84 protein-coding genes, 4 pseudogenes and 1 riboswitch are annotated in these 115343 nt (G+C 71.7%); of the genes and pseudogenes, 27 read left to right on the plus strand and 61 right to left on the minus strand.

Annotated features, from left to right (window positions below; genetic code table 11):
• Positions 1-44: 44 nt before the first annotated feature.
• The 3 genes from NMK44_RS20025 to thyX all read right to left on the minus strand — a co-directional run bounded on the left by NMK44_RS20025 (position 45) and on the right by thyX (position 3697).
• The gene (locus NMK44_RS20025; RefSeq protein WP_254744998.1) at positions 45-1730 is read right to left on the minus strand and encodes a ribonuclease J; all 1686 of its coding nucleotides are present in this window, start codon (positions 1728-1730) and stop codon (positions 45-47) included.
• A gap of 139 nt (positions 1731-1869) precedes the next feature.
• Positions 1870-2769 carry a 4-hydroxy-tetrahydrodipicolinate synthase gene (dapA, locus tag NMK44_RS20030; RefSeq protein ID WP_254745000.1) on the minus strand — a complete coding sequence of 300 codons (900 nt, stop codon included), beginning with the start codon at positions 2767-2769 and terminating at the stop codon, positions 1870-1872.
• Positions 2770-2956: 187 nt separating this feature from the next.
• Positions 2957-3697 carry an FAD-dependent thymidylate synthase gene (gene thyX / locus NMK44_RS20035; RefSeq protein ID WP_254745001.1) on the minus strand — a complete coding sequence of 247 codons (741 nt, stop codon included), beginning with the start codon at positions 3695-3697 and terminating at the stop codon, positions 2957-2959.
• A 190-nt stretch (positions 3698-3887) separates the two neighbouring features.
• Here thyX and NMK44_RS20040 point away from each other — a divergent pair, with 190 nt between their 5' ends.
• Both NMK44_RS20040 and NMK44_RS20045 read left to right on the plus strand, forming a co-directional pair.
• On the plus strand, positions 3888-4130 hold the full coding sequence (locus NMK44_RS20040) for a hypothetical protein (protein ID WP_254745003.1): 243 nt from the start codon (positions 3888-3890) through the stop codon (positions 4128-4130).
• A 63-nt stretch (positions 4131-4193) separates the two neighbouring features.
• Complete coding sequence (locus NMK44_RS20045; protein WP_254745005.1) at positions 4194-4748, plus strand: SCO5741 family PH domain-containing membrane protein; 555 nt, start codon at positions 4194-4196, stop codon at positions 4746-4748.
• Between the two features lie 16 nt (positions 4749-4764).
• Here the strand turns inward: NMK44_RS20045 and NMK44_RS20050 are convergent, their stop codons facing one another.
• The 10 genes from NMK44_RS20050 to eccD all read right to left on the minus strand — a co-directional run bounded on the left by NMK44_RS20050 (position 4765) and on the right by eccD (position 20732).
• Positions 4765-5220 carry a tetratricopeptide repeat protein gene (locus NMK44_RS20050; RefSeq protein WP_254745007.1) on the minus strand — a complete coding sequence of 152 codons (456 nt, stop codon included), beginning with the start codon at positions 5218-5220 and terminating at the stop codon, positions 4765-4767.
• A 9-nt stretch (positions 5221-5229) separates the two neighbouring features.
• Positions 5230-5982 carry a 4-hydroxy-tetrahydrodipicolinate reductase gene (gene dapB / locus NMK44_RS20055; protein WP_254745009.1) on the minus strand — a complete coding sequence of 251 codons (753 nt, stop codon included), beginning with the start codon at positions 5980-5982 and terminating at the stop codon, positions 5230-5232.
• A 28-nt stretch (positions 5983-6010) separates the two neighbouring features.
• On the minus strand, positions 6011-7390 hold the full coding sequence (locus NMK44_RS20060) for a M16 family metallopeptidase (RefSeq protein ID WP_254745011.1): 1380 nt from the start codon (positions 7388-7390) through the stop codon (positions 6011-6013).
• The gene (locus tag NMK44_RS20065; protein WP_254745013.1) at positions 7387-9606 is read right to left on the minus strand and encodes a polyribonucleotide nucleotidyltransferase; all 2220 of its coding nucleotides are present in this window, start codon (positions 9604-9606) and stop codon (positions 7387-7389) included. The genes NMK44_RS20060 and NMK44_RS20065 overlap by 4 nt, the downstream gene beginning before the upstream one ends.
• Before the next feature lie 377 nt (positions 9607-9983).
• Positions 9984-10271 (minus strand): 30S ribosomal protein S15, encoded by a 288-nt coding sequence (gene rpsO / locus NMK44_RS20070; protein ID WP_030414166.1) that lies wholly within the window; start codon positions 10269-10271, stop codon positions 9984-9986.
• 268 nt (positions 10272-10539) lie between these two features.
• Entirely contained in the window at positions 10540-12597 is a 2058-nt protein-coding gene (locus NMK44_RS20075) for a protein kinase domain-containing protein (RefSeq protein WP_254745015.1), read from the minus strand.
• Between the two features lie 37 nt (positions 12598-12634).
• Positions 12635-14797, minus strand: a complete 2163-nt coding sequence (locus tag NMK44_RS20080) for a serine/threonine-protein kinase (protein WP_254745017.1) — start codon at positions 14795-14797, stop codon at positions 12635-12637.
• A 5-nt stretch (positions 14798-14802) separates the two neighbouring features.
• Entirely contained in the window at positions 14803-16932 is a 2130-nt protein-coding gene (locus NMK44_RS20085; RefSeq protein WP_254745019.1) for an outer membrane protein assembly factor BamB family protein, read from the minus strand.
• Between the two features lie 11 nt (positions 16933-16943).
• The gene (locus NMK44_RS20090) at positions 16944-19226 is read right to left on the minus strand and encodes an outer membrane protein assembly factor BamB family protein (RefSeq protein ID WP_254745021.1); all 2283 of its coding nucleotides are present in this window, start codon (positions 19224-19226) and stop codon (positions 16944-16946) included.
• 39 nt (positions 19227-19265) lie between these two features.
• Positions 19266-20732: a type VII secretion integral membrane protein EccD gene (gene eccD, locus NMK44_RS20095; RefSeq protein WP_254745023.1), complete on the minus strand. Its 1467-nt coding sequence runs from the start codon at positions 20730-20732 to the stop codon at positions 19266-19268.
• A gap of 174 nt (positions 20733-20906) precedes the next feature.
• Here eccD and eccCa point away from each other — a divergent pair, with 174 nt between their 5' ends.
• The 3 genes from eccCa to NMK44_RS20110 all read left to right on the plus strand — a co-directional run bounded on the left by eccCa (position 20907) and on the right by NMK44_RS20110 (position 27694).
• Complete coding sequence (eccCa, locus tag NMK44_RS20100; RefSeq protein WP_254745025.1) at positions 20907-24869, plus strand: type VII secretion protein EccCa; 3963 nt, start codon at positions 20907-20909, stop codon at positions 24867-24869.
• A gap of 200 nt (positions 24870-25069) precedes the next feature.
• On the plus strand, positions 25070-25552 hold the full coding sequence (locus tag NMK44_RS20105; protein WP_254745027.1) for a hypothetical protein: 483 nt from the start codon (positions 25070-25072) through the stop codon (positions 25550-25552).
• Between the two features lie 21 nt (positions 25553-25573).
• Positions 25574-27694, plus strand: coding sequence for a hypothetical protein (locus NMK44_RS20110; RefSeq protein ID WP_254745029.1), 2121 nt, complete (start codon positions 25574-25576; stop codon positions 27692-27694).
• Between the two features lie 70 nt (positions 27695-27764).
• Here NMK44_RS20110 and NMK44_RS20115 read toward each other — a convergent pair whose 3' ends face one another.
• The 6 genes from NMK44_RS20115 to eccB all read right to left on the minus strand — a co-directional run bounded on the left by NMK44_RS20115 (position 27765) and on the right by eccB (position 35166).
• Positions 27765-28076, minus strand: a complete 312-nt coding sequence (locus tag NMK44_RS20115) for a WXG100 family type VII secretion target (RefSeq protein ID WP_254745031.1) — start codon at positions 28074-28076, stop codon at positions 27765-27767.
• 89 nt (positions 28077-28165) lie between these two features.
• Positions 28166-28540 (minus strand): hypothetical protein, encoded by a 375-nt coding sequence (locus NMK44_RS20120; protein WP_254745033.1) that lies wholly within the window; start codon positions 28538-28540, stop codon positions 28166-28168.
• A gap of 117 nt (positions 28541-28657) precedes the next feature.
• Positions 28658-29854 carry a type VII secretion-associated serine protease mycosin gene (gene mycP / locus NMK44_RS20125; protein ID WP_254745035.1) on the minus strand — a complete coding sequence of 399 codons (1197 nt, stop codon included), beginning with the start codon at positions 29852-29854 and terminating at the stop codon, positions 28658-28660.
• A gap of 1774 nt (positions 29855-31628) precedes the next feature.
• The gene (locus NMK44_RS20130; RefSeq protein ID WP_254745037.1) at positions 31629-32090 is read right to left on the minus strand and encodes a DUF2563 family protein; all 462 of its coding nucleotides are present in this window, start codon (positions 32088-32090) and stop codon (positions 31629-31631) included.
• A gap of 195 nt (positions 32091-32285) precedes the next feature.
• Positions 32286-33593, minus strand: coding sequence for a type VII secretion-associated serine protease mycosin (mycP, locus tag NMK44_RS20135; protein ID WP_254745039.1), 1308 nt, complete (start codon positions 33591-33593; stop codon positions 32286-32288).
• Between the two features lie 4 nt (positions 33594-33597).
• Positions 33598-35166 (minus strand): type VII secretion protein EccB, encoded by a 1569-nt coding sequence (eccB, locus tag NMK44_RS20140; protein WP_254745041.1) that lies wholly within the window; start codon positions 35164-35166, stop codon positions 33598-33600.
• 182 nt (positions 35167-35348) lie between these two features.
• Between eccB and eccE the strand changes: the two genes are divergently transcribed.
• The 3 genes from eccE to NMK44_RS20155 all read left to right on the plus strand — a co-directional run bounded on the left by eccE (position 35349) and on the right by NMK44_RS20155 (position 37893).
• Positions 35349-36695, plus strand: coding sequence for a type VII secretion protein EccE (gene eccE / locus NMK44_RS20145; protein WP_254745043.1), 1347 nt, complete (start codon positions 35349-35351; stop codon positions 36693-36695).
• Positions 36695-37519 (plus strand): hypothetical protein, encoded by an 825-nt coding sequence (locus NMK44_RS20150; RefSeq protein ID WP_254745045.1) that lies wholly within the window; start codon positions 36695-36697, stop codon positions 37517-37519. The genes eccE and NMK44_RS20150 overlap by 1 nt, the downstream gene beginning before the upstream one ends.
• Before the next feature lie 143 nt (positions 37520-37662).
• Positions 37663-37893 carry a DUF397 domain-containing protein gene (locus tag NMK44_RS20155; RefSeq protein WP_254745047.1) on the plus strand — a complete coding sequence of 77 codons (231 nt, stop codon included), beginning with the start codon at positions 37663-37665 and terminating at the stop codon, positions 37891-37893.
• 70 nt (positions 37894-37963) lie between these two features.
• Here NMK44_RS20155 and NMK44_RS20160 read toward each other — a convergent pair whose 3' ends face one another.
• Positions 37964-39361 (minus strand): outer membrane protein assembly factor BamB family protein, encoded by a 1398-nt coding sequence (locus NMK44_RS20160; protein ID WP_254745049.1) that lies wholly within the window; start codon positions 39359-39361, stop codon positions 37964-37966.
• A 716-nt stretch (positions 39362-40077) separates the two neighbouring features.
• On the opposite strand from NMK44_RS20160, the pseudogene NMK44_RS42890 reads away from it, so the two are divergent.
• Both NMK44_RS42890 and NMK44_RS20165 read left to right on the plus strand, forming a co-directional pair.
• Positions 40078-40200, plus strand: a pseudogene (locus tag NMK44_RS42890) (SCO5717 family growth-regulating ATPase); the annotation flags it as partial.
• A 264-nt stretch (positions 40201-40464) separates the two neighbouring features.
• The gene (locus NMK44_RS20165) at positions 40465-43638 is read left to right on the plus strand and encodes a nucleotide-binding protein (RefSeq protein ID WP_254745051.1); all 3174 of its coding nucleotides are present in this window, start codon (positions 40465-40467) and stop codon (positions 43636-43638) included.
• A gap of 110 nt (positions 43639-43748) precedes the next feature.
• Here the strand turns inward: NMK44_RS20165 and NMK44_RS20170 are convergent, their stop codons facing one another.
• The 8 genes from NMK44_RS20170 to rimP all read right to left on the minus strand — a co-directional run bounded on the left by NMK44_RS20170 (position 43749) and on the right by rimP (position 52111).
• Positions 43749-44702 carry a bifunctional riboflavin kinase/FAD synthetase gene (locus tag NMK44_RS20170; protein WP_254745053.1) on the minus strand — a complete coding sequence of 318 codons (954 nt, stop codon included), beginning with the start codon at positions 44700-44702 and terminating at the stop codon, positions 43749-43751.
• Positions 44703-45018: 316 nt separating this feature from the next.
• A complete protein-coding gene (truB, locus tag NMK44_RS20175; RefSeq protein WP_254745055.1) occupies positions 45019-45945 on the minus strand; it encodes a tRNA pseudouridine(55) synthase TruB in 927 nt (308 codons plus the stop codon).
• The gene (rbfA, locus tag NMK44_RS20180; protein WP_254745057.1) at positions 45942-46421 is read right to left on the minus strand and encodes a 30S ribosome-binding factor RbfA; all 480 of its coding nucleotides are present in this window, start codon (positions 46419-46421) and stop codon (positions 45942-45944) included. Before rbfA ends, truB begins: the two co-directional genes overlap by 4 nt.
• Positions 46422-46508: 87 nt before the next feature.
• The gene (locus NMK44_RS20185; RefSeq protein ID WP_254745059.1) at positions 46509-46805 is read right to left on the minus strand and encodes a DUF503 domain-containing protein; all 297 of its coding nucleotides are present in this window, start codon (positions 46803-46805) and stop codon (positions 46509-46511) included.
• A gap of 132 nt (positions 46806-46937) precedes the next feature.
• Positions 46938-50066 (minus strand): translation initiation factor IF-2, encoded by a 3129-nt coding sequence (infB, locus tag NMK44_RS20190; protein WP_254745061.1) that lies wholly within the window; start codon positions 50064-50066, stop codon positions 46938-46940.
• Between the two features lie 151 nt (positions 50067-50217).
• Entirely contained in the window at positions 50218-50505 is a 288-nt protein-coding gene (locus tag NMK44_RS20195; protein WP_254745063.1) for a YlxR family protein, read from the minus strand.
• A 98-nt stretch (positions 50506-50603) separates the two neighbouring features.
• Positions 50604-51596 (minus strand): transcription termination factor NusA, encoded by a 993-nt coding sequence (gene nusA / locus NMK44_RS20200; RefSeq protein WP_254745065.1) that lies wholly within the window; start codon positions 51594-51596, stop codon positions 50604-50606.
• Between the two features lie 2 nt (positions 51597-51598).
• Complete coding sequence (rimP, locus tag NMK44_RS20205; protein ID WP_254745067.1) at positions 51599-52111, minus strand: ribosome maturation factor RimP; 513 nt, start codon at positions 52109-52111, stop codon at positions 51599-51601.
• A 137-nt stretch (positions 52112-52248) separates the two neighbouring features.
• Between rimP and NMK44_RS20210 the strand changes: the two genes are divergently transcribed.
• Genes NMK44_RS20210 through NMK44_RS20220 form a run of 3 tightly spaced genes read left to right on the plus strand, consistent with a single transcriptional unit; the run spans position 52249 to position 54450 of the window.
• Positions 52249-52926: a hypothetical protein gene (locus NMK44_RS20210; protein ID WP_308358481.1), complete on the plus strand. Its 678-nt coding sequence runs from the start codon at positions 52249-52251 to the stop codon at positions 52924-52926.
• A gap of 21 nt (positions 52927-52947) precedes the next feature.
• A complete protein-coding gene (locus NMK44_RS20215) occupies positions 52948-53448 on the plus strand; it encodes a ferritin-like domain-containing protein (protein ID WP_254745069.1) in 501 nt (166 codons plus the stop codon).
• Positions 53449-53505: 57 nt separating this feature from the next.
• Entirely contained in the window at positions 53506-54450 is a 945-nt protein-coding gene (locus tag NMK44_RS20220; RefSeq protein ID WP_254745071.1) for an aminoglycoside phosphotransferase family protein, read from the plus strand.
• Between the two features lie 482 nt (positions 54451-54932).
• On the opposite strand, the gene NMK44_RS20225 is transcribed toward NMK44_RS20220, so the two are convergent.
• The 7 genes from NMK44_RS20225 to NMK44_RS20255 all read right to left on the minus strand — a co-directional run bounded on the left by NMK44_RS20225 (position 54933) and on the right by NMK44_RS20255 (position 64294).
• On the minus strand, positions 54933-56642 hold the full coding sequence (locus tag NMK44_RS20225) for a proline--tRNA ligase (RefSeq protein ID WP_254745073.1): 1710 nt from the start codon (positions 56640-56642) through the stop codon (positions 54933-54935).
• Between the two features lie 122 nt (positions 56643-56764).
• Entirely contained in the window at positions 56765-57331 is a 567-nt protein-coding gene (locus NMK44_RS20230) for a GNAT family N-acetyltransferase (RefSeq protein WP_254745075.1), read from the minus strand.
• Between the two features lie 46 nt (positions 57332-57377).
• Positions 57378-58223, minus strand: coding sequence for a GNAT family N-acetyltransferase (locus NMK44_RS20235; protein ID WP_254745077.1), 846 nt, complete (start codon positions 58221-58223; stop codon positions 57378-57380).
• A 180-nt stretch (positions 58224-58403) separates the two neighbouring features.
• Positions 58404-59561, minus strand: coding sequence for a flavodoxin-dependent (E)-4-hydroxy-3-methylbut-2-enyl-diphosphate synthase (gene ispG / locus NMK44_RS20240; RefSeq protein ID WP_254745079.1), 1158 nt, complete (start codon positions 59559-59561; stop codon positions 58404-58406).
• 136 nt (positions 59562-59697) lie between these two features.
• The gene (locus NMK44_RS20245; protein WP_254745081.1) at positions 59698-60999 is read right to left on the minus strand and encodes a M50 family metallopeptidase; all 1302 of its coding nucleotides are present in this window, start codon (positions 60997-60999) and stop codon (positions 59698-59700) included.
• On the minus strand, positions 60996-62261 hold the full coding sequence (gene dxr / locus NMK44_RS20250; protein WP_254745083.1) for a 1-deoxy-D-xylulose-5-phosphate reductoisomerase: 1266 nt from the start codon (positions 62259-62261) through the stop codon (positions 60996-60998). The genes NMK44_RS20245 and dxr overlap by 4 nt, the downstream gene beginning before the upstream one ends.
• Positions 62262-62359: 98 nt before the next feature.
• The gene (locus NMK44_RS20255; protein WP_254745085.1) at positions 62360-64294 is read right to left on the minus strand and encodes an acyl-CoA dehydrogenase family protein; all 1935 of its coding nucleotides are present in this window, start codon (positions 64292-64294) and stop codon (positions 62360-62362) included.
• Positions 64295-64649: 355 nt separating this feature from the next.
• Between NMK44_RS20255 and NMK44_RS20260 the strand changes: the two genes are divergently transcribed.
• Positions 64650-69026 carry a CHAT domain-containing protein gene (locus NMK44_RS20260; RefSeq protein WP_254745086.1) on the plus strand — a complete coding sequence of 1459 codons (4377 nt, stop codon included), beginning with the start codon at positions 64650-64652 and terminating at the stop codon, positions 69024-69026.
• Between the two features lie 71 nt (positions 69027-69097).
• Here the strand turns inward: NMK44_RS20260 and NMK44_RS20265 are convergent, their stop codons facing one another.
• The 3 genes from NMK44_RS20265 to NMK44_RS20275 all read right to left on the minus strand — a co-directional run bounded on the left by NMK44_RS20265 (position 69098) and on the right by NMK44_RS20275 (position 74963).
• Positions 69098-70558 (minus strand): aldehyde dehydrogenase family protein, encoded by a 1461-nt coding sequence (locus NMK44_RS20265; RefSeq protein WP_254745087.1) that lies wholly within the window; start codon positions 70556-70558, stop codon positions 69098-69100.
• 159 nt (positions 70559-70717) lie between these two features.
• A complete protein-coding gene (locus NMK44_RS20270) occupies positions 70718-72508 on the minus strand; it encodes a PucR family transcriptional regulator (RefSeq protein WP_254745089.1) in 1791 nt (596 codons plus the stop codon).
• 247 nt (positions 72509-72755) lie between these two features.
• Entirely contained in the window at positions 72756-74963 is a 2208-nt protein-coding gene (locus NMK44_RS20275; RefSeq protein ID WP_254745091.1) for an ATP-binding protein, read from the minus strand.
• 340 nt (positions 74964-75303) lie between these two features.
• Here NMK44_RS20275 and gabT point away from each other — a divergent pair, with 340 nt between their 5' ends.
• Both gabT and NMK44_RS20285 read left to right on the plus strand, forming a co-directional pair.
• Positions 75304-76653, plus strand: coding sequence for a 4-aminobutyrate--2-oxoglutarate transaminase (gene gabT, locus NMK44_RS20280; RefSeq protein ID WP_254745093.1), 1350 nt, complete (start codon positions 75304-75306; stop codon positions 76651-76653).
• Positions 76654-76755: 102 nt separating this feature from the next.
• Entirely contained in the window at positions 76756-77706 is a 951-nt protein-coding gene (locus tag NMK44_RS20285; protein ID WP_254745095.1) for a phosphatase PAP2 family protein, read from the plus strand.
• Positions 77707-77719: 13 nt separating this feature from the next.
• On the opposite strand, the gene NMK44_RS20290 is transcribed toward NMK44_RS20285, so the two are convergent.
• From NMK44_RS20290 to NMK44_RS20320, 7 genes are all read right to left on the minus strand, one after another.
• The gene (locus NMK44_RS20290) at positions 77720-79165 is read right to left on the minus strand and encodes an NAD(P)/FAD-dependent oxidoreductase (protein ID WP_254745097.1); all 1446 of its coding nucleotides are present in this window, start codon (positions 79163-79165) and stop codon (positions 77720-77722) included.
• Between the two features lie 5 nt (positions 79166-79170).
• Complete coding sequence (locus NMK44_RS20295; RefSeq protein WP_254745099.1) at positions 79171-79965, minus strand: ABC transporter permease; 795 nt, start codon at positions 79963-79965, stop codon at positions 79171-79173.
• Positions 79965-80903, minus strand: a complete 939-nt coding sequence (locus NMK44_RS20300; RefSeq protein ID WP_254745101.1) for an ABC transporter permease — start codon at positions 80901-80903, stop codon at positions 79965-79967. Before NMK44_RS20300 ends, NMK44_RS20295 begins: the two co-directional genes overlap by 1 nt.
• Positions 80900-82054, minus strand: coding sequence for an ABC transporter ATP-binding protein (locus NMK44_RS20305; protein ID WP_254745103.1), 1155 nt, complete (start codon positions 82052-82054; stop codon positions 80900-80902). Before NMK44_RS20305 ends, NMK44_RS20300 begins: the two co-directional genes overlap by 4 nt.
• Positions 82055-82075: 21 nt before the next feature.
• Positions 82076-83323 (minus strand): polyamine ABC transporter substrate-binding protein, encoded by a 1248-nt coding sequence (locus NMK44_RS20310; RefSeq protein ID WP_254745105.1) that lies wholly within the window; start codon positions 83321-83323, stop codon positions 82076-82078.
• A 68-nt stretch (positions 83324-83391) separates the two neighbouring features.
• Positions 83392-84912 carry a gamma-aminobutyraldehyde dehydrogenase gene (locus NMK44_RS20315; protein ID WP_254745107.1) on the minus strand — a complete coding sequence of 507 codons (1521 nt, stop codon included), beginning with the start codon at positions 84910-84912 and terminating at the stop codon, positions 83392-83394.
• Positions 84913-85080: 168 nt separating this feature from the next.
• On the minus strand, positions 85081-85515 hold the full coding sequence (locus tag NMK44_RS20320) for a DUF4190 domain-containing protein (RefSeq protein WP_254745108.1): 435 nt from the start codon (positions 85513-85515) through the stop codon (positions 85081-85083).
• Positions 85516-85628: 113 nt separating this feature from the next.
• On the opposite strand from NMK44_RS20320, the gene ybiA reads away from it, so the two are divergent.
• Entirely contained in the window at positions 85629-86267 is a 639-nt protein-coding gene (ybiA, locus tag NMK44_RS20325) for a riboflavin biosynthesis intermediates N-glycosidase (RefSeq protein ID WP_374215311.1), read from the plus strand.
• Here ybiA and NMK44_RS20330 read toward each other — a convergent pair.
• Positions 86195-86998 carry a DUF4190 domain-containing protein gene (locus NMK44_RS20330; protein ID WP_254745110.1) on the minus strand — a complete coding sequence of 268 codons (804 nt, stop codon included), beginning with the start codon at positions 86996-86998 and terminating at the stop codon, positions 86195-86197. The genes ybiA and NMK44_RS20330 overlap by 73 nt on opposite strands.
• A 110-nt stretch (positions 86999-87108) precedes the next feature.
• Here NMK44_RS20330 and NMK44_RS20335 point away from each other — a divergent pair, with 110 nt between their 5' ends.
• A complete protein-coding gene (locus tag NMK44_RS20335; protein WP_254745111.1) occupies positions 87109-88131 on the plus strand; it encodes an adenosine deaminase in 1023 nt (340 codons plus the stop codon).
• Complete coding sequence (locus tag NMK44_RS20340; RefSeq protein ID WP_254745112.1) at positions 88128-88817, plus strand: glycerophosphodiester phosphodiesterase; 690 nt, start codon at positions 88128-88130, stop codon at positions 88815-88817. The genes NMK44_RS20335 and NMK44_RS20340 overlap by 4 nt, the downstream gene beginning before the upstream one ends.
• Positions 88818-88899: 82 nt before the next feature.
• Here NMK44_RS20340 and NMK44_RS20345 read toward each other — a convergent pair whose 3' ends face one another.
• A complete protein-coding gene (locus tag NMK44_RS20345) occupies positions 88900-90354 on the minus strand; it encodes a gamma-aminobutyraldehyde dehydrogenase (RefSeq protein WP_254745114.1) in 1455 nt (484 codons plus the stop codon).
• 181 nt (positions 90355-90535) lie between these two features.
• Here NMK44_RS20345 and NMK44_RS20350 point away from each other — a divergent pair, with 181 nt between their 5' ends.
• Both NMK44_RS20350 and NMK44_RS20355 read left to right on the plus strand, forming a co-directional pair.
• Positions 90536-91009, plus strand: coding sequence for an Lrp/AsnC family transcriptional regulator (locus NMK44_RS20350; RefSeq protein WP_254745116.1), 474 nt, complete (start codon positions 90536-90538; stop codon positions 91007-91009).
• Positions 91010-91011: 2 nt separating this feature from the next.
• Positions 91012-92373 (plus strand): aspartate aminotransferase family protein, encoded by a 1362-nt coding sequence (locus NMK44_RS20355; protein ID WP_254745118.1) that lies wholly within the window; start codon positions 91012-91014, stop codon positions 92371-92373.
• Positions 92374-92451: 78 nt separating this feature from the next.
• Here NMK44_RS20355 and NMK44_RS20360 read toward each other — a convergent pair whose 3' ends face one another.
• Positions 92452-93993 (minus strand): PucR family transcriptional regulator ligand-binding domain-containing protein, encoded by a 1542-nt coding sequence (locus tag NMK44_RS20360; protein WP_254745120.1) that lies wholly within the window; start codon positions 93991-93993, stop codon positions 92452-92454.
• 208 nt (positions 93994-94201) lie between these two features.
• Here NMK44_RS20360 and NMK44_RS20365 point away from each other — a divergent pair, with 208 nt between their 5' ends.
• The 5 genes and pseudogenes from NMK44_RS20365 to NMK44_RS20385 all read left to right on the plus strand — a co-directional run bounded on the left by NMK44_RS20365 (position 94202) and on the right by NMK44_RS20385 (position 100639).
• Positions 94202-95668: a sodium:solute symporter family protein gene (locus NMK44_RS20365; protein ID WP_254745122.1), complete on the plus strand. Its 1467-nt coding sequence runs from the start codon at positions 94202-94204 to the stop codon at positions 95666-95668.
• Between the two features lie 46 nt (positions 95669-95714).
• Positions 95715-97352, plus strand: a complete 1638-nt coding sequence (locus NMK44_RS20370) for a thiamine pyrophosphate-binding protein (RefSeq protein WP_254745124.1) — start codon at positions 95715-95717, stop codon at positions 97350-97352.
• A 231-nt stretch (positions 97353-97583) separates the two neighbouring features.
• Positions 97584-98228: pseudogene (locus NMK44_RS20375) on the plus strand (ABC transporter ATP-binding protein); the annotation flags it as partial.
• On the plus strand, positions 98210-99445 hold the full coding sequence (locus tag NMK44_RS20380; RefSeq protein ID WP_254745128.1) for a hypothetical protein: 1236 nt from the start codon (positions 98210-98212) through the stop codon (positions 99443-99445). The pseudogene NMK44_RS20375 and the gene NMK44_RS20380, both read left to right, overlap by 19 nt.
• Positions 99446-99520: 75 nt before the next feature.
• The gene (locus NMK44_RS20385; protein ID WP_254745130.1) at positions 99521-100639 is read left to right on the plus strand and encodes an LOG family protein; all 1119 of its coding nucleotides are present in this window, start codon (positions 99521-99523) and stop codon (positions 100637-100639) included.
• A gap of 33 nt (positions 100640-100672) precedes the next feature.
• Here NMK44_RS20385 and NMK44_RS20390 read toward each other — a convergent pair whose 3' ends face one another.
• From NMK44_RS20390 to rpsB, 9 genes are all read right to left on the minus strand, one after another.
• On the minus strand, positions 100673-101710 hold the full coding sequence (locus tag NMK44_RS20390; RefSeq protein WP_254745132.1) for an ABC transporter ATP-binding protein: 1038 nt from the start codon (positions 101708-101710) through the stop codon (positions 100673-100675).
• Entirely contained in the window at positions 101711-103324 is a 1614-nt protein-coding gene (locus NMK44_RS20395; protein WP_254745257.1) for an ABC transporter permease, read from the minus strand.
• A 113-nt stretch (positions 103325-103437) separates the two neighbouring features.
• Complete coding sequence (locus NMK44_RS20400; RefSeq protein WP_254745134.1) at positions 103438-104508, minus strand: thiamine ABC transporter substrate-binding protein; 1071 nt, start codon at positions 104506-104508, stop codon at positions 103438-103440.
• Positions 104504-104608, minus strand: a riboswitch (TPP riboswitch). (Overlaps the previous gene by 5 nt.)
• Before the next feature lie 51 nt (positions 104609-104659).
• Entirely contained in the window at positions 104660-105766 is a 1107-nt protein-coding gene (gene rlmN / locus NMK44_RS20405) for a dual-specificity RNA methyltransferase RlmN (protein ID WP_254745136.1), read from the minus strand.
• 72 nt (positions 105767-105838) lie between these two features.
• Positions 105839-107020, minus strand: a complete 1182-nt coding sequence (locus NMK44_RS20410) for a phosphatidate cytidylyltransferase (protein ID WP_254745137.1) — start codon at positions 107018-107020, stop codon at positions 105839-105841.
• Positions 107020-107577, minus strand: a complete 558-nt coding sequence (frr, locus tag NMK44_RS20415) for a ribosome recycling factor (protein ID WP_176180391.1) — start codon at positions 107575-107577, stop codon at positions 107020-107022. The genes NMK44_RS20410 and frr overlap by 1 nt, the downstream gene beginning before the upstream one ends.
• Before the next feature lie 104 nt (positions 107578-107681).
• Positions 107682-108464, minus strand: coding sequence for a UMP kinase (gene pyrH, locus NMK44_RS20420; RefSeq protein WP_254745138.1), 783 nt, complete (start codon positions 108462-108464; stop codon positions 107682-107684).
• A gap of 154 nt (positions 108465-108618) precedes the next feature.
• On the minus strand, positions 108619-109455 hold the full coding sequence (gene tsf / locus NMK44_RS20425; RefSeq protein WP_254745139.1) for a translation elongation factor Ts: 837 nt from the start codon (positions 109453-109455) through the stop codon (positions 108619-108621).
• 99 nt (positions 109456-109554) lie between these two features.
• Positions 109555-110493 (minus strand): 30S ribosomal protein S2, encoded by a 939-nt coding sequence (rpsB, locus tag NMK44_RS20430; protein WP_254745140.1) that lies wholly within the window; start codon positions 110491-110493, stop codon positions 109555-109557.
• 358 nt (positions 110494-110851) lie between these two features.
• Here rpsB and NMK44_RS20435 point away from each other — a divergent pair.
• A pseudogene (locus tag NMK44_RS20435) lies at positions 110852-111370 on the plus strand (peptidoglycan DD-metalloendopeptidase family protein); the annotation flags it as partial.
• 291 nt (positions 111371-111661) lie between these two features.
• Here the strand turns inward: NMK44_RS20435 and NMK44_RS20440 are convergent.
• The 4 genes and pseudogenes from NMK44_RS20440 to NMK44_RS20455 form a co-directional block, all read right to left on the minus strand.
• Positions 111662-112204 carry a TetR/AcrR family transcriptional regulator gene (locus NMK44_RS20440; RefSeq protein ID WP_254745259.1) on the minus strand — a complete coding sequence of 181 codons (543 nt, stop codon included), beginning with the start codon at positions 112202-112204 and terminating at the stop codon, positions 111662-111664.
• A gap of 93 nt (positions 112205-112297) precedes the next feature.
• Positions 112298-113131, minus strand: a complete 834-nt coding sequence (gene whiG, locus NMK44_RS20445) for an RNA polymerase sigma factor WhiG (RefSeq protein WP_254745141.1) — start codon at positions 113129-113131, stop codon at positions 112298-112300.
• A 129-nt stretch (positions 113132-113260) separates the two neighbouring features.
• Positions 113261-114565: a DNA-processing protein DprA gene (gene dprA / locus NMK44_RS20450; protein ID WP_254745142.1), complete on the minus strand. Its 1305-nt coding sequence runs from the start codon at positions 114563-114565 to the stop codon at positions 113261-113263.
• Positions 114565-115200, minus strand: a pseudogene (locus NMK44_RS20455) (ATP-binding protein); the annotation flags it as partial. The gene dprA and the pseudogene NMK44_RS20455, both read right to left, overlap by 1 nt.
• Positions 115201-115343: the final 143 nt, after the last annotated feature.

Raw genomic sequence — 115343 nt, forward strand, 5'->3', positions numbered from 1 at the left:
CCCCCCCGCCCACTGGCCAGCGCCGTACGGGCGCTGAGGGTCTGTCAGACCTCGACCACGACGGGGAGGATCATGGGGCGACGGCGGTAGCTGTCGGAGACCCACTTGCCCACCGCGCGACGCACCAGCTGCTGGAGCTGATGGGGCTCGGCGACACCGTCGGAGGCGCTCTTGGCCAGGGCGTCCTCGATCTTCGGCACAACGGCCGAGAACGCGGAGTCCTCGATACCGGAGCCGCGCGCCTGGATGTGCGGACCGCCCACGATCTTGCCGGTGGTGCTGTCGACGACCACGAAGACCGAGATGATGCCCTCGTCGCCGAGGATGCGGCGGTCCTTCAGCGAGGTCTCGGTGACATCGCCGACCGAGAGCCCGTCCACATAGACGTATCCGGCCTGGACCTTGCCCGCGATCTTGGCGACGCCGTCGACGAGGTCGACCACCACGCCGTCCTCCGCGATGACACAACGGTTCTTCGGGACGCCGGTGAGGGCGCCCAGCTCGGCGTTGGCCCGCAGATGGCGCCACTCGCCGTGCACCGGCATCAGGTTCCGGGGCTTGCAGATGTTGTAGAAGTACAGCAGTTCCCCGGCCGAGGCATGACCGGAGACATGGACCTTGGCGTTGCCCTTGTGGACGACATTGGCGCCCCAGCGGGTCAGCCCGTTGATGACCCGGTAGACCGCGTTCTCGTTGCCCGGGATGAGCGACGACGCGAGGATCACCGTGTCGCCCGGGACGATCCGGATCTGGTGATCGCGGTTGGCCATCCGGGACAGCGCGGCCATCGGCTCGCCCTGGGAACCGGTGCAGACGAGCACCACCTCGTCGTCCGGGAGGTCGTCGAGGGTCTTCACATCGACGACCAGCCCTGCCGGGACCCGCAGATAGCCGAGGTCCCGGGCGATGCCCATGTTGCGGACCATCGAGCGGCCGACGAAGGCCACCCGGCGGCCGTACTCATGGGCCGCGTCGAGGATCTGCTGGATGCGGTGCACATGGCTGGCGAAGCTGGCGACGATGATGCGCTTCTGGGCGTTGGCGAACACCTGGCGCAGCACGTTCGAGATATCGCGCTCGGGCGGGACGAAACCGGGGACCTCGGCGTTGGTGGAGTCCACCAGCAGCAGGTCGATGCCCTCCTCGCCCAGTTTGGCGAAGGCGGGCAGGTCGGTCAGCCGGCCGTCCAGCGGGAGCTGGTCCATCTTGAAGTCGCCGGTGTGCACGGCCATACCGGCCGGGGTGCGGATGGCGACCGCGAGGGCGTCCGGGATGGAGTGGTTGACGGCGATGAACTCGCACTCGAAGGGGCCGATGCGTTCGCGGTGCCCCTCCTCGACCTCGAGGGTGTACGGCCGGATCCGGTGCTCCTGGAGCTTGGCCTCGATCAGGGCGAGGGTCAGCTTGGAGCCGATCAGCGGGATGTCCGCCTTCTCGCGGAGCAGGAAGGGGACACCGCCGATGTGGTCCTCGTGGCCGTGGGTCAGCACGATGCCGTCGATGTCGTCGAGACGGTCCCGGATGGACGTGAAATCCGGCAGGATCAGGTCGACTCCGGGCTGCTCCTCCTCGGGGAAGAGCACTCCGCAGTCGACGATCAGCAGCCGGCCGCCGTACTCGAAGACCGTCATATTGCGGCCGATCTCGCCGAGGCCGCCGAGCGGGGTGACCCGCAGACCGCCCTCGGGGAGCTTCGGCGGCGAGCCGAGCTCAGGATGCGGATGACTCAAAAGACTCTCCTCACCACACACGCCACGTGCCCCCAGGGGCACATGGCGCGCGTGACCTTCGTGCACTTGCTGATGTGTCTGTATGTGGTTCTTCTGTATGCAGTTGTGAAGTACGAACGTGCGACTTTCGCGTCTTTGACTAGAGCTGTACCCCGCCCGCGGCAAGATCGCGCGTGAGCTGTTCCGTTTCCTCGGGGGTGAGGTCGACCAGCGGCAGCCGCAGCGGCCCCGCGGGCAGGCCCTGGAGGGCGAGCGCGGCCTTGGTCGTGATGACGCCCTGGGTGCGGAACATCCCGGTGAAGACCGGGAGCAGCTGCTGGTGGATCTCCGTTGCCTTCGCGACGTCGCCCGCGAGGTGGGCTTCGAGCATCGCGCGCAGCTCGGGGCTGACGAGGTGGCCGACGACGGAGACGAACCCGACCGCGCCGACCGACAGCAGCGGGAGGTTCAGCATGTCGTCGCCGGAGTACCAGGCCAGACGCGAGCGAGCGATGGCCCAGCTGGCGCGGCCGAGGTCGCCCTTGGCGTCCTTGTTGGCGACGATACGCGGGTGCTCGGCCAGCCGGACCATGGTCTCGGTGCCGATCGGGACGCCGCTGCGGCCGGGGATGTCATAGAGCATGACCGGCAGGCCGGTGGCATCGGCGATGGCGGTGAAGTGGCGCAGGAGACCTTCCTGCGGAGGCTTGCTGTAGTACGGCGTGACCGCCAGCAGTCCATGGGCGCCGGCCTGCTCGGCCGCACGGGCGAGCTCGACGCTGTGCGCGGTGTCGTTGGTGCTGGCACCGGCCACGACGTGGGCGCGGTCGCCGACCGCTTCCACCACGGCTCGTACGAGCTGGGCTTTCTCCACATCGCTGGTGGTGGGGGACTCGCCGGTGGTGCCGTTGACGATCAGGCCGTCATTGCCGGCGTCCACCAGATGGACGGCGAGTCGCTGGGCGCCGTCGAGGTCGAGCGTGCCGTCCGCGGTGAATGGCGTGACCATGGCGGTCAGCACCCGCCCGAAAGGGGTCTGCGATGTGGAAGTCGGTGCCATGGGCCCCACGCTACTCGTAGCGCGCCCCGCAGTGCTCCCTCGGGGCGGTGGACGGAGCGAAGAGATGGGACCCGGCACTGCCTGCTCGGGGGTTCAAGCAGTGCCGGGCCCGTTTGTTCAGCCTAGATGAACTTCTCGAAACGCCGCAATACGGACACTTCGCTCCGGTGACGGCACCGGGCCGGTGCTACGGGGCCACCCGGCCGTTGGTGTTGAAGGCCGCATGGGTCAGCGGCATCAGCCGGGCCCAGTGCTCCTCCATCCGCTCCCCCACCATCTCGATCTCACGCTGCGGGAAGGACGGCACGGCGGCCTGCTCGTGCTGGGTGCGCAGTCCCAGGAAGTGCATCAGCGAGCGGGCGTTGCAGGTGGCGTACATCGAGGAGAACAGGCCGACCGGGAGCACCGAGCGGGCCACCTCACGGGCCACCCCGGCGGCCAGCATCTCCTGGTACGCCTCGTACGCGTGGCGGTACGCGTCCTCCATCACCCGGCCGGTCAGCTCGTGCTGCGCCTGGGTGCCCTCGACGAACTCGTACTTGCCCGGGCGGCCCTGCTGGACCAGTTTGCGGGCCTCCCCCGGGACGTAGAACACCGGCTCGAGCTGCCGGTAGCGGCCGGACTCCTCGTTGTACGACCAGCCCACGCGGTGCCGCATGAACTCGCGGAAGACGAAGATCGGGGCGCTGATGAAGAACGTCATCGAGTTGTGCTCGAACGGGCTGCCGTGGCGGTCCCGCATCAGGTAGTTGATCAGCCCCTTGGACCGCTCCGGGTCCTTGGTGAGCTCGTCGAGGGACTGCTCACCCGCGGTGGACACCCGCGCGGCCCACAGGACGTCGGAGTCCGCGGCACTGTGCTTGACCAGCTCCACGGTCACATCGCTGCGGAACTCGGGCTTCTCGGTCTCGGTGGGGCTGTCGGTCACCGACGGGTCCTTCCGTATTGCGTCGCTCGGGGCGGGCCCAGCTTACGGGCCGCCGGGGGGCGCGCTCCGACGGCGCCGACCGAGCGGAAAAATCTTGATTGAAGTCAGCGGAAAAGGGCACCTCGGACCCCGTTCGCACGTCTTCTTCCACAGAAGCACCCACACCCGAGGTTCCAAGGAGAGCCCGCACATGTTCCGCCGGCGAGAGCCCGTGCCGTTCGCCTTCGTCGCCGAAGCCGACCGTTTCCGCAGCAATGTCACCCCGCCCGCCCGTCCGCGCGCCACGCCGTCCCAGATCGCCGGGCGCACTCTGATCGGACTCACCATCGTCGCCGGCTTCGTCGGCTCGCTGATGTTCGGTATGCCCGCTCTGGACAGCCAGTCCCATCAGACCCAGCAGACTCAGCAGTCAGAGGCCACCAACGGCCGTTGAGGCGCTGAGATAGCCTCACCCAGCACAGGCCCATCCGGACGTGTGTGTGAGTGAGGACCTTCCGTGCCCCTGCCATTCCTGACTGACGACCACGTCCCGGACGACGAAACGGGCGGCGCACCGGACCATCCCTCGTATGAGGACCTGGACCGGTGGCGCCGCCCTTATCGTCCCGGCCCGTGGCGGGTGGGCGGAGCCGCAGTGCTGCTCCTGCTCGCCTCCTACGTCCTCTTCTCCGCGATGATCATCGCGATGGCGGGATCGCTGCCCGGCGCCGGGATCTGTGTCGCCGTGGCCGCCCTGGTGATCGTGTTCGCCGTCCGGGTGGTGCACTCCGGTGTGCAGGTCAGCGCGCAGGGACTGCGTCAGGTGGGCGTCTTCGCCTCCACCACGGTCGCCTGGTCGGGAATCACGGCGCTGCGCACCGCCCAGCAGCCGGTCCGCTGGCTGGGGCTGCCGCGCACCGTCCAGGGCCAGGCCGTGATCGCCGAAGCGGCGGACGGCGGCGCCGCCCGCACTCTGATATCCAGCCACAGCGCCGACTTCCTGGCCCGCCCCGAGGGCTTCGACATGGCCGCCGACGTCCTGGAGAGCTGGGCCGCCACCTACCGCCGCTGACCGCACCGGCCCGGGGTCACCGGGCCCGTACCGGCCTGCCGTCGTGCAGCGCGATGGCCCGCTGCATCGCCTTGCGGGCCCGTGCGATGTCCCGGGCGTCGTGGTAGGCCACCGCCAGCCGGAACCAGGAGCGCCAGTCGTCCGGGGACTCCTCGGTCTCGGCCCGCCGCTTGGCGAACACCGCGTCCGCGGAGTCCCGGACGATGCGGCCGCCGGGGGTGCGCTCCAGCTCGTCCACCGGAAGGCCGCCCTCGGCCTCCAGCTCGCGCGCCAGCCGGTTGGCGTTCCGCGCGAACTGCGTGGTCTGCCAGAGGAACCAGGCCCCGATGAACGGCAGCACCAGCACGGCCAGGCCGAAGACGATCGTGACCGGGGTGCCCTCGCGGATCAGCAGCACCCCGCGGCTGCCGACCAGGACGAAGTACACGACCAGGACAGCCGCCAGGACGAAATACGTGATCTTTGCTCGCACCGGTGGCCCTCAGTCCAGATCGAGGAAGTGTTCCAGGCCGAAGGTGAGGCCGGGAGTGGTCACCACACGCCGCGCGCCGAGCAGGATGCCCGGCATGAAGCTGCTGTGGTGGGTGGAGTCATGGCGGATGGTGAGCGTCTCGCCCTCCCCGCCGAGCAGCACCTCCTGATGGGCGAGGAGCCCGCGCAGCCGCACCGAGTGCACCGGTACGCCGTCCACGTCGGCGCCCCGGGCACCGTCGAGACCGGTGGCCGTGGCGTCCGGCGCGGGGGCGCAGCCCGCCTCGCGGCGCGCCTCGGCGATCAGCTGGGCGGTGCGGGCTGCGGTGCCGGAGGGGGCGTCCACCTTGTTGGGGTGGTGCAGCTCGATGACCTCGACCGATTCGAAGAACCGGGCGGCCTGGCGGGAGAACCGCATGGTGAGCACCGCGCCGATGGAGAAGTTCGGCGCGATGAGCACACCGGTGCGAGGCGAGGCGTCCAGCCAGCCGCGCAGCCGCGCGAGGCGCTCGTCGGTCCAGCCGGTGGTGCCGACGACGCCGTGGATACCGTGCCGGAGGCAGAACTCGAGGTTGTCCATGACCGAGCCGGGCTCGGTCAGCTCCACCGCGACCTCGGCGCCCGCGTCGGTCAGGGCCTCCAGCGAGTCCCCACGACCGAGGGCGGCGACCAGCTCCATGTCCTCGGCCGCCTCCACGGCCCGGACGGCCTCGGAACCGATCCGGCCCTTGGCACCGAGGACCGCCACGCGCAGCTTGCTCATCGTTTCTCTTCCTTCGGTTCCGGTGCGGCTAGGCGACGGCTTCGTCGAGGCGCGCCGCCTGCTTGTCCTTCAGCGGGCCGATGACGGACAGCGAAGGACGCCGTCCCAGTACATCGCGCGCCACCTCGCGCACCTCGTCGGGGGTGACCGCGGCCATCCGCGCGAGCATGTCGTCCACCGACATCTGCTCGCCCCAGCACAGCTCGCTCTTGCCGATGCGGTTCATCAGCGCACCGGTGTCCTCCAGGCCCAGCACCGTGGAGCCGGAGAGCTGGCCGACGGCGCGCCGCAGCTCGTCGTCGGTGAGGCCGTGCTGGGCGACATGGTCGAGCTCGTCGCGGCAGATTCTCAGCACATCGTGCACCTGGCTGGGGCGGCAGCCCGCGTAGACGCCGAACAGTCCGCAGTCGGCGAAGCCGGAGGTGTAGGAGTAGACGCTGTAGGCGAGTCCGCGCTTCTCCCGCACCTCCTGGAAGAGCCGGGAGCTCATCCCGCCGCCGAGGGCCGCGTTGAGCACGCCCAGTGCCCAGCGCCGGTCGTCGGTGCGCGGGATCCCGGGCATACCGAGGACGATATGCGCCTGCTCGGTCTTGCGGTTGAGCAGCTCCACCCGGCCCGCGGTGCGGATCGTGCGGGAGCCGCCGCGCGGGGCGACCGGGACCGCGTCGGCGCGGGTGAGGGCGCCCGCCTTCTCGAAGGCGCGGCGCACCTGGCGGACGACGGTGGCGTGGTCCACGTTGCCCGCGGCGGCCACGACCAGGTGGGTCGGGTCGTAGTGCTTCTTGTAGAAGCGGGCGATCTGGTCGCGGCCGAGCCCGTTGACGGTGTCCACGGTGCCCAGGACCGGGCGGCCGAGGGGGGTGTCACCGAGCATGGTGTGCGCGAACAGGTCGTGCACACAGTCGCCCGGGTCGTCCTCGGTCATCGCGATCTCTTCGAGGACCACTCCGCGCTCGGCGTCCACATCCGCCGCGTCGATCACCGAGCCGGTCAGCATGTCGCAGACGACGTCGATGGCCAGCGGCAGATCGGTGTCGAGCACCCGCGCGTAGTAGCAGGTGTACTCCTTGGCGGTGAAGGCGTTCATCTCGCCGCCGACCGCGTCGATCGCGGCGGAGATGTCCAGGGCGCTGCGCCGCCGGGTGCCCTTGAAGAGCAGGTGCTCCAGGTAGTGGGTGGCGCCGCCCAGCGCGGGGGTCTCGTCACGCGAACCGACGTGCGCCCAGATGCCGAAGGTGGCCGAGCGGACGGACGGCAGGGTTTCGGTGACGATACGCAGGCCCCCGGGGAGGGTCGTCCTGCGGACCGTCCCGATGCCGTTCTCGCCCTTGAGAAGCGTTTGGGTACGGGCGACGGCCCGCCCCTCCGAAGAGGGGCGGGCCGTCGTCACGTCTGCGCGGGACGTCACTTGGCAGCTTCGTCCTTCGCCTCGTCCTTGTCGTCCTCGCCCTCGATGACCGGGTGCAGCGAGAGCTTGCCCCGCTGGTCGATCTCGGCGATCTCGACCTGGACCTTGGAGCCGACCGCGAGCACGTCCTCGACGTTCTCCACGCGCTTGCCACCGGCCAGCTTGCGGATCTGCGAGATGTGCAGCAGGCCGTCCTTGCCCGGGAGCAGGGAGACGAAGGCACCGAAGGTGGTGGTCTTCACGACCGTGCCCAGGTAGCGCTCGCCGACCTCGGGCATCGTCGGGTTGGCGATGCCGTTGATGGTCGTGCGGGCGGCCTCGGCGGCCGGGCCGTCGGCGGCACCGATGTAGATGGTGCCGTCGTCCTCGATGGTGATCTCGGCGCCGGTGTCCTCCTGGATCTGGTTGATCATCTTGCCCTTGGGGCCGATGACCTCACCGATCTTGTCCACCGGGATCTTGACGGTGATGATCCGCGGGGCGTTGGGGGACATCTCGTCCGGCGTGTCGATCGCTTCCATCATCACGTCGAGGATGTGGAGGCGGGCGTCGCGGGCCTGCTTGAGGGCCGCGGCCAGGACGGAGGCCGGGATGCCGTCCAGCTTGGTGTCCAGCTGGAGGGCGGTGACGAACTGCTTGGTACCGGCGACCTTGAAGTCCATGTCACCGAAGGCGTCCTCCGCACCGAGGATGTCGGTGAGGGTGACGTAGTGGGTCTCGCCCTCGATCTCCTGGGAGATCAGACCCATGGCGATACCGGCGACCGGGGCCTTCAGCGGCACACCGGCGTTCAGCAGCGACATGGTGGAGGCGCAGACCGAGCCCATGGAGGTCGAGCCGTTGGAGCCGAGCGCCTCGGAGACCTGGCGGATGGCGTACGGGAACTCCTCGCGCGTCGGCAGCACCGGCAGCAGCGCCCGCTCGGCCAGCGCGCCGTGGCCGATCTCGCGGCGCTTGGGGGAGCCGACGCGGCCGGTCTCACCGGTGGAGTACGGCGGGAAGTTGTAGTTGTGCATGTAGCGACGGCGCGTCTCGGGCGAGAGCGTGTCGAGCTGCTGCTCCATGCGGAGCATGTTCAGCGTGGTGACGCCCAGGATCTGGGTCTCGCCGCGCTCGAACAGCGCCGAACCGTGGACCCGCGGGATCGCCTCGACCTCGGCGGCGAGCGTACGGATGTCCGTGACGCCACGGCCGTCGATGCGCTTCTTCTCCTTGATGACGCGCTCGCGCACCAGGGACTTGGTCAGCGAGCGGTACGCGGCGGAGATCTCCTTCTCGCGTCCCTCGAACTGCGGCAGCAGCTTCTCGGCGGCCAGCGCCTTGACGCGGTCCAGCTCGGCCTCGCGCTCCTGCTTGCCCGCGATGGTGAGCGCCTGGGACAGCTCGTCGCGGACGGCGGCGGTCAGCGCCTCCAGGACGTCGTCCTGGTAGTCCAGGAAGATCGGGAACTCACCGGTCGGCTTGGCGGCCTTGGCGGCGAGGTCGGACTGCGCCTTGCACAGCACCTTGATGAACGGCTTCGCGGCCTCCAGACCGGCGGCCACGACCTCCTCGGTGGGGGCCTCGGCGCCGTCCTTGACCAGCTGGATGGTCTGCGTGGTGGCCTCGGCCTCGACCATCATGATCGCGACGTCGCCGTCCTCCAGGACGCGGCCGGCGACGACCATGTCGAAGACGGCGTCCTCCAGCTCGCTGTGGGTCGGGAAGGCGACCCACTGGCCCTTGATCAGGGCGACGCGGGTGCCGCCGATGGGGCCGGAGAAGGGCAGGCCCGCCAGCTGGGTGGAGCAGGAGGCAGCGTTGATCGCGACCACGTCGTAGAGGTGGTCGGGGTTGAGCGCCATGATCGTCTCGACGACCTGGATCTCGTTGCGCAGGCCCTTCTTGAAGGACGGGCGCAGCGGGCGGTCGATCAGGCGGCAGGTGAGGATCGCGTCCTCGGAGGGGCGGCCCTCACGGCGGAAGAACGACCCGGGGATACGCCCGGCGGCGTACATCCGCTCCTCGACGTCGACCGTCAGCGGGAAGAAGTCGAGCTGGTCCTTGGGGTTCTTCGAAGCGGTGGTGGCCGACAGCACCATGGTGTCGTCGTCCAGGTAGGCCACGGCGGAGCCGGCGGCCTGACGGGCGAGGCGGCCCGTCTCGAAACGGATGGTGCGGGTGCCGAAGGAACCGTTGTCGATGACGGCCTCGGCGTAGTGGGTCTCGTTCTCCACCAGGGAATTCTCCTCTTCTGCGTCCCTCGTCCGTGTGACGGTGGACGGTGGTGGAGCAGCGCCCCGGGCCTGTTGTCCGGCGGCCGGGCCGGTCTTCGATCGAAGCCACCGGAATTGCCAGTTCCGGGAGCCACTACCGAGGACCGGCTCCTGTGGCGCCGGTACGGCGGGAATGAGGCGCTCCTCCTCGTTCTTTATGGCGTTGTTGGGACCAGACTACAAAGCATCGGCCATCATCACGACGGCTGTGCTGTCTGGTGCGTACGGCACGTAGCGGACAAAATACGCTGCGCACCGGCGGTGCGGGCCGCCGTCAGGCGGCACGTACGGCAAAGGGAGCGGCTCCCAATCCCGGGAACCGCTCCCTCCACGAGGTCTTACTTGGCGCCCGCCGCACCGCGGCGGATGCCCAGGCGCTCGACCAGCGCACGGAAGCGCGTGATGTCCTTCTTCGCCAGGTACTGCAGCAGACGGCGGCGCTGGCCGACCAGCAGCAGCAGACCACGGCGGGAGTGGTGGTCGTGCTTGTGGGTCTTGAGGTGCTCGGTCAGGTCCGAGATACGGCGCGAGAGCAGCGCGACCTGGACCTCGGGGGAACCGGTGTCGCCCTCCTTGGTGGCGAACTCGGCCATGATCTGCTTCTTCGTAGCGGCGTCGAGCGACACGCGGTACTCCTTGGTTAGTCATTTCAGCCGCCGAGTGCCCCTGGTCGGTGTCTCAGGGGAGCTTCCGTGACTCGGGAGGCGGGGTCCGCTGGGCGCTGTCTCCAGATCCTCTGCACAGAGGATCCGGGGGCGCGTACGCAAACGGCCGTCACACAGCGTACCAGCGTCGCCGGTGGGGCCCGGCACGGGTCCGGTCCAGGTCCGGCCCGGACACCTGTGCTGGGCGGGACCCGGGCGGGTGGTGGTCGCCTCCGCACGCCCCGGACGGTCAGAGGACCGGCATGGCGGTGAGCTGCCCGGCCTGGAGGAGGAACACCCTGTTGTCGGCTCCCGCCAGCCTCCAGGTTCCGTCGTTGCCCAGACTGTACGGCCAGACGATCCTTCCCTCACGAGTGTCGGCCGCGACGACTCCCTTGAGGCCGGTGGAGTCCACGACCGCCCACACACTGCGGCCCTCGGCCACCGGGGGATCGAGCGGATGCTCCGACGAGGAGCCGACGGTCACCATCCACTCCTCCGCCCCGGTGTCCGCACGGCGGGCGTGGAGATCGGTGCCGTCCACGGCGTACACGACGCCGTCGCGCAGCGCCGGAGCGCCCCAGCCGACTTCACTCGCCGCGGGGTGCGTCCACTCGCGTTCACCGGTCGCGAGGGCGAGCGCGGCCAGGGCCTTCCCTCCGAGGAGGACGGTGTCCCCGTCGACGAGCGGGGCCACGGCGCCGGATCCGTGCGGTTTCGGCCCCCATGCAGTCTTACCGCTCCGGGCGTCGAGGGCGACGGCCCGGCCGTCGGAGCCGTGGACGACCAGGCGCCCCCCGGCCGCGACGGCCGCCGCGGGACGTGCCCCGCGCAACTTCACCGGCGTGGGGACCGTCCACAGCGTGGAGCGCGACGAGAGCGAGACGGCCCGCAGCCGCCGGGCACGGGTGGCCAGGTAGACGGCCGTGTCGTCGACCGCCAGCAGGGTCGCGGCATCCGCCTGGGCCGCCGACCAGTCCTCTCTGCCGTCCGCGGCGCGCAGAGCCCGCAGGGCGCCCCGGCTGTCGGCGATGAGCACGGTGTCGTCGGAGAGGACGAGCGGCCGTCCGGTCAGCCCGGCCATGGTGGAGGTCCAGCGCTCGGCGCCGTCGCGGACGCCGTACGCGCGCAGTCTGCCGCCCTTGGCCGCGACGACGACCAGGTCGTGTACGGGGAGCGGGATGATCTCGTCGGCCGGGTCCGCGACGCCGGTGTCCACCGGGCCCCACAGGGGCGTCGGCGCGTTCCCTTCCTCGTACTGCGCGAGCGGTTTCGCCGCCCAGGGCCGTTCCTCCGCCTGCGCGTCGTCATTCCGCAGCAGCCACCACGCACCGGCCCCGCCCCCGGCCACGAGCACCGCGCCGCCCGCCGCCAGACCGCCGATCAGCCGCCGCCGCGACAGTCCCGGCGCCTCGTCACCCGGCAGGGTGGCCATGCGCCTCGCGTCCGCCTCACGTCGCGCGATGTCCTCGGCCAGCGGTCCGGTGCGCCACGCCCGCTCCGCTCCCCGGGGCGGCGTCAGTCCCCGGGCGATGAGGTCGAGAGCGGGTCGCTGTCCGGGTTCCTTGTCCAGGCAGGGCTCCACCAGAGTCCGTATCGCTTGCGGTACGGCGTCCAGATCCGGCTCCCCGTGCACCACCTGGTACTGCACCGCAGCCACATGCCCGCCCTCGTAGACCGGCCGCCCTCCCGCGGCGTAGGCGAGGACCACGCCCAGCGAGAACACATCGCCCGCGGGGCCCGTCCGCCGCCCGAGGACCTGCTCGGGCGCGGCGAACCCCGGGGTGGCCAGCGACTGCCCGGTGGTGGTCAGCGTCAGCCCGTGCTCGGGCCGGGCGATACCGAAGTCGATGATCCGGGGGCCGCGGGACGTCAGCACGATGTTGGACGGCTTGAGGTCGCGGTGCACGAGCCCGGCGCCGTGGACGTCCATGAGCGTGCGCACCAGCGCGGCGCCCACGGCTCGCAGGGTCGGCTCGTCCAGGGGGCCGTAGCGCTCGACGGCCTGATCGAGGGTGGGGCCCGCCAGAAACTCCGTGGCGATCCACGGCCGTCCGCCCGCCATCTGCGCGGCGAGCACACGCGCCACGCCGTCGCTCCGCACCGCCTGTGCCGCCTGCGCCTCGCGCAGGAACCGCTGGGCCATCTCCGGATCGTGGGCCAGCTCCCGCCGCAGCACCTTCACCGCCGCGAGCTGTTCCCGCGCGTCCCGGCCCAGATAGACCTGTCCCATGCCGCCCGCCCCGAGCACGCCGGTGAGGCGGTAGGGGCCGAGGCGCAGCGGATCACCGGTGCCGAGGGGGTCCATGGGTGAGGCTCCTGGGGAGGGGTCGGGTACGAACCGGTCAAGACAGCGGGAGGGCGCACACGGCGTCGCCGCGGCCGATGATCAGGCGTTGGGCCGCAGAGTGCGTCATGATCGTCGAGAAACTTCCGCCCCGGTCGCCGAAGGGGCTCTGAAACGTCCACGCCACGCGGTGGGTACGGCGGTCAACCGCGGCGACCCACTGACTGTCGTTGTCCGGCGAGACATAGATGTAGCCGTCATCAGCGGCGGGTGTGGCCCCGAACTCGAGCACCGGGCCATCGCCCTTCTTCTGGTCCCACAGCAGCCGTCCGCTCTCGGCGTCGAGAGCGACGAGCCCACGCTCACGCTCCGCGGCATAGACCAGGCCGTCTTGCACCACGGGGGGTCCGTAGTGCCGCCTCCCGGGCTTGTCCCCCGTCCCGGACGTCCGTCCCGCACCGAAGCCCCAAGCCCGTTTGCCGTCGGAGAGCCGCAGTGCCACCAGCTCCCAGGTGCCGAGGAACAGGAGCCCCGCGGAGAAGGTGTGCCGGGCCCCTATGAGCAGACCGCCCGTCAGCTTCTCGGGCACCTCGGCCGTCCAGCGGGGAGCACCGTTGTGAACGTCGATCAGGGTCACCTGCTCGCCCTGGGTGCGGATCAGTCCCGTCTCCACCGGGGTGGCCACGATGTCGCCGTCCCCCGGCGTGCCCATCCGACGGCGCCACAGCTCGTGCCCCGTACCCGGGTCGACAGCCGCCCGCACCCAGCCCTTGCGGGCCTTCCCCTCCACGATCAGCACGGAGTCGGTGGCCGCGAGGATCCTGGCGTCCTGTGCGGCGATCCCGCGCAGGGTGGCGAGCGGGGACCGCATGGTGCCCGTGGCGAAGTCGACTGGGGCGATGCGGAGATCGGAGGAGGCACCATCCAGGGCGAACAGCCGGCGTCCGTCGGAGACCACGGCGGAGCGAGTCACCATTCCCTCGTTCACACCGCGACGCTTGCCGGTCCGCGCGTCGAAGCAGCACAGCCCGGATTCGGAGACCAGGGCGATCCCGTCGCCCACCCGCAGCAGCGGGACGTCGTCAGAGCCGGAGCCCCCGATTGCCTTCCACGCCAGGCGCGGTGCTCTGTTGTGTTGTGAGCCCGCACCCCCTTGCGAGGAGCCGACGGCCTTCTCCTCACCGCCGTCGCGCAGCAGGGCCCAGACGGCAGCCGCGCCTCCTGCCGCGAGCAGGCCGCCTCCGGCGGCGAGGAGCCTGCGCCGCGCCGGATGCGAGCTCCGCGCCGCGGCGGACGTGGTGAGCCTGTCGTCGCTGTCCGGTGCGGCGAGACGGGAAGGCCGCACCTCCCACACCGCCGCGCCGCGCCGTGCGATATCCGCGAGCACGATGTCCGGCAGGTGGTCCACCACGTCACCGGTGCTGTCCTTCAGCAGAGATCCCAGCTCGGCCATGCCTGGCCGCTGCCCAGGGTCCTTGGCCAGACACCGTTGCAACGTGAGGCGCAGCCCCTCAGGGACCGCGGACAGCTCGGGCTCGGCGTAGCGCACCCGGTAGAGCAGGTCCGCAGGTTGTCCGGTGCCGAACGGCGGGCGTCCGGTCGCGGCGAACACCAGCACCCCCGCAAGGGCGAACACCTCACTCGCAGGGGTGTGTTCGCCGCCCGTCGCCTGTTCCGGTGACATGTAGGCGGGCGTCCCCGCGGCCGTCCCTGTCCGGGTCAGCCGGGCGTCGCCCGCCGCCCGCGCGATACCGAAGTCGATGACCTTGGGACCGGTCACGGTCAGCAGGATGTTGGACGGTTTGAGATCGCGGTGCACCACATCCGACCGGTGGAGTTGTCCCAGGGCGTCGCACAGGACGGCACCGATCGCCCGTACAGCGGGCTCGGGCAGCGCACCGCACAGTGCCACCGCTTCGTCGAGTGGCGGGCCGAGGACATAGGCCGTGGCGAGCCAAGGGGTGTCCGCCAGCGGATCGGCATCCACGACCTGTGCACCGTACTGGCCGCCGATGACGCGTGCGGCGTCGGTCTCCAGCCGGAAGCGGGTACGGAACTCCTCCTGCGCGGCGAACCGAGGGTGCATGATCTTGAGCGCGACCGTGCGCCCGCCCGGGGAGCGAGCCAGGTAGACGGTGCCCATCCCACCGCTGCCGAGGCGGGCGACGAGAGTGAACGGCCCGATACGCGAGGGATCGTCATGGGTGAGGGGATGAGGCATCGGTATCAGTCCACCGGCAGGGCGTAGAGGGCTCCGCCGTTCACCACGACGGCCATTCCTGGTGCGCTGGTCACGTATCCGCTCAATCCACCGGCCTGCTGTCCGGAGCCCACGGGCGCGAAGCGCCAGCGTGGCGAGCCGTCGGCCGCGTCGAACGCATCGACCTCAGAGCCGTTCCGCTGGAACACCATGCGTCCCGTGTGACTCAGTGCGGTCTCGCTGTACTGCATGGGCTCGGTGGACGTGAAAGCGGGACCGTGCCGCCAGCGTTGCTCACCGCGGCGGGTGTCGACGGCGTGCGTGTCGCTGTTGTCGTCGGTGAAGAAGAGGGTCCGACCATGGACCACCGGTGCGGTGTAGAGAGAGCCCTCGGTGGTGAAGCGCCAGCGCCGCTCGCCGCTGGAGAGGTCGTGTGCCTGCATGGCGTTCTGGTCGTAGGAAATCAAGAGGTCACCGGGTGCTGTCATCCTGATGTTGTTGGCGTCGGAGCTCACGCTCTGATAGCTCCGCCTCCACAGCTTCCGGCCGCTCCGCGCATCCAGCGCGAGATAGGACCACGGCCCCTCGGACAGCCGACGTGTGCCCATCGGGACGAGCAGGGCGCCCCCGTGCAGCACGCCCTGCCCGGCGAACGCGGTGCCGCCGGTGAGCGGGACCGGGGTACGCCACAGCTCCCGGCGCCGCGCGACGTCATAGGCGACGACCACCTGTTCCTCCTCTCTTCCTCCATCCGTTATCCGCCCGGCCAAGAACCAGAGCGTGTGCCCTTCGGCCCCCCAAACGGCGGCAAAGAGCGGGCGGCCTTCGGAACCGTCGTAGCGCCGCTCGGTCCACACGACCTTGCCGGTACGGACGGAAACCACCGAGAACTCGGTGCCCGACAGCGTCAGGAAGAGGCCACCATCGAACAAGGTGAGGTCGCCGGTGGGCAGCAGGTCGTCCCGGCTCCACAACTGCTTGCCGTCCCGGAGATGCACCGCCGACAGCACCTTCTTGCTCATGAGGAGAGCGACGCTCCCCCGCGATATCAACGGCGGCCGCACCAGCGCCTCGTCGACCGTCAGCCGCCACAGCGGAGCGGGCGCGGTTCCCCGGACCCGGGGCACCGGCCGACTCCGGCGCGGGCCGTCGTTGAAAGCCCTGGCCGCCCCGGCCCCGGCCGCACCCAGGGCGAGTCCGGCCGCGCCGGTCAGCGCGCCGAGGGTGACCGCGCGCCGGGACGGCCGCGATCGTTCTCCGACCGACTCCGGGTCCGTCGGCGGCGCGAGGGGCACCATCACCGGATGGCGCGCCGCCTGTGCGGCCAAGGTCGCCCGGACGGATTCCGGCAGCGCCGTGCCACTGGTGGCGAACTCACGGGCCAGCGTGCGCGGTTCCGGCCGTTCGGCGGGATCCGCGGACAGACAGGCGGCGATCAGGGCCCGCAGGCCATCCGGCAGGACGGCAGGATCGGCGTCGGTCCGGCCCGTCGCCGCGTGGACCAGCACCGTCCCGAGCGCATAGAGGTCGTCTTGAGGTCTCAGCGGTGCACCCGCATGCCGACCGGGCGGCAGGGTGGATGACACGGCACCGTGAAGCACCCCGGCGCGGCGCCCGGCGTCCAGTGAGACCGCGCGGGCCAGTCCGTAGCCGGTCAGTCGTGGCCCATCGAGGGTCAGGAGGACGGATCCCGGCGATATCCCCGCGTGGACGAGGCCGTTGGCGTGCGCCACCGCGAGGCACTCGGCCAGCGCCGCTCCCAGCGCGCGCACGGTGGACTCCGGGAGCGGACCGCCGTGCGCGGCGAGCGCGGCGGGCAGCGTCAGCGCGGGGGCGCAGTCGTGGGCGATCCACGGAAGGTCCGCCCCGGCCGGTGCGACATCGAGAACCGGCGCCGCCCAACGTCCTGTCAGACGACGGGAGTTCTCGGCCTCGGCCCGGAAGCGGACCGCGTACCCGGGATCCTCGGCGAGCGATGCGTGCGGGAGCGTCAGAACCACCACCCGGCCGGTCCGGTCGTCCCGCGCGAGACGACGCCGCGCGTCCTCGGCGTGGTCCGGGACATCCAGGGTGTCCACAACGCGGTACGGGCCGATCCTCAAGGGACCATCCTGGTCGGAGCGCTCCGGGTGGGCGTCCGCATTCGGCGGTGTCATGGGTCCTTCCCCTAGTCCATGGGCAGCGCGTAGACGCCACGCCCGTCGACCACGACCGCCGTATCGTCCGTGAGTGCCACCCTGCGCCGCCGCGGCCCTGCTCCGCCGACATCGGTGAAACGCCACAGCAGCGAACCGTCCGCGGCGTCGAAGGCGTCCACCTCGGCATCATTGGCCATGAGCACCCTTCGCCCCGATGGGCTGACGAGTGTGTCGGGAGTGTCCGGCGCCGCCGCGGTCTCCAGGGCGAACCCGTAGGCACGTTGCCAGCGGACCGTTCCCGTGCGGGCCTCGACGGCGTGCAGCGCGTAGCCGCCGTCGGCGACGTACGCCGTCTTCCCGTGGACGTACGGCAGGCCGAAATCCGTGAGGCGGCCCTTGGCGTCCTTCCCGAGCGACCGGAGGGACCACGCGCTCCGGCTGCCGTCGAGGGGGTCGTAACCACGCAGGGTGCCGGCGACGGCCGCGATCAGCGTGCTGTATCCGTCGCTGGTGACGAACCCTTCCGCCGCCACGCCCCGGTACACCCGCTGCCAGAGCCGCTTCCCGCTCTCGCGGGCCAGGGCGATGGCCCGTCCGCCGGCTTTGCCACCACCGTCCATGACGAGCAGCGCATCCTTCAGCAGATGTCCACTGGCGATTTCCCCGGGCAAGGTGCGGCGCCAGGTCTCTGTGCGGGTGTCGATGTCGAAGGCGACCGCGGCCTGGCGGTCACCCGTCACCGTGAACCAGGCCGTGGCCCCGTCCACCGCCAGAAGGCGTCCGAACACGGCCCGAGCACCGTGCCGGTAGTCCTTGCTGCGCCAGCGCACCCGGCCGGTCGGCGCATCCAGCGCCACCAGTCCGTCCCCCGGGACGAACAACGTCTCCCCGCCGGTCGCCCAAGGTGCCCCGGCGGGACGCAGCCCGTCACGTGTCCACAGCCGCTTGCCGGTGCGCAGATCGATCCCGTGGACCGCTGTCTTCCCCGTCAGGACCACGACCCTGTCCCGCCAGACGAGAGGGGCGTAGAGGGGGGCCGCTCCCCCGATGTCGTGCCGCCAACGAGGCTGGGGCGGCGCTCCCTCGGCGCGGCGGCGTGAGCGATGGGCGGCGGCGAGGCGTTCGGCGGGGGTCGGGGGAGGCGGGTCGTCGGGCGCCGTCGCAGCCCAGGTGACACCGGCGCCCACCGCGACGCCCGCGGTGCCGCAGACGGCGCCGACGAGGAGCCCGCGCCGCGACGGACCGGTGGTTGTCGACGGCGGCTCGGCGGACCGCGGCGGCTCTCCACTGTCGCCGGGTGTCGCAACCCCCTCCGCCGGTTGCGGAGAAGGCTCCCGCTCGGCCTCGACCTCGGCGTCCAGCACCGCCGAGGACTGTTCCGACAGTGCGGCGATCACTCGCCCCGGCAGCCAGCCCGGCCCCAGCAGTGCCGCGGCCGGACTCACCGCGCCGCTGTCCTGGACGGTCGCGCTCCATCCCGCGGGACGCATGCCGACCGCGGACGGGGCAGCGGGGTCACCGACGCCCCCACCACGGGCCAGTTCCTCCAGCAGTGCCTGAGCGGTCGGCCGGTCCACCGGGTCCGGAGCGAGACAGGCTCCGAGAACGTCCCTCAGTTCGTCCGGCAGCGAGGCCGCGTCGGGCTCCAGCCGACCCGTCGCCGCGTACGCCAGGACCGCGCCCAGCGAGAAGACATCGCCCAGAGGGCGCGGCCGCCCGCCCGAACGCTGCTCCGGCGGCAGTACGGCGAGGGTCACCCCCGGCAGGTCCGCCCGCACCTCACCATCCGGCCCCGCCGCCCGCACGGCTCCGAATCCGGCGAGCCGTGGCCCGTCCCCCGCAACGAACACGGTGTCCGGTGCGATCCCCGCGTGGGACGTGCCGGTGGTGTGGATCCAGACCAGTGTCTCGGCCAGGGCGGCACCGAGCGCGCGCACGGTGGCGGCGGGCAGCGGGCCGCCGTGCGCCTCCAGTGCGGCGGGCAGCGGCAGCATGGGCAGATAGGGCGAAGCGCACCACGGTGGCTCGGCGGGCTCTCCCGCGAGTTCCACGACCGGAGCGAGCCAGCCGGGCGGACTGCTGCCGGCCAGCAGATGGGCCCGTTCCGCCTCCGCCAGGAAGCGTCCGCGACCGTCCCGGTCGTCAGCGGAATCCGGCAGCGGCGTGGTGAGCACGACCGTCCTGGTGCCGCCCGCGCCGCGGGCGATGAACTGCCGGGCCGTCACCGTGAACTCGCCCGTCCCCCGGGTCAGTCTCGCGATGAGGTGGTAGGGGCCGATTTTCCGTGGATCGTCCGTGGTCAGCGGTTCCACACGTGGGCCCTGCCTCCCCCGGGAGGACTGAACCTCCGGTCAGCCACTGGTCATGCTCCGCGCCGCGCTGTAGACGTCCAGCACCGCGAGGCACAGCGGCACCAGGGAGAGCAGGAAGGCGCTCTCGGCGAGGTCGGACAGACGTCCCCAGAAGGGGGAGACGCCCACCCGCGGAATGATCAGGGCGATGGCGACGAGCAGCGCGGCGCCCGCCGTCACAGCCGCGGCGAGCCAGATCGTCCGTACCTCGAGCGGGCCCTGGTCGTTCTCGGTGATCAGCTTGAGGACCGCGTCGGCGGGCGGGTTCAGGGACATCCCGAGCACCAGCAGGCCGAGGGAGACCAGACCCGCGCCCAGGACCGAGACGACCTGGGCGGAGTAGCGGAAGAGCCGGGCGCGCAGCAGCATCGCCAGACCCCCGGCGAGCGCCAGCAGCTGGCCCCACATGCTGTCGGAGAAACCGAGGACCGCGGAGGAGCCCACGACGACGGCGGAGCAGCCGCCGACCAGTCCGAGCAGCATCTCGTGGCCCCGGCGCGCCTGGGCGGCAACCCGCTCGGCGTCCAGCGGCTCGGCGGTCTGCGGGGTGACGGGGTCCAGGCTCTCGTCGGCCGCCGAGTGGGGCGGGGCGTAACCGATGGGGAGACGGGCCACGCGTGCCGACAGACCGGGCAGGAAGGCGATGGCACCGATGGCCACCACGGAGCAGACCGCCGCGGTCTCGGTGGGGCCGGTCTCGGTGAGGATCGCGCAGAAGGTGGCCAGGGTGCCGACGCTGGAGGCGAACACGGCCGCGACGAACGGGGCGTCACCCCGCGGCATGGCGGCGACCAGGGCGACCGAGGCGATGAGCACGGTGGCGCAGCCGAGCAGGAACTGGAGGCGGCCGACACCCTCCCCCTTGTCGAGGGCCAGCAGTCCGGAGCCCGCGATCATGAGGTGTGGCAGGGCGCCGAGGCCGAGCGCGACGGCGGAGGCGCGGTCGTCGTAGACACGCGCCCGTACGCCCGCCAGGGCGGTCAGCACCAGCCCCACCGAGCCCGCGATGATGCCGGGCAGCCCGTGCATGTCGTGCCGGAGCGGATCGGCGTACCAGAGCACGAAGCCCATGAGGATCAGCAGGAAGGAGCCGCCCGCCAGACCGGCGGCGCGCAGGAAGCCGTCCTGCCACAGGGTGCGGTCGCGGGTGACGGCCGAGGCGATGGCGTCGGAGACGTCGTCGTAGACGGCGGGCGGCAGCGACTCGGCGAACGGCCGCAGCGACAGCAGCTCGCCGTCCAGCACCTGTTGGGCGACGAGTGAGCGCGACCCCTCCAGCACCGTGCCGTTGCGCCGCACCAGGTGGTATCCGGTGGGGGCGCCCGCGGCCTGGGTCTGACCGGTCAGCCGGAGGATCTCGGGGTAGACGTCCGCGACGGGTACGTCCTCGGGGAGGGCGACGTCGATACGGCTGTCGGGCGCGACGACAGTGACTCTGCAGAAACCGGTCGTAGCGGACGTACTCACTTTCGGGGCCCCCTCGTTCGGTCTTCTGCCTCGCTCGATGATGCGCGCGGCGGCCACCCTACCCGGGCCATCACGCTGATACGTCGATAGGATCGCTGACTCGCGGAGGGAGGCCGTCGCCACGGGGGTGCCGGACGAGAACTGTCCCTGCCGCCTGGAGGGATGAGGGATCCGGTGAGCCAGGTCGTCGTGAAGCGCCAGCCACGGGCTCTGCCGCCCGAGGTGCCGACCGAGGAACTCCGCCTCGAACCGCCGCCCGAGCTGCCCCGCGGGCAGCAAGAGGGCATGTTGATGCAGATCCTGCCCACCCTGGGCATGGCCTCGTCGATGGTGTACTTCTTCATGCCTGGCGCCGCGCCGATGATGAAGATCATGGGCGTGATGATGATGTTCTCCACGCTCGGTATGACCATCGCGATGGTCATCAGGTACCGGCGGGGAACACAGGGGCAGATGGCGGACATGCGCCGCGACTACCTCAAGTACCTGGCGCAGACGCGCCGGACGGTGCGGAAGACCGCCCGCCTGCAGCGCAGCGCGCAGTACTACCTGCACCCCACCCCCGACCAGCTGTGGTCGGTGGTGGCCGAGGGCAGCCGGGTGTGGGAACGGCGGCTGAGCGACGACGACTTCGGCCAGGTGCGGATCGGGCTGGGCGCGCAGCAGCTCTCCACACCTCTGATCGCCCCCGACACGGCGACCATCGAGGACCTCGAACCGCTGACGGCGGGCGCGATGCAGCAGTTCCTGGCGGCCCAGGGCTCGCTGGACGGTATGCCGATGGCGGTGTCGCTGCGGGCCTTCTACCACCTCACCGTCTCCGGGGTGCCGGAGAGCGTGCACGGGTCGGCGCGGGCGCTGGTCGCCCAGCTGGCCACGCTGCACTCGCCGGAGGACCTGGTCATCGCGGTGGTCGCGGCGCCCGCCTCGGCGGAGCAGTGGGAGTGGACCAAGTGGCTCCCCCATCTGCAGATCGCGGGCGCGGTCGACGGGGCGGGCTCCCGGCGGCTGTTCGGCGATTCGCTGGCCGAGCTGGAGGAGCTGCTGAAGCCGCGGCTGGAGGGCCGCACCCGGTTCAGCCGGGACGCCCAGCCCGCCCTGGACCACCCGCATGTGGTCGTCGTGCTCGACGGCGGCATCGTGCCCCCGGACTCGGCGTTCGCGGCGGCCGAGGGCCTTCAGGGCGTGACCGTCATCGAGGTGGTGCCGGGCGAGCTGGAGGAGCCGCGCGGCGGTCTGTCGATCCAGGTCCGGCCGGGCAAGCTGCAGCTGCTCTCGCAGGTCGCGGAGTACGACGGCGTACCGGACACCCTGTCCAGGGAGGCCGCCGAGGCGCTGGGGCGGCAGCTCGCCCCGCTGCGCATGGGCGTCGGCGACGATGACGAACCGCTGCTGGCCAATCTCGACTTCACCGATCTGCTGGGCCTCGGCGACGCCGGTTCGGTCGATGTCTCCCGCACCTGGCGGCCGCGTTCGCTGGCCGAGCGGCTGCGGGTGCCGATCGGTATTGCCGAGGACGGTTCGCCGGTCATGCTGGACCTGAAGGAAGCCGCCCAGGAGGGCATGGGTCCGCACGGTCTGTGCGTGGGCGCGACGGGTTCCGGCAAGTCCGAGCTGATGCGGACCCTGGTGCTGGGCCTTGCGGTCACCCACTCCTCGGAGACCCTGAACTTCGTGCTGGCGGACTTCAAGGGCGGCGCCACCTTCGCGGGGATGTCCGACCTTCCCCATGTCGCCGCGGTCATCACCAACCTCGCCGACGACCTGACGCTGGTCGACCGTATGCGCGACTCGATCACCGGTGAGCTCCAGCGCCGTCAGGAGCTGCTGCGGGCGGCGGGCAACTACGCCAATGTGCACGACTACGAGAAGGCGCGCGCGGCCGGTGCCCCGCTGGAGCCGGTGGCCTCGCTGGTCCTGGTCATCGACGAGTTCAGCGAGCTGCTGACGGCCAAGCCCGACTTCATCGACATGTTCATCCAGATCGGCCGGATCGGCCGTTCGCTGGGTGTGCACCTGCTGCTGGCCTCGCAGCGTCTGGAGGAGGGACGGCTGCGCGGTCTGGAGACCTATCTGTCGTACCGGATCGGTCTGCGGACGTTCTCCGCGGCGGAGTCCCGCACCGTCCTGGGCGTCCCGGACGCCTACCACCTGCCGTCCATCCCCGGTTCGGGCTATCTGAAGTTCGGCACCGACGAGATGACGCGCTTCAAGGCGGCGTACGTCTCCGGGGTCTACCGCACCGGTGCCCCGCAGATCGACGGCAGCGCGCAGCTCCCGATCGAGCGCAAGCCGGTGCTGTTCACCGCGGTCCCGGTGCCGGTGAGCTACGCCGCCCCGGACCCGGCGGCCCTGCTGGCCGCGGCCTCGGCGCGGTCGGAGGAGGACGACGCGCTGGCCGAGACGGTCCTGGACGTGATCGTGGGCCGGCTGGAGGGCCAGGGGCAGCCCGCCCACCAGGTCTGGCTGCCGCCGCTGGACAAGGCCCCGTCGCTGGACGAGCTGCTGCCGTCGCTGCAGCCCTCGGCGGAGCGCGGGCTGCAGTCGGCGGACTTCGCCCGGCCCGGCGGTCTGGTCGTTCCGCTCGGCCTCATCGACAAGCCCTTCGAGCAGCGGCGCGACATCCTCTACCGCGACTTCTCCGGCGCCGCGGGCCATATGCTGGTGGTCGGCGGTCCGCAGTCCGGCAAGTCCACCCTGATGCGCACGCTGATCGCGTCGTTCGCACTCACCCACACCCCGGCCGAGGTCCAGTTCTATGGGCTCGACTTCGGTGGTGGCGGTATGAGCACCGTCGCCGATCTGCCGCATGTGGGCGGGGTGGCCTCGCGGCTGGACCCGGAGAAGGTGCGGCGGACGATCGCGGAGGTGGCCGGGATCCTGGCCCGCCGCGAGGAGTACTTCCGCGCCCAGAACATCGACTCCATCGCCACCTACCGCCGCCAGCGGGCCAAGGGGCTGCACGCGGACCAGGGCTGGGGCGATGTCTTCCTGATCGTCGACGGCTGGGCCAACTTCCGGTCCGAGTACGACATCCTGGACGGCGTGGTCACCGACATCGCCGGGCGCGGTCTCGGCTACGGCGTCCACGTCATCATCACCGCCTCCCGCAACATGGAGGTCCGCGCGTCTCTGAAGGACCAGCTCCTCAACCGGCTGGAGCTGCGCCTCGGTGACACGATGGACTCCGAGTTCGACCGCAAGGTCGCGGCCAACGTGCCCGTGGGCGTCCCCGGCCGCGGTCAGCTCCCGGAGAAGCTCCACTTCATGGGCGCACAGCCGCGGATCGACGGCGGCAGCGACCCCGAGACCATGACGGACGCGACGGCCGATCTGGTGCGCGCGTCGGGCGCCGCCTGGACCGGCCCGCAGGCCCCCCGGGTCCGGCTGCTGCCGCGCCGGCTGCGGGCGGATGAACTCCCCAAGGGGTTCGAGCAGCCGCAGCACGGCATCGCGATCGGTATCGACGAGACCAACCTGGAGCCGGTCTTCGTCGACTTCGAGACCGACCCGTTCTTCCTGGTCTTCGGTGAGAGCGAATCGGGCAAGACCGCGCTGCTGCGTCTGATGGCGAAGCAGATCACCGAGCGGTACAGCCCGGACGAGGCCAAGATCGTGGTCGGCGACTACCGCCGCTCACTGCTCGGCGCCATCCCGGATTCGCATCTGCTGGAGTACGCGCCGATCGCCTCGGCGCTGGAGCTCCACGCCAACGCGCTGAACGGGCTGATGGAGCGGCGTGCCCCGAAGCCGGACATCACCCCGCAGCAACTGCGCGACCGCAGCTGGTGGAGCGGACCCCAGTTCTTCGTGATCATCGACGACTACGAACTGGTCTCCACCAGCAGCGGCAATCCGCTCGCCGTACTCACGGAGAATCTCCCCTTCGCGCGGGACGTGGGGATGCGCTTTATCATCGCCCGCAGTTCCGCGGGTTCCTCACGCTCGATGTTCGAGTCCTTCATGCAGCGGGTGAAGGAACTCGGGGCCCAGGGCATGGTGTTGTCCGGCGATCCGAGCGAAGGCGACATTCTGGGCGGAGTCCGGCCCCGGCCGATGCCTCCGGGCCGCGGTTTCTTCGTCTCCCGTAAGCGCGGAATCCCGCTGACCCAATTGGGATGGTTGCCCGACCAGTAACAATCCCCCGTAACAGTCATGTAAGAGCGATATCAAACAGGGTTCACCGGACCGCACATCCTTGTTACTCTCGGCGCCACATCAAGGATGTGTCGGTTCGTCAGCATGTCCCTTCCCCCGGCGACGGGCCGGCGGCCATGAAGACGGCCGTCCTCCATCATCGTGCAGCTCAGCACCTTGAGGCCCATCACGGGGGAAACATGACCTTCGACAAAGAGTGGGGCGAACTCCGCGCCAGCGCGGCCGCAGAACAGCGGACCGTCCATACGCGGCTCAATCAGACCGATCCTCCCGGCCCGCTGATTCCCGGGCTTCCCGACTTCTCCACCTCGTCCTCCAAGAAGAAGGCGGCGGTGAAGGCGCTGGAGGACCACGTCCAGCCCGAGACGAAGACCGCCGGCGAATGCCCCGACACGGCCTCGGAGACGGCGCAGAAGGAATTCAAGGACTGGGCCACGGGATCCGGTATCACCGACGCGCTGAAGGGGTGGCACGCATCGGTCAAGGCGCTCCAGGACCGGCTCGCGGCCGAGAAGGTGGCACTCAGCACGGCCCGTAAGTCCTTTCTCCTCCAGGACCAGGCCAACGGCGGTCTGTTCCTTCCCCTCCTCCCTGACCAGGACGGAAAGTACCCGCCGAACACGCCCTATTCGTCCGGCATCTCGCAGTACGGGGTGAAGTAAGTGCTCACATATCACGACGTCATGAACACGGACTTCACCCTCCTGGAGAAGGCCGCCAAACAATGGGACGAGGCGGCCAAGAAGTTCGAGACAGCCCAGGGGTCCTACAACTCCGGAGTACGGCCCGTCGGCCTCGGCGGAACCTGGAACGGTGCCGCCGCCTCGGTCGCCCTGCCCACGATGGCCGTGACCTACGACCAGTTCCTCGCCGCGCCGAAGGAGGCGCGGGCGATCGCCTCCCTGCTGCGTGACGCACATGACCAGTTCGTCCGGCTGCACTCCGAGCTGACGTCGGTGGTCGCGGAGGCCAAGAAGGCCGGAATGGCCGTCAGTGGCGACGGTCTGGCGCGCTACGACTTCAGCGACTGCACGGAGCAGGAGAAGTTCTCCATCCAGCACGACCCGGACCTGAAGGACACCGTGGCGGCCTGGAACCAGCGCATCTCCCAGGCCGTGAAGGCGGTCGACGACGCCGACCAGGGAGCCAAGCTGGCGCTCAAGGCGGCCGTCGAGCACCCCGACAAGCCCGGCGCGGCGAACGGCTTCAACGCCGGCGCCCAGGGCGACATCGAGAAGGCCGAGGCCAAGGAAGCCACCGACCTGTCCAAGAAGCTGGCCAAGGACGGCAAGCTCAGCGCCCAGGACATGGAGGAGATGCACCGGCTCTTCCGTGACAACCAGGACCAGAAGGCGTTCAGCCAGACCTACCTCGCGGGACTGGGCCCCGAGGAGACCGCCAAGATCAACTACAAGCTCAGCGGTCTCGCCCATGGTGATGCCAAGCAGGACATCCTCGCCGTCCAGCAGGGCATGGCCATGAGCATCGCCAGCGCCACCAAGAACCCCCAGGACTCCTTCTACGCCTCCTGGCGCAAGGGCCTGAAGGAGATGGGCGACAACCGCGTCAACGACAGCAAGACCAACCCCCTCTACGGCTACCAGTCGTTCGTGGACCTGATGACCCACGGCAAGGGGTACGGCAAGCAGTTCTATAAGGACCTCGGCGACGACATCATCGCCACCGAGAAGGATCACCCCGACATCTGGACCAAGTGGGGTGCGGGGCACAAGGACATCGCCACCGATCCGCTCGACAACATGCTCGACATCATGAGCAAGCAGCCCGACGCGGCCACCGACTTCTTCCAGCGGGACGCGGACGGCAAGAACGAGCGCATGCAGTACCTGCTCAAGGACCGCGACTGGCCCAAGTCGGCCACCGCGACCGCCTACGGCCTCCACACCATGGACCTCTTCGAGAACCGGATAGGTCTGGGCAACGCCCTCGAAGCAGCCGCCACCGGCGATCTCCCGGGCTCCAAACACGCTCTCGGCGGCCACACCGAGGCCGAGGCCCGGGTCATGCAGGACACCATCACCATCCTCAACCAGGGCGACAAGGGCGACTCGCCCCCGGCCAACCTCCGGGGCAGCCTGGGCCGGATGCTCCAGGACTACACACCGGACACCCACGAGATCCTGGGCGGCACCAACCCCGAGTACACCCAACTCCACAAGGGCGATATCTGGAAGGACGACAAGGGCGTCCACATGGACGTCTCCCAGGAGCACCTGATCCGGCTGATGCGGGGCGTCGCCGACGATCCCGCCGCCTACTCGGCGATGTACCAGGCCGAACGTCAGTACGCGGCGGACTCGCTGGTCAGGACGCCCTTCGCCAACGAGGACGCCCGCAACCACGCGGTGAAGGACACCGCCACGATCTACGGCTCGTACGACGCGATCAGCTCCGACGTCATCTTCGACAAGCGGGACAAGGGCGTCCAGTGGGCGCGTGACGTCAACCACCACGTCAACTCGTCGATCGGCGCGGTCCTCAACTTCGTGCCCGAGAAGTCGATCCCGGCTGTCGACGCCGGTCTGCGCCTCGTCGACTTCGCGATGTACGACTGGACCAAGGAACAGATCGCCGAGGCGAACGCGGCCGCGAACCATGACAACCGGCAGAACTTCACGGTCGGGCGGGGCCAGGTGGACAACCTCGTCTGGCAGTGGGGCGGCCAGCACGGCCACGGCCCGGACGCCGGCGACTACATGATGCGCGAGCTCATCAACGACAGCCACGGGGCGCACCAGGACGGCCGTAACCAGGCGTACGTGTACCTCGACCGGGACAAGTAGCCGTCAGCCAAGACGAATGGGGTGGACGACCGTTACGGGTCGTCCACCCCATTCGTGGGTGGTGCCACTGTCAGAACGAGATGTCTTTGAAGAGATTCGCGTTCTTCTTGTCCGTGGAGTGGTAGTCCATCTTGCCCCTGCGGACCTTGGTCGCGACCTCCTTCAAGGTGGTCTCGATGTGGTTGGCCCGCACGTTGAACTGCTTCTCGGCGGCCAGCATCATCTCGTGCGCCTCGCCCTCCCAGCCGGCGGTCACCTTCTTGACCGCGGCGAGGATGTCGTCGATCTGCTTGCGCACCGCTGCCGCACCGCGCTCGATGTCACCGGCGGTGTCATCGAGCGAGTTGTACGTGACCTTGATGTCCATAGGGTCGCCGGACATTCATGCCCCCATTCCTGATGAAGTCTTGATCGTGCCCAAAGTCTTTGTGTCCGTGCCCGTACCGGGCGCCCGTGTCGCGCCCGGCCGGATCAGAACCCGTCGACCTTGCTGTGAGAGAGCCCGTCCGCGCCGTGACCAAGGTTGCCGCCCGCCTTGGCGCCGTTCACGTCGATCTTGTTCAGCTCGGCGGCGATCTCACCGTCATTCGCACCGCTGGACCGGTGGGTGAGCTCCACCGCCTCGTGGATCCTGACGATCAACTGGCGCAGCGCCTCGTGGTCCTCGTTCAACGAGGTCTGCACCTGCTTGAACTTCGCGGCACCCGTACCGGTCCACGCCGACTCGACTGTGGCGACGGCGTTGATCAGGGTGCGCAGGTTCGTGGAGAGCCCCTGGCTGACGAGACCGAGGTCGGACTCGAACGTCTTGAATGCTGCGTCACTAATCCGCTGAGAGCCGGACATGTTCCACCTTCCCCCATGAAGTGTTGGTGAGTCGGGATGGGTTTCCGATTCAACTCACCGTTCAATTCCTACATTTCGTAGGCCGTACTGACAACCCCTCGCCCTTTGCCAAAGCCGTCACAAAGTGCCATTTCGGCGCCTCAGCACGGCGAAGGCGGCTGCGCCCCCGACCACAACGGCGGCACCGGCCCCCAAAGCGATCCACAGCGTGGTGTTTCCACCGTTGTCGCCGTCGCTTGCCTTGGTCTCCTTATCAGGCTTCTGGGCATCTTGCTCGCCCTGCTTGCCCGAGTCGGAACCGGATGACTGCTGCTGAGATCCAGCGTCCGAGGACTTAGACGCAGAAGGGGAGGGGTTTGGTTTCGTTGCGCCCTCACGGGCGAGCAACGGATTGGTATTGGCCGGACCCGGATCGCCCTCACCGTCAAGGAGGACCTTACGGGGGCGAACGGATCCGTATCCGACATAGCTGCTCGGGATGTCGCCGGTCTTCGGCTTTGCTGCCGTCTGCATCATGACCCGGAGGACCTGGTTGTTGGTCCACTTGGGGTGCTTGGCCCAGATGAGGGCGGCGGAGGCGGAGGCGATGGCGGTGGCTTGGCTGGTGCCGCCCGACATGCACGTCCCCTCGGAATCGGTGCAGCGTTCGGCGATCTGGTCACCGAATGCCGTCAAGCCGACATAATCACCGGTGGTCGAAAACTCGGCGGCTTTGCCCTGGCGGTCGATCGCGCCGATCCCCACAACGCCAGAAAGCGCCGCGGGGAAAGAACGAAGATTGCCCTTGTCCCCGTCGTTCCCAGTGCCCGCGAAGATCAGACTCCCCTGCTTGAGGGCGTAGTTCACCGCTGATTGAGTGGCATCGTAGTATTCACGGAGACCCTGGGCTGCTAGTGAAATATTCAGGACCCGCGCTCCGTGATCGACAGCGTAACGAATAGCCTTCGCCATTACCGAACCCGAGGATTCGGTTCGCGTGTCAATCATTTTGGCAGCAATCGGCAAGATCTTGGCTTCCGGCGCCAAGCCTTGGACGCCGCCACCTGCTCCCGTGCCAGCGATCAGGCCCGCCATGTTTGACCCGTGCCCACTTGAATCTCGATGTGGGTTCCTGCCCTTACGGGAAGCGTCTGCGCCTTTCAGCAACTGACCGCGCAACTCGGGGAGGGATGCGTCGACCCCCGAGTCAATAACGGCGACGGTCACACCCTTCCCTTTGCTCACCTTCCACATCTGCTCAGCCCTCATGGCGTCCAAGTGCCATTCTTTCGAGCTGATGTCCTCTGCAACGGCTACTGGTGCAAGACCGCTCATGACCACAAGACCGGCCCCCAGAAGTGCAAGGACCGACAAGGAACGCCTAGGCGCTCCGTACTTTCGAAATGGCATGGGTGAGTGTTCTCCTCGGCCTTGCACCAGCAGCTATCGCATCAGTCGATCACCGGCGGGACGGTGTCGCGCCGCCCTCCGGTCCAGGTCTCTTCATCTTCCTGGAGGTAGTCGGGCCTGGTTCCGTTCTGGTCCTGCCGGTCACCAGGGCGCGGTGCCCCGGTGCGCGGCGGAATCACTCCGGGCGTCTGGGCATTGCGCACCAGTCCCGAACCCCCGGGAGTGAACTCGGCCCGTCCCTTGCCCGATGCGCGCGGGCTCCCGGTGACCCCTCCCGGCTCGGAGGAGACACGCCGGGCACCCGAGCCACCGGGACCCTGCGGGCCCCCCGAGCCCGGATGCGCCCCGGTCCCCATCGGACCACGCACCATCCCGCGCTCTTCTCCCACAACCGTGGTCCGCGGCAAGCGCTGACCGTTCGCCGGTCCCTTTCCATTCGGGCGGTCGACGATGCCACCGCGCTCGGAGGCGAGGCGTCGTCCGGGAGGAGTGGTTCCAGGCGTAGTCGGATTGGTGTTCACGGGGTGGTATCCCCCGCCCATCATGTTCCGCCCCATCAGGGGTCGCTCTTGCCCGACCACAGGGTTCTGCGGAAGCCGGGGAACAGGTCCCTTGGGGTTCGGGCGGGACAGACCGGTGATGCCGTCTCGCGGTCCGACACGAGGTGGGATGATCGGCCGCCCACCTGTCGTCGGCCCGGGAGGCGTTCCGATGGGCCCTCGAATGGGAGGGGTCGGGGGTCCGCCCCGCAGAGTCGGGGGAACATTCGGCATGCGATTGGTTCCCGGAGGCGCGGTACGCCCCGGAGGCAAGGTCCGGCCCGGTGGCAGGGTACGACCGGTCGCCGGCAGCACGGGGCCCGGGGTCGGGAAGGGACCCGGGCCGGGGGTGCGCTGCTCCGGTCCGACGGGCGGTGTCGAAGGAAGGCTCGGCCGGTCCACGCGATCGACCGGGGGTGCGGGCGTCGTTGAGTCGATGTTCGTACCCGTCACCGGAGGGGCGAATGCACCGCCTACCGAGCCAACAGGGTCGGAGCCAGGGGGGCTGATTGGCGTGACGTGCCCGCCCTCGGGCGAGTGGTTAGCGGTGCTGAACGACTTCGGTGAAACGGTTGCCCCGTTTCCCCCCGTGGAGGAAGGACCATCGGCGCTTCCTCCACCGCCGACAGGCGTCTCGAAGTCACGGATTTCATCACCGCCGGTCCCAGGCGGCAGCGTCGGGAAGTTCGGTGCCTCAAGCGCCGAGATATCCGTGTGAGCTGTCCGGTAGTAGGAGTCCAACCGGTCCATCGCCTTGAGGGCTTCCTGGCGGTCGCGCTCCTCCGTCTTCTCCTGTGCAGGAGAAAGGTCTTTGGTTTCGAGTTTCCCTGGGGTGTCGATGACTTTCTGAGTTTCGATCAGGCCCTGGCCAGCCAAACTCAGGTTGGAGCCGACGAACATGGTGTAATCGGCCATGAGCCGCGTCTGCTTGACGAGCTGCGCACTCCACCTCTTGAAGGCGGTCGCGCCCTCACCTTCCCATTCCACCCGATGGGCGTGGGCTGCGAGCTCGTTGGCAAGCTCATTGAGTGGCGTGTAAACGTCACCCAGTGCCGCCCCCACATCCGTCAGCTGGGACGGCTTCGCGGTAGCGATCATGTTGAACAGGTCCGCACGGCTGAGGCCGTCAAATTTACCCGGAGCCATCTACTTCTTCCCCCTCACGCGCCGCCGTCCTCGACTTCGTTGTCCCCATGCTTCCCGCCGTCACCGTGCTTGGGAGCGTCGGGATCGCGATAGTACTTCTCCGTCCGTTCCGCGATCTCACGCAACCGAGCCTGATGCACCCGGCGCAGTTCACGTGCCTGTTCGGAGTCCTCGTTGATGTAGTTCTTGTCGGCCTGGAGGGCCATCAGACCGAACGCTTCGACCTGGTCGTTGAAGGTCTGCCACATCGTGGTCAGGTTGGTATGGATCTTCTCGTACAGGTTGGCCAGGTCATCGGCAGATGTGAACTGAGGACCCGAACCGTAGGCGTCCCGGGTGATGGACTGCTCCGCGATCTTCTGCTTCGCGGCCGGCGTTTTCTCGAGTTCGGTCAGTACCTTGTCGATCCGCTCCTGGAGCTTGGTGAGCGCCTCCGACTTCTTGACCAGCCTCGCGCCGAATGGCGTCTCGGGCACATCCCCCGGCTCTACTGGCCTCACCGTGATCCTCCCCGTTCCCCGTATGACACCAACGATGTCCTACGCCACTCTAGCCACTCGACCTGGACACCCCAACTCCCAAGTAGCGCAGTTCACTCGACAGTTCCGTAACAGTCCCCCGCCCCGGCGAACGTTACCGAGCAGACCACATCCGGGCCTGAGTACGCATACCTATTTCGCGGCCCGGCGGCGCCTCCGTTCGTTGAGGGCGGTCGCGAGGCCCGCGGCGACCGCGACGAGGACGGCGGCGCCCCCGAAGACATAGGTGGCCAGGCGTTCCTTGCGTTCCTGGGGGGTCTCGCCGACCGTCAGGGGGGCGGCGTCCGGGGAGTCGACGTCGGCGTCGGCGCCCTTGTCGAGGGTGACGCGGTCGATCGGCGCCTCGTCCTCGGTGAGGGCGCGGACCGGGTCCACCACACCCCAACCCACCCTCGAGTCACGGTTGTTGATGGAACGCTCGGCGGTCTGCTCGATCTGCGCGACGACCTGGTTCTGCTTCCACTTGGGATGCTTTGCCCGGATCAGGGCGGCGACGCCCGCGACGTAGGGGGCGGAGAAGCTGGTGCCGTTGTCGACGCATTGGCCGCCCTTGGGGACGGTGGAGACCATTTCGACGCCGGGCGCCGCCACGTCCACGAAGTCACCGGACTGCGAGAAGGCCGCGCGTTCGTTGTTGCGGTCCGAGGCGCCCACGGCGAGGACACCGTCGTAGGCCGCGGGATACGTCTCCCGCAGCTTTCCGTCGACGCCGTCGTTTCCGGCGGAGGCCACGACGACGACGTCCTCGTTCAGGGCATTCCGGACGGCCTGCTGCAGCTTGTTGTTGGCTCGGAGCGGCTTGATGGTGTCCTGGGAGATATTGATGACCTGGGCATGCGCGGCGACCGCCTTGTCGATCGCGGTGGCCATGGTGTCGGTGGTCCCGGATCCCTTTTCGTCGTTCTGGCGAATCGGAATGATCCGCGCTTCGGGGGCGATTCCCACGAATCCGGTATCGGGGTGGGGACGGGCGGCGATGATGCCCGCGACCTTGGTGCCGTGGCCGACCACGTCGTCGGTGCCGTCGCCCTTCTTCCCCTTCTCCATTCCCTCCTCGCCCGCTGCCTCCTCCTCCTTCTTCTTTTTCTTGCGAGGGGGGAGGACCTCCGTGCCGAGTCCGGCGTCGACGGCTTCCCTCAACTGGTCGTTGGAGTTGTCCACGCCGGTGTCGATGACCGCGACCCGTACCGGGCGGCCGTCCTTGTCCTTGCCCTTGGTGTCCTGCCACAGCTGGTCGAGCATGACCCGCTGCAGCGACCAGGGGGTGCCCTTGATGGGTTTGGCCGGATAGGTGCACTCGCCGTTGCCGGCCAGCGACATGACCGCGGCCGGGGAGGGCGCGAGGGGGCCGCTCGCGGCGGAGAGTGCCGTCAGGGAGACCGCGGCCGTCAGGGCCAGGGATCGGGTGACGCGCCCATCGCGTCGCTGGGAATTCCTCATGGCCTCAGGACCCCTGCGGCTGCCGGGCGCTGTTCTTGTCCAGCCGCGGCCCACGGGGCAGGAACTCGGACCAGGTGTCGGGCACCGGCACCGGATCGACCTCCTTGTAGCCGAGCCGCTGCTTGGCCTCCTCGGTGCCCTGCTGGGCCGCGCCGGCCGCGGACTCGGCGTCCGCTTCGGCGCCGATCTTCGACTTGCGGGCGTCGCTGTCGTTGTTGGTCTGCACGGAGTAGCGCAGACCGGTGTCGGTCACCAGAAACACCAAGCCGTCCTTGGCCTGGTGACCCTTGAGCTGGCGGTAGAGGACCCCCGAGCCGGGGGTGACATAGGCGCTGGTGGCACCGTCCGGGATGGTGGCCGGGAAGTCACGGCCCGCCCAGGTGGCCTGCTTGGGAACGCCCTTTCCGCTGACACCGCGCAGGATGCTGCAGCTGGTGTCACGGGCGCCGCTGCCGAGCTCGGGGTCGACGGAGTTGGCCTGCTCGGGGATTTCCGCGGGCCACTTGTACGCGCCGTAGAACTCCTCGCCGTCCGAGGTGAAGGTCGCCGCGTTCACCTCCTGCGCATGCCCCTTCTGACCCGTGTCGATCAGATCCCTGCTGTTGAGCAGCAGCTTGGCGACGAAATCCGATACGCGCTGCACCTTGCCCCGGAGCACCACGTACTTCTGGGTGTCGGTGCCGGTCGACACCTCCAGGACCATGCCGACCTTGTTGGCCTTCTCCCCGAGGCTGGGCACCCCGGCGTCGGCGCCGATCGTGCCCGGGATCTCGGGGAAGGTGATGGGCTTGCCGTCGTGGAAGGTGCGCAGCCAGTCGTTGGTCACCCGCTGCGGTGTGGCGCCGTCGTCGAAAACGGTGCGCAGCAGCAGGCTGTAGGCGTCGGGATCGGTCTTCTTGAGGTCGGGGCCGCCGATGAGGTACTTGGTGCCCTTCGGGTCGACGAGGTAACGCGCGCCGTCCTGGCCCTGCGCATAGAGGGCCTGACCGCCGTGCAGCGCCTGCGAGCCGTGCAGTTTCTTCAGCTTGGGGTCGCGCTCGGAGAAGACGAAGGCGGCCTTCTGAGTGGTCTTCCCGTTTCCGCCCGGCTGGACGCAGACCGCCCATTCCTTCTGCTTCATCGCCTCCTCGGCCGGGGGCAGCCGGTCCGGGGCGTAGGGAATGCCGATCGTCGGGCCGCGCGGGATATGGCCGTTGTCGAGTTCCGACTCCTTCACCTTGACGATGCTCGACTTGTCCGGGTCGAGCAGCAGTTTGGCGGAGGCGAAGTTGAGGACGGGGTGGAGCTGGACCTTCCCGTCGGTCTTGAGCACGACGTAGCGGGTGGTCGAGTCACTGCCGACGACGACGTGCGCGGCGACGTCGTCCCAGCCCTTGGGGGCCACCGGTTTGAACATGCCCCAGGCGCCGAATCCGGCGAGGATCAGGGCGCCGACCACCACCCCGGGGAGCACCGCGCGCAGCGGGCGCGGAGCACCTTCCTCGGTGCCGCTCGGTGTCGGTTGCAAGAAAGCGGCGACTGTCCGCTTCTTCGCAAAGATGTAGGCGTTGAGTTCATCCCGCCGTGATGCCATGGTTAGCCGCTTCTCCCCGCTTTTCGGCCTCGGTAGTCAGGTGGCCTGCCCTCGGACCGGGTCTCGTACCGACCCTCTACTATGCCGGTAGTCAATTGACTCATGGTGCTCGGGGACACACGTGGGGAAGACCAACGACCGAGCCGCCTGGGCAGGTTTCGGACTGTAAGGGGCTGACGGGGATGGCTGCCGCAACGCGCGCACGTACCGCGAGGAGCGCGTCCGGCCGACGCACACCGAGCGGATCGGGTGCGCCGAACCCCGCTCCGGCTGCCCCGGCCGCGGGCACCGCGGCGGGTTCGGTGACACCACGTCCGCTCCCCCGGCCCGGCAGCCTCGGCCCGCTGCGGCTGCAGCAGCTGGTCCTCGTCGAGGTGGCTGCGGCTCTCGTCCTGGTGGCCTGGGTCATCGATGAACTGATGCTCGTCCCGGCGGCGGTCGTCGGTGTGGTGCTGGTGCTGCTGGCCGTGGTCAGCCGCCACCAGCAGCCCATCCCGGAGTGGCTGAGCACGGCGCTCGCACTGCGCGGCCGCCGGCGGCGGGCGGCGCAGCCGGTCGACGCGGGCACCGACCCGGGCTTCACTCCGGTCGTCGAATGCGAACCCGCCCTGCGGACGTACACCTACACCGACCGTGAGCGCCGCGCGGTGGGCATGGTCGGTGACGGCACCTTCCTGACCGCCGTCCTTCAGGTGGAGGCGGTGGACGCGCCGCTGCGGCCGCAGCGCGCCCAGCGCCCGCTGCCGCTCGCGCTGCTGCGCGACGCCCTGGACGTGGACGGGATCCTGCTGGAGTCGGTGCAGGTCGTACAGCACGCGATGACCGCGCCCGCGCCCCATCTGCCCGCGCAGGCGGTGGCGGTGCGGAACTACGGACCGCTCCAGGAGCACACCGGCGCACCGTCCACCCGGCTGACCTGGGTGGCGTTGAAGTTCGACCCGGAGCTGTGCCCGGAGGCCGTGGAGGCGCGCGGCGGTGGTCTGGAGGGTGCGCAGCGGTGTGTGCTGCGGACCGCCGACCAGCTCGCGAGCCGGTTGCAGGGGGCCGGGTTCGGGGTGACGCTGCTGACGGAGGAGGCGCTGACGGCGGCCATCTCCACGGCGGCGAGCGTCAATCCGGTGGCGACCGCCCAGGCCCGGCAGACCAACACCCTCTCGCGGCGCACCGTGGAGAGCTCCCGCGCCTGGCGCTGCGACGACCGCTGGCACACCAGCTACTGGGTGGGCCGCTGGCCGCAGATGGGGCCGGGTGCGGCCCCGCTCCCGCAGCTCGCCGCGCTGCTGACCTCGCTGCCCGCGCTGGCCACGACGCTCAGCCTGACCCTGCGCCGCGGTGGCACCCAGGGCGGACGGCACGCCCCGACGGTGAGCGGCCATCTGCGGATCACCGGCCGCAGCGCCGATGAACTGGTGGAGATACGGCGCGAGTTGCAGCGCACCGCGCGCGGGGCCCGGGTCGGTCTCGTCCGGCTGGACCGCGAGCAGGTGCCCGGTGTGCTCGCCACTCTGCCCCTGGGAGGGACCCACTGATGGCCACGCCGACGACCTACGGAAACCCCGCACCCTACGGCACCCCCGCACCCGCTCCGGGCTCCGCCCCGGCTCCCGCTCCCGGCGGCCCGGACGCTCCGGCGGCCGCGCCCGCTCCGCGCAGGATGCGGCGCGGCTTCGGGCTGATCGGTCCCCGGCGGCAGCCGCATGAGCTGTCCCCGGAGCAGTTCGACGCGCTGGCGCTGCCGATCGGCGACGACGGAGTGGTGATCGGCATCGGCGCCCGTGACCAGCCCGCGGTGCTCGGTCTGCACCGGCCGACGCCGTTCAACATCCTGCTGGTCGGCGGGTTGTGGACGGCACAGGTCATCGGGTTGCGCGCGGTGGCCACGGGCGCGCGGGTCACCGTCGAGACCGGCCGCCGTCAGATGTGGACCGCGCTGACCCAGGCGGCGAACGGCGGCCACGAGAGCATCACCCTCCACGACGTGGGCCGGGTGCCGCCGCAGGGGGCGTCGATCGGCAGTCCGGTGCTGGTGATCCGTGACGCGGGCATGAGGCCGCCGCGCGGCCGGGTGTCCGCCGCCCCCTGGCAGTCGGTCATGACGCTGCTGCCCTATCTGAGCCCGGTCGCGCCGCGGCTGATGGAGAACGCCGACCTGGTCGGTGTGCAGCGGGTCTCCCCCGACGAGGCCACCCAGGTCGGGAAGATCATGGGGCTGCCCGCCACGGACGTCGAGTCGCTCTCCACCCTGCCGGACGGCGTCACACTGTGGTGCAACCGCCGCTCGCGGCTCTACGTGGCCACGCACCCCACGGACGTGGAGACCGGACTGCTGGGCGGACCGCGCCGGATGGACTGACACCGCGGCTGACACCGCGTCGGTTCACTCCGCGTTCCGTCGCGGTGGTTCTCCGTGTTCGATTGCCGCCGCACGCGGGGTGGATCAGACTTGTCACCGTCGGGCGGACGGATGTCCGCGGTATGTGAAGGGAATCTCCACCGATGGCTGACGCCAAAGAGAAGGCCGAGCTGTACGCCCTGGACATCTCGGATGTCGAGTGGCTCAGTGCGCCTGGCAGCACCTCAGAGGACCGGGTGGAGATCGCCTACCTGCCGAACGGGGCGGTGGCGATGAGGAGTTCCGCCGATCCCGGGACGGTGCTGCGCTACACGGAGGCCGAGTGGCGCGCCTTCGTCCTGGGCGCGCGGGACGGCGAGTTCGACCTGCGCTGAGGAGTACGGCGGAGGGGCGGACACCGGCCGGTGTCCGCCCCCCCGGGTGTTACCGCCCCGCCGGGGGCGCTCAGCGGCCGGAGGCGATCAGGAGCTTCTCGGCCCCCGAGGTGGCCGCCCCCGAGGTCCCGGCGATCCGGTCCGAGGCGATGTAGAAGCGGCCGTTCCGGTAGACCCGGGTGGCGGTGGCCAGGAGGGCCTCCGTCGTGCGGGTGGCCCGGGGCAGCTGGAGCAGTTTCCCCGGTGTGCCGCCCGCGGGGCCGACGCGCACGACCGTCCCGCCGCCGGAGAGGGTGGGCTGTTCGTAGACGATGAGGTCCTTCCCGTCGGTGCCCAGTGGCATCAGCATCCGGCCGCTCACCTTCAGGGCCCACTTCTTCCTGCCGCTGTCCAGGTCGAAGGCGTGGATCTCGGTGGTCGGGCCCGCGCCGCCCGGCGTCAACTCGGTCGGCAGGTAGAGGGTGTCAGCGGTGGCGGCGACGCCCTGGCAGGCGCCCATGTCGGTGCCGAAGAGGTCCATCCGGCACTGCGGCTGGTAGGACCGGTTGCCCAGGGCGAGCGAGGAACGCTTCTTGCCGCGGTCCGAAATCGCCAGTACCCCACCGGACTTGCGGTCCTCATCGCTGAGCGCGACGACGGCCGGACGGCTGGAGAAGATCTTGCTGACCTTGAAGCCCTTGCGGACGACATAGGCCCACTTGATTTTTCCGGCCGGGGTGAACCGCTGGAGTTTGGCGGTGCCGTTGTTGCAGGAGTACGCGCGCAGCAGGACCGTGCCGCCCGCGTACCCGTCCACCGAACAGGCGGGGCTCAGCTTGCCGGGTGAGACCTCCTTGCCGTTGTCGACCCTGACCATGGCGGAGCCGCCGAACCAGGCCAGGCCGACCAGATTGCCGCTCTGGGCCATGCCCAGATTCGAGTGGTCCCCGCCGAAGAGGCCCCCGTCGGGGGCGTCGTGGTCCCAGACCTTGACGCCCTTGTCGAGGTCGATGAGAGCGAGTCCGCTGCACGAGTCCTTGCGGTGGCCGGCGTAGGCGATCACGACCTTGCCGTCCGTGGCCGAATCGGGCGCGGCGCACACGGCCTCGGGGAGGCGCAGCGACCACTTCCGCGTGCCGTCGTTCCGGTACGCGATGACCTCGTCGTCAACGGCTTTGACGACATGGTCCTTCCGCACCCAGAACCCGGGGACGTCGACACCGCGCCGGGGGAGGTCCGGTGCGGGAGTCTGGAAGAGCACCCTGGCCTCACCCGGCCGCCGGACGTCGTCGGGGTCGCTCTCCTCGTCCTCCGGGGCCTTGTGGTCGCTGTCGCCACCGGCGGAGGGCCCGGACGTCGGCTTCTTCCCGTGGGGTCCGGCCGGGGCGCCGCTCGAGGCGGCGGGCTTCTCGCCGTCGTCGCCTCCGCCGTCACCATCGCCGAGGACGGCGAGGACCGCGCCGCCCGCCACCAGCAGCACCGCGAGCACCGTGCCGATGACGATCGCCTTCCGCCTCCCCTTCCCACCGCCACCGCTACCGTCACCGCTGCCGCTGTCACTTCCGCCGTCGGCCGGGGAGGTGCCGTACGCACCGAGCGGTCCGGGCTCGGACGGTTCCGTCGCGTACGGGTTACCGGGAGCGGGCGTCGGCGGCCCGGGAGGCGGCGGGACATCGGGCGCCGGGGGCGGACTCGCGGGGAGTGCCCCGGTATGCCAGATCTGGGGCGGGGTGTGCCCGTTCGGCGCGGGCGGGGCGGCCGGAGGCGGGACGGGCGGCGGGGACGGCTGCGGAGGGGGACCGAAACCGCCCCGGGAGGGCTCCGGTTCCGGTGGCGGGCCGAAGCCCCCCGCCGGTGGTCGGTGGGGCGGTCGGGGCGGCCGCGGCATCAGCACTCACCTCTTAGGCGGGTCCGTCGGCATTCGAGCGGGTTTATTTCTACCACCGGACACCCGGGCTCCCTCCGGGATCGAGCGGGTATGCGACCGGGTAAGGCACGGTGAGGTATCGGACAGCCGTGAGTGCCGGACGGGCCTGCCACAGCGGCCCTCATGGTGATTAGTCTTGGTGTACGCGGTGGAGAACCTGATCAGGTGTCCCCGGCGTCACCAAAGGGGAAAGCCGAACGGTCGGACGACAGTAACGATCGGCATGAGATCGGCCTCGCCAAGAATTTCAAGGGTGTTCGACCACACCAGGAGGCATTGTGAGCAGCGATCGGGACGAGATCCGCACGGGCGGAACCACACCCGGCGATGATCGGTCCGACGCGGAGACCGAGCACACGGGTGAGTTCACCATCGATTACACCCCGCCCGCCTGGTACACGCAGAACGCTTCGCCGTCACCGGCCCCGCCCGCCCCCGGCCCGACCGGGACGTCCGGGGGGACCTTCGGATCCGGGGTGGACACGGGGGCCGGCGCGGGGGCCGCGCCCCCGCCTCCGGCGCCGAGCGTAAACCCGGTGCCGGTACCGGGCGTTCCGGACCCAGACGGTTTCGCCGGGTCGTGGCCGCCGCCCCCGGCGCCGCCCACCGATTCCGCGCCCGCCACTTCCGCGTCTCCCGATTCCCTGTCCGCCGGTTCCGCCCCCATGGGCACCGACCCGACGGCGTCCGGCTCCGCCGGTGCCGCTGCCGGCGGGCCCCACGGTGGTGAGACGCATACGCGGGCCGCGGACGAGGGAGGACCGGGCGAGACGGGGGCGGAGCGCCCCGAGGCGCCGACCACACCGCCCGCTGCGCCCGACGTCTCCCCGAACCCCATAGTTCCGCCCCGCGCCGACACCGGAACGGATGACCTCGGCGCGGAGGGTTCGACGAGCACCGCGCGGGACGAGCGGCCGGACCGGGACCGCGGCGCCGAACCGGCCGCGCCCACCGCGGAGAAGGACGACGACTACGCGCTGCCGCCGGTCGCCGCGCCGCAGGCCACCGCCGAACCGGCCGACACCTCCGACAGCGCCGGGGGGACCGGGAGCACCGACGGCGGGGAGATCCGCAGCGAGGGCACACTGCGCTTCTCCACCGCCGCCCTGCGGGCGGAGATGGCCGAACTGCGCGCCGCCGCGGGGAACACCGAGAGCGCCGAGAACCCCGAGGGCTCCCCGGACTCCCCCGCTCCCGGGAACGACTCGGGAGCCGATGCCGAGCGGCCCGCACAGGAGACCCAGGACTCCGGCGCCACGGACGCCCCCGCACCCACCGGCGGCGAGGTCCGCAGCGAGGGCACGATGCGGTTCTCCACTGCCGCGCTGCGCCAGGACTTCGCGGAGCGCCGCAAGGCCGAGAGCGAGGCGGCGGAGGCCGACGAGCCGCAGGACGCGATTTCCGAGGGCGCGGCGCCGCAGGGCGCGCCCGCACCCGACGCACCCGCACCGGGGCAGCCACCGGCCACGCCGTGGGCGCCGCCGTCCGCGCCGCAGGCCGGACTGCCGCCGCTGCCGCCGGACTTCCAGCCCGCCGCGCCCCAGAGCGCGGACGCCGGTCCGGGCACCCCGGCCATGCCCGCCACCCCGCAGCCGAACGCGGGCGCCCCGTGGTCCCCCGAGAGCGGAGCCGCCCCGGCGCCGCTCCCGGAGCAGCGGACGGACGGCCCCGGTGGCGCGAACGGCGCCGGTCTGCCGCCGCAGGCCAACGCCTGGGCCCCGCCGGTACCCGGTACGCAGGGTCAGCCCGCGCCCGGCGTCCCGGCACCCGCGCCCCCGCAGAGCGGCTACGGCTACCCGCGCCCCGGCGAGGGCGCTCCGGGCCCGCTCCCGGGCCGGCCCGGCCCCGGTCAGCCTGTTCCCGGCGTCCAGCCCGCTCCAGGGCCCCAGCCGGGCCCCGGCCAGCCCGGCCCCGGCCCTTTCCCGGGACAGGGCCAGGGACAGGCGCAGGGCGGCGCACCCGCGTCCGCCGACGCCCAGCCCCCGGCCGCTCCCGGTCCGCAGATCCCCCAGAACCCGCAGCCCCCGCAGGCGGCCCCGTACGGCTATCCGCACCAGGGTCAGCCCCCGGCGCCCGCCACCGCCCAGGGCGGCTACGGCTTCCCGCGTCCGCAGGCGGAGCCCCAGGACGCCGTCCCGCCGAACTACCCGCAGTCCTCCCCCGCGCCCCAGCAGGGGCAGCAGCCGCAGCAGGGCCAGCCCGGCCCGTACGCCCAGCCCGGCCCGTACGCCCAGCCCGGCCCGTACGCCCAGCCCGGCCCGCAGGGGCCGTCCCAGGGCCAGGGGCAGGATCAGGGCGGCTACGGCTTCCCCCGCCCCGACGCGGCTCCCCCCGCACAGGACGGCTACGGCTACCCGCGCCCCGACGGCGGCGCCGCCGCCAACTCCGGTGCCGGGGCGGGCGCACCGTCCGATCCGCGGACCGGCGGCTGGCCCGTCGTCACACCGGACCAGCGGCGCCAGGCCGCCCACGGCGCGGGGGCGCCCCTCGGTTACACGGCGGCCGTCGAGCTGTCGTCGGACCGGCTCATCCGGGGCAAGCAGAAGCCCAAGAAGAACAACGTCGCCGCCTCGCGCTTCAAGTTCGGCGGCAAGAAGGAGGAGGCGGAGCGGCAGCGCAAGCTGGAGCTGATCCGGACACCGGTGCTCTCCTGCTACCGCATCGCCGTCATCAGCCTCAAGGGCGGCGTCGGCAAGACCACGACGACCACCGCCCTCGGCGCGACACTGGCCACCGAGCGCCAGGACAAGGTCATCGCGATCGACGCCAACCCCGACGCGGGCACCCTGGGCCGCCGGGTGCGGCGGGAGACCGGCGCGACCATCCGCGACCTGGTCACCGCGATCCCGTACCTCAACAGCTACATGGACATCCGGCGGTTCACCTCGCAGGCCCCGTCCGGTCTGGAGATCCTCGCCAACGACGTGGACCCGGCGGTCTCCACGACCTTCAACGACGAGGACTACCGCCGCGTCATCGACGTCCTGGGCAAGCAGTACCCGATCATCCTCACCGACTCGGGCACCGGTCTGCTCTACAGCGCGATGCGCGGAGTGCTGGACCTCGCCGACCAGTTGATCATCATCTCCACCCCCTCGGTGGACGGTGCGAGCAGCGCGAGCACCACCCTCGACTGGCTGTCCGCACACGGCTATTCGGACCTGGTCTCGCGGAGCCTCACCGTGATCTCGGGGGTCCGGGAGACCGGCAAGATGATCAAGGTCGACGACATCGTGTCGCACTTCGAGACGCGCTGCCGCGGCGTGATCGTCGTGCCCTTCGACGAGCACCTGTCGGCGGGCGCCGAAGTGGACCTGGACATGCTGCGGCCGAAGACCCGTGAGGCGTACTTCAACCTCTCGGCCCTCGTCGCCGAGGACTTCGTCCGGGCCCAGCAGGCGCAGGGGCTGTGGACGGCGGACCGTGGCAGCGCCCCGCCGCCGCAGATGGCCCCGCCGATGCCCGCACACGGTCAGCAGGGGCAGTACCCCGGTCAGGGGCAGGGCCAGCAGCCGGGTCCGCAGCAGGGCCAGGGGCAGCAGCCCTACCCGGGGCCGTACGCGCCCCAGCCCGGTCAGCCACAGGGGCAGCCGCAGCCGGGACAGCCCCAGCCGGGCTATCCGCAGCCCGGTCAGCCACAGGGCTATCCGCAGCAGGGCCGGCCGGGACAGCCCGGCCCCCAGCAGGGGTGGCAGCAGCCACAGCAGGGGCAGCAGCCACAGCCGCCCCAGCAGGCCCAGGCCCAGCCCGGACAGCCCGGACAGCCCTGGCCGTCCGGGCAGCCCGCACAGCCGGGCCAGCCGTGGCAGCAGCAGCCCCCGGCGGGGCCGCAGCAGTAGCGGACGCGGACGCAACGAAGCGATCGCCCCGCCGGACCGGATGATCCCGGTCCGGCGGGGCGATCGCCGTAAGAGCCGTGGTGAGCAGTGAAAGGCTGAAGGGGCGGGGCTCAGCCGCCGTCGTGCTCCTCGACCAGTTCGCGCGCCCGCTTCACATCGGCTGCCATGCGCTCCAGCAGCGCCTCGATCGAGTCGAACTTCTCCTGGCCCCGCAGATAGGCGAGGAAGTCCACCTGGACGTGGAGTCCGTACAGATCCAGTCCGACACGGTCGATCGCATAGGCCTCGACGGTCCGTTCGGTGCCGTCGAACTGCGGGTTGGTACCGACCGAGATGGCCGCGGGCATCGCCTCGCCCCCGGCGGTGAGCCAGCCCGCGTAGACGCCGTCGGCCGGGATCGCGGTATGCGGCAGGGTCTCCAGGTTGGCCGTGGGGAAACCCAGCTCACGGCCGCGCTGGGCACCGCGCACCACCACGCCCTCGACACGGTGCGGCCGTCCCAGGACCTCCATCGCGCCCGTGACATCGCCGTCGGCGACCAGCCTGCGCACCAGGGTGGACGAGAACGCCTCGCCACCGCCCGCCTCGCCGCGCTCGTACAGGTCGATGACCTCGACCTGGTAGTCGTAGGTGGTGCCCAGCTCGCGCAGGAACTCCACGTTCCCTGCGGCCCTGTGACCGAAGCGGAAGTTGGGACCCTCCACGACCACCCGGGCGTGGAGCTTGTCGACCAGCACCTTCACCACGAAGTCACCGGGGCTGAGCCGGGAGAACTCCGCCGTGAACGGCAGTACCAGCACCGCGTCCACGCCCAGCTCCGCCATCAGCTCCGCGCGCCGCTGGTGGGTGGCGAGCAGCGGGGGGTGGCTGCCGGGGCGTACCACCTCGCTGGGGTGCGGGTCGAAGGTGACCACGACCGCCGGGACGCCCAGCTCACGCGCGCGGGCCACCGCGCGGCCGATGATCAGCTGGTGTCCTCGGTGCACTCCGTCGTAGGAGCCGATGGTGACGACGCTGCGTCCCCAGTCCTCGGGGATGTCCTCCAAGCCACGCCAGCGCTGCACTTTGCCCGCTCCTCGCCCGAACCTTTGTCTGCCGACTTCGCAGGTCTAAGAGTGCCATGCCGTCGGCACGTCCCTTGCATCGGTGGCCACTCCGGACGTCCCGCCCCGCGTTTCACCACGGTGGCCAGGGGTCCCTCAAGAGGTCACGCGCCCCCTTTCACTCCCGTGATGCCTTCCGGGCGCCCGCACGATGGGGTGAATTCACCGTCGGCACTGGAAAGACACCGGAGGGGAAGAGATCGGGGGGTCGCAACGCACCGCAGGACGGCCGAGGGCCGCCCCGCGGTGCGGGACGGCCCTCATCGGACATCAGAGCTCAGGCGAACACGGCCAGGCTCTTGGCCTTGCCCTTGGACTCCTCCACCAGGGCCAGGAAGCGCCCCTCCGGATCGAAGACGGCCACCGGTCCGGTGTGCCCCTCCCCCGTGGTCACCGGGGGCATGTCGATCCGTACGCCGTTGCCCAGCAGGCGCGCCTGGTGGGCGTCCACGTCCCAGCGCGGGAAGGCGGCCGCGGCGGCCTCCGCGATGGGCATGACCGTCAGGGACTCCTCCAGCCGCTCCAGCGTGCGCGCCTCCGCCAGCCCGTACGGGCCGACCCGGGTGCGGCGCAGCGCCGTCAGATGGCCGCCCGCGCCGAGTCCGGCGCCCAGATCGCGGGCGAGCGCCCGGATGTAGGTGCCGGAGGAGCAGACGACCGTGACGTCGAGGTCGACGACGGCGGTGCCGTCCTCCGCCTTCGACTCGCGGCGCTCGTGCAGCGCGAAGGACGAGACGGTCACCGGGCGCGCCGGGATCTCGAAGTCCTCGCCCTCACGGGCCCGTGCGTAGGACCGCTTGCCGTCGATCTTGATGGCGCTGACCTTGGACGGCACCTGCTGGATGGCGCCGGTCAGCGCGGCGATCCCGGCCTCGATCGCGGCGGGCTCGACCCCCGCCGCCCCGTGGGCGGCGGTGATCTCCCCCTCCGCGTCATCGGTGACGGTGGTCTGGCCCAGCCGGATGGTGGCCGTGTACTCCTTCTCGGTCAGCGCCAGGTGACCGAGCAGCCGGGTGGCCTTCTCCACGCCGATCACCAGCACACCGGTGGCCATGGGATCCAGCGTGCCGGCATGGCCGACCCGCCGGGTCCCGGCGAACCGGCGCATCCTGGCGACGACGTCGTGCGAGGTGTAACCGGCCGGTTTGTCGACGATCACCAGGCCGTCCGGCGCACCGGATCCGGCCCTGCCCTTGCGCGTCATGCGTCCGAGGAGCCCTTGCCGTCGTTCTCGTGCCCGTTCCCGTCCTCGTCCGCTTCCTCACCGGGCTTGCGGTACGGATCGGCCTCACCGGCGTACTCGGCGCCCGAGGACGCCTCGCGGACCTGCTCGTCGGCCGCCTTGGCCTTGGCGAGCAGATCGTCGATGGTGCGGGCGTTGTCCGGGAGGGCGTCCGGGACGAACGTCAGGGTGGGGGTGAACCGCACCCCGGTCTGACGGCCGACCTCGGAGCGCAGAACGCCCTTGGCGCTCTCCAGGGCCGCGGCGGAGGCGGCCCGCTCCTCGTCGTCGCCGAAGACCGTGTAGAAGACGGTCGCCTCCCGCAGATCACCGGTGATCCGGGTGTCCGTGATGGTCACATAGCCGAGCCGCGGGTCCTTGATCCGCCGCTGAAGGGTCTCCGCGACCACGACCCGGATGCGGTCCGCCAGCTTGCGTGCCCGCGCGGTGTCGGTCATGCGTCTACTTCTCTCTTCTTCGCTTCGGTCATCGACGGCCGGGGCCGGTCGTCGACGGGGGTCACCACTGTCGGGTTCCCCGTTCCGTCACTCGTCATCGCCGCCGTGGAACCTCCGTCGCACGGACAGCAGCTCCACCTCCGGCCGCCCCGCGACCAGCCGCTCACAGCGGTCGAGAACATCCGTGAGATGGCCCGGGTCCCCGGAGACCACCGCCAGGGCGATCTGCGCCCTGCGGTAGAGGTCCTGGTCGCCGACCTCCGCCACGCTCACCGCGTACTTGCGGTGCAGCTCGGCGACGATCGGGCGGACGACGGAGCGCTTCTCCTTCAACGACCGTACGTCGCCAAGGAGCAGGTCAAAGGACAACGTCCCTACATACATGCGGTCCGGGTCAAGCCACCCGTGGGGCCTTGAAGGTCTGGCTTCGTGCAGGTTCCTCGAACCGTACACGCAAGGGCCGGGGCCGATCGACGGAAATTTCCCGCCGACCGGCCCCGACCGAGAGGCAGCGCGTCAGCCGCGCGGCTTCTCGCGCATCTCGTACGTCGCGATGACGTCGTCGATCTTGATGTCGTTGTAGCTGCCGAGGTTGATACCGCCCTCGAAGCCTTCGCGAATCTCGGTGACGTCGTCCTTGAAGCGGCGCAGGCCCTCGATGTTGAGGTTCTCCGCGATGACCTTGCCGTCGCGGACGAGGCGGGCCTTGGTGTTCCGCTTGACCTCGCCGGAGCGGATGAGCACACCCGCGATGTTGCCCAGCTTGGACGAGCGGAAGACCTCGCGGATCTCCGCCGTACCGAGCTCGACCTCTTCGTACTCCGGCTTGAGCATGCCCTTCAGGGCCGCCTCGATCTCCTCGATCACCTGGTAGATGACCGAGTAGTAACGGACGTCCACGCCCTCGCGCTCGGCCATCTGCGTGGCACGCCCGTCGGCGCGCACGTTGAAGCCGATGACGATGGCGTCGGAGCCGGTCGCCAGGTCGATGTCGGTCTCGGTGACCGCACCCACACCGCGGTGCAGGACACGCAGGTCGACCTCTTCGCCGACGTCGAGCTGGAGCAGGGAGGACTCGAGGGCCTCCACCGAACCGGACGCGTCGCCCTTGATGATGAGGTTGAGCTGCTGCACCTGACCGGCCTTGAGCACCTTGTCCAGGTCCTCCAGGGAGACCCTGCGGGTGCGCTTGGCGAAGGCCGCGTTGCGCTCGCGCGCCGCACGCTTCTCGGCGATCTGGCGGGCGGTGCGGTCCTCGTCGACGACGAGGAAGTTGTCGCCCGCGCCCGGCACGTTGGTCAGACCGAGCACCAGGACCGGGGTGGCCGGACCGGCCTCCTCCAGCGCGTTGCCGTTGTCGTCGAGCATCGCCCGGACACGGCCGTAGGCGTCGCCCGCGACCATCGTGTCGCCGACCCGCAGGGTGCCGCGCTGGACCAGCACGGTGGCCACGGCGCCGCGGCCGCGGTCCAGGTGGGCCTCGATCGCGATGCCCTGCGCGTCCTGCTCCGCGTTGGCGCGCAGGTCGAGCGAGGCGTCCGCGGTGAGGACCACGGCCTCCAGCAGACTGTCGATGTGCAGACCCTGCTTGGCGGAGATGTCGACGAACATGGTGTCGCCGCCGTACTCCTCGGCCACCAGGCCGTACTCGGTCAGCTGACCGCGCACCTTGGTCGGGTCCGCGCCCTCGACGTCGATCTTGTTGACCGCGACCACGATCGGCACGTCGGCCGCCTTGGCGTGGTTCAGCGCCTCGATCGTCTGGGGCATCACACCGTCGTTGGCCGCCACCACGAGGATCGCGATGTCGGTCGACTTGGCACCACGGGCACGCATGGCGGTGAACGCCTCGTGACCCGGGGTGTCAATGAAGGTGATCTTGCGCTCTTCCTCATTGACCTCGGTCGAGACCTGGTAGGCACCGATGTGCTGGGTGATGCCACCGGCCTCGCCCGCGACCACGTTGGTCTTGCGGATCGCGTCCAGCAGACGGGTCTTACCGTGGTCGACGTGACCCATGACGGTCACGACCGGCGGACGGGAGACGAGCATGTCCTCGCCGCCCTCGTTCTCGCCGAACTCGATGTCGAAGGACTCGAGAAGCTCGCGGTCCTCCTCCTCCGGGCTGACGATCTCGACGACGTAGTTCATCTCGTCGGCGAGCAGCTGGAGCGTCTCGTCGGAGACCGACTGGGTCGCGGTGACCATCTCGCCGAGGTTGAGCATCACGGCGACCAGCGACGCCGGGTTGGCGTTGATCTTCTCCGCGAAGTCGGTGAGCGAGGCACCACGCGACAGCCGGACCGTCTGGCCGTTGCCGCGAGGCAGCATCACGCCGCCGACGGACGGGGCCTGCATGGCCTCGTACTCCTGGCGCCTCTGCCGCTTCGACTTGCGGCCACGGCGAGCCGGACCGCCGGGACGGCCGAACGCGCCCTGCGTGCCACCACGGCCACCGGGACCACCCGGACGACCGCCGAAGCCGGGACGACCGCCGAAGCCGCCGCCACCGCCACCGGGACCACCGGGACGACCGCCGAAGCCGCCGCCACCGCCCGGACGACCGCCGCCGCCACCACCGGGACGACCGGCGAAGCCGCCGCCGCCACCGGGACGACCGCCGCCACCGGGGCGACCGGCACCGCCGGGACCGCGACCGCCGCCGCCACCGGGGCCCGGACGCGGGCCCGCGGCGGGACGCTGCGGCATCATGCCCGGGTTCGGACGCGGACCGCCGGGACCGCCGCCCGGACGCGGGCCGCCACCCTGGGCGCCCTGCGGACGGGGCATCTGGCCCGGAGTGGGCCGGGGACCGCCGGGGCCGCCCTGACCGCGGCCGGGACCGCCCTGGCCGCCCTGCGGGCGCGGGCCGGGGCCACCCTGGCCACCGGGACGCGGGGCGCCGCCGGGACGGGGCGCCTGCGGGCGCGCCATACCGGTGGAACCGCCGGAGGTGAAGGGGTTGTTGCCCGGACGGGGGCCGGCCGGACGGGCACCGCCCGGACGCGGGCCGCGCTCGCCACCGGGGCGCGGAGCGCCGGGACGGGCGCCCTGGCCGCCCTGGCCCTGGCCACGCTCGCCCTGGCCGGGACCGCCCGGACGGGCGCCGGGGCGCGGACCGGGCGTGGCGCCCGGCTTCGCGGGCGCGCCCGGCTTGGCCTGGGCCTGGCCCGGCTTGGGACCGGCGGCCGCCGGCGGGGCGGTGAACTCGGGCTGCTGCGGTGCCGCGGGCTGCGCCGGAGCCGGCTTGGGGCCGGGGGTCGGGCGGGCACCGGGCGTCGGACGCGGCCCCGGTGAGGGCGCCGCGGGCGCCGCGGGCGCCGCGGGAGTGCTGCGGGGGGCCTCGGCGGCGGCCGGCTTGGGGCCGGGCGTCGGAGGCTTGGGGGCAGCCGGACGGGCCGATGCACCCGGACCGGGTGTCGGCGGCTTGGCGGGCGTCGCCTTGCGCGGCGCCGAGGGCTTGCCGGCGGCGCGGCCGGAACCGTTGCCACCCTGGAATGCGTCAGTCAACTTGCGCACAACCGGCGCCTCGATGGTCGAGGACGCCGAACGTACAAATTCACCGAGTTCTTGGAGCTTGGCCATGACGACCTTGCTCTCAACTCCGAACTCCTTGGCGAGTTCGTATACCCGGACCTTAGCCACTTCGCTCCTTTGAGGTCCGGGTTACGCCGGACCGTCGCTACTTCATGGGCGTACTCATCGCGTACTCATCGAGTGCTCATCGCAATCTCGACCTACTTCCGACTCGCGAGGTACCTGACCGCACAGTGTCCCGTGCCGTTCTTGCAACTACTTACGGTGATGCCTGCTCACCCTGCTCGACACAGCGGCGCAGGTCCGTGGTGTCGAGCGTCCCCGGCCCCCTGAAGGCCCGGGAAAAGGCCCGGCGGCGGACCGCCAGGTCGAGGCAGACCCGTGTGGGGTGCACATAGGCACCCCGACCGGGCAGCGTACCGCGCCGATCGGGGACGCAAACGCCCTCGACCGCCACGATGCGCAGCAGATCCTTCTTGGCCGCCCGATCCCGGCATCCCACACAGGTTCTCTCAGGGCAGGCACGAGCAAGCGCGCGGCCAGACACTGCTTAAGTCTACCTCCCTGTACCGACCTCACCCCTCGGGGGGAGTGATCGAACGGTTACTCGTTTTTCGGCCGGATTCCGGGGCTCCGCGGCTGGAATCAGCCTTGATCACCGGGCTGTTCGGTGTCGGGCCGGATATCGATCCGCCACCCGGTCAGTCGGGCCGCGAGCCGGGCGTTCTGCCCTTCCTTCCCGATGGCGAGCGAGAGCTGGTAGTCCGGCACGGTGACGCGCGCCGAGCGCGCCGCCAGATCCACCACCTCGACCTTGCTCACCCGCGCGGGGGACAGCGCGTTGGCCACCAGCTCGGCGGGGTCGTCCGACCAGTCGACGATGTCGATCTTCTCGCCGTGCAGTTCGGCCATCACACTGCGCACCCGGCCGCCCATCGGGCCGATGCACGCGCCCTTGGCGTTCAGACCCGAACGGGTGGACCTGACCGCGATCTTGGTCCGGTGACCGGCCTCACGGGCGATGGCCGCGATCTCCACCGAACCGTCCGCGATCTCCGGCACCTCGAGCGCGAAGAGCTTCTTCACGAGGTTGGGATGGGTACGCGAAAGGGTCACGGACGGACCGCGCACGCCCTTGACGACGCGGACGACATAGGTCCGCAGCCGGGTGCCGTGGGCGTAGTCCTCACCGGGCACCTGCTCCTGCACCGGCAGGATGGCCTCCAGCCGGCCGATGTCCACCAGGACGTTCTTCGGGTCCTTGCCCTGCTGGACGACACCGGCGACCACATCGCCCTCGCGCCCCGCGTACTCGCCGAAGGTGATCTCCTCCTCGGCGTCCCGCAGCCGCTGGAGGATGACCTGCTTGGCGGTCATCGCGGCGATCCGGCCGAAGCCGGAGGGGGTGTCGTCGAACTCGCGGGGCTCGGCGCCCTCCTCGAGGTCCTCGGCGTCCTCCTGGGCCCACACGGTGACGTGGCCGGTGTTGCGGTCCAGCTCCACGCGGGCGCGGCGGCGGCTTCCCTCGGTGCGGTGGTAGGCGATGAGGAGGGCCGATTCGATCGCTTCGACCAGCAGGTCGAAGGAGATCTCCTTCTCTCGCACCAGACCCCGCAGGGCACTCATGTCGATGTCCACGGCTACGCCTCCTCCTTGCTCTCGTCGCCCTCAGAAGCGGGCTTGCGGTTGAATTCGATCTCCACCCGGGCCTTGGAGATCTCCTTGAAGGCCAGCCGCCTGGCGGTGGGCTTGCGGCCCTTCACACCGGGCACCTCGAGGTCGAGCCCGTCCTCGTCCACGGCGGTGATCCGCGCGACCAGCTCGTCGCCGTCGGCCAGCTTGGCGCGCATGAGGCGGCCGGTGGCGCGGCGGTAGTGGCGCGGTTCGGCGAGGGGGCGCTCGGCGCCGGGGGACGTGACCTCGAGGACGTATGGGGTGGCGCCCATCGCGTCCGACTCGTCGAGGGTGCGGGAGATGTCCCGGCTGAGCTCGGCGCAGGTGTCCAGCTGCACGCCGTCATCGGAGTCCACGACGATCCGGAGCACACGCCGCCGCCCGGCGGGCGTCACCTCGACCTCTTCCAGATCCAGCTCTCGGGCGCTGACGAGCGGTTCCAGCAGCCCGCGCAGCCTCTCGCTCTGGGTGGTGCTCATCCGGGTGACTCCTCGGCCGCGTGTGCTGTTGTGGGAAGGTCGCGTGTCGGATCAAAGCCTATCTGTTCCAGCGGCGGGCTGACGATTCGGTGGGCGCTGCCGGGCTTCCGCCCCGCGCGCGGGTACGCTCGCCTGCTGTGATCACTACCGGCGGCCGGGAGCTGCCGCAGCCCGGAAAGAGGAACGTGTCGATCACCACGCCCCCACCAGGCCCCCCGTCCCCCACCGACACCTCCCCCGCGTCCGCCGTCACGTCCGCCACGTCCGGCACCGGCGGGGCGACGCCCGCGCGGCGCGCCCTGCTGCTGGGCGGCGGGGCGCTGGGCGCGGCCGCGCTGCTGAGCGGCTGCTCCGACGACACCAGGCCCCGCCGCGACACCGCCGAGGGCGTGAGCGTCGCCAAGCTCCGCGCCACCGGCGCGCGGGAGTCCACCGCGCTCCTGGCGCGCTACGACGCGACGGCGGACGCGCACCCCGACCTTGCGGAGCGCCTGGCCCCGTTGCGTGCGGAGACGGCGCGGCACGCGGCCGCCTTCCGTGGCCATGGGCGGTCCTCGTCCGCCGACGGATCGGCCACGCCGTCGGCGTCCCCGCCGGCCTCGGCGTCCGCGCGACGGCGGGAGCGGCCGCCCGCGGTGCCCGAGGACCGGAAGCGCGCCCTCGCGGTGCTCGCCCAGGCCGAGCGGCACACCGCCGACGCCCGCACCACCGCCCTCGTCACCGCGCCGCCCGAGCTCGCCCGGCTGCTGGCCTCCGTCGCGGCCTCCGGGGCCGCCCACGTGTATCTCCTGACCCAGGACGGCTCGGACTCATGACCACCGCGAAGGGGTACTGACATGGCCTCTCGACCAGGCCGTACCGCGGGCAGCCGCGCCGCGGCGCTCAGAGCCGCGCAGGCCGCGCTCGCCGCGGAACACGCCGCCGTCTACGGCTACGGCGTCGTCGGCGGCCGGATCGGTGACGACCGGCTCGCGGAGGCCCGCGAGGGGTACGCGGCGCACCGCGCGCGCCGGGACGCGCTTGTGCGCACCGTGCGCGACCTCGGCGGCACCCCCGCGGGCGCGGCGCCCGCGTACGCGCTGCCCTTCGCCGTACCGGACGCCCCCGCCGCGGTGCGGCTCGCCGCGGAGCTGGAGAACCGTATCGCCGCCGTGTACGCCGATCTCGTACGGGCCGGTGACGGCTCGCTGCGCCGTCAGGCGGCGGGCGCGCTGCGCGAGGCGGCGGTCCGTGCGGTGCGCTGGCGCGGGGGCGGCGTAGCCTTCCCTGGACTCACCGAACACTCCACCACGGCCGCCCCGTCCTCGTCGGCGAGCGGTCCGGCCGACGCGCTGTGACGGGCCGCCGGGGCGAACGGTGATCGTGATGACGTTGATGAAGGGGACGGCTCAGGCATGGCATCGGCACCGCAGTCCGGTGGACGGGATACGACCCCCTTCCACCCGCCCAAGCGGCTGCTGGACGCGCTGAGCGACGCTCCCGAAGGCTCCGTACGCGACTGGCTGGAAGCCCTGCCGGAGACCGTGGACCAGCTGCTCGACGCCTGGGAGCTGACCCCCGAGCGGGTGGTGACCCCCGGCGGCCGCCGTGGTCTGGTCACGCTGGTGCGGCAGGCGGACGGCACCCCGGCGGCGCTGAAACTGCCCGTCCCCGGCCCCGACGCGGAACGGGAGCGTGCCGCCCTCGCCCACTGGGACGGCTGGGGCGCGGCCCGGCTGCTGCGCGCCGATCCGGACACCGGTGCGCTGTTGATCGAGCGGCTGAGCAGCGCGGTGTCGGTGCGCTCGCTGCCGGAGGCGAAGGCGCTGCTGGAGGCGGCGGGCACGGTGCGGCGGCTGTGGGTGCCGCCGCCGGAGGAGCACCCCTTCGGCTCGGTCGCGGAGCGCACCGGCGAGGGCCACGACGCGATGCTTCCGCTGCCCACCGGTGGCTGGGCGGCGGACGCCCGTCCGCTGGCCGAGGAAGCGGCGCAGCTGCGGACGGAACTGCTCGCGGGGCCTCCCGAAACGGTGCTGCTGCACGGCGACTTCCGGCAGGGCAAGGTGCTCGCCGGGGAACGCTCGCCCTGGCTCGCGGTGGGCCCCTCGCCCCTGGTCGGCGAACGGGCCTATGACCTGGCGCAGTTGGTGCTCGACCGCTGTGAGGACCTCGCGGCGGGCCCCGGCCCCGCCGCGGCGGCCCGCCGCCGGGTGGCCAAACTGGCCGACTCCCTGGACGTGGACCGCGACCGGCTGCGCGGCTGGACCCTGTACCGCGCCGTCGCCACCGGCCTCCACCACGCCGCCGCCGGCCATCGCTCCCGCGCCGAACTCCTCCTGGAATTCGCCAACTGGCTCTGACCCGGGCACGGCTTGTCGGTGCCCGGGCGCGCCGAACCGGTCACCGTCGCGGGCCGGCGACTCGGCGCCACCGCGCGGGCGGGCAGGGCCGTCCCCGCTCACACCCGCCCATGGGACAGGTACGGGCCGGACGGGCATCCGCCACGACACTCCGCCGGCCCGGCAAGTCCCCTCGTGCCCGCCCCCGGCGAGGCGTCGCAGGCCGCCACGACATGGTCGGCCAGGACCCTGCGGGGCGCGGGAGCTCCGGCGGCGCACCCGACCGGTGACCGGACCGCCGACAGCCCGCGCCGACGGCCCGGTGCGTCGCTCCGCCCGCGCGGACCGTCACGGCGCCGTGGGGCGGTGGGGAACGGCATGGCACGGCGGAGGCGGCCGCAGGGCGGCCCCGCCGTTACGAGCCGCCGTACGAGCCGTCTCATGACGGCGCCCGGCGCGCCGCTGGGGGCGGCGGGCCGGGCGTCGGTCGGTGTCCGGGGGTGTCAGACGGTGAGGCGGGCGATGGCCTCGTCGAGCGGGAGTTCCTCGCGCTCACCGGTGCGGCGGTCCTTCAGCTCCACCACGCCGTCCTTGGCGCCGCGGCCGACGACCAGGATGGTCGGCACGCCGATGAGCTCCGCGTCGGTGAACTTCACGCCCGGGGAGACGCCCGCGCGGTCGTCGACCATCACACGGACGCCCGCCGTGCCCAGCTTCTCCGCGACGTCGAGCGCCAGCTCGGTCTGGAGGGCCTTGCCCGCGGCGACGATGTGGACGTCGGCCGGGGCGACCTCGCGCGGCCAGCAGAGGCCGGAGCCGTCGTGGGTCTGCTCGGCGAGGGCGGCCACCGCGCGGGAGACGCCGACGCCGTAGGAGCCCATGGTGACGCGGACCGGCTTGCCGTTCTGGCCGAGCACGTCAAGCTGGAAGGCGTCCGCGTACTTGCGGCCGAGCTGGAAGATGTGGCCGATCTCGATGGCCCGGTCCAGCTCGATGCCCGCACCGCACTTCGGGCAGGGGTCGCCCGGCTCGACCACGGTGACGTCCAGGTAGTCGTCGACGTCGAAGTCACGGCCGCAGACCACGTTGCGGGCGTGGGTGTCGGCCTTGTTCGCGCCGGTGATCCAGGCGGTGCCGGGGGCGATGCGCGGGTCGGCGATGTAGCGGAAGGACTTGCCCGCGAGGCCCTGCGGGCCGACGTAGCCGCGCACCAGGTCGGGGCGGCCCTCGAAGTCCTCGGCGGTGACCAGCTCGACCACGGCGGGGGCGAGGTGCTCGCCCAGCTTGCCGAGGTCCACCTCGCGGTCGCCGGGGACGCCCACCGCGGTGATCTCACCGTCGACCTTGACCAGCAGGTTCTTCAGGGTCGCGGAGGCGGGGACGCCCAGGTGCTCGGCGAGGCTCTCGATGGTGGGCGTGTCGGGGGTGTCCAGCTCCTCGACGGGGCCGTGGGTACCGCCCTCGACCGGCGGGACGGTGACCGTGTACGCCTCGGTGTTGGCCGCGTAGTCGCAGTTCGGGCAGTCCACGAAGGTGTCCTCGCCGGCCGCCGCCGGGGCGAGGAACTCCTCGGAGGCGGAGCCGCCCATCGCGCCGGAGACCGCGGAGACGATGCGGTAGTCCAGGCCCAGGCGCTCGAAGATCCGGCGGTACGCCTCGCGGTGCAGGCGGTAGGACTCGGCCAGACCCTCGTCGGTGGTGTCGAAGGAGTAGGAGTCCTTCATCAGGAACTCACGGCCGCGCAGCACACCGGAGCGCGGACGGGCCTCGTCCCGGTACTTGGTCTGGATCTGGTAGAGCATGACCGGCAGGTCCTTGTAGGACGTGCACTGGTCCTTCACCGTCTGGGTGAAGATCTCCTCGTGGGTGGGGCCGAGCAGGTAGTCGCCGCCCTTGCGGTCCTTGAGGCGGAACAACAGGTCGCCGTACTCCTCCCAGCGGCCGCTGGCCTCGTACGGCTCCTTGGGCAGCAGGGCGGGCAGGAGGACCTCCTGGGCGCCGATGGCGTCCATCTCCTCGCGAACGATGCGCGAGACGTTCTCCAGGACCTTCTTGCCGACCGGCAGCCAGGTCCAGATACCCGCCGAGGCACGGCGGACGTAACCGGCCCGGACGAGCAGCTTGTGGCTGGCGGTCTCGGCGTCCGCCGGGTCTTCGCGCAGCGTCTTCAGCATCATCGTGGACATGCGCTGGACGTTGACGGCGTGGGCCATGGAGTCTCTCCTGCGTGCGGGATGGGATGTGCAGGAGGTTAGCCGCAGGTGTGCACAACCGGGAAATGCGTTGTCCCCCGGGAGGTCCCCGGGACGCCCCCGGGCGGTCTCCTGGCGGCGGCTCAGCGGCGCAGCGGAAGGGGCGCTCCCATGACCGCGTACGGGCTCGGCGCGCTCGGGAAGAGCACCGGCCGGGCGAGGTCGGTATAGCCGAGGGACCGGTAGAGACCGCGGGCGGGGCTGTCGGTGTCGATGGCGGACAGCAGGGAGCGCGGCTGGCAGACGCCGTCGGTGATGGCGGTGATCAGCCGCCGTCCGACACCGCGGTTCTGGTACGCGGGGTGGACATGCAGTTCGGTGATGACGAAGGAGTCGTCGAGCCAGTCCTCGCGTCCGGCGGCGCGCAGATAGGGCTGGACGACGGTGGACCACCAGTGGGTCCGGTCGTTGGGCATCCCGTAGACGAACCCCACCAGCCGTCCGGTGGGGGTGGTGGCGCCCAGCGCGCGGGCCCCGAGGCTGGTGAGGTGGCGCAGCACGATATGGCGCCGTACGCCGACCTCCTCCGCCGTGAGCCCGAAGGCCACCGCCTGGACGGCGAGGGCGTCGTCCACGCGCGCGGCGAGGTCGAGCGGCCCGACGGCGACGCCTCCGGGATCCGGGGACCGCTCCCCGGGCAGTTGCACCATGCGCCAGACCCTACTGGCCCGCCGATCGGAACAGCACGCCGATGGCTCAGAACAGCACGCTCATGAAGGCGCCGACCTCCTGGAACCCCACCCGGCGGTAGGCGGCGCGGGCGGCGGTGTTGAAGTCGTTGACGTACAGGCTCACCACGGGGGCGATCTCGTTCAGGGCGTAGCCGAGCACGGCGGCCATCCCGGTCTCGGAGAGCCCGCGGCCGCGGTACTCGGGAGCCACCCAGACGCCCTGGACCTGGCAGGCGTGCGGGGTGGCGGCGCCGATCTCGGCCTTGAAGACCACCCGGCCGTTCTCCACCCGGGCGAACGAGCGTCCGGCGGTGACCAGCTCGGCGACCCGGGCCTGGTAGAGCAGTCCGCCGTCCCCGGCGAGCGGGGAGACGCCGACCTCCTCGGTGAACATGGCCACGCACGCGGGCATGATCACGTCCAGCTCGTCCTTGCGGATGCGCCGCACCAACGGGTCGGGCGGGATGTCGGCGGGCATCGAGGTGGTGACCATCAGCGGCTGGTGGGAGCGGACCTCGCGGGCCGGGCCCCAGCTGGGCTCGAGCAGGGACCACAGCTCGGCGGTGGTGTCGGCGGGACCGACGATCGAGGAGCAGCGGCGTCCGGCGCGGCGGGCGCGCTCGGCGAAGCCGCGGACGGCTTCGGGGGTGGCGCAGATGGGGACCAGATTGGCCCCGGCGTAGCAGAGCGACTCCAGCCGTCCGCCGGTGTACCAGCCCCACATCTCGCCGCCGAGCCGCCACGGGTCCAGCCCGGCCACCTGGACGCGGGCGGCCACGAAGGCGTTGGACACCGGGTCACGGTCGAGGACCGCGAGGGCCGCTTCGAGCTCGCCGGGCTCGAGGACCCTGGTGGTGGAGGTGGTCAGCACGGATGTGTTTGCCTCACCGGTCGCGGGCCCGCGGGCCGGACACGGGCCTGCGGGCCAAGAGGGAGTCGATTCTCCGCACTGTACCCCGCAGGCGGAACGGGCCACCTGCGACGTGGTCCGCCACCGCGGGCTCCGGCCGTGCCGGAGGGGTCCGGTACGGCCGGATACGGACGGCGGGTCTCAGCCGCTGATGGAGACCTGGGGCTCGCCGGAGGCGATGCCGTCCTTCTCCATCTGCTCGGCGATCTTCATGGCTTCCTCGATGAGGGTCTCCACGATCTTGGACTCGGGCACGGTCTTGATGACCTCGCCCTTGACGAAGATCTGGCCCTTGCCATTGCCGGAGGCGACGCCCAGGTCCGCCTCACGGGCCTCACCGGGGCCGTTGACGACACAGCCCATGACGGCGACGCGCAGCGGCACCTCGAGACCGTCCAGACCGGCGGTGACCTGGTCGGCCAGCTTGTAGACATCCACCTGGGCACGGCCGCAGGAGGGGCAGGAGACGATCTCCAGACGGCGCTGGCGCAGGTTCAGCGACTCCAGGATCTGGATGCCGACCTTGACCTCCTCGGCCGGCGGCGCGGAGAGCGAGACGCGGATGGTGTCACCGATGCCCTCGCTGAGCAGGGCGCCGAAGGCCACCGCGGACTTGATGGTGCCCTGGAACGCCGGACCTGCCTCGGTCACGCCCAGGTGCAGCGGGTAGTCGCACTGGGCGGCCAGCTGGCGGTAGGCGTTCACCATGACGACGGGGTCGTTGTGCTTGACCGAGATCTTGATGTCCCGGAAGCCGTGCTCCTCGAACAGCGAGCACTCCCACAGCGCCGACTCGACCAGCGCCTCCGGTGTGGCCTTGCCGTACTTCTCCAGCAGCCGCTTGTCCAGGGACCCCGCGTTGACCCCGATCCGGATCGGCACCCCGGCGTCGGAGGCCGCCTTGGCGATCTCCTTGACCTTGTCGTCGAACTGCCGGATGTTCCCCGGGTTCACCCGCACCGCCGCACATCCGGCGTCGATGGCCGCGAACACGTACTTCGGCTGGAAGTGGATGTCGGCGATCACCGGGATCTGCGACTTCTTCGCGATCACCGGCAGCGCCTCGGCGTCGTCCTGCGAGGGGCAGGCGACCCGCACGATCTGGCAGCCCGATGCGGTGAGCTCGGCGATCTGCTGGAGGGTGGCCCCGATGTCCGCGGTCACCGTCGTCGTCATCGACTGCACCGACACCGGAGCGTCGCCGCCCACGGCCACCGACCCGACCTGGATCTTCCGGCTGACCCGGCGGTCGGCGAGCTTGGTCGGTACGGACGGCATGCCTAGCGAAATCGCAGTCATCTGGCGAGCAACCCCAAGGTGTGTGACAGGCCCGAGATCAGCGGGCTCCGCGTCCGAGATTACGGCACCGGCCCGCACCCCAGCACACCCGGACCCGAAGTCCACCCAAAGGTGAACTTCGGGACATCGCGTGTCATCAGGAGATTCTCACCGGGTTCACGACGTCCGCCACCAGCACCAGCAAGGTGAAGCAGATGAAGATCCCCGCGATCACATAGGCGACCGGCATCATCTTCGCCACGTCGAACGGCCCGGGGTCGGGCCGCCGCACCAGCCGTGCGGCATGCCGCCGTACGGACTCCCACAGCGCGCCCGCGATATGTCCGCCATCCAGCGGAAGCAGCGGGAGCATGTTGAACAGGAACAGCGAGAGGTTGAAGCCCGCGACGAGGAACAGCATGGTCGCGATCCGCTGGGAGGGCGGGATGTCGAGGTTGGCGACCTCACCGCCGACCCGGGCGGCGCCGACGACGCCCATCGGGGAGTCCGCCTTGCGCTCACCGTCGCCGAAGGCCGCGTTCCACAGGTCGGGGACCTTGGAGGGCAGCGCGAGCAGTGAGTCGATGCCGTCCTCGACCATGGTGCCCATACGGTCCACGGACTGCCCGAAGGACTGCTGGACCACGCCGTTGGCCGGGGTGAAGCCGAGGAAGCCCGCGCTGACGTACTTGCCCTCGACGTAGCCGCCGTTCCCGTCGGACTGGGCCACCTGGTTCTTGATGAGGTCGGCGTGCAGGGTCTTGCGGGCGCCGTCCCGCTCGACGGTGATCGTGGCCGGGCCGGTGGTCTTCCGGATGTCCTGCTGGAGGGTGCTCCAGTCGGGCGTCGGATGGCCGTCGAACGCGACGATCTTGTCCCCGGGCTTCAGCCCGGCGGCCTTGGCCGGGGAGTCCTTGGCGCTCTTGGGGCAGGTGTCGGTGTCGGCCGAGGCCGCGACGACACATTCCGAGACGGTGCCCACATTGGTGGTCTGGGTGTTGACCCCGAAGGACATCATCACGCCGAGGAAGATCACCACGGCGAGGACCAGGTTCATGAACGGCCCGGCGAACATCACGATCACGCGCTTCCACGGCTTGCGCGTGTAGAACAGCCGGGACTCGTCCCCCGGCTTGAGCTCCTCGAAGGCGGCCGACCGGGCGTCCTCGATCATGCCCCGCCAGGGCGAGGTGGACCGGGCGGTGATCTTGCCGTCGTCACCGGGCGGGAACATCCCGATCATGCGGATGTAGCCGCCGAGCGGGACCGCCTTGACCCCGTACTCGGTCTCGCCCTTCTTGCGGGAGAAGATCGTCGGCCCGAAGCCGACCATGTACTGCGGGACCCGGATGCCGAAGAGCTTGGCCGTGGAGAGATGGCCGAGCTCGTGCCAGGCGATCGAGAAGAGCAGGCCGACGGCGAATACCACTATGCCGAGGACCGTCATCAGTGTCGTCATGCGCGAGCCTCCGGGATCGCCTTCGCCGCTGCGGCGGCCAGTTCACGGGCGCGGGCACGGGCCCAGCTCTCGGCCTCGAGGACGTCCGCGACGGTGAGCCGGGTTCCCGCGGTGGGGGTGCCGTGCTCCGCCATCACCTCCGCGACCGTATCGACGATCCCATTGAAGGGCAGCTTCCGGTCGAGGAAGGCGTCGACGCACTCCTCGTTCGCCGCGTTGAACACGGCGGGCGCGGTGCCGCCGAGGGCCCCGACGTGCCGGGCGAGGCCGACCGAGGGAAACGCCTCGTGGTCCAGCGGGAAGAACTCCCAGGTGTGGGCCTTGGACCAGTCGCAGCCGGGCGCGGCGTCCGGCACCCGGTCGGGCCAGCCGATGCCGAGCGCGAGGGCCATCCGCATATCGGGCGGGCTCGCCTGGGCGAGCGTGGAGCCATCGGTGAATTCAACCATCGAGTGGATATACGACTGCGGGTGGACGACCACCTCAATCCGTTCGAAGGGAATGTCGTAGAGCAGATGGGCCTCGATCACCTCCAGCCCCTTGTTGACGAGGGTCGCGGAATTGATCGTGACCATCGGGCCCATGTCCCAGGTGGGGTGGGCCAATGCCTCGTCGGGGGTGACCGAGGTCAGCTCCGCCTTCGTCCGGCCGCGGAAGGGGCCGCCGGAGGCGGTGACGACCAGCTTGCGCACCTCCTGGCGGGTGCCGCCCAGCAGCGCCTGGAAGAGCGCCGAGTGCTCGGAGTCGACGGGGACGATCTGACCGGGCTTGGCGACGGCGCGCACCAGCGGACCGCCGACGATGAGGGACTCCTTGTTGGCCAGCGCCAGCACCCGGCCCGCTTCCAGGGCGGCCAGGGTCGGTGCCAGGCCGATGGAGCCGGTGATGCCGTTGAGCACCGTGTGGCACTGCGAGCCGGCCAGCTCGGTGGCCGCGTCGGGCCCGGCCAGGATCTCCGGCAGCGGCTCACCGGCGCCGTAGCGCGCGGTCAGCGCCTCGCGCAGCTCGGGCACCGCCTCCTGCCGGGCGACGGCCACCCTGGCCACCCGCAGCCGGTGGGCCTGCTCGGCGAGCAGGCCCGGCCGTCCGCCCGCGGCGGACAGACCGGTCACCCGGAACCGGTCGGGATTGCGCAGCACCACGTCGATGGCCTGGGTGCCGATCGATCCGGTGGAGCCCAGGATCACGAGGTCGCGCTGCGCACCGGCGGCGGCGGTGGCCGCCGGGAAGCGCAGATGCGGGTCAGCCAGGGATTCCGTCATCCCCCCATTGTGGCCGCTCCGGGGGACCGCCCGATCACAGGCCCCGCCGGGGCCCGCCGGACCGGGCGGTCCGGCGGGCCCTGCTTACACCGCACCCGTCAGCGGATGGGGCGGTGGACGTTGTCCTTCGCGGAGGGGCCGGGGGTGGCGTCGGCGATCCAGGGACCGTCGTCGCTGGGGTCGAGGACCCCCTCTTCCAGCCAGGTGTACGAGCCGGAGAGCACCCCGGAGACGACCTTGCGGTCGAGCTCGTCGGTGTTGGTCCACAGCCGGCCGAAGAGCTCCTCGGCGCGGATCCGGGCCTGTCGGCAGAAGACGTCGGCCAGTTGGTATGCCTCCGCGCCGTGGTCCCCGCGGCTGCGCAGCATCTCGGCCCGCACACAGGCCGCGCTCATCGCGAACAGCTCCGCGCCGATGTCGACGATCCGGCCCAGGAACCCCTGCTTGGTCTCCATCCGGCCCTGCCAGCGCGACATGGCGTAGAAGGTGGAGCGCGCCAGCTTGCGCGCGGAACGCTCCACGTAGCGCAGATGGGGCGAGAGGTCCCGGTGGCCCTCGGGGTGGAACTCACCGTAGGAGCGCGGCAGCTGGCCGGGTCCGGTGACCAGGCCGGGCAGCCAGCGGGCGTAGAAGCCACCGGCCTTGGCCGCCGCCTTGCCCTTGTCGGACAGGGACTTGTCCGGGTCGATGAGGTCACCGGCCACCGACAGATGGGCGTCGACCGCCTCGCGGGCGATCAGCAGGTGCATGATCTCCGTGGAGCCCTCGAAGATCCGGTTGATGCGCAGATCGCGGAGCATCTGCTCGGTGGGGACGGCCCGTTCGCCGCGGGCGGCGAGCGAGGCGGCCGTCTCGAAGCCGCGGCCACCGCGGATCTGGACCAGTTCGTCCGCCATCAGCCAGGACATCTCACTGCCGTACAGCTTGGCGAGCGCGGCCTCGATGCGGATGTCGTTGCGGTCCTCGTCGGCCATCTGGGAGGCGAGGTCGATCACGGCCTCCAGGGCGAAGGTGGTCGCCGCGATGAACGAGATCTTGGCGCCGACGGCCTCGTGGCGGGCGATCGGCTTGCCCCACTGCTCACGGGCGGCGGACCACTCGCGGGCGATCTTCAGACACCACTTCCCGGCACCCGCGCACATCGCGGGCAGCGAGAGCCGGCCGGTGTTGAGCGTGGTGAGCGCGATCTTGAGCCCGGCGCCCTCGGGGCCGATCCGGTTGACGGCGGGGACCCGCACCCGGTGGAGCCGGGTCACCCCGTTCTCCAGACCGCGCAGCCCCATGAAGGCGTTGCGGTTCTCGACCGTGACGCCCTCGGACGCGGTCTCGACGACGAAGGCGGTGATCCCGCCCTTGTGCCCCTCGGACCGCGGCACCCGGGCCATCACCACGAGCAGATCGGCGACCACCCCGTTGGTCGTCCACAGCTTGACGCCGTCGAGCACGTAGTCGTCGCCGTCCGGGACGGCGGTGGTGGCGAGCCGGGCCGGGTCGGAGCCCACGTCCGGTTCGGTGAGCAGGAACGCCGAGATGTCGGTGCGGGCGCAGCGCGGCAGGAACAGGTCCTTCTGCTCCTGGGTGCCGAACAGCTTGAGGGGCTGCGGCACACCGATGGACTGGTGGGCGGAGAGCAACGCGCCGACGGCGGGGCTGACGGAACCGACCAGCGCCAGGGCCTTGTTGTAGTACACCTGCGTGAGGCCCATGCCCCCGTACTTGGTGTCGATCTTCATGCCCAGGGCGCCGATCTCCTTGAGACCGTTGATGGTCTCGTCGGGGATCCGTGCCTCGCGCTCGATGCGGGCGGCGTCGATCCGCGTCTCGCAGAACTCGCGGAGCCTGGCGAGGAACGCCTCGCCGCGCCGCACATCGTCCGGTGCGGGGGCGGGGTGCGGATGGATCAGATCGAGTCGGAAGCGGCCGAGGAACAGCTCCTTGGCGAAGCTCGGCTTGTGCCATACCTGTTCGCGGGCGGCCTCGGCCACCTGGCGCGCTTCACGTTCGGACACCGGCCTGACGGATGATGCGGTCATCGGTGCTCCCTTGCCGCGAATGACGATCTCGTGACATTACCGGCACGTACCGCTGCCAGTGTGCCTCCCGCCGGGCACTCCGGCAAAGCGGGCGGACGCGGGGATCCTCGGCGGATCCGCGAGCGGGGCGCGAGGGGGCCGTGCCACGCTGCGGCCGGGGCACCGGGACGGCCCGCCCCGGCTTCTCCGGTTGAGGGTCCGCGGAAGCCGGGCCGGGTCCCGGACCCCCGTTCGCCGTCCGGGTCCTGGGGCTTCGCCTAGGACCCCGCCCGCACAGGCTCGATTCGCACCCCGTGCGACCTGCCGCCTGCCACACTCACCCGGGGAGATCCGCACGCTCTGGGGGGTGCCGCGCATGGGGGGACATCAGCCTTTCTGTCCGTCCCGTCCGCCGTGGGGCGGGGAGCGGGAGAACGGCGGGACGGAGGCCCGGGACAGCTCCTGGGCACGCCCCGGCGGCGGCTCCCCGTACGGCCTCCGGGACGGCCCCCAGGACGGTGGCCCCGCGCACCGGGCCGCCGCGAGCTGCTCGGGCCCGGAGGACGCGCGCGCCCAGGCCGATGTCGGCCAGCGGCTGGCCCGGCGCGGGGACGCCGAGGGAGCGCGGCGGTGGCTGACCCGGGCGGCCCACACCGACGACCCGGAGGTGCTGTGCACGGTCGCGGGCGTGCACCACCGGCTGCTCGGCGACCCCGGCGCGGCGCGGCCCCTGTACGAGCGCGCCGCGCGGTACGGCTCGACGGACGCCATGCGGACGCTGGGTGCGCTGCTCGGCGAGCCGGAGCGGCGGCCGCCGGCCGACGGCGAGCGCCGGCTGCGCGAGGCGGCCGGGACCGGTGACCCGGACGCGGCGTACCGGCTCGGCCGCGCGCTCCACGAGCGCGGCGACCCCGGCGAGGCGGCCGTCTGGTTCGAGCGGGCGTATCTGACCGGGGGCGATCCGGACGCGCTGGCCGGACTCGCCGGCGCCCTGCGGGCCCTCGGCCGGGACGAGGAGGCGCGTGAGCTGCTGGCGGCGGCAGCGGAGCGGGGCGACCCGCTGAGCCCCGATCACGACCCCGTGCGCACCGCAGGGGAGGACCGCCCGCCGTCAGGGGCCCCCGGGGAACCGCCCACGAGCCAGGAGCCGCCGCGACGGCCGCCGACCGGCCCTGCCCCCGACCCCGACCGCGCGGCGAGATCCGGAACGGACCCCACGGACCCCGGGCATCCCACGGACCCCGGGCACCCCGCCGTCACCATCGACCCCGGTGATCCGCTCACCTCCGCCGACGGGCTGCGGCTGGCCTACGCCCGGACCGGCGATCCCCAGCTGCTGGAACTCGCCCTGGACATGGGCCGCCTCGCCGTCCAGACCTACCGGGGCTCGGCGCGCACCGACCGCCACGCCCTCGCCCTCTCCACCCTCGGCGTCCTGCTGCGCATGACGTACGAACGCGACCGCTCCCCCGCGACACTGACCGAGGCCGTCGAGACCGGACGGGCCGCGGTCGCCGTCTCCTCCCGCGAGGACCCCGACCGCGCCCGGCACCTGTCCGGGCTCGCCAACTCCCTCCAGGAGGTGTTCGGGCGCTCGGGCGACCTCGCCGTGATCGACGAGGCCATCGCGCTGTACCGCACCTGCCTGTCCGTCGTACCGCCCTCCCACCCCGAACACGCCGGTCTGCAGACCGACTTCGGCAACTGTCTGCTGCGCCGGGCCTGCCAGGACCCGGACCCCGCCGTGCTCGACGAGGCCGTGCTGGCCGGACGGTCGGCGGTGCGCGGCACTCCTCCGGACCATCCGCGCCGTCCGGTCGCCCTGAGCAACCTGGGCGCAGCCCTGCTCCAGTACGCGATCGTCACCGTCCAGCTGCCCGCGCTCGACGAGGCCGTCGACGTCTACGAACGCGCCCTGGAAGCGTTCCCGGACGGACATCCGGCCCGGGAGCGGGCCCGGGAGGCGCTGGACAACTGTGCCCGGGTCCGGCAGGCGGTGCACTCGGGCCGCGGCTCCCCCCAGCGGTCCCGGAGCCCGCGGCGTTCGGCACCCGCCGGGCCCGCCGCCGTACTACGGGACGCGTCCGCCCGGCTCGCCGCGTATGAACGCGGCTGTTCCCTGCCGGACCTGGAGGCCGCGGTGACGGGCTTCGAATCCGTCCTGCGCTCCTCGGCCGACATCCTGCTGCGGGTCGAGGCGGCCGGCGGACTGGGCGCCGCCACCCGGGCGCGCTACGAACGCAGCGGTGAACGCCGGGATCTGGACCGCGCGGTCGACCTGTTCGCGGACGCGCTGTCGATGAGCCCCCGGGACGATCCCGAGGCGCCCGCCGTGCGGGCCCGGCTGTCCGACGTCCTGCGGCTGCGCTGGCGGCTCTCGGGGGACGGTGAGGATCTGACGGCGGCCGTCGAGCTCTCGCGTGCCGCTCTGGCGGCGACCGCGCCGGAGGATCCGCGCCGCCCGGAGCGGCTGTCCGGGTTCGCCGCGGGGCTGCTGGGTGTCTTTCTGCACCAGCGCGACGCCTCGGCGCTCGCCGAGGCCGTCGGGATCTGCCGTCAGGCACTGGCCACGGCACCCGACGAGGTCGAGGGGCAGGCCCTCGCCCGCTCCCGGCTCGCCGAGACGCTGCGCGAGCAGGCGGGGCTGAACGGCGCGGGGGCGGCGGAGGCGCTGGACGAGGCGGTCGCGCTGGCGTGGGAGGCGCTGGAGGCCGTCCCCGCGGACCGGCCGCCGTACGCGCACCTCCAGTGCCGGCTGGCCGTCACCCTGCACCAGCGGTGCACCACCGGCGCCCGGCCGGAGGACCCGTGGGCCGCGGTGGACGCCGCCCGGCGCGCCGTGGAGGCCACCCCGGCCGGCCATCCCGACCGGCCCGAGCGGCTGAGCGTGATGGCGCGGGTGCTGTGGCTGGACCACGAGCGGCGGCGGGACACGGAGGCGCTGGAGACACTGGTCGCCGCCGCCGACGCGGCGGCAGCGGCGGCGCCGCCGGGCCACCGGCTGCGCGCCCAGGCGCTCACCCTCCACGCCCACGCCCTGGGACTGCGCACCACCCCGGGAGCCCGGGCCGCCGCCGAGGCCGTCCACCGCGAACTGGCCCTGGACGCCACGGCCCCCGTGGGCGCGCGGGTGCGGGCCGCCCGGAGCTGGGCGCACTCGGCGCTCGCGGCGGCCGACCTCCCCGGCGCCCTGGAGCCGTTCGCACTCGCCGTGGATCTGCTGCCGCGTACCGCGCCCCCGCACCCCGGGGTCCGGTCCGCCGGGGAGCCGGGGCCGGACGGGTTCGCCGGGCTGGCGTCGGACGCGGCGGCCTGCGCGATCGGGCTCGGTGATCCGGAGCGGGCGCTGCGGCTGCTGGAGCAGGGCCGTGGGGTGCTGCTGGGCCAGGGCCTCGGCATCGGGGCGGCACCACCGGAACTGCGCGCGGAGCACCCCGGTCTGACGCACCGTCTGGAGGAGCTGCGCACGGCGCTGGACCGCCCCGAGGAATCCGTCCTCGGCTCCGCCGGAAGCGTCGCGGACCGCTCGGGCGCATCGCCGTGCGGTCCGGGCGGGGAGGACCGGCACGCGCTCGCGGCGGAGTGGGAGCGGCTGACCGAGCGGATCCGCCGGCAGCCGGGGTTCGAGGGGTTCCTGCGGGCGCCGGAGGTACCGGAGCTGCTGGCCGCCAGCGGCGGGCAGGGTCCGGTGGCGGTCGTGAACGTGAGCGAGCTGCGCTGTGACGCGCTGGTGCTCACCCGCCGCACGGTACGGGCCGTTCCACTGCCCGCGCTGAACCTGGCGGAGGCGGTGCGGCGCGCCGACGCCTTCTTCCCCGCCGTGCGCACGGCGGAGGACACCGGCGCGGCGGAGGCGGACCGGACCGCCGCGCGGGCGCGGGTCCGGGAGACGCTGGAGTGGCTGTGGACGGCGGTGGCCGAGCCGGTGCTCGGCGCGCTGGGGCTCACCGGCCGCCGCTCCCGGGGGTCCAGGGACGGCGCGCCGCGGCTGTGGTGGGTTCCGACCGGCCCGCTGACCGGGCTGCCGCTGCACGCGGCCGGGCGCCACGACGCCTCTGGCCGCGCGGCCGACTCCGTACTGGACCGGGTGGTCTCCTCCTACGCCCCGACCGTCCACGCGCTCGCCCGCGCGGTCCGGCGCGGCGGCGATGAACCGCCGGGGGCGGAGGAACCGCTGGTGGTGGCCGTTCCGGCCACCCCGGACGCGCCCGGTCCGCCGGGCGGCCGGGAGGGGATCGCCGCGCTGACCGGCCGGCTGCCCGCCACCCGGGTGCTGATCGGTGCGCGGGCCCGCCGGGACGTGGTGCTCGACACCCTGCCCCGGCACCGCTGGGCGCATTTCGCCTGCTCGGCGGTGAGCGAGCCCGGCACGCCGACGGCCGGGCGGGTGCTGCTCCACGACCACCGGGAGCGCCCGCTGACCGCCGCCGATCTGTCCGGACTCCCCCTGGACGAGGCACGGCTGGCGTATCTGGCGGGCGGTGTGACGGCTCGCGCGGAGCGGGGCGCGGGCGCCGAACCGGTCCATCTGACCGGGGCGTTCCACCTCGCCGGGTACGCGCAGGTGATCGGGACGCTGTGGGACCCGGGCGACACGGCGTCGGCCCGGGCCGCGGAGACCTGCTACGCGGAACTCACCGCCGCCGGGACCGCGGCGGCCGCCCGCGCGGTGCACGGCGCGGCACGGGCGCTGCGCGACGCGTACCCGGCGGAGCCCACGCGGTGGGCCGCGTTCGTCCACGTGGGCGCCTGAGCCCGGAGCGGGCCCGTGCCCTCCGGATCTCCGCTGATCCACGGAGATCCGGAGGGCACGGGTCACCCGGCCTAGAGGTCGAGCCCGGTGAGGACCATGACCCGCTCGTAGGTGTAGTCCTCCATCGCGAAGCGCACACCCTCGCGGCCCACACCGGACCGCTTGGCACCGCCGTACGGCATCTGGTCGGCGCGGTAGGAGGGCACATCGCCGACGATCACGCCGCCGACCTCCAGCGCGCGGTGGGCGCGGAAGGCGGTCTGCACATCATGGGTGAACACACCCGCCTGGAGGCCGTACTTGGACGCGTTGACGGCCGCGTACGCCGCCTCCTCGCCCTCGGCCCGCTGGAGGGTCAGGACCGGGCCGAAGACCTCCTCGCACGCGAGGGTGGTGTCCGCGGGGACGTCCGCCAGCACCGTCGGGGCGTAGCTGGCGCCGTCGCGCTTGCCGCCGGTCAGGAGCTGGGCACCGGCCTGGACGGCCTCGTCCACCCATGCCTCGACGCGCTGCGCGGCCTCCTCGCTGACCAGCGGGCCGACATCGGTGGCGCCGTCGGCCGGATCACCGGTGACCTGGGCCTCGACAGCCGCGATGATCTTCGGCAGCAGCCGCTCGTACACGGAGGCGTCCGCGATCACCCGCTGCACGGAGATGCAGGACTGGCCGCCCTGGTAGTTGGAGAAGGTGCCGATACGGGTGGCGGCCCAGTCGAGGTCCTTCTCGGAGGCGTAGTCGCCGAGGACGACCGCCGCACCGTTGCCGCCGAGCTCCAGCGTGCAGTGCTTGAGCGGCACCGACTCCTTGATGGCGTAGCCGACCTTCTCCGAACCGGTGAAGGAGATGATGGGCAGCCGCTCGTCCTGGACCAGTGCGGGCATCTGGTCGTTGGGCACCGGCAGCACGCTCCAGGACCCCGCCGGGAGCTCGGTCTCGGCCAGCAGCTCGCCCAGCACGATCGCGGAGAGCGGGGTTGCGGGCGCGGGCTTGAGGATGATCGGCGCGCCGACGGCGATGGCCGGGGCGACCTTGTGGGCGCACAGGTTCAGCGGGAAGTTGAACGGCGCGATGCCCAGCACGGTGCCGCGCGGGAAGCGGCGGGTCAGCGCCAGACGGCCGACGCCGCCCGCGTCGGTGTCCAGCCGCTGGGCCTCCCCGCCGTTGAAGCGGCGGGCCTCCTCGGCCGCGAAGCGGAAGACGGACACGGCGCGGCCGACCTCGCCGCGCGCCCACTTCATGGGCTTGCCGTTCTCGGCGGAGATCAGCCGGGCGATCTCCTCGGTGCGCTCGGCGAGCCGCCGGGAGACGTGGTCCAGCGCGGCGGCCCGGACGTGGGCGGGCGTCGCGGCGAACTCGTCCCGGACGGCGTCGGCCGCGGCGACGGCCTCCTCGATCTGCGCCTCGGTGGGAACGCTCACCGCGCCGACGCGACGGCCGTCCCAGGGGGACGTGACCTCGAGCGTGCTCTCGCCCGTCGCCTTGCGACCGGCGAGCCAGAACGCGTGGGTGACAGCTTCGGTTGTGTCTGGCACGGCGGATCCCGACCCTTCTGGAGTGGTGGGGTGATGGTGCGGATGTCTCTGCCCCCACCGTAGGCGCGCGGGGCGCGCCGGGCGTTTGTCCGAGGCGTAGCAGTCGGGGGCGGGGTCGCTCCGCTATGGCTGGTAGGAGACGGGGGCAGGGCCCGTGGATCAGGGCGCGGTGGCCGGGGAGGTCGCCTTCAGGGCGAGCCACAGCTCCATCCGGACGTCCGGGTCGTCCAGGGACCGGCCGAGGATCTCCTCGACCCGGCGCATCCGGTAGCGCAGGGTGTGCCGGTGGACGCCGAGGTCGGCGGCGGCCGCGTCCCACTGGCCGTGGCGGGAGAGCCAGGCGCGCAGCGAGGCGACGAGATCACCGCGGCCGGTGGCGTCGTGTTCGTGCAGGGCGCGCAGCATGCCGTCGGCGAAGGCCCGTACGGCGTCGTCGGCGAGCAGCGGCAGGACGGATCCGGCGGCGACGTGCTCATGCTCGACCAGCACCCGGCCGCGGCGGCGGGCCACCGACAGCGCCTGCTCCGCCTGGCGGTAGGCGGTCGCGGCGGCGATGGGGCCCGCGGGGGCGGACAGCCCGACGACCAGGTCGTCGCCAGGGGCGGTGGCGGCCAGGCGCTCGCGGGGGCGGGTGGCGGTGCCGCGGCGGTTCTCGATCGCCCCGGCGTGCTCCGCGCACGCGGCGACCGCGGCGCCGCCGTCGGGGGCCAGCACGATCAGCCGTCCGCCGTCGGGCACGACGAGCACGGCCTCCCCGCTGCGGGCGGCGGCGGACTCCATGGCGTCGCCGAGGGTGGCGAGCGGATCGGCGGCGGCCGGCCCCGCCGCGGTGGGGGTGCTTCCGGTGTCGGCGGGGTGCTCGGCCGGGGCGTCGTCCCCGGCGGCGGTCGGCGCGGCGGTGCCACCGGCGGAGGAGGCGGTGCCCGCGGTGGCGCCCTTGGCCCCGGACGCGGCGCTACCGGCGGAGCCGGACGAACCGGGCGCGGCCTCGGCGACGAGCATCCGGAACGGCGCGTCGAGCAGACTCCCGTACAGCCGCCCGGCCACCGCCCGCGCATGGTCGGGCTCGCCCGCGAGCAGCATCCGCAGTACGGCGGCGCCCAGGCGCTGCTCGGCCTCCTGGAGGGCGCGGGACCGCTCGGTGGTCAGGGTCAGCAGCGCCACCGCGGAGTGCACGGCGTAGCGCTCGGCGGTGCCCAGCGGGGCTCCCGTACCGACGGCGAGGACGCCCCGGGTACGGCGCCCGGTGCCCAGCGTCTGGAGCTCCACCCGGTCCGAGACGGCCGCCTCCGCAGCGGACTCCGCGCCGTCACCGCCGACCACGACACTGGCGGGGGCGGGCCGGGCGCGCAGCCGCTCGACGTCGGCGGTCAGCCGGGCGGCGCGGCGGGCGGCCCAGTCGGGGGCGGCGGCGACCACGGAGCCGGAGGCGTCGTAGAGCGCCGCCCAGCCGTCGAGGTGGGAGGCGAGCCGGGCGAGCAGCGCGGCGGGCCCCTCCGCGCCGATGGCGGCGCGGGTCAGCTCGCGCTGGGCCTCGAACCCGGCGGTCACCGCCCGGTACTGGTCCGCGGCTATCGCCGCCGAGACGGCCTTGCTGATGGCGATGAAGGGGGTGCGGCGCGGTACGGCCAGCAGCGGCAGCCCCTCCTCCTTGGCCGCGGCCACCAGGGCGGGCGGCACCTCGTCGTACTTGACCCCGATCGCGAAGCCGAGCCCGACGACGCCCGCGCCCACCAGCCGCCGCACATAGCGCCCCATCTCCTCCGGGTCCTCGGCCCGGAGCTGCATGGCGGTGATGAGCAGCAGTTCACCGCCGTCCATATAGGGCACGGGGTCGGCGAGCTCGCTGACATGGGCCCAGCGCACGGGTGTCTCGAGCCGGTCCTCACCCGCGAGGACGGTCAGCTTGAGCGCGGTGTGGTGGACGAGGGAGGCGAGCGTGGGAGGCATGGCACCTTCGAAGCGAATGCGATGACTTCACCGCCCCGTATGAACGGCTACTGCCGATTCTGCCTCAATGGAGGAATCGGTGGAATCCGCGTCCGGAGTACGGCGGGCGGACGGGGGTGGAACACCGGGACCGTGCCGTGCGCGGGGCGGGGACGGCGGCCGGCCCGGGCGGGGGCCGACCGCCGGGAGCCGACCGCCGCAGGCTCGCGGCGGGGGCGGGGTGGCGGGGGCGGGGGCGGGAGCCGCCTCAGCGGCGGAGGTCCACCAGGACGGGGGGCCCGCCCTGGCCCCGTACGGAGGTGACGGACAGCACCGCGTGCCCGGCGGGGACGGAGTGCGCCAGCTCGGACGCCGACCAGCGCTCGCGCTCCACCTTGCGCACGGTCACGGACTGGGTGGTCACCGCCTTCCCCGTGACCACCTTCCGGATGAAGTGCAGGACCTTGGTGAACGGCTCGTCCGAGATGATCTGCCGGTCGGTGACGTCCCGCGTCTCCACCCACTCCGTGCCCCACACCTCGGCGAACCGCGCCCCGTCCCAGGTCGTCACCCCGGCGTAGGCCATCCGGCAGCCGACGGCGCCGAGCAGCGCGCTGCGCAGGGCGTCGGGGACGTCGTCGAGGGTGCGGAGGGTGAGCACGGCACCGGCGTTGGCGGAACGGAGCCGCTGGATGCCGCGCAGCGCCTCGGGGGTGATGGTGTGCGAGGCGTCGTCGAGGACGAGACACGCGAAGAGCGAACGGTCGGCGCGGCCGACGGCGCATTCGGTGAACTGCGCCAGCACCAGCCGCGCCAGCATCCGTGACGCCTCGGCGTGGCCGCGTTCGGGGAGGTCGATCCGGACGCGCAGCGGATGTTCGAGGGCGCGCAGCGAGAACGGGCGGCGGTCGCCCGCGGTGTCGAAGAAGTCGGCGAAGGCGGGCCGGTCCAGCAGCGCGATCCGGTCGGCGAGCAGCGCGCCCGCGTCACCGGGCGCCCCCGACTGACGCACCCGCGCCTCCAGCTCGCGCGCCTGGGCGCGCTCCCCGGCGGCGTCGAGCGCGTCACGGAGCGCGCCGACGGCGGTCTTGGAACCGTCGAGCAATTCGCGCAGCTCGGGCACGGAGGGGAAGCGCCCGTGGGCGGCACGGTAGGGGCCGAGCAGCTGGGCCAGCGCGGTGGCGGCCCGGCGGCTGTCCCCGCCGGGAAGCGAGGCGGCCATGTCGCCGATGAGGGCCTCGGCGAGGATGCCGGCTGCCTCGTCGGGGTCGGTGGTGCCGCCGTAGAGGTCGAAGTCGTAGGCGGAATCGGGGCGGCCGATCTTCACGACCACGTCGAACGCCTCGTCCCTGCCGAGCCCCGCACCCGCGGGACCCACGGCGACGACGGCGGTCTGCCCGGCGAGCGCCTGGAGACACAGCGACTCCGTGACCGGCCGCACCAGCCGCCCGGTCTTCCCCGCACCGGGCGGCCCGACGGCGAGCAGCGAGGTGCCGAGCACATCGGGGTCGAGGGCGAGGCCGGCGCCGCGGTGGTGGTAGGGGTTGCGGGGGTCCTCGGGGGCGGTGCCGATGCGGACCTGGTGGGCGAGGAGATCGTGGTGCGCGGTGCGGGCGGGCAGGTCACGGGCGCCGGAGGGGTGACCGTGGGCGGCGGCGCCGTGGCGCAGCACGGTGTCGGTGAAGGCGGCGAGCGAGTTCCTCCCGGCCCGCACGGACTGCCAGGCGCGCTCGATCCGGGCGTGATCGACGTCGTTCATCGCCCCGGCCCGCGCCTCGGCCGCCAGCCGGTCGGCCGCACTGTGCGCCCCGGCCGCCCGCAGATGCGGCCACTCGGCGGGATCGGTCTCAGGACGGGCGGCGCCCGGCGCGGCGGCACCACTCGGCTGGGCACCGGGGTCGTCCCAGGCGCGGCGGAAGAGGGGGGCGACATAACGGCGGAAGACTTCGCCCCAGTGGCCGACGCGGCCGAAGATGACGGCGATGGCGCAAGCGACGAGGGCTTCGTAGCCGTACTGGGCCCACCAGCCCGGCCCCATCACCTGTCCTCCGCGCTCGTACCAGGCATCTGGAGTGAGGAGGTACAGCGGCCAGTACCAGTAGCCCCCCAGATAGCCGTTGTAGAGCAATGACCAGGCCAGCCAACCGCAGAGAGCCGAGATCAACGCGCCGCTGAGGAGTCGGCGCCCGGGAATCCGGTCAGGGTCCTCCGGGGGCTTCGGCTTGTGCCCGTACGTCCAGACCCCCGGCTCCGCCTCGGGGCGGGCGGCGCGCAGCCAGGTGACGAAGGACGGACGTGCGGCGGCCGCCGGGACCGTGGCGGGAGGCGTCGAAGGCGGGGCGGGCGGCGCAGGCGGCATCGGCGGAGGACCCGCGGGGCGGCTCGCAGGCGGCACCGGATACGGGTGTGGGGGGGTGGGGGGTGGGACCGCGTCGCGCCGCGTACCGCGTGGATCGAACGTGCCCTCGGTGTCCATGTGCTGCCCCTTGCCCCCTGACCGGCTGTGCCTGTGCTGATGCGCACCGCTCAATCTAGTGTTCCCGCCCGGGGAGTTCAGCGACCCCGGGCGGTACGGGGCGGTACGACCCGTACCGTCCCGCACCCGAGCCCCTCCCCCACCACGGCCGCCGCTATGGCCGCAGCGGACAACGCAACACGCGTACTGCTACCGAACGGAACATGCCTGATCCGCTTCCGCGCGCCTAGCCTGCGAAGAAGCGACCGACTGCCTTCGTTTCAGGCATGTGAAGCATTTACGGCAGTTCTGATAATCGAGGCATGACACACCCTTGCCCCTCCTCTCCCTGGAGCACCTCATGACCGCACAGTCCGGAGGCCCGTCCCTCCCCCAGGAGCGCCGCGTCGTCACCGCGATCCCCGGCCCGAAGTCCCAGGAGCTGCTCGCCCGCAAGACCGCCGCGGTCGCCGACGGGGTCGGCAACGTGCTGCCGGTCTTCACCGTGCGCGCGGGCGGCGGGGTGATCGAGGACGTGGACGGGAACTCGCTCATCGACTTCGGCTCCGGTATCGCCGTGACCTCCGTCGGCTCCAGCGCGGAGGCCGTCGTACGCCGGGCCTCGGCGCAGCTTGCCGACTTCACCCACACCTGTTTCATGGTCACGCCCTACGAGGGCTATGTGGAGGTCTGTGAGGAGCTGGCCGAGCTCACCCCGGGCGACCACGCCAAGAAGTCGGCGCTGTTCAACTCCGGCGCCGAGGCGGTGGAGAACGCGGTGAAGATCGCCCGCGCGTACACCAAGCGCCAGGCGGTCGTGGTCTTCGACCACGGCTACCACGGCCGCACCAACCTCACCATGGCGCTCACCGCCAAGAACATGCCGTACAAGCACGGCTTCGGGCCCTTCGCGCCCGAGGTCTACCGCGTACCGCTGGCCTACCCCTACCGCTGGCTGACCGGTGCCGAGAACTGCGCCGAGGAGGCCGCGGCACAGGCCATCGACATGATCAGCAAGCAGGTCGGGGCGGAGAACGTGGCCGCGATCGTCATCGAGCCGATCGCGGGCGAGGGCGGCTTCATCGAGCCCGCCAAGGGCTTCCTGCCCCGGATCCAGGAGTTCGCCCGCGCCAACGGCATCGTCTTCGTCGCGGACGAGATCCAGACCGGCTTCTGCCGCACCGGCCAGTGGTTCGCCTGTGACGACGAGGGTGTCGTCCCGGACCTGATCACCACCGCCAAGGGCATCGCGGGCGGTCTGCCGCTCGCCGCCGTCACCGGCCGCGCCGAGATCATGGACGCGGCGCACGCCGGCGGCCTCGGCGGCACCTACGGCGGTAACCCGGTGGCCTGCGCCGCCGCGCTCGGCTCGATCGAGACCATGCGCGAGCAGGACCTCAACGCCAAGGCCCGGCGGATCGAGGAGGTCATGAAGGGCCGCCTCTCCGCGATGCAGGAGAAGTACGACATCATCGGCGACCTCCGCGGGCGTGGCGCGATGATCGCGATCGAGCTGGTGAAGTCCGGCACCAAGGACCCCGACCCCGAGGTGACCGCCGCCGTCGCCAAGGCGTGCCACGCCGCCGGCCTGGTCGTTCTGACCTGCGGAACCTACGGCAACGTCCTGCGTTTCCTGCCCCCGCTGGTGATCGGCGAGGAGCTGCTCAACGAGGGTCTGGACATCATCGAGAGCGCCTTCGGCGAGCTGTGACCGTGGGTGAGCGACGGGCGGCGTGAAGAAGATGTGCGGGGCCGATGACAGGAGGGTGATCGGCCTGTCGGGCGGGGCTCCGCTGCCGTACGGTCATTGCAGATGAGAGAAACACCCCGCTCGCAGGGGACTGCGGGCGACGCCGAGCCGGTGCTTCCCCAGCCCCGACCCGGCCGTGCCCTCGCGCACACCACTGGAGCTTCGGGCTCCGGATCTCCTCACCGATCGGATGGCCGCCCGCCCCAAACCCCCCGGGGCGCGCGGCACCCCGGTCGCCACGGCGGCCCCGGAACCACCCCCCCTGTTCCGGGGCCGCCGACTGTTCTCCCTCCTTCCCGGACACCTTCCTCCCGGACGTTCCCGTCCCGGGCGCTGTTCGTCCCCGCCGCGCTGCTCGTCCTGCTCGCGCTGTGCACCTGGCAGATCGTCCGCCACGGTCCGCTGCGCTCCCTGGACGAGCGGCTCGGCCGGGCGATCGCCGGATCCCCGTTCCCCTCCCCCGTCGCCGGGTTCCTCGCGGACCTCGGCAATACGGCGGTGGCACTCCCGGTGCTCGGCGCGGCCCTGGTGTGGTCACTGTGGTGCGCCCGGCGTATGGGGGCGGTCCGCTGGTGGCTCCCGGCACTGGCCGCCACGGTGGCGATGGCCCTGGTCCCGGCGCTGGTCATCCCGTTCAAGGCGCTGGTCGACCGCCCGGGTCCGCCGGGACCGCTGGCGGGTGAGAGCGGCTTCTTCCCCTCCGGGCATACCGCGACGGCCGCCGTCGCCTATGGCGCGGCGGCCCTCCTGCTGTACCCGCGCCCGGGACAAGGGCAGGGGCAGGGACAAAGGCAGCGGCGGGCCCTCTTCGCGGCCGTCACCCTCCTCAACGCCGGGGTGGGCGTGGGTCTGGTCCGGTGCGCGTACCACTGGCCGCTCGATGTGGTCGCCGGCTGGTGTCTGACCGGCGCTCTGCTGTGGACGGTGGCCCGGCTCAGCCGTGCGGACGGTACGGCGGCGGGGCCGGAGCCCGGTGGATCCCCCACCGCGCCCCGGCCCCGCACCGGCCCGTAGCTCCGGACGGACCTCAGCTGTCGAAGCCCAGCCCGACCTTGTCCATCGCCTTCAGCCACAGGTTCCGGCGGCCGCCGTTCTCATCGGCCCGGGTCATCGACCACTGGGTGATCCCGATGCCCGCCCAGCGCACCGGCTCCGGCGGGAACGGCAGCGGCTTGCTGCGCACCATCTCCAGCCGGGTGCGTTCGGTGTCTTCACCGCCGAGCAGATCGAGCATCACGTCCGCGCCGAACCGGGTCGCCCCCACACCGAGACCGGTGTAGCCGAGGGCGTACGCCACCCGGCCACCGTGCGCGCTGCCGAAGAACGCGGAGAACCGCGAACAGGTGTCGATCGCGCCGCCCCAGGCGTGGCTGAAGCGCAACCCCTCCAGTTGCGGGAAGCAGCGGAAGAAGTGCTGGGCGAGGGTGCGGTAGGTCGCCGGGTGGTGGTCGTACTCGGCGCGTACCCGGCCGCCGTAGCGGTAGATGATGTCGTAGCCGCCCCACAGGATGCGGTGGTCGGCGGTGATGCGGAAGTAGTGGAAGTGGTTGTTGGTGTCGCTCAGCCCCTGCCGCCCCTTCCAGCCGATCGCGTCGAGCTGCTCCTCGGTGAGCGGCTCGGTCATCAGCGCATGGTCGTAGACGGGGACGACATACGGGCGGACGCGGCGCATCAGCGCGGGGAAGGCGTTGGTGGCGAGCGCCACCTGACGGGCGCGCACCCGGCCGTAGGGGGTGCGCACGGCCATGGCAGCCCCGGCGCCCGCCAGCCGTTCGGCCGGGGTGTGCTCATAGATCCGTACGCCGAGCTCGATACAGGCGCGCTTGAGTCCCCAGGCCAGCTTGGCGGGGTGCACCATCGCCACGCCCCGGCGGTCCCACAGACCCGCGAGGAAGGTCGGTGAGTCGACCTCGGCGCGTACCGCGTCGCGGTCCAGGAACTGCTGCTCGCCGACGCCGAGCCGGGCGGCCAGTTCGGCGGTCTCGCGCAGTTCCTCGATCTGGTGGGGCTCGGTGGCCACGTCGATCTCGCCGGTGCGCTCGAAGTCGCAGTCGATGCCGTAGCGGCTGACGGCGGCCCCGATCTCGTCGAGGTTCTGGTGGCCGAGCCGTTCGAGTTCGGCCTGCTCACCGGGCCAGCGGGCCAGTCCGTTGCCCAGACCGTGGGTGAGGGAGGCCGCGCAGAAGCCGCCGTTGCGCCCGGAGGCGGCCCAGCCGACCTCCTGGCCCTCCAGCAGGACCACGTCCCGCGCGGGGTCGCGCTCCTTGGCGATCAGGGCGGTCCACAGTCCGCTGTAGCCGCCGCCGATGACCAGCAGATCACAGGTCTCCTCCCCGACGAGGGCGGGACGGGCCCGGGGCCGGCCGGGGTCCTCCAGCCAGTACGGGGTGTACGCGGCGTCGGCCAGCGATTCCAGGGCGGACGGTCCGGGGGTGCTGCCCCCGGCAGAGCGCGTCATGGCGTCAGCGGCCATGGTTCTCAGCTCCTCTTGCGGCGGTTTCCGGCCAGTTGGCCTGCGAGGACGCACAGCACCGCGATGGCGAACATCGCCGTTCCGATCACATTGATCTGGACCGGGGTGCCGCGCTGCGCGGATCCCCACACGAACATGGGGAAGGTCACGGTCGATCCGGCGTTGAAGTTGGTGATGATGAAGTCGTCGAAGGAGAGCGCGAAGGACAGCAGCGCACCGGCGGCGATACCGGGAGCGGCGATCGGCAGGGTGACGCGCAGGAAGGTCTGCGCCGGGGAGGCGTAGAGGTCCTGGGCAGCCTGTTCCAGCCGCGGGTCCATGCTCATCACACGCGCTTTGACGGCCGTCACGACGAAGCTCAGACAGAACATGATGTGGGCGATGAGGATCGTCCAGAAGCCGAAGTCCACGCCCATGTTGAGGAAGAGGGTGGCCAGCGAGGCGGCCATGACCACCTCGGGCATGGCCATCGGCAGGAAGATCAGGCTGTTGACGGCCGGCCGCGCCCGGAAGCGGTAGCGGGCCAGCGCGAACGCGATCATGGTGCCCAGAACGGTGGCGCCGATGGTCGCCCACACCGCGATCTTCAGGCTCAGCGAGAGCGAACCGCACATGTCGGCCACGCCGCAGGGGTCGGTCCAGGCATCGGTGGAGAACCGCTGCCACTCGTAGTTGAACCGTCCGTTGGGCTTGTTGAAGGAGAAGACCAGGACGACCACATTGGGCAGGATCAGGTACGCCAGCGTGCCGAGCCCCGCGACGACGACCAGGTTGCGTCGTATCCAGCGTGTCAGAGCCATCAGACCAGGTCCTCCGTCCCGGACTTGCGGATGTAGACGGTGACCATCGCGAGGATCGCCGCCATGAGGATGAAGGACAGCGCCGCTGCCGTCGGATAGTCGAGGACCCGCAGGAACTGCGACTGGATGACGTTGCCGACCATCTTCTGGTCGGTGGAGCCCAGCAGTTCGGCGTTGATGTAGTCGCCCGCGGCCGGGATGAAGGTGAGCAGGGTGCCCGCGACGACACCCGGCATGGACAGCGGGAAGGTCACCTTGCGGAAGGTGGTGAAGGGCTTGGCGTACAGGTCCCCGGCCGCCTCGTGCAGCCTGCCGTCGATGCGCTCCAGCGAGCTGTAGAGCGGCAGGATCATGAAGGGCAGGAAGTTGTAGGTCAGACCGCAGACCACGGCCAGCGGAGTGGCCAGCACCCGCTCGCCCTCGGTGATCCCCAGCTGACTGGTGATGTCCAGGATGTGCAGTGAGTTCAGCACCTCGACCACCGGACCGCTGTCGGACAGGATGGTCTTCCAGGCCAGCGTGCGGATCAGGAAGCTGGTGAAGAACGGCGCGATGACCAGGATCATCACCAGGTTGCGCCAGCGTCCCGCGCGGAACGCGATGAGGTACGCCAGCGGATAGCCGAGCAGCAGACAGAGCACGGTGGCGGTCGCCGCGTAGATGACCGAGCGCAGGAACTGCGGGTAGTACTCGGTCAGCGCGTCCCAGTAGGTCTGGAAGTGCCAGGTGACCTTGAAGCCCTCTTCGAGGGAGCCGGTCTGGACCGAGGTGGACGCCTGGTAGACCAGCGGTGCCGCGAAGAAGATCACCAGCCAGAGGATGCCGGGGAGCAGCAGCCAGTACGGGACCAGCTTCTTGCGGCGCGCGGCCTTGGCGACGCCCGCGGGGGCCGGGGGCGGGGCCGGTGGCGCCGTCTCGGGGGCGGTGGTCGCGCTCACGCGGCCTCCTCGTCCAGCTGCGTGCCGGCGTCGATGTCCTGCGTGGCGTCGAGGCCGAAGGTGTGCGCCGGATTCCAGTGCAGGACGACCTCGGCACCGGGGACCAGGCGGGAGTCGCGCTCGATGTTCTGCTCGTAGACGGCGAACTCGGAGCAGACCGGGGTGTCGATCACGTACTGCGTGGAGACGCCGATGAAGCTGGAGTCCGCGATCCGGCCGGTGATCCGGTTGCGCCCGTCGGGGATGGTGCCAGCGTCCTCGGCGTGGGTGAGGGAGATCTTCTCGGGGCGTATCCCGACCAGCACGGTGTCACCGGTGCGCGCCGGGGCGCTGCATCGGGCGGCGGGCAGGGCGAGTTTGCCGCCCTCGGTGGTCAGCACCAGGTCGCCGCCGCTGGTGTCGGCGACCTCGGCCTCGATGAGGTTGGAGGTGCCCAGGAAGTTGGCGACGAAGGTGGTGCCGGGGTTCTCGTAGAGCTCGGCGGGGGCGCCCTGCTGCTCGACGCGGCCGCCGTTCATCACCGCGACCTGGTCGGCCATGGTCATGGCCTCCTCCTGGTCGTGGGTGACATGGACGAAGGTGATGCCGACCTCGGTCTGGATGCGCTTGAGCTCGAGCTGCATCTGACGGCGCAGCTTGAGGTCGAGCGCGCCCAGCGGCTCGTCGAGGAGCAGCACCTTCGGGTGGTTGATCAGGGCTCGGGCGACGGCGACGCGCTGCTGCTGGCCGCCGGAGAGCTGCTGGGGTTTGCGGCGGGCGAAGTCACCGAGCTGGACCAGCTCCAGCATCTCGTCGACCTGCTTCTTCACCGACTTGATACCGCGTCTGCGCAGCCCGAAGGCGACGTTCTCGTAGATGTCGAGGTGCGGGAAGAGGGCGTAGCTCTGGAAGACGGTGTTGACCGGCCGCTTGTGCGGGGGCAGGGCGGTGACGTCGTTCCCGGCGAGTTCGACGATGCCGCTCGTGGGGTCCTCCAGGCCCGCGATCATGCGCAGGGTGGTGGTCTTGCCGCATCCGGAGGCGCCGAGCAGGGCGAAGAAGGAGCCGGCGGGGATGTGCAGGTCGAGCGGGTGGACGGCGGTGAAGGACCCGTAGGTCTTGCTGATCCCGGTGAGACGGACGTCGCCGCCGGTGGAGGGCTGCTGGGTCATGGCTGGGGTCTTCCTCGCTTATCAGGCGCCGGTGAGCTTGGCGAACTTGTCCTCGAATGCCGTCTCTTCCTTGCTCGACAGCAGGCGGAAGGCATGGGACTTGGCGGCCATCTCGTCGTCCGGGAGGATCAGCGGGTTGTTCGCCAGATCCTTGTCGATCTTCGCGAGTTCGGCGCGTACGCCGTCGACCGGGCATACGTAGTTGATGTACGCGGCGATCTTCGCGGCGACCTTGGGCTCGTAGTAGTAGTCGATGAGCCGTTCGGCGTTCTTCTTGTGGCGCGCCTTGCTGGGGATCAGCAGGTTGTCGGTGGCGGTCATGTAGCCCGCGTCCGGGATGGTGAACTCGATCTCCGGGTTGTCCGCCTGGAGCTGGATGAGGTCACCGGCCCAGGCGACGCATGCGGCGAGGTCGCCCTTGGTGAGGTCGCCGGTGTAGTCGTTGCCGGTGAACCGGCGGATCTGGCCGCGGTCGGCGGCCTTCTGGATCCGGGCGATGGCGGCCTCGTACTCGTCGGTGGTGACGGTCTCGGGGCGTTTGCCCATGTCCAGCAGGGTGAGCCCGACGGTGTCACGCATCTCGGTCAGCATCCCGACCCGGCCCTTGAGCTTGGGGTCGTCCAGGAGCTGGGAGATGGAGGTGACCTTGCGGCCGCCGGTGGCCTTCTTGTTGTAGGCGATGACGGCGGGGATGCCGGTCCACGGGTAGGAGTGCGCGCGGCCCGGGTCCCAGTCGGGGTTGCGGAAGCCCTCGGCCAGGTTGGTGTACGCGTGCGGCAGGTTGGAGGCGTCGAGCTGCTGCATCCAGCCGAGCCGGATCATCCGCCCGGCCAGCCAGTCGGTGACGCAGATGAGGTCGCGTCCGGTCTCCTGGCCCGCGGCGAGCTGGGGCTTGATCTTCCCGAAGAACTCGACGTTGTCGTTGATGTCCTCGGTGTACTTCACCTTGATGCCGGTACGGCGCTCGAACTCGTCGAGCGTGGGACGGCGCTTGTCGTCCGTCTCGTCCATGTACTCGGTCCAGTTGGAGAAGTTGACCTGCTTCTCCTCGGCGGAGTGGTCATCGGAGGCGCCTTGCGCCTCGGTCCGCCCCGCGGGCGGGATGCCGCAGCCGCTCAGTGCGCCGAGCCCGCCGATGGCGAACGCCCCCGCGCCACCGGCGCGCAGCAGGTTGCGGCGGGACAGCGCCATCCGGCCGCTGGTCATGCTGCGGCGCATCGCGGCGATCTGAGGTGGGGACAGGCTCTCGGGCTCGTGGGTTGGTTCCATGAAGCTGTGCCTTTCGAGGTGTCGGCCGGTCTCAGCCGGACGGAGGCCACTCGCGGTGGCCGCACGAATCAGGTCTGTCGGTCCCCGAAGACCGTGCGGTGCCAGTCCTTGCGGGCCTCCGCCGTGTTGTCGAACATCACATGCTTGACCTGCGTGTACTCCTCGAAGGAGTACGCCGACATGTCCTTGCCGTAGCCGGAGGCGCGCATCCCGCCGTGCGGCATCTCGCTGATGATCGGGATGTGGTCGTTGATCCAGACACATCCGGCCTTGATCTCGCGGGTGGCGCGGTTCGTCCGGTAGACATCGCGGCTCCAGGCGGAGGCGGCGAGACCGTAGGGGGTGTCATTGGCCAGGGCCAGACCCTCGTCATCGCTGTCGAAGGGCAGCACGACCAGGACCGGACCGAAGATCTCGGACTGGACGATCTCGCTGTCCTGTGCGGCGCCGGTGATGAGGGTCGGCCGGTAGTAGGCGCCCTTGGCGAGGTCGCCACCGGGGGCCTCACCGCCCGTGACGACGGTGGCGTAGCCGCGGGCCCGCTCGACGAAGCCCGCGACGCGGTCGCGTTGCGCATGCGAGATGAGCGGACCGAGGTCGGTGTGCGGATCGAAGGGGTCGCCGAGACGGACGGTGGCCATCAGATCGGCGACGGCGGCCACGAAAGCGTCGTACAGCGGGCGCTGGACATAGGCGCGGGTGGCGGCGGTGCAGTCCTGGCCGCTGTTGATCAGGGCGCCCGCGACGGCGCCGTGGGCGGCGGCCTCGACGTCCGCGTCGTCGAAGACGACGAACGGCGCCTTGCCGCCCAGTTCGAGGTGGAGCCGCTTGACGGTGGCGGTGGCCAGTTCGGCCACCCGCTTGCCGACCCCGGTCGATCCGGTGAAGGAGGTCATGGCCACGCCGGGGTGGCCGACCAGGTGTTCCCCGGCCTCCGGTCCGGTGCCGGTGACGATGTTGACCACACCGTCCGGGATACCCGCCTCGGTGGCCGCCTGCGCGAACATCAGCGAGGTCAGCGGGGTGAGCTCGGCGGGCTTGAGAACGATCGTGTTGCCCGCGGCGATGGCCGGGAGGACCTTCCACGCCGCCATCTGGAGCGGATAGTTCCAGGGGGCGATGGAGCCGACGACACCGATCGGCTCGCGACGGACGTACGAGGTGTGGTCACCGCTGTACTCGGCGGCGGCCTTGCCCTCCAGATGACGGGCGGCGCCCGCGAAGAAGGCGGTGTTGTCGACGCTGCCGGGGACGTCGAACTCGGCGCTGAGCTTGATCGGCTTGCCGCACTGCAGCGACTCGGCGTAGGCGAGTTCACCCGCCCGCTCCCCGAGCGCCGCGGCGAACCGGTGCATGGCGTCCGAACGTTCACCGGGGGTGGCGCCCGCCCATACCGGGAAGGCGGCCCGTGCCGCCGCCACGGCGTCGTCGACATCGGCCGCACCGGCGAGCCGGTAGGTGTACACCTGCTCGCCGGTGGCCGGGTCCACGACCGCATGTATGCGTTCCGAGCCGCCTGTGCGCAACCGGCCCGCGATGTACTGCGCACCCTGGGCGAACCGCTCCGTCACATCGAACCGCTGATCCATCGCGTGCTCTCCTCCGCCGCTCGCCCCGTGGGGCACGGCGTCGCTCCAACCGGAATCGAAGGCCGATCCTGACAGAGGACCTTCGCTTCAACAAGGGATTCCGTTGTTGCTTTTTAGTTTCGCGACGGATTCGGTGATCGGGTAGGGCCAGAGGTCACCGATTCCGGGCTAGAAGACCGAGTCGATGGCGGCATCCAGCGCGGCAAGGTAAATGGCCGGGATGACGATGCCGAGAATGCCGCAGACCAGCCCGGCGGTGGCCGAGCCCCCGTTGGCCGCCTCGCCCCGGCCGACCTTGCCCTTGCCGATGGCTCCGAAGATGATCGCGAGGATGCCGAGGATGATCGCGAAGACCCACAAGAAGTAGGTGATTCCGCAGACCAGGCCGATGATGCCGCAGACCAGCGCGGCGGTGCCCATCCCGTTGCTCTGCTGCATCGGCATCCCGGTCTGGCCCGGGTAGACCGGCGGCGCGGCGGGGTAGCCGCCGCCTCCCGCGGGGTACTGCGGCGGGGGCGGCGGCTGGAACCCCTGCTGGGGCGCCGGGTGGGACTGATTGGGGTCGTACGGGCCGTGCTGCGGGCCCGGAGTGCTGGTGGACATGCGGTCTCCCCTCCTGGTGAATATCGGGCAATGTTATGGGCATGACGCACCCCTGGTCAGCCGAGCTGCGCTGCCCGGTGGTGACGTCGGCGGCGGGTGCGAGAATCCCCGGCATGGAGACGAACGGGGTGACGGGGCGGGCGGACGGTGGCCCCCGGTCCGTCGAGGAGCTGATGGAGCTCATCGCGCGTGGTGAGCGCGTGAAGTACGTCTGGTTCTGGGGTCACCGGCCGCGGCCGGACGGCAGCGTGGGACCGGGCTGCTTCAGCCAGTGGTGGCCGTCACCGTTCACCGTGGACGGCGTCACGTACGCCACCGCGGAGCACTGGATGATGGCCGGGAAGGCCCGGCTGTTCGGGGACGCCGACGCCGAGCGGCGGGCGCTGGCGGCGGGCCACCCCAAGCAGGCCAAGGACGCGGGCCGCACGGTGCGCGATTTCGACGAGGCGGTCTGGCGGGAGCACCGCTTCCGGCTCGTGGCCGAGGGCAGCGTGCACAAGTTCGGACACCATCCGGAGCTGCGGGAGTACCTGCTGGGCACCGGGTCGCGGGTGCTGGTCGAGGCGAGCCCGATGGACCGGGTGTGGGGCATCGGGCTCGCGGCGGACGACGAGCGGGCCGCGGATCCGGCTCGCTGGCGCGGGCTGAACCTGCTGGGCTTCGCGCTGATGGAGGCCCGTCAGCGGCTCATGGCGGCCGGGGCGGCGGATCCGGGGGACGGCACCACCAGGACGGCCGCGGTGTCGTCGTAGGGGTCGTAGGGATCGTCGTCGTCCTCGTCCGCGGCGATGTAGACGAAGATCATCAGCACACTCGCCACGATGGCGATCACTCCGAGGATCAGCCCGGCCAGGGCCATCCCCCCGTTGGTCGCCTCCCCGGTGGCCGCCTTGGTGCGGCCGAGCGCGCCGAAGACGATCCCGAGCACCCCGAGGACGATGCCGAACACGACGCTGAAGCAGAGGACCAGACCGACGATGCCGAGCACCAGGGCGGCCGTGCCGTGACCGTTGTTCGGGAGGTATCCGCCGCCCGGCGCGTAGGGACCGGCCGGACCCGGGTAGCCGCCCGGGTGACCGTAGCCGGGCACCCCGTACGGCGCGGGCTGCCCGTAGGACGCCGCGCCCGCGTAGGGGCCCGGCTGCCCGCCGTGTCCGACGGTGCCGTACGGCCCGCCCGGGTACGCGCTGGGGGTGCCGGGGCCGGTCGGCGCGGGCGGCGGCGGGGGCACCGCGCCCGGCGGGGGCGCGGGGGGCGGCGGGCCGGGCACGCCCCGCGGCGGCAGGGGCGGCAGTCCGGGGGTCGAGGTGACCGTCGGCTGGTCGGCCACCGAGGGCCGCGGCGACGGCTTGTCCAGCGGCACGCGCTGCGCCGGCGGGGCCCACGGGTCACGGTCGCGCGGCTCCGGCTGCCGGGCCGATCCGGGCTCCGGCGCCGCTCCCCCGCCATCCTGTCGGCCGGGCCGGTCGTGCTCGTCGGACATGGATCTCCCCCCTGCGATGTCCGCCCATGCTACGGCCTTCGACGGCCCTGCCGAGCACCCCTTTACGATGACCGGAGTCCGCCATAGACAGCCGTCTCCCGGAGGTTTCGTTGACCGATCTCAGCACGTTCATCGCCGGACTGCCCAAGGCGGAACTCCACGTCCACCACGTCGGGTCGGCGTCGCCGCGCATCGTGGCCGAACTCGCCGCCCGGCACCCGGACTCCGCGGTGCCCACCGACCCCGAGGCGCTCGCCGACTACTTCGTCTTCCAGGACTTCGCCCACTTCATCGAGGTCTACCTCTCCGTGGTGGACCTGATCCGGGACGCCGAGGACGTACGGCTGCTCACCTACGAGATCGCCCGTGACATGGCGCGGCAGCACATCCGCTACGCCGAGCTGACCGTGACCCCCTACAGCTCCACCAGCCGCGGCATCCCGGACGCCGCCTTCGTCGAGGCCATCGAGGACGCCCGCAAGAGCGCCGAGGCCGATTTCGGCACCGTGCTGCGCTGGTGCTACGACATCCCCGGCGAGGCCGGTCTGGCGGCCGCCGAGGAGACCGCCAGGATCGCCTGCGACCTGCGCTCCGAGGGACTGGTCAGCTTCGGTCTCGGCGGTCCGGAGGTCGGGGTGCCGCGGCCCCAGTTCAAGCCGTACTTCGACCGCGCCATCGCCGCCGGGCTGCACAGCGTGCCGCACGCGGGCGAGACCACCGGACCGCAGACGATCTGGGACGCGCTCAACGAGCTGCGGGCGGAGCGCATCGGCCACGGCACCAGCGCCGTACAGGACCCGAAGCTGCTCGCCCACCTCGCCGAGCACCGCATCCCGCTGGAGGTGTGCCCGACCTCCAACATCGCCACGCGCGCGGTCGCCACCCTCGACGAGCACCCGATCCGGCAGATGGTCGAGGCCGGGGTGCTCGTCACCATCAACAGCGACGACCCGCCGATGTTCGGCACCGACCTCAACACCGAGTACGAGGTGGCCGCGCGGCTGCTCGGCCTGGACGCGGCCGGGGTCGCGGCCCTGGCCAAGAACGCGGTCGAGGCGTCCTTCCTGGACGCCGAGGGCAAGGCGCGGCTCGGCGCGGAGATCGACGCCTACACGGCGGTCGCGGGCCGATGACCGCGCCGGGCGGGGCCTGCGTCCCGGTCGGCCACCGCGGCGACCCCTACGTCCACCGCGAGAACACCCTGATGTCGGTCGCCTCCGCGGTGGCCGCCGGGGCGGGCGCCGTGGAGATCGACGTACGGCTCACCCGGGACGGGGTGCCGGTCCTGCTCCACGACGCCACGCTCAAGCGGCTGTGGGGCCATGACCGCCCGCTGTCCGGACTGACCGCCGAGGCGGTGCGGGAGCTGACCGGCGGCCGGGTGCCGACCCTGCGGGAGGCCCTGGCCTCGGCCGACTCGGCACGGCTGCTGATCGATCTGCCCGACCCGGCGGCGGCCCCGGCCGCCGTGGACGCGGTGCGCGCGAGCGGAGCGGGCCACCGGGTGTACTACTGCGGGGCGCTGGGCGCCCTGCGCACCGTGCGCCGCGCCGACCCGGACGCCGAGATCGCGCTGACCTGGACGACGCTGGCGCCGCCCCGTCCGGAGCTGCTCTCCGCGCTGCGCCCCCGGTGGCTCAACTACCGCTTCGGACTGGTCTCACCGGAGCTGGTGGCCCGCCACCACGCCGACGGACTGCTGGTCTCGGCCTGGACCGCCGACACCCGCCGGTCGATGTCCCGGCTGCTGCGCGCGGGCGTCGACGCGATCACCACCAATCGCGTCGGCGCCCTCTGCGCCCTGCTCGACCGCCGCTGAGGGCCGACCACGGAGGGGCACGGACGCGGGATGCGTCCGTGCCCCTCGGGGTCTTGCGGGAACTGCCCGGGATGCCGCGGGATCAGCCGTCCAGCGACGTCATCACGTGCTTGATCCGGGTGTAGTCCTCGAACCCGTAGGCCGACAGGTCCTTGCCGTAACCGGACTTCTTGAAGCCGCCGTGCGGCATCTCGGCGACCAGCGGGATGTGGGTGTTGATCCACACACAGCCGAAGTCCAGGGCCTTGGACATCCGCATCGCGCGGGCGTGGTCCTTGGTCCACACCGACGAGGCGAGCGCGTACTCCACGCCGTTGGCGTAGGAGACGGCCTGGGCCTCGTCCGAGAAGGACTGGACGGTGATGACCGGGCCGAAGACCTCGTGCTGGACGATCTCGTCGTCCTGCTTGAGGCCGGAGACCACGGTCGGCGCGTAGAAGTAGCCCTTGTCGCCGACCCGGTGGCCGCCCGCCTCGACCTTGGCGTGCGCGGGCAGCCGGTCGATGAAGCCGCTGACCTGGGCCAGCTGGTTGGCGTTGTTCAGCGGGCCGAAGAGCACGTCCTCGTCGTCCGGGGCACCGGTCCTGGTCTCCGACGCGGCCTTGGCCAGAGCGCTCACGAACTCGTCGTGGATGGACTCGTGGACCAGGACGCGGGTGGCCGCCGTACAGTCCTGACCGGCGTTGAAGAAGCCCGCGACCGAGATGTCCTCGACCGCCTTGGCGATGTCGCTGTCCTCGAAGACCACGACGGGCGCCTTGCCGCCGAGCTCCAGGTGGACCCGCTTGAGGTCCTTCGAGGCGCTCTCGGCGACCTGCATACCGGCGCGCACCGACCCGGTGATGGACGCCATGGCGGGCACGGAGTGCTCGACCATCAGCCGTCCGGTCTCGCGGTCACCGCAGACGACGTTGAACACACCCTGCGGATGGCCCAGTTCCGCCAGCACCCCGCCGATGATCTCGGCCATCAGCACGGTGGAGGCCGGAGTGGTGTCCGAGGGCTTGATGACGACGGTGTTGCCCGCGGCGAGCGCCGGGGCGAACTTCCACACGGCCATCATCATCGGGTAGTTCCAGGGCGCGACCTGCGCGCACACCCCGATCGGCTCCCGCCGGATGATCGAGGTGAGTCCGTCCATGTACTCACCGGCCGAGCGGCCCTCGAGCATCCGGGCCGCGCCCGCGAAGAAGCGGATCTGGTCGACCATCGGCGGGATCTCCTCGTCCCGCGTGAGGCCGATCGGCTTGCCGGTGTTCTCGGACTCGGCGGCGATCAGTTCCTCCGCGCGCGCCTCGAAGGCATCGGCGACCTTCAGCAGCACCTTCTGCCGCTCGCCGGGCACCAGGTCGCGCCACGCGGGGAAGGCGGCCTCCGCGGCGGCCATCGCCGCGTCCACGTCCGCCGCTCCGGAGAGCGGGGCGGTGGCGTACGGCTCGCCCGTGGCCGGGTTGACCACCTCCGTGGTCCGCCCGTCCGCGGCGTCCCGGAACTCTCCGTCGATGTAGTTGCGCAGACGACGCAGTTCGGTGGTCACGTTGCCACCCCTCCTAGTCAGCTGTCTTGATGGGTGAGACGTCCACCCTAATCTGCGGGACGACGCTTTCAACATACCCGCCACACCAGAACAACGGAATCAGTGATCTGAGGGTGCCTGGACGACGAATTTCATCGGTTGAGGGTTGCGAGACAGCCGACCCTCGTGCACAGTGAGGGTCGTGGCCACACCTGACAAGAACGGCACGCCGTCGATCGACTCCGTCTCCCTGGCGATCATCGAGCAGCTCCAGGAGGACGGACGCCGGCCGTACGCCGCCATCGGAAAGGCCGTGGGTCTGTCCGAGGCGGCCGTGCGGCAGCGCGTGCAGAAGCTGCTCGACCAAGGCGTGATGCAGATCGTCGCCGTCACCGATCCTCTCACTGTGGGGTTCCGGCGCCAGGCGATGGTCGGCATCAACGTCAACGGTGACCTCGATCCGGTCGCGGACGCGCTGACCGGGATGGACGAGGTCGAGTACGTGGTCGTCACCGCGGGCTCCTTCGATCTCCTCATCGAGATCGTCTGCGAGGACGACGATCACCTCCTCGAAACGATCAACAAGCGGATCCGTACGCTGCCCGGCGTGCGCTCCACCGAGAGCTTCGTCTACCTCAAGCTCCGGAAGCAGACCTATACCTGGGGAACGAGATAGCAATGAGCGCCGACCTCTCCAAGACGGCGTACGACCACCTGTGGATGCACTTCACCCGCATGTCGTCGTACGAGAACTCCCCCGTGCCCACGATCGTGCGCGGTGAGGGCACGTACATCTACGACGACAAGGGCAAGCGGTACATCGACGGGCTGGCCGGCCTCTTCGTGGTCAACGCCGGCCACGGCCGCGTCGAACTCGCGGAGACCGCGTACAAGCAGGCCCAGGAGCTCGCCTTCTTCCCGGTGTGGAGCTACGCCCACCCCAAGGCCGTCGAGCTCGCCGAGCGGCTGGCCCACCAAGCCCCCGGCGACCTCAACAAGGTCTTCTTCACCACCGGCGGCGGCGAGGCGGTCGAGACCGCCTGGAAGCTGGCCAAGCAGTACTTCAAGCTCATCGGCAAGCCCACCAAGTACAAGGTGATATCCCGGGCGGTGGCCTACCACGGCACCCCGCAGGGCGCCCTGTCCATCACCGGACTGCCGGGGCTCAAGGCCCCGTTCGAGCCGCTGGTGCCGGGTGCGCACAAGGTGCCCAACACCAACATCTACCGGGCGCCGATCCACGGTGACGACCCCGAGGCGTTCGGCCGCTGGTGCGCCGACCAGATCGAGCAGCAGATCCTCTTCGAGGGCCCGGACACGGTGGCCGCGGTCTTCCTGGAGCCGGTGCAGAACGCGGGCGGCTGCTTCCCGCCGCCGCCGGGGTACTTCCAGCGGGTCCGCGAGATCTGCGACCAGTACGACGTGCTGCTGGTCTCCGACGAGGTCATCTGCGCCTTCGGACGGCTGGGCACCACCTTCGCCTGTGACAAGTTCGGCTACGTCCCGGACATGATCACCTGCGCCAAGGGCATGACCTCGGGCTACTCCCCGATCGGCGCATGCATCGTCTCCGACCGGCTCGCCGAGCCCTTCTACCGGGGCGACAACACCTTCCTGCACGGCTACACCTTCGGTGGCCACCCGGTCTCGGCCGCGGTCGGCGTCGCCAACCTCGACATCTTCGAGCGCGAGGGCCTCAACCAGCATGTGCTGGACAACGAGGGCGCGTTCCGCTCCACGCTGGAGCGGCTGCACGATCTGCCGATCGTCGGCGATGTCCGGGGCAACGGCTTCTTCTACGGCATCGAGCTGGTGAAGGACAAGCACACCAAGGAGTCCTTCAACGAGGAGGAGACCGAGCGGATCCTCTACGGCTTCCTCTCCAAGGCGCTCTTCGAGAACGGCCTGTACTGCCGCGCCGACGACCGTGGTGACCCGGTCGTGCAGCTCGCGCCGCCGCTGGTCGCCGACCAGTCGGTGTTCGACGAGATCGAGCAGGTGCTGCGCGGTGTCCTGACCGAGGCGTGGGCCAAGCTCTGACCCCCGTGCGGGCGGTGCGGGGTCCTCACCCCAGGCCCCTCACCCCCGCGCCCCGGGGAACCCTCGACGGCGGTCCCCTCACCGCCACTTGAGGGCGAACCACAACTCCATACGGACGTCCGCGTCGGTCAGGTCCGCCCCCAACAGGGCCGCCGCACGGGCGATCCGCTGCCGGACCGTATTGCGGTGGACCTCCAGGGCCACCGCGGTACGGTCCCAGCTGCCGTGCAGCGACAGCCACACCCGCAGCGTCTCCAGGAGCGCGGGTGAGCCCTCCAGCGGGGCCAGCAGCGCCCGGCCCAGCGCTCCCGCCTCCGCCGGGTCCACCAGTGAGGCCACCCCGTCGGCCCGGTCCGGCGCGTGCCGCGCGACCGCCTTCCGGCCGGCCACCGCCCGGCGCAGCGCGCGGTCGGCGTCCGCCGCGCCGCGTGCCAGGTCCGCGGCCGGTACCGGCGCTGCGGCGCCCAGCGTCCAGCCGGGCTGGGCGCGTACCGGCCCGTCGCCGGGGACCAGGGCGTACAGCTCGTCCCCGGTCAGGTCGACCAGTGGTGTGCCGAGCCCCGCCGCAAGCGCCGCGGCGGCCAGCGGGCGCGGACCGCCGTCGCCCGCGCGGCCCCGGCGCCGGCCGCGGACGACCGTCCATGTGCCCCCGTCCGCCGCCCCGGCGGACTCCTCCCCCGCGCCCGTCAGGGAACTCCGGACCAGCCCCGCGACCTCGTCGGGGGCGGCGCCGAGCAGCAGCCGCACCAGGGCCGCGGTCCGGTCGGTCTCGGCGCCGGCGGTCCGGCGCCCGGTGAGCAGTGCGAGCAGGACGACGGCGAGTCCGATGACGGCCCCGTTCGCCCCGTCCGCCGCGTCACGGCGCGGAGCGCACACCCCGAGCGCGAGCCGCCGTTCCGCGTGCCCCAGACCGTAGGCGCTCAGGTGCAGCGGGGCGCCGTCCGCGTCCGGCGCGGTGTCCGCGGCCGAGGACAGCCCGGGCCGCAGCCGGGCGGCGAGCGCGCCCAGCGCGGTACGGGCCGGGAGCGGCGGACGCGGCCCCTCGTCGGCCAGTTCGGCGCCGTCCGGGCCGTGCAGGACCGCCCAGACGCCCAGGTGGCGGCTGAGGCGGCGCAGTACGGCGGGGACGGGGTGCGGACGGGCGGCGGCCGTGGCGAGGGACTGCTGCGCCTCGGTGATCCGGCGCAGCTCGTGGTGGCGGCGCTCGGCCATGGCGTCCCACACCGCGCTGGCGACGGCCGTGAACGTGGTCTCCCGCGCCACTTCCACCAGCGGCAGCCCGTGCCGGTCGCACGCCTCGGCCAGCGCCCGTGGCACCGTCTGGTGCACCGGCGCGATCCCGAAGCCGAGCGCCGCCGCGCCCGCCTGGACCGTGCGGGCGACATAGCGGTCCCACGCGTCGGCGGTGCCCTCCTGGGCCGGGGTGTGCACCCCGGCGCTGAGCAGCAGCTCCCCGCCGAGCAGATACGGCACGGGGTCCTCCATCTCGCTGGTGTGCACCAGGTACACCCAGGTCTCCGTCCCGCGCGGGCCCGCGACCTGGCGCAGTCCGAGCGCGGGGTGGGCGAGCAGGGCGGAGAGCGGGACGGGGGCGGTGGGGGGTACGCGGTCGTTCCGCACCAGGGGGCCTCCCCGATGATGTGGCTGGATGGTTCCTACACCCCGACGGCCGGGAGTGGAGGAAACGTACACTTCCCGGCCGCCCCGGCGACACCTAGGGTCTCGGTCACTCCCCACAGCGCGATCCGCCTCACCCCCGCGGATCCCTCTCCGTCCCCGCCCCGTCTCCCCCCGCTATCCCGGCCCCGCGCCGGACCGAGGAGCACCCATGAGCGCTGTCGACTACACGGTGATCGTCATCTATCTCGCGGGCATGCTCGCGCTCGGCTGGTGGGGGATGCGCCGCACCACCTCCACCAGCGACTTCCTGGTCGCGGGCCGCCGTCTGGGCCCGGTCATGTACTCCGGCACCATGGCGGCGATCGTCCTGGGCGGCGCGTCCACGATCGGCGGGGTGGGCCTGGGCTACCAGTACGGGCTGTCCGGTGCCTGGATGGTGCTGACCATCGGCCTCGGTCTGCTGGCGCTGTCCGTCTTCTTCTCGGCGCGGATCGCGCGGCTGAAGGTCTACACGGTCAGCCAGATGCTGGACCTGCGCTACGGCGGCTCGTCCGGGCTGATCTCCGGCATCGTCATGTGGGCCTACACCCTGATGCTGGCGGTCACCTCGACCATCGCCTACGCCACCATCTTCGACGTGATCTTCGGCCTGGACCGCACGGTCGCGATCGTGCTCGGCGGGGCGATCGTGATCTGCTACTCCACGCTCGGCGGGATGTGGTCCATCACCCTCACCGACATGGTGCAGTTCGTGGTCAAGACGGTGGGTGTGCTGCTTCTGCTGCTGCCCATCGCCGTGGTCAAGGCGGGCGGCTTCGGCGCGATGCGGGACGAACTGCCGGACGGGTACTTCTCCCCCATGGGCATCGGCGCGCAGACGGTCTTCACCTATGTGCTGATCTACTCCTTCGGCATGCTCATCGGCCAGGACATCTGGCAGCGCGTCTTCACCGCCCGCGACGACCGGGTGGCCCGGCGCGGCGGCACCGCGGCCGGGACGTACTGCCTGGCCTACGCCGTCGCAGGCGCCGTCATCGGCACGGCGGCGAAGGTGCTCTACCCCGAACTCGGTTCGCCCGACGACGCGTTCGCGACCATCGTGGAGGACGCCCTGCCGGTGGGGGTGAAGGGGCTGGTGCTGGCCGCGGCGCTGTCCGCGGTGATGTCCACCTCCTCGGGCGCGCTCATCGCCTGCGCCACGGTCGCCAACAACGACATCTGGGCACGGCTGCGCGGACGCACCCTGCGCACCGGCGGCGGTCCGCATGACGAGGTGGCGGGCAACCGGCTGTTCATCCTCGTCATGGGAGTCGCGGTGGTCGGTATCGCGATCGCCCTGAACAACGTGGTCGAGGCGCTGACGGTGGCGTACAACCTCCTGGTCGGCGGGTTGCTGGTGCCGATCCTGGGCGGGCTGCTGTGGAAGCGGGGCACCGGCGCGGGCGCGCTGGCCTCGGTCGGGGTCGGCGGTGTCACCGTGATCGGGCTGATGGCGTGGAAGGGCATCCTCGCCAACGAGCCCATCTACGGCGGTCTGCTGGCCTCCCTCGCCGCCTATGTGGTCGTCAGCCTCGCCACCAGGCCGACGGACGCGGCGGTGCTCGACGCCTGGCGCCGCAGGCTGGCCGGGGAGTCCGCGCCCGCCGACGAGCCCCCGGCCCCGGCCACCGTCTGACCCGTCCCCCCTCTGTTGTCTCCTTCCCGAAAGGCAGTTCCCTCCCATGCACACCGCACCGCGGATGCGTCACGGCGGCGATCTCGTCGTGGAATCCCTCACCGCGCTCGGCGCGACCACCGTCTTCGGGCTTCCCGGGCAGCACGCGCTCGGCGCCTTCGACGCGCTGCGCCGCTCGGGGCTCGGGTACGTGGGGCTGCGGGTGGAGAACAACGCGGGCTTCGCCGCCGACGCGTTCGCCCGGGTCACCGGGTCGGTCGCACCGCTGCTGGTGTCCACCGGACCGGGCGCGCTGATGACGCTCGCCGCGCTCCAGGAGGCGGCCGCGGCCTCCGCACCGGTCCTGGCGATCGGCAGCCAGGTGCCGACCGCCGGGCTGGGTGGCGGACGCAAGGGATATCTGCATGAACTGACCGATCAGCAGGCGTCGTTCCGCGATGTGGTGAAGTCCGTGCACACCGTCCGCACGGCCTCCCAGATCCCCTCGGCGCTGGCGGCCGCATGGACATCCGCGCTGGAGGCGCCCGCCGGTCCGGTGTGGCTGGAGATCCCGCAGGACGTGCTGCTGGCGCCGGTGGCCGTTCCGCCGGTGAGCGCGCTGCGGGCCGAGCCCCGGCCGCTGCCGCCCCGCCCCGAACTGATCGAGCACACCGCGGAGTTGCTGCGGGGCGCCGAGCGGCCGGTGATCCTGGCCGGGGGCGGGGTGGTGCGCTCCGGGGCGCGGGAGGAGCTGCGGGCGCTGGCCGAACGGCTGGACGCGCCGGTGGCCACCACCTTCGGGGGCAAGGGCGCCTTCCCCTGGGACCATCCGCTGTCCCTCCAGTCCTGGCTGGAGGACCGGCACACCACCACGCTCCTGGAGGACGTCGATGTGCTGCTGGTCGTCGGCTCCGGACTCGGTGAACTCTCCTCCAACTACCACACGTTCCGCCCCCGCGGCCGTCTGGTGCAGATCGAGGCCGACCTCGGCAAGCTGGAGTCCAACCACCCGGCACTCGGCATCCACGCCGACGCCCGCGCGGCGCTGGCCGCCCTGGCCGACGCGGTACCCGCCCGCCCCGCCGGGACCGGCGCGAAGGCCGCGGCGGACCTGCTGGCCCGGGTGCGGGAGCGGATCGACGGCCAGGGCCTGGAGCTGGAGCAGGGGGTCCTGGCGGCGGTCCGGGAGGCGCTGCCCGACGACTCCCCCAGCTTCTGGGACATGACGATCCTCGCCTACTGGGCGTGGTCCGCGTTCGACCCGCGCGCGGGCGCCCTGCACTCGGCCCAGGGCGCGGGCGGCCTCGGCTACGGCTTCCCCGCCGCCCTGGGCGCCGCCGCCGCGGACCGCACCCGCCCGGTGCTGGCGGTCTCCGGCGACGGCGGGGCCATGTACTCGATCGCGGAGCTGGCCACGGCCCGTCAGTACGGGCTGCCCGTCACCTGGCTGATCGTGGACGACGGCGGCTACGGCATCCTGCGCGCCTATATGGAGGACGCCTTCGGCGAGGCGACCGGCACCGAGCTGGCCCGCCCCGACTTCGTCGCCCTCGCCGAGTCGTTCGGCGTCCCCGCGGTCCGTACCACAGCCGGGCGGCTGGCCGGGGACCTGGGCGCCGCGCTGGCCGCCCCCGGACCGTCGGTCGTGGTGCTGCCCGCACAGCTGCGTATGTTCGCCCCCACCCACCTCGCGGACCAGGGCTGATCGGAGGAAATGGGCCCCGCCCGGCGCCGAGCCTAAGGCGCGGCCCTCCTGTCCTGTCCTTACCGTGCCAGTGACCCATTGGCTCCGCGCTCGTTCACCCAACCGGGGGAACGGGACGATCGCAGGTAAGGCGAGGTGCTCTGGATGGTGGCTCCGCCGGACAACGATGATGTGCTCCGGGCACGCACCCTGTCGTACGCCTACGGCGGTTCGCCCGCCCTCCTCGGTGTCTCCGTCGGCGCGCGGGAGGGGGAGATCCTGGGGGTCACCGGCCCGCGCGGCTGCGGGAAGACCACCCTGCTGCGGTGTCTGTCGGGCCAGCTCGTCCCGGACCACGGCGAGGTGTGGTTCGGCGAGGTCGCCGTGCACCGCCTCCCCGCGCTGGACCGCGAGCGGCTGCGCGGTGCGCGCTTCGGCTGGATCGGCACCGAGCCTCATCTCGTCCCCGAGCTGACCGCCTGGGAGAACGCGGCGCTGCCGCTGCTGCTGAGCGGCACCGCCCGGCGCACCGCCAAGAGCGCCGCCCTCGAATGGCTGGACCGGCTGGACGTCGGCGAGTGCGCCCGGATCCGCCCGGCCGGACTGGTGCAGGCCCAGCGCCAGCGGATCGCCATCGCCCGTGCGCTGGCCGCCACCCCCTCGGTGCTCTTCGCGGACGAGCCCACCGCGCCGCTGCACCGCGCCGACCGCGGCCAGGTGCTGCGCACCCTCACCTCGGCGGCGCGCTCCCTCGGCATCACCGTGGTGCTGGCCACCCAGGACGAGGAGGTGGCCACCCTCGCCGACCGCACGGTCGCCCTGGTGGACGGCCGCCGGGCGGGCTCGTCGCCCGCCTCCGAGGAGGAGGGCAGGGCGGCGTGCTCAGTCTCCGCCTAGCCCGCGGTTCCCGTCCGGCCGTCCTGCTGCGCAGGGCGCTGGTCGTCCTCGCCGCCGCGGGCACCGGCTTCCTGCTGCTGAGCGCGCTCGGGTTCGCGGCCGGCCATCCCACCGATCCCCGGGGCGGGGTGGCACGGCTGCTGTGGTGCCTGGTGCCGCTGGCCGCCACCGTCCATCTGACGGTGGCCGTCGCGCGTGCCGATCCGATCAGCCGCCCGCCGTCCGGACTCTCCGCGGCCGGCCTCGGCCCGGCCCGCTCGGCGCTGCTCGCGGCCACCGGCGCGACGTTGTCCTGCGCGGCCGGATCCGGTCTCGCCCTGCTGGCCTTCCTGCATCTGCGGGGCGGGCTCGGCGGTTCCTGGCTGGAGTGGGCGGGCAGCGGCGCCGCGGACCGGGCGCTCGGCGCCGGGCGGCCGCTGCCGCTGGCCGGGGCGATCATCCTGGTGGCGCTGGTCCCGGTGGTCGCGGGCGCGGTGTGCGCGGCGGTGCTGTGGCCGCGGCAGCCCGGTGACCGGCGGACCGCCGCCGAGGCCCGGCGGAGCACCGTGCCGCCGGTCGCCACCGGCCCGGTCGGGCCCCTCCCGGACCGCTCGACCTCCGGTCTGCCGTGGGGCATCGCCCTGACGGCGGCCGGGCTGGCGCTGGAGGCGTACGCGGGCAGCGGCGCGGCACCCCGTCATGACGCCCTGTTCCACCTGCCGGGACGGCTCGGCGACACCCCGCCCGGAGTGGTGGGCGGCTGGGCGCTGACCATGGCCGGACTGGTGCTGGCCGGACCGGGGCTGACCCATCTGTGCGGCTGGCTGCTGGCCGTGGGGCGGCCGGGCGCGCTGCGGCTGCTGGCGGGGCGGGTCCTCCAGCAGGAGGCCGGGCTGCTCGGCCGCCCGGTCGGGGTGCTGTGCGCGATCGCCGCCTCCGGGTACGCCGTGGCGCGGCTGGACGGCACCGGATCCGGGCGCTCTGGGGACCAGTTGCTCGGCCCGCTCACCGTCCTGGGAGCGGCGCTGGTCGTGGTGTGCGCACTGGCCACCACCGTCACGGCGGCGCTGGAGGCGCGGGCGGCGCGGCGGCGCACCACCGACGCCCTGCTGCGTCTGGGCGCGCCGTCCCGGCTGCTGCGGGGCGCCGCCGCGGTGCGCGCGGCGGCCCTGGTGGCGCTGCTGTCCCCGCTGACGTGGGCGGTGGCGCATCTCACCACGATGCCGATGAGCCAGTGAGACCGGTGGCACCGCTGGGGCGGGGGTGTGATCGCGGAAGCAGACGGTCCGGCGCGGTGTGATTAGCATGTCGCGATGCAGACCGATGACGCTTCCTCCACCGCGCCCGACCGGGAGATCGAATCCCTCGAGGAGTTCGACCGGGTCGTGGCACGCGGCACGCTGGCCGGTTTCCGGGTCCAGTCCGTCGATCTGACGGACCGTACCTCCGCGCTGCTCTCCACCAAGAGCGCCGAGGCCGTCTTCCTGGGCTGTCCGATGGACCCCGAGGCCGCGGCGAAGGTGCGGGCCGGGGGCGCGCTGGTCTTTCCGCCGGTGCCGGACCTGCCGTTCGATCCGTACCGCGGCACGCTCTACTCCGCGGCGGAGCTGTTCGAGGGCCTGGCCGCGGAGGGCTACGAGGGCACGCCGGACGCGCTGGCCTACACCTGGTTCCAGCGGACCAAGGCGGACGGCGACATCTTCGGTTCGATGCTGCGCGCCGTCCATGACGACGCGGTCTCCGACGCCCTCGACGAACTCCTCGTCGGCACCCCGGTGGTGGGCGTGATGGGCGGCCACGCGCTGGAGCGCGGATCGGACGGCTTCGCGGGCGCCGCCCGGCTCGGCCGCACCCTGGCCCGGGCGGGGCTGACGGTCGCCACCGGCGGCGGTCCGGGCGCCATGGAGGCGGCCAACCTGGGTGCCTACGCGGCGCCGTTCGCCGATCCGATGCTGGACGAGGCGCTGGAACTCCTCGCCAAGGCACCGTCGTTCAGCCCGTCCATCGGCGGCTGGGCCGAGATGGCGTTCGCGGTGCGGGAGCGCTGGCCGGAGGGCGGCACCTCGGTCGGCATCCCCACCTGGTTCTACGGCCATGAGCCGCCGAACGCGTTCGCCTCGCACATCGCGAAGTACTTCGCCAACGCCACCCGTGAGGACGGCCTGCTGGCACGGTCCACCGCGGGCGTGGTCTTCCTGCCGGGCGCGGCGGGGACCGTTCAGGAGATCTTCGACAACGCCACGCCGAACTACTACGAGTCGCGCGGTGAGCCGACCCCGATGGTGCTCGTGGACCGCGACCACTGGACACGGCGGCTGCCGACGTGGCCGCTGCTGGAAGCCCTCGCGGAGGGCCGGCCGATGAAGTCCCGCATCGCGCTGGTGGATTCGGTGGACGAGGCGCCGGACGCACTGGCGGCACTGCGGGGCTGAGGGGCTGGGCGGGGCTGACGGGCTGGGCGGGCGTCAGCCGTCCCGCTCCAGCACCACGACCTCCGCCGCCTCGAAGGCGGCCCCGACCCGCTCCCCCGTCCCGGGGGCGTCGCGCAGCGCGCACGACGCCTCCAGGCGGGGGGCGTCGCTGTCCGACGGCCGGAGGACGAGCGCCACGTGGTCCCCGCGGAAGGTGCGCGCGGCCACCGTGCACTCCAGCCCCTCCCGGGGCCCGGTCAGCCGCACCCCCGCGGGGCGGACCAGCAGCCGGCACGCTCCGGGCCGGGTGCCGGGCGGTACCGGCAGCCTGCCCCAGGGGGTTTCGGCGACACCGTCCCGCACGGTCGCCCCGACCACGTTGTCGAAGCCGAGGAAGCGGGCGACGAACTCGCTCACGGGCCGCTGCCACACCTCCAGCGGGGTGCCGCTCTGCGCGATCCGGCCGCGGTCCATCACCACCACCCGGTCGGCCAGCGCGAACGCCTCCCCCTGGTCATGGGTGACCGCGAGCACGGTGGTCCCCAACCGGCCGAAGAGCTCGCGCAGTTCGACCACCAGCCGCTCGCGCAGCCCGCGGTCGAGCTGGCCCAGCGGCTCGTCGAGCATCAGCAGCCGGGGCCGCGGGGCCAGGGCCCGGGCCAGCGCCACCCGCTGCTGCTCACCGCCGGACAGCGAGTCGACGGCGCGCCGCTGGGCGCCGGGCAGCCCGACCAGGTCCAGCAGTTCGGCGACGGTGCGCTCGGTCTCCGTACGCCCGGTCCGGCGCATCCGCAGCCCGAAGGCGACATTGCCGCCCACATCGCGCTGCGGGAAGAGCTGGTGGTCCTGGAACATCAGGCCCACGCCGCGCCGGTGCGCGGGGACGCCGGTCTGGTCGCGGTCCGCGAGCCACACCCGTCCCGCGTCGGCGCGCTGGAGCCCGGCCACCACCCGCAGCAGGGTGGACTTGCCGCTGCCGCTCGGTCCGAGCACACACACCGTCTCGTGCTCGGCGACCGCCAGGTCCACGGCGTCCAGGGCGTCATGACGGCCGAACCTGACCGACACCCCGTCACAGCGCAGCAGTGCCATTCAGAACTCCCCGGAACGGTCGGTGCGGATGCGTTCCAGCGCCACCAGGGACGCGGCGCAGACCAGCATGAGGATCGTGCTCAGGGCCATCGCCTGGCCGTAGCTGAGTTCACCGGCGCGGCCCAGGAAGCGGGCGACGGCCACCGGCAGGGTCGGGTGGTCGGGCCGGGAGATGAACACCGTCGCCCCGAACTCGCCCAGCGACACCGCGAACGCGAAGCCCGCCGCCACCGCCAGCGCCCGTCCCACCAGCGGCAGGTCCACCTCCCGCCAGACGCGCAGCGGGGAGGCGCCCAGCACGGCCGCCGCCTCGCGCAGCCGGTGGTCCACCGCCCGCAGCACCGGCAGCATGGTCCGCACCACGAACGGCACGCCCACCAGGGCCTGTGCCAGCGGCACCAGCATCCAGGAGGCGCGCAGATCCAGTGGCGGTTCGTCCAGGGCGATGAGGAAACCGAAGCCGACGGTGACGGCCGAGGTGCCCAGCGGCAGCATCAGCAGCGCGTCGAAGCCCCGCACCAGCCTGCCCGCCCGCCGGGTGAGGGCGGCGGCCGCGAGGCCGCCCACGACCAGGGCGATGACGGTGGCGACGGCCGCGTACCGCAGGGAGTTCCCGACGGCCTCCAGGGGGGCCACGAAGAACGTGCCGCCGCTGTCGGCCGCCGACTGGAGCGCGCGGTAGGAGTCGAACCCGTAGCCGTCGGGCCCGTTGAGCGAGCGTTCCACCAGCACCGCGAGCGGGGTCAGGATCAGCAGCGCGGCGACCGCGAGCACGCTTCCCAGCAGTGCCCACTGCGCCGGGCCCTGGGGGCGGCGGGCGGTGCGGGCCGGATCGACCAGCCGCAGCGCGCCCTCCCGGCGCCGTACGGTCCACGCGTGCAGGGCCAGGACGCCGCCGACCGCGGCGAACTGGACGAGGCTGAGCACGGCCGCGGTCGGCAGGTCGAGAAGCTGCGCCGTCTCCCGGTAGATCGCCACCTCCAAGGTGGCGTAGTGCGGGCCGCCGAGGATCTGCACCACCCCGAAGGAGGTGAAGGTGAAGAGGAAGACCATCAGGGCGGCGGCGGCCACGGCGGGCGCCAGCGCGGGCAGGGTGACCCGCCGCCATGCGCTCAGACGGCTCGCGCCGAGCATCCGCGCGGCCTCCTCCTGGCGCGGGTCGAGCTGGGCCCACAGCCCGCCCACGGTCCGTACCACCACGGCGTAGTTGAAGAAGACATGGGCGAGGAGGATCGCCCAGACCGAGGTGTCCAGCCGCACCCCCCACAGCTCGTCCAGCAGTCCGCCGCGGCCCAGCAGCGCCAGGAAGGCGGAGCCCACGACGACGGTCGGCAGGACGAACGGCACCGTGACGACGGCGCGCAGCAGCCCCTTGCCCGGGAAGGCGAAGCGGGCGAAGACATACGCGCCGGGCAGGGCGATCAGCAGGGTGAGGGCGGTGGAGGCGGCGGCCTGCCAGGCGGTGAACCACAGGACGTCCACCACGGCCGGGTCGCTCACCACCTCCGGGATCCGGCCGAACCGCCACCGGCCGTCGGTGCGCAGGCCCCGGGTGACGATGGCGGCCACCGGATAGGCGAAGAAGATCCCGAAGAAGGCGAGGGGCACGGCCATCAGGGCCAGCCGCAGCGCCGCACCGCGCGGATCGCGCGGCGGCCCGACCTCCCGGGCCTCCCCGGCGGCCCCGGTGCTCCCGGTGTCCCCGGTGGTCTTCTCGGAGGCGGTTCCTACAGGACGAGCGAGGACCATGCCTTGACCCACGGCTCACGGTTCTTGGAGATCTTCTGCGGGGAGAGGGTCGCCGGGTCGGCGATCTCGACCCCGTACCGGGTGAAGAGCTCCGGCAGCTTGACGTCCTCGCGCGCCGGGTTGACGTACATGCTCAGCGGGACGTCCGCCTGGAACCGCTTGCTCAGCAGGAAGTCCAGCAGCGCCTTGCCGCCCTTGGTGTTGGACGCGCCGTTCAGCAGCCCGGCGAATTCCACCTGCCGGAAACAGGTTCCCGTGGCCACTCCGGTCGGAGCCTTGGCGGGCTTGGTCTTGAGGTCCGCCACCCCCGCGGGCGGGCTGGAGGCGTAGGAGACGACGAGCGGCTTGTCGCCCTTGCCGCCGCCGGAGAAGCGGTCGAAGTACGCCTGCTCCCAGCCGTCGACGACCTCGACCCCGTTGGCCCGCAGCTTCTTCCAGTAGCCCTTCCAGCCCTCGTCGCCGTACCGGGCGGCGGTGCCGAGCAGGAAGCCGAGACCGGGGGAGGACGTGGCCGCGTTCTCGGTGACCAGCAGGTTCTTGTAGGCGGGCTTGGTGAGGTCCGCGAAGGTCCGCGGCGGCGCCAGCTTCTTGTCGGCGAAGTACGCGCGGTCGTAGTTGACGCAGATGTCGCCGTAGTCGACCGGGGTGACGCGGTGCTCACCGGCGTCGAGTTGGAACTCGGCCGGGACCCTGTCCAGGTCCTTGGCCCGGTACGGCGTGAACAGGTCATGGTCGAGGGCGCGGGAGAGCAGGGTGTTGTCGACACCGAAGAAGACATCGCCCTGCGGGTGGTCCTTGGACAGGATGGCCTGGTTGACGGCCGAGCCCGCGTCGCCGCCGGTCTGTCTGCGCACCTTGTAGCCGGTCTTCTCGGTGAACTCCGCGAGCACCGCCTTGGACACCGCGAAGGAGTTGTGCGAGACCAGGGTGACGGTCTTGGAGTCGGCGCCGCCGGGGCCCCCGGAGTCCTCACCGCAGCCCGCGAGGGCTATGAGTCCGAGCGAACCGAGGAGGGCCGTGCCGATGGCACGCCGGAGGTGGCTGTTCATGCTGATGCTGACTCCCTACGCCGGTATGACCCGGATCAGGTCCGAGGGTCTGCGGCCGTGCCGCACTCTCAGCGCCCTGGGCGCTCCCCTGTCGGAATGTTCATTTGTACGACGGTGCGATGTTTCGCGAAGGCACCGTATCAGCCGCCGTTCAGCGCTCCGTGGCCGCCAGCTGCCCGCAGGCTCCGTCGATCTCCTGCCCCCGGGTGTCCCGGACGGTCACCGGCACACCGTGCGCTTCCAGGGCCGCCACGAACGCCTTCTCGTCCTCGGGGCGGGAGGCCGTCCACTGGGAGCCGGGCGTGGGGTTGAGCGGGATGAGGTTGACGTGCACCCGGCGGTTCTTGAGCAGCCGCCCGAGCAGATCGGCCCGCCACGCCTGGTCGTTGATGTCCTTGATCAGGGCGTACTCGATGGAGATCCGGCGGCCGGACTTCTCCGCGTACTCCCACGCGGCGTCCAGGACCTCGCGGACCTTCCAGCGGGTGTTGACCGGAACGAGGGTGTCGCGCAGCTCGTCGTCGGGGGCGTGCAGGGAGACCGCGAGCCGGCACTTGAAGCCCTCGTCGGCGAAGCGCAGCATCGCCGGAACCAGTCCGACGGTGGAGACGGTGATCCCGCGCTGGGACAGCCCAAGACCGTCCGGCTCGGGGTCGGTGAGCCTGCGGATGGCACCGACCACCCGGTTGTAGTTGGCCAGCGGCTCGCCCATGCCCATGAAGACGATGTTGGACAGCCGGGCCGGACCGCCGGGGATCTCGCCGTCCCGCAGGGCCCGCATCCCGTCGACGATCTGGTGCACGATCTCGGCGGTGGACAGATTGCGGTCCAGACCCGCCTGGCCGGTGGCGCAGAACGGGCAGTTCATCCCGCAGCCCGCCTGTGAGCTGATGCACATGGTGACCCGGTCCGGGTAGCGCATCAGCACGGACTCCACCAGCGTGCCGTCGAACAGCCGCCACAGGGTCTTGCGGGTCGTGTCGTCGTCACAGCTGATGTGACGCACCACGCTCATCAGCTCCGGGAGCAGCTCCCCGGCCAGCTTCTCGCGCGAGGCGGCGGGGATGTCCGTCCACTGGGCCGGATCGTCGGTGTACCGCGCGAAGTAGTGGCGCGACACCTGACCGGCCCGGAAGGGCTTCTCCCCCAGGGCGGAGACGGCCTCGCGGCGCTCGGCGGGGGTGAGGTCGGCAAGGTGCCGCGGGGGCTTCTTGGCCCCGCGCGGCGCGACGAAAGTGAGTTCTCCGGGCTTAGGCATGGTTCACCCAGTGTCGCAGACGTACGAAGGGCCCCGCGCCGCCCGGGGCGCGGGGCCGCTCGGCGGGGGCGGTCAGCCTCCGCCGACGAAGATCACCAGCAGCAGCCACACCACCGGCGCGGTGGGCAGCAGCGAATCCAGCCGGTCCATGATCCCGCCGTGGCCGGGCAGCAGCTTGCCCATGTCCTTGATGCCCAGATCGCGCTTGATCATGGATTCACCGAGGTCACCGAGGGTCGCGCTGACCGCGACGGCCAGGCCGAGCAGCAGCCCCTGCCACCACGCGCCGCCGTCGATCAGGAACTGCATGCACAGCGCGCCCGCGACCATGGCGAACGCCACCGCGCCCATCAGCCCCTCACGGGTCTTCCCCGGGCTGATCCGCGGCGCGAGCGGATGCTTGCCGAAGCGCCAGCCGACCGCGTAGGCGCCGGTGTCGCTCACCACGGTCAGCAGCAGGAAGGTGAGCACCCGCCACGCACCGTCGTCGGTGTCGAGCATGAGGGCCACGAAGGTGGCCAGGAACGGTACGTAGAAGGCGGCGAAGACACCGGCCGTGACGTCCCGGAGGTAGTTGTCCGGCGGTTCGGTCATCCGCCACACCAGCACCGCGAGGGCCGTGAGCGCCACCGCCACCCAGGCGCCCTGGGCGCCGCGCACATATCCCGCGACGACCATGGCGACGCCGCCGACGGCGAGCGGCGCGAGCGGCACCCGGATGTCCTTGCGCTCGGCCAGCCGTGAGGTCAGCTCCCAGAGCCCGACGACCACGGCGACCGCTATGACGCCGATGAACACCGGCTTGTAGATGAAGAGCGAGGCCACGATGACCACACCGAGGCCGACGCCCACCCCTATCGCGGCACGCAGGTTCCGGCCCGCGCTCTTCTTCTTCGCCTGCCCGCCACCGGTGCTCCGCGCGGCGTCGTCGGAGCGCGCCGGATCGGGTGCGGGGTCGGAAGGCGTCGGAGGACGCCCGGCGGGCTGCCCGGGGCCGGGCCGCCGCTCCCGCTCGTCGCGGAAGAGAGGACCGCCCGGTCCGGCGGCCCCCCGGTCACGGTCGGCGGCATCGCCGGGTTCGCCGCCTGCGTGCGGCACGGTGGGCATGGGGCGAGTGTGCGCCGCTTCGCCCACCTCGTGCACGGGACCCGCCGAAGAAGGGGGCACCTCCCAGCCGTAGCCGGGGGAGGTGCCCTGATCGGCGGGTGCCCGGAGTCCGGCGCGCGGCGGGGCCCCCCAGGAAGAGTCGTTCATCAGACCTCGAGCAGCTCGGCTTCCTTGTGCTTGAGCAGCTCATCCACCTGCGCGACGTACTTCGCGGTGGTGTCGTCGAGCTCCTTCTCGGCGCGCCGGCCCTCGTCCTCGCCGACCTCGCCGTCCTTGATCAGCTTGTCGATGGACTCCTTGGCCTTGCGGCGGACGCTGCGGATCGAGATCTTCGCGTCCTCGCCCTTGCCCTTGGCGACCTTGATGAACTCCTTGCGGCGCTGCTCGGTGAGCTCCGGGAACACCACCCGGATGATATTGCCGTCGTTGCTGGGGTTGACGCCCAGGTCGGAGTCACGGATCGCCTGCTCGATATTGCGCAGCGCGCTCTTGTCGAACGGGGTCACCACGGCCATCCGCGGCTCCGGCACCGAGAACGACGCCAGCTGGTTGATCGGCGTCAGCGCACCGTAGTAGTCCGCCACGATCTTGTTGAACATCGCCGGGTGCGCACGCCCGGTGCGGATCGCGGCGAAGTCCTCCTTGGCGACCACAACGGCCTTCTCCATCTTCTCCTCGGCCTCGAGGAGGATCTCTTCGATCACCACTTGCTCCTGGTGTTATCCGTAGGCAGAGCCTCGCCCCTGCGTGCGTCTTCTCCTGCACGGTGTCCGACCGGCAGGCCGTTGTCCATCCCCCGTTCGAGCCGTCAGGCCCGGGAGCCCTGGTCACTCACGAGCGTGCCGATCTTCTCACCCTTCACCGCACGCGCGATGTTGCCCTCGGCAAGGAGTTCGAACACCAGGATCGGCAGCTTGTTGTCGCGGCACAGGGTGATCGCGGTGGCGTCGGCGACCTTGAGGTCGCGGGTGATCACCTCGCCGTACTCCAGCGCGTCGAACTTCACCGCGTCCGGGTTGCGGGCCGGGTCGGAGTCATAGACCCCGTCGACCCCGTTCTTGCCCATCAGCAGGGCCTCGGCGTCGATCTCCAGGGCGCGCTGGGCGGCGGTGGTGTCCGTGGAGAAGTACGGCATGCCCATGCCCGCGCCGAAGATGACCACGCGCCCCTTCTCCAGGTGGCGCACCGCCCGCAGCGGAATGTACGGCTCCGCGACCTGGCCCATGGTGATGGCGGTCTGGACCCGGGAGTCGATGCCCTCCTTCTCCAGGAAGTCCTGGAGCGCCAGGCAGTTCATGACCGTGCCGAGCATGCCCATGTAGTCCGAGCGCGCCCGGTCCATCCCGCGCTGCTGGAGCTCCGCCCCGCGGAAGAAGTTGCCGCCGCCGATGACGATCGCGATCTCCGCGCCGTCCCGGACCACGGCGGCCACCTCGCGCGCGATGGCGTGCACGACATCGGGGTCGACACCGAGTCCCCCGCCTCCGGCGAACGCCTCGCCGGACAGCTTCAGCAGGAACCGGCCATGTGGGGCTGTGCCGCGCGCGTGCTTGTCGTCGGCGGCCTGTTTGGCGTCCGCGCCGTGATTCATTGGAGATCTCCTCGTGCACATACGAAGAAGGCCATTGCCGGACGGTCCTGGTACGACCTCTGCGGCAATGGCCTCCTCGTCACATCTGCGGCCGACCGGTTGACGGTTGGCTGCCTACGACCCTATCGGGGTCGCCGGTCATTCGCTGCTCGGCTCAGACGCCGACGCGGAAACGGGCGAAGCGCTTCAGCGAGACACCGGCCTCGTCCAGAACCTTCTGGACGGTCTTCTTGTTGTCCTTGGCGAACGCCTGGTCGACCAGGACGTTCTCCTTGAAGAAGCCGGTGACGCGACCCTCGACGATCTTCGGCAGGGCGGCCTCGGGCTTGCCCTCCTCACGAGCGGTGGCCTCGGCGACCCGGCGCTCGTTCTCGACGGTCTCGGCGTCGATCGCGTCGCGGCTGAGGAACTTCGGCGCGAAGGCGGCGATGTGCTGCGCGATGTCCTTGGCGACCTCGGCGTTCTCCTTGTCCAGCTCGACCAGGACGCCGACCTGCGGGGGCAGGTCCGGGCTGGTGCGGTGCATGTACGCGGCGACGTAGCCGCCGGAGAACTGCGCGAAGCGGTCGAGGACGATCTTCTCGCCGAGGGTGGCGTTGGCCTCGTCCACGAACGCCTGGACGGTCTTGCCGGACTCGATCTCGGAGGCGAGCAGCGTCTCCAGGTCGGCCGGGGAGGTCTTGGCGACGTGCGCGGCGATCGCGTCGGCGACGGCGACGAACTTGTCGCCCTTGGCCACGAAGTCGGTCTCGCACTTCAGCTCGACCAGGACGCCCGAGGTCTTGTCGTCGGCGATCAGGGAGACGACGGCACCGTTCTCGGCGCTGCGGCTCTCGCGCTTGGCCACGCCCTTCTGGCCCTTGACGCGCAGGATCTCGACGGCCTTGTCGACGTTGCCCTCGGCCTCGTCCAGCGCCTTCTTGCAGTCCATCATGCCGGCGCCGGTCAGCTCACGGAGCTTCTTGACGTCAGCGGCGGTGAAGTTCGCCATGATCTGTGAATCTCTTCTCGAAAGTCGAAAGCTCTACGGGTGAACGGCGGGGGCGGCGCCTGCGCACCATCCCCCGCCGTCGTACACCGTCTGCGTGGATCAGCCCTGCTCGGCGTCCGCGGCCGGGGCCTCGGCGGGCTTCTCGGCGGCGTCCTCGGCCGGCTTCTCGGCGGCGTCCTCGGCCGGCTTCTCGGCGGCAGCCTCGGCGGGCTTGTCAGCGGCGGCCTCGGCCGGCTTGGCGGCCTCGGACTCGTCGGCCTTCTTCTCGCCCTCGAGCAGGTCACGCTCCCACTCGGCCAGCGGCTCGCCCGCGGCCTTGTCGGCCTTCTCGTCACCGGTGGCGACGCCGGAGCGGGCGATGAGGCCCTCGGCGACGGCGTCGGCGATCACGCGGGTGAGCAGGGTGACGGAGCGGATCGCGTCGTCGTTGCCCGGGATCTTGTAGTCGACCTCGTCGGGGTCGCAGTTGGTGTCGAGGATCGCGACGACCGGGATCCGGAGCTTGCGCGCCTCACCGACGGCGATGTGCTCCTTCTTGGTGTCCACGATCCAGACGGCGCTCGGCACCTTCTGCATCTCGCGGATACCGCCGAGGGTCTTCTCCAGCTTGGCCTTCTCGCGGGAGAGGACCAGGAGCTCCTTCTTGGTGAGGCCGGAGGCGGCCACATCCTCGAAGTCGATCTGCTCGAGCTCCTTCAGGCGCTGCAGACGCTTGTAGACGGTCGAGAAGTTGGTGAGCATGCCGCCCAGCCAGCGCTGGTTGACGTACGGCATGCCGACGCGGGTCGCCTGCTCGGCGATGGCCTCCTGCGCCTGCTTCTTCGTGCCGACGAACATGATGGAGCCGCCGTGCGCGACGGTCTCCTTGACGAACTCGTAGGCGCGGTCGATGTACGACAGCGACTGGAGCAGGTCGATGATGTAGATGCCGTTGCGCTCGGTGAAGATGAAGCGCTTCATCTTCGGGTTCCAGCGGCGGGTCTGGTGCCCGAAGTGGACGCCGCTCTCCAGCAGCTCCCGCATCGTGACGACGGCCATGGCCGTACTCCTTGAGGTACTCGGTTCCGCGGTGACCGGGTGGCCGCCGCGCCTGACGCCCCGGCGCGCCTGCCACGGACGGGGCCTTGAGAGGCTCGTCCGAGGACCGAGGGGCGCGGCCGCCGTGCTGTCCGATGGGAGATCGGGGCACCGGTGGCGGGGCGTGCGAAGTCGATCCGGTGACCCGGATCGCCATAAGAAGTGTACGGGACCGGTGCGGTGCCGGGTGACGGCGCTGTCCACAACCAGTGAGTAGTACCCGGATCCGCTCCATGATCCACCCGATCCGGGTTCCCGGGACACGGTGGGAGGCATGCGAAGGCTTGTGGAGTGGTGGGCGCTCGCCCTGTGCGTCCTGATGTGGTGGCCCGCGGCGGCGGCCGCCTCCGGCCCGGCGCCGGGGGTGGCGGCGGGGCCGGGAGCGGTCGCGGATTCGGACTCGGGTTCGGGGGCCGCCCCGGCCGGGCACCGGGTGCCGGGGAAGGGGCTCGGGCGCGCGGTTCCCGCCGACCACGCTCCGGGGCGGGACGGGCCCGCCGATGATCACGGTGAGGGCGGGCGGGCGTGGCCGGTGGACGGTCCGGGAGCGGCGCGGCCCACCGTGCTGAGGGGCTGGCGGCCGCCTCCGGTGCCGTGGGCCGCCGGGCACCGCGGTGTCGATCTCGCGGCGCGCGCGGGGCAGCGGGTGCGGGCGGCGGCCGCGGGCCGCGTGGCGTTCGCCGGTCCGGTCGCGGGCCGCGAGGTGCTCACCATCGAACTGTCCGGGACCGGCACACCTCCCCTGCGGACGACCTATGAGCCGGTGCGCGCGCTGGTGAAGAAGGGCGAGCGCGTCGCGGCCGGACAGGTGGTCGGGGTGGTGCGGCCGGGGCCGTTCCACTGTCCGGAAGGCTGTCTGCACTGGGGGCTGCGGCGTGGGGACCGCTATCTCGACCCGCTGTCGCTCCTGCCGCCATGGATGCTGCGCGGCGGGCCGTCCCGTCTGCTTCCGGTGTTCGGCGTCCCGGACGCCCCGGACGCCGTGGCGATCTCCCCCGCCGGATGGGCCGGCCTCCTGCCGGCCACACTCCTGGCCGCGGCCTCCGCCTGGGCCCACTGCCGCCTGCGGCCCGGCGACGGACGCCGCAGGCGCGGGGTCCGCGGGCGAGCCGCCGCGCGGCCGCGCGGATCAGTGGCGGGCGACGCCGTCCAGGGCCATGGCGACCGCGGCCTCAGTGATCGCCTCGGGGTCCTCGGCCGCGCCGAGCTCGATACGGCGGACCGCCGCGTCCACGACCCCCTGGAGGAGCATGGCCGTCAGCCGGGGCTGCTGGTGGCCCAGGGCGCCGAGGGCCTCGACCACCATGGCGATCAGCCCACCGTGCGCGGCACGGATCTTCTCCCGGGCTCCGGCGTCCAGCTCACCGGCCGAGATGGCCACCACGGCCCGGTGGCGGCGGTCGCCGACGAGCGCCAGCTGCCGGCGGACATACGCTTCGATCTTCGCTTCGGGTGTGTCGGCCCGCTCCATGGCGGCCTCGACCTCGGCGGCCCAGACCGGGAAGTCGACGGCGCACAGCTCCTCGACCACGGCCGCGCGGGAGCGGAAGTATTCGTAGACGGAAGACCGCGCGAGGCCCGTGCGCTCGGCGAGGGCGGGGAAGGTCAACGCCTCCGTACCGCCCTCGGACAGCAGGGAGCGGGCGGCCTCCAGCAGGGCGCCGCGCTGCATCGTCCGGTGCTCGGCCACTGAGGCCGCTCGAATCCTGGGCACCCGACCACTGTACGAAAAAGGCCGCCGCGGAGGCGATGGTGGAGGGACGATTCAGCGTCCGACGTCGGCGAGTTTGGCCCGCAGCTGGAGCACCGACTTGGTGTGGATCTGGCTGACCCGGCTCTCCGTGACCCCGAGGACCTGGCCGATCTCGGCGAGGGTGAGCCCCTCGTAGTAGTAGAGGGTGACCACGGTCTTCTCCCGTTCGGGAAGGGTGTTGATGGCGCGGGCGAGCAGTCTGCGCAGCTCACGGTCCTCGGCCACCTCGACGGGGTTGTCCGCGGCGGTGTCCTCGAGGGTGTCCATGAGGCTGAGCCGGTCGCCGCCCTCACCGCCGACGTGCAGCAGCTCTTCCAGGGCGACCACATTGGCCAGGGACAACTGACTGAAGACCCCGTGCAGTTCATCCAGGCCGATGTCCATCTCGGCGGCCACCTCGGCCTCCGAGGGGGTGCGGCGCAGCGCCGCCTCGAGGGTGGCGTAGGCCCGCTCGACCGCCCTGGCCTTCTGGCGGACCGAGCGCGGGATCCAGTCCAGCGCCCTGAGTTCGTCGATCATCGCGCCCCGGATCCGGGTGATCGCATAGGTCTCGAACTTGATGGACCGCTCGGGGTCGAACTTCTCGATGGCGTCGATGAGTCCGAAGACGCCGGACGAGACGAAGTCCGCCTGTTCGACATTGGAGGGCAGGCCCACGCTGACCCGCCCGGCCACATATTTCACCAGGGGCGAGTAGTGCAGGATCAGCTGCTCCCGCAGCCGGCCGTCGCCCGTGGTCTTGTACGACCGCCACAGCTCGTCGAGCGAAGACGGTGCGGCCGGCCGCACCGCGCCGTGGGCAGCGGTCGGCGCCGTGCGGTCAGACCCGGAGATGTGCTGGGGCATTCGTCGCCTTGAGCCGTTCTGCCATGACATGGGTGAGGACGTGCGCTTCCGCCGGAAACCCTGTGAGCGTAGCGTGATCGGACCATCGCGGTATGCAAAGGCTGTCGGCTCGGCGGTGTGCGGATACGGTCATCGCCCCAACCCTTTCACCCGATTGCCCCGATTCGGGGGACCGCCTCGCCGTACACCGCCGTTCCGGCGCGCCGGAGGGACCAACTCCCAGCGATCGCCACGGCGTTCGACGAATCCCAAAGCGAGCAGCTCATAGAGCCGACTCAGGGTCTCATCGCAGCCGGACCCGGATTCCCGGGCCACCTCCCGCAGGTCGTTGCCACCCTGTGCCGACAACGCTTCCAGCACCCGTGCCGTCACGGGATCGAGCACGTCCCGCTCGACGAGCGGGCCCCTCTTCTCCGGGGCGAGCTCGCCGATGCCTCCGATCAGCTCGGCCACTTCATCGGCGTCGGTGACCACCACGGCCTCACCGCACAGCAGTTCATGCACTCCCGCGGAGAGCCCGCTGGTGACAGGCCCCGGTACCCCCATGGTGAAACGGCCGAGATCCCGGGCCCGGCGCGCGGTGACCAGGGAACCGCTGCGGTACTGGGCCTCGACCACCACCGTGCCGCGGGTCAGCGCGGCGATGACCCGGTTGCGGAGCACGAAGCGGCTGCGGGTGGGATGCGCTCCGGGCGGCAACTCGGCGACCACCAGACCCTGTTCCGCGATGCGCTCGATCAACTCGGTGTGACCACGCGGATAGGGGACATCCACTCCCGAGGCCAGGACGGCGATGGTGGCGCCGCCCGCCGCGAGCGCCCCGCGGTGGGCCGCGCCGTCCACCCCGTGCGCCGCTCCGGAGGCCACCACCCATCCGCGCTCGCTGAGCCCCGCGGCGAGCGTCGCGGCGACATGGGCGCCGTAGTCGCTGCACGCCCGCGCACCCACCAGGGCGACCGAGCGCAGCGCCCATATCCGCAAGGAGGCCGGCCCGCGCACCCATAACCCGACCGGGCGAGCGTCCCCGAGGTCATCGAGCTGACCGGGCCACTCCCGGTCGCCCGGGCACAGGAACCGTCCACCGCGCCCGGCGGCCCTGGCGAGGTCCGCCGCCGGGTCCAGCCCGGCGGCCCGCAGTGCGCATCCGGCCAGCCGTTCCCGGCCGGCCCCGGGCGGCGGCGGGCCCTGCCCGCTGAGCGCCCGGCGCAGCGCCACCGGGCCCATCCGGCGCAGCCAGCGCCCCGCCGTCGTATCACCGGGTTCCACCAGGCGGGTGAGTGCGGCGCGGGCCAGCCGCTCCTCCTCACTCACCCCCCGACGGTCTCCCGGCTCCGCCACCCCGGAGCCGTCCCCCGCACCGGGGACGTCCCCTGCCCCAGGGCCGTCCCCCGCTCCCGGCTCCGGTGGACCACCGGTGGCCGGGCGCACGGCCATCAGCGCTCCCCCGCCCCGACCGGCACACCCCGCCTGACCCCGGTGCGCAGCTGGAGCGCCTGGGCGACGTCCGACGCCAGCGGCCGGTCATGTCCGGCCAGATCGGCGACGGTCCAGGCGACCCTCAGCACCCGGTCCAGCCCCCGCGCGGTGAGCAGTCCGCGCTCCATGTCACGCTCGGCCTCGCGCAGCGCCCCGGAGCAGGGCTGCCAGCGGGTGCGCAGTTCATGGCCCGGGACCTCGCTGTTGAGCCGCCAGGGGGTGTCCGCCAGCCGGGCCGCGGCGCGCTCCCGGGCCCCATGCACCCGGGCGGCGACGGACGCGGTGCTCTCGGCCAGACCGTGTGCCCCGGTCAGCTCGGCCCGGGTGACCGCCTCGACGTGGACCCGCAGATCCACCCGGTCCAGCAGCGGTCCGGACAGCCGCGCCTGATAGCGGCGCACCATCACGGGTGTGCATTCGCAGCCCTCACCCATGAGGGCGTGGCGCCCGCATGGACAGGGGTTGGCGGCCAGCATCAGCAGGAAGCGGGCGGGCATCCGCATCATGCCTCCGGAGCGGGCCACCACCACATGGCCCGATTCCAGGGGTTGCCGCAGCGCGTCCAGGGCCCGGCCGCTGAATTCCGGTGCCTCCTTGCTCTTAGGGAGTACGGAAGCGTCGGTGTTGGGCCTGACCTGCGGTGACACGTCGCGTATGTGTCCGTGACGTTGGAGGGTGCTGGTGTTCAAGGCTGTGTCCTTTCTGTCCCTGGGGTCTGTTTGTCTGATGCCGGAGT

Source organism: Streptomyces cucumeris (assembly GCF_024295805.1).
GTDB lineage: Bacteria > Actinomycetota > Actinomycetes > Streptomycetales > Streptomycetaceae > Streptomyces > Streptomyces cucumeris.

What these genes read in the sequence shown, in the direction of transcription:
- dapA (WP_254745000.1), bottom strand. Translation starts at nt 2,769, where the DNA reads ATGGCACCGACTTCCACATCGCAGACCCCTTTCGGGCGGGTGCTGACC.
- NMK44_RS20040 (WP_254745003.1), top strand. Translation starts at nt 3,888, where the DNA reads ATGTTCCGCCGGCGAGAGCCCGTGCCGTTCGCCTTCGTCGCCGAAGCC.
- dapB (WP_254745009.1), bottom strand. Translation starts at nt 5,982, where the DNA reads ATGAGCAAGCTGCGCGTGGCGGTCCTCGGTGCCAAGGGCCGGATCGGT.
- NMK44_RS20075 (WP_254745015.1), bottom strand. Translation starts at nt 12,597, where the DNA reads ATGGACCCCCTCGGCACCGGTGATCCGCTGCGCCTCGGCCCCTACCGC.
- NMK44_RS20080 (WP_254745017.1), bottom strand. Translation starts at nt 14,797, where the DNA reads ATGCCTCATCCCCTCACCCATGACGATCCCTCGCGTATCGGGCCGTTC.
- NMK44_RS20085 (WP_254745019.1), bottom strand. Translation starts at nt 16,932, where the DNA reads ATGACACCGCCGAATGCGGACGCCCACCCGGAGCGCTCCGACCAGGAT.
- NMK44_RS20105 (WP_254745027.1), top strand. Translation starts at nt 25,070, where the DNA reads ATGACCTTCGACAAAGAGTGGGGCGAACTCCGCGCCAGCGCGGCCGCA.
- NMK44_RS20110 (WP_254745029.1), top strand. Translation starts at nt 25,574, where the DNA reads ATGAACACGGACTTCACCCTCCTGGAGAAGGCCGCCAAACAATGGGAC.
- NMK44_RS20115 (WP_254745031.1), bottom strand. Translation starts at nt 28,076, where the DNA reads ATGTCCGGCGACCCTATGGACATCAAGGTCACGTACAACTCGCTCGAT.
- NMK44_RS20120 (WP_254745033.1), bottom strand. Translation starts at nt 28,540, where the DNA reads ATGTCCGGCTCTCAGCGGATTAGTGACGCAGCATTCAAGACGTTCGAG.
- mycP (WP_254745035.1), bottom strand. Translation starts at nt 29,854, where the DNA reads ATGAGCGGTCTTGCACCAGTAGCCGTTGCAGAGGACATCAGCTCGAAA.
- mycP (WP_254745039.1), bottom strand. Translation starts at nt 33,593, where the DNA reads ATGAGGAATTCCCAGCGACGCGATGGGCGCGTCACCCGATCCCTGGCC.
- eccB (WP_254745041.1), bottom strand. Translation starts at nt 35,166, where the DNA reads ATGGCATCACGGCGGGATGAACTCAACGCCTACATCTTTGCGAAGAAG.
- eccE (WP_254745043.1), top strand. Translation starts at nt 35,349, where the DNA reads ATGGCTGCCGCAACGCGCGCACGTACCGCGAGGAGCGCGTCCGGCCGA.
- NMK44_RS20150 (WP_254745045.1), top strand. Translation starts at nt 36,695, where the DNA reads ATGGCCACGCCGACGACCTACGGAAACCCCGCACCCTACGGCACCCCC.
- NMK44_RS20155 (WP_254745047.1), top strand. Translation starts at nt 37,663, where the DNA reads ATGGCTGACGCCAAAGAGAAGGCCGAGCTGTACGCCCTGGACATCTCG.
- NMK44_RS20165 (WP_254745051.1), top strand. Translation starts at nt 40,465, where the DNA reads ATGGGCACCGACCCGACGGCGTCCGGCTCCGCCGGTGCCGCTGCCGGC.
- truB (WP_254745055.1), bottom strand. Translation starts at nt 45,945, where the DNA reads ATGACGCGCAAGGGCAGGGCCGGATCCGGTGCGCCGGACGGCCTGGTG.
- rbfA (WP_254745057.1), bottom strand. Translation starts at nt 46,421, where the DNA reads ATGACCGACACCGCGCGGGCACGCAAGCTGGCGGACCGCATCCGGGTC.
- NMK44_RS20185 (WP_254745059.1), bottom strand. Translation starts at nt 46,805, where the DNA reads ATGTATGTAGGGACGTTGTCCTTTGACCTGCTCCTTGGCGACGTACGG.
- rimP (WP_254745067.1), bottom strand. Translation starts at nt 52,111, where the DNA reads ATGAGCACCACCCAGAGCGAGAGGCTGCGCGGGCTGCTGGAACCGCTC.
- NMK44_RS20215 (WP_254745069.1), top strand. Translation starts at nt 52,948, where the DNA reads ATGGCCTCTCGACCAGGCCGTACCGCGGGCAGCCGCGCCGCGGCGCTC.
- NMK44_RS20220 (WP_254745071.1), top strand. Translation starts at nt 53,506, where the DNA reads ATGGCATCGGCACCGCAGTCCGGTGGACGGGATACGACCCCCTTCCAC.
- NMK44_RS20225 (WP_254745073.1), bottom strand. Translation starts at nt 56,642, where the DNA reads ATGGCCCACGCCGTCAACGTCCAGCGCATGTCCACGATGATGCTGAAG.
- NMK44_RS20230 (WP_254745075.1), bottom strand. Translation starts at nt 57,331, where the DNA reads ATGGTGCAACTGCCCGGGGAGCGGTCCCCGGATCCCGGAGGCGTCGCC.
- ispG (WP_254745079.1), bottom strand. Translation starts at nt 59,561, where the DNA reads ATGACTGCGATTTCGCTAGGCATGCCGTCCGTACCGACCAAGCTCGCC.
- NMK44_RS20245 (WP_254745081.1), bottom strand. Translation starts at nt 60,999, where the DNA reads ATGACGACACTGATGACGGTCCTCGGCATAGTGGTATTCGCCGTCGGC.
- dxr (WP_254745083.1), bottom strand. Translation starts at nt 62,261, where the DNA reads ATGACGGAATCCCTGGCTGACCCGCATCTGCGCTTCCCGGCGGCCACC.
- NMK44_RS20255 (WP_254745085.1), bottom strand. Translation starts at nt 64,294, where the DNA reads ATGACCGCATCATCCGTCAGGCCGGTGTCCGAACGTGAAGCGCGCCAG.
- NMK44_RS20260 (WP_254745086.1), top strand. Translation starts at nt 64,650, where the DNA reads ATGGGGGGACATCAGCCTTTCTGTCCGTCCCGTCCGCCGTGGGGCGGG.
- NMK44_RS20270 (WP_254745089.1), bottom strand. Translation starts at nt 72,508, where the DNA reads ATGCCTCCCACGCTCGCCTCCCTCGTCCACCACACCGCGCTCAAGCTG.
- NMK44_RS20275 (WP_254745091.1), bottom strand. Translation starts at nt 74,963, where the DNA reads ATGGACACCGAGGGCACGTTCGATCCACGCGGTACGCGGCGCGACGCG.
- gabT (WP_254745093.1), top strand. Translation starts at nt 75,304, where the DNA reads ATGACCGCACAGTCCGGAGGCCCGTCCCTCCCCCAGGAGCGCCGCGTC.
- NMK44_RS20285 (WP_254745095.1), top strand. Translation starts at nt 76,756, where the DNA reads ATGAGAGAAACACCCCGCTCGCAGGGGACTGCGGGCGACGCCGAGCCG.
- NMK44_RS20290 (WP_254745097.1), bottom strand. Translation starts at nt 79,165, where the DNA reads ATGGCCGCTGACGCCATGACGCGCTCTGCCGGGGGCAGCACCCCCGGA.
- NMK44_RS20295 (WP_254745099.1), bottom strand. Translation starts at nt 79,965, where the DNA reads ATGGCTCTGACACGCTGGATACGACGCAACCTGGTCGTCGTCGCGGGG.
- NMK44_RS20305 (WP_254745103.1), bottom strand. Translation starts at nt 82,054, where the DNA reads ATGACCCAGCAGCCCTCCACCGGCGGCGACGTCCGTCTCACCGGGATC.
- NMK44_RS20310 (WP_254745105.1), bottom strand. Translation starts at nt 83,323, where the DNA reads ATGGAACCAACCCACGAGCCCGAGAGCCTGTCCCCACCTCAGATCGCC.
- NMK44_RS20315 (WP_254745107.1), bottom strand. Translation starts at nt 84,912, where the DNA reads ATGGATCAGCGGTTCGATGTGACGGAGCGGTTCGCCCAGGGTGCGCAG.
- NMK44_RS20320 (WP_254745108.1), bottom strand. Translation starts at nt 85,515, where the DNA reads ATGTCCACCAGCACTCCGGGCCCGCAGCACGGCCCGTACGACCCCAAT.
- ybiA (WP_374215311.1), top strand. Translation starts at nt 85,629, where the DNA reads ATGGAGACGAACGGGGTGACGGGGCGGGCGGACGGTGGCCCCCGGTCC.
- NMK44_RS20330 (WP_254745110.1), bottom strand. Translation starts at nt 86,998, where the DNA reads ATGTCCGACGAGCACGACCGGCCCGGCCGACAGGATGGCGGGGGAGCG.
- NMK44_RS20340 (WP_254745112.1), top strand. Translation starts at nt 88,128, where the DNA reads ATGACCGCGCCGGGCGGGGCCTGCGTCCCGGTCGGCCACCGCGGCGAC.
- NMK44_RS20355 (WP_254745118.1), top strand. Translation starts at nt 91,012, where the DNA reads ATGAGCGCCGACCTCTCCAAGACGGCGTACGACCACCTGTGGATGCAC.
- NMK44_RS20365 (WP_254745122.1), top strand. Translation starts at nt 94,202, where the DNA reads ATGAGCGCTGTCGACTACACGGTGATCGTCATCTATCTCGCGGGCATG.
- NMK44_RS20370 (WP_254745124.1), top strand. Translation starts at nt 95,715, where the DNA reads ATGCACACCGCACCGCGGATGCGTCACGGCGGCGATCTCGTCGTGGAA.
- NMK44_RS20385 (WP_254745130.1), top strand. Translation starts at nt 99,521, where the DNA reads ATGCAGACCGATGACGCTTCCTCCACCGCGCCCGACCGGGAGATCGAA.
- NMK44_RS20390 (WP_254745132.1), bottom strand. Translation starts at nt 101,710, where the DNA reads ATGGCACTGCTGCGCTGTGACGGGGTGTCGGTCAGGTTCGGCCGTCAT.
- NMK44_RS20395 (WP_254745257.1), bottom strand. Translation starts at nt 103,324, where the DNA reads ATGGCCGTGCCCCTCGCCTTCTTCGGGATCTTCTTCGCCTATCCGGTG.
- NMK44_RS20400 (WP_254745134.1), bottom strand. Translation starts at nt 104,508, where the DNA reads ATGAACAGCCACCTCCGGCGTGCCATCGGCACGGCCCTCCTCGGTTCG.
- rlmN (WP_254745136.1), bottom strand. Translation starts at nt 105,766, where the DNA reads ATGCCTAAGCCCGGAGAACTCACTTTCGTCGCGCCGCGCGGGGCCAAG.
- NMK44_RS20410 (WP_254745137.1), bottom strand. Translation starts at nt 107,020, where the DNA reads ATGAACGACTCTTCCTGGGGGGCCCCGCCGCGCGCCGGACTCCGGGCA.
- pyrH (WP_254745138.1), bottom strand. Translation starts at nt 108,464, where the DNA reads ATGAATCACGGCGCGGACGCCAAACAGGCCGCCGACGACAAGCACGCG.
- tsf (WP_254745139.1), bottom strand. Translation starts at nt 109,455, where the DNA reads ATGGCGAACTTCACCGCCGCTGACGTCAAGAAGCTCCGTGAGCTGACC.
- rpsB (WP_254745140.1), bottom strand. Translation starts at nt 110,493, where the DNA reads ATGGCCGTCGTCACGATGCGGGAGCTGCTGGAGAGCGGCGTCCACTTC.
- NMK44_RS20440 (WP_254745259.1), bottom strand. Translation starts at nt 112,204, where the DNA reads ATGCAGCGCGGCGCCCTGCTGGAGGCCGCCCGCTCCCTGCTGTCCGAG.
- whiG (WP_254745141.1), bottom strand. Translation starts at nt 113,131, where the DNA reads ATGCCCCAGCACATCTCCGGGTCTGACCGCACGGCGCCGACCGCTGCC.
- dprA (WP_254745142.1), bottom strand. Translation starts at nt 114,565, where the DNA reads ATGGCCGTGCGCCCGGCCACCGGTGGTCCACCGGAGCCGGGAGCGGGG.